This window comes from Pseudundibacterium arcticum (genome assembly GCF_042646465.1).
Classification (GTDB): domain Bacteria; phylum Pseudomonadota; class Gammaproteobacteria; order Burkholderiales; family Burkholderiaceae_D; genus Undibacterium_A; species Undibacterium_A arcticum.
This window is the reverse complement of record NZ_JBHRTP010000024.1, coordinates 1-115343: the sequence shown is the minus strand read 5'-3', so window position 1 is coordinate 115343 and position 115343 is coordinate 1. Positions and strand designations below refer to the sequence as shown.

Genomic DNA, 115343 nt, shown 5'->3' with positions numbered 1-115343 from the left:
CCCATTCCTCTTTCCCCTAAGCAACGATCAGTCTTAATCGGACCACGGCTTGCTGCCAGGCGCCCAGTCTTCGCCTTTCATATCCTGAATGATAATCTCGACCGATTCCGGTGAAGAGCCTAACGTCAGGCAAGTGGCTTCCGTCACCGCTTTGATAAACGCCCGCTTTTGCTCTAGGGTGCGGTCTGCAAACAGTTGTACATTGATCGTGGGCATGGGCTCTCCTTTGAAAATGTAAGTGCGATAGGTGGGGTTGCGTTGATCCTGCATTAATCCTTGCGCAGATGCACCTGGCGTCCGGCCGCGTAAGTCGCGGCTACCGTGCGGTCGTCGCCCAGCAGCGCCAGTGCAAACAGCAATTCTTCCAGGCTGTCGGTACGCGAGCTGCGGCGCGCCAGCAGCGGCGTGGCTTGCGGATCGAGCACGATGAAGTCGGCTTCGGCACCGGCGACGAAATTGCCGATCGTGCCTTCCAGTTGCATGCTGCGCGCGCCGCCCAGCGTTGCCAGATAAAACATGCGCAACGCCGGCAAATAAGTGCCGCCCATGCGCGCCACTTTATAAGCCTCGTTCATGGTTTGCAGCATCGAGAACGAGGTGCCGCCGCCGACGTCGGTCGCCAGCGACAGCGGCACGTGCTGCGCATCAGCGCGTTCGAAATTGAACAGGCCGCTGCCGAGGAACAGGTTGGAGGTCGGGCACATCGACACCGCCGAATGTGTCTCGGCCATGCGGGCGCGGTCGGCGTCATCCAGCCAGATGCAATGCGCATACATCGCGCGCGGGCGCATCATGCCGTAATGGTCGTAGACGTCCAGATAGCTGCGCGCCTTGGGGAACAGTGACTTGACCCAAGCCACTTCGTCGGTGTTTTCCGCGACGTGGGTTTGCAGATAGGTGTCCGGATAGGCGCGTGCCAGTTCGCCCGCCAATTGCAATTGCGCTTCGGTCGAGGTGGGTGCAAAGCGTGGCGTGATTGCATACAACTGGCGGCCGCGCTTATGCCATTTCTTGATCAGGTCTTCGCTTTCACGCGCGCCGCTCTCGGCGGTATCGCGCAGGAATTCCGGGCAGTTGCGGTCCATCATCACTTTACCGGCCACCATCCGCAGATTGCGCGCTTCGCTTTCGGTGAAGAAGGCTTCGACCGATTCTGGATGCACGGTGCAATACACCATCGCAGTGGTGGTGCCACAGCGCAGCAGTTCATCCAGAAAAAAGCGTGCGACCTCACCCGCGTGTTCCGGATCGGAAAACTTGCGCTCGGTCGGGAAGGTGTAGGTCTCCAGCCATGGCAACAGGCCAGGGGCCGGCGAGGCGATCATGTCCGTTTGCGGATAGTGGATATGGGTATCGATGAAGCCGGGCGTGATCAGCTTGCCTCGGTAGTCCTGCACCGCTGTGCCTTCCGGCAAGCTGTTTTTGAGCTGCGCGTAATCGCCTGCAGCCTGTACTTTGCCATCGTTGACGATCAGCAGCCCGTCTTCATGCCAGGCATAAGCCTGTTGGTGGAAAGCGGGATCATTGGTGAAATGCAGCAAGCTGGCACGGTAAGCTTGCAGGCCGGTATTGCCGGTAGAGTTGATGGCCATGCTGGGACGTCCTTAACTGGAGAATGATGTGGCAATAAGTTGCGAGTGTTGGTCGGAACGCACAACAGCTTATTTGCTGAATAGGCGAACTGGTTCCTTGGAAGCCATCTGGGTGCTGCGTTGAAGCAGGGTGCTACTGCGCTAAAGTGGCGCTAGCGCAGTAGCCGGCTAGTGGCACTCTTCTAACGCATGCTGCGTGCTCAGTTGTGACAGGGTATGGCCGAGATCTTTCTGGCTGTCCTGTTCGACCGCTTCCCACACTTGCAGTAATTGTGCTGCCACTGCGGCGGCGATGACTGGCGGTGCCTTGCCACGGATGCCGGGCAGGCCGATCGGGCATACCATGTCGCTAAAACGCTCGGACGGGATGCCACGCTCGCGCAGTCGATGCTCGAACTGCATGCGCTTGGTTCTCGAACCGATCAGGCCGAACCAGCTGAAGTCGGAGCGGCGCAGGATATGTTCGGTCAGCAGTTGATCCAATGCATGGCTGTGCGTCAACACCAGGAAGGAAACACCAGGTGCGGCAGAGGCTACCAGCGCTTCCGGTGTATCGGTGGCTTCCAGCCGGACATTGGATGGCAGGACTTCAGGGAACATGTCTTCCCTTTCGTCGACCCAGGTGACCTGACACGGCAGTTCGGCCAGCGCCCGTACAATCGCTGCGCCAACATGGCCGGCACCGAACAGCATCAGATGCGGCCGATACGCCAGGCAGGAATCGACCAGCCAGCGCTGGCCCGCATTGTCCAGCGTGAGATGGCAGGCGTCGCCGGTGTCGATATGCGAAAACAGATGCGACACGGGGCCGGCCAAGCGGGTGCCGGCCCCGTCACATAAAGTCGGCGCGGTGACTGTATCTAGCGAGACCAGACGCCAGGTATCCTGCCCGCTGCGCCAGCGCTGGCTCAGGCAATTCAGGTATTCCAGCGCATTGGGAGGAATCCGTTCGAACGCCAGATGCACCACGCCGCCGCAGCACTGGCCCAGGCTGGGCCCGAGCGGGAAGCGCTCGAGCCGGCGCTCGGCAGCGACAGAATCGGCGGGCATCGACAACATCTCACGGGCGATTTCAGCCGCTCGCATTTCCAGATGCCCGCCACCGATGGTGTCGAACATCTGGTCTTGCGTAACGACCATTTTCGCGCCTGGCTCACGCGGACCGGAGCCGACTACTTTGGCGACCGTTACCAGTACCTTGGGTACTGCCTGTGTCGCGAGGGCGTTGAGCCAGTGATTCATACCGTATGCCGTCTAATCATCTGGCTGCGTTTGCCATCGCGCTAACCGCTTCAACCGACTTCAAAATCGACTCACTGGTGGCCGGGGCGTTCAGTGGCGGATTGAATTTGTAGCCGGCTACGCTGGCCACCGCATCTCGGATCGCGAAAAACACCGAGAACGGCAACAGCAGCGGCGGTTCGCCGACCGCTTTCGAGCGGTGGATACTGTCTGCCACGTTGCGGTTCTTGTACAGCTTCACGCGGAAGTCGTCCGGGCAATCCGAGATGGCGGGAATCTTGTAGGTGGATGGCGCGTGCGTCATCAGCTTGCCGCCTTTGTTCCACCACAGTTCTTCCGTGGTCAGCCAGCCCATGCCCTGAATGAACGCGCCTTCCACCTGACCGATGTCGATTGCCGGATTCAGCGATTGACCGGCGTCGTACAAGGCATCTGCACGCAGCAGTTTCCATTCACCGGTCAGGGTGTCGACGATGACTTCAGAGACCGCCGCACCGTACGCGTAGTAAGAGAAGGGGTTGCCATGCTTGGTCTGCGGGTCCCAATGCAGCCCAGGCGTCGCATAGAAGCCGTCTGACCACAGTTGTACCCGCGCCAAGTAGGCCTTTTGCACCAGTTCCGCAAACGGAATCGCGTGGCTATTGACATGGACGAAGCCATTCGCAAAACCCACCGAAGACTGGTCGCCACCATACAGCTTGACGGCAAACTCAGCCAGACGCTGACGAATGGTGTTGGCCGCATCCTGCGCCGCTTTACCGTTCAGATCGGCACCGGTAGAAGCGGCGGTAGCCGAAGTATTGGCAACCTTGCTGGTGTCGGTGGCAGTCGCGCGCACCATTTCCAGGCTGATTCCCAGCTCATGTGCGACCACTTGGCAGACTTTGGTATTGATACCCTGGCCCATTTCGGTGCCGCCATGGTTGACCAGTACCGAACCATCGGTGTAGACGTGGACCAAGGCACCCGCCTGGTTGAAGTGGGTTACGTTAAACGCGATACCAAACTTGACCGGTGTCAGCGACAAACCTTTTTTCAACACCGGACTGCTGGCGTTAAAGGCTTGCACCGCTGCGCGACGCTGACGATATTCGCTGCTCTCTTCCAGTTCGGCCACTAGTTCGTGAATCACATTGTCAACGACTTTCTGGCCGTATTGGGTGACATTGCGACCTTCTTCATCGTTACGACCGTAGAAGTTGATCTTGCGTACGTCGAGTGCATCCTTGCCCAGATTGCGTGCGATTTCATCGACGATATATTCAATCGCAATTGCGCCTTGTGGACCACCGAAGCCGCGAAACGCGGTGTTCGACTGGGTATTGGTTTTGCCGCACAATGCGAGGATGTCGACATCTCCCAAGTAATAAGTATTGTCAAAGTGGCACATTGCACGGGTGGCGACCGGCGCCGACAGATCGGCCGAAAAACCGGCGCGCGACACCATCTCGACCTTGGCGGCAATGATGCGACCTTGGTCGTCGTAACCGACTTCATATTCATAATGGAAGCAGTGGCGCTTGCCGGTGACCAGCATGTCATCATCGCGGTCAGCCCGCAGCTTGACTGGACGCTTCAGGTGCGCTGCGGAAATGGCTGCCAGTGCGGCCCACAGGGCTGACTGCGATTCCTTGCCGCCGAAGCCGCCACCCATGCGCCGGCATTCGACCAAGATATGATGCGAATGTACGCCGAGTGCATGTGCGATCACGTGTTGCATTTCGGTTGGATGCTGGGTCGAACAGAGCACCAGCATGCCGTTGTCTTCCTTCGGCACCGCGTAGGAAATCTGGCCTTCCAGGTAAAACTGTTCTTGCCCACCGACATACCACTCACCCTTGACGCGGTGTGGCGATCTTGCGAACGCTTGCTTTACATCGCCGCGCTGCAGATGCATCGGCGGAATCACGAAGGACTGCGCTTTTTTGGCTTCTTGCGGGGTCAGGATGGCCGGCAATTCTTCGTAGCTGATATCGGCTTTGCGGGCGGCGCGGCGCGCATTGTCGTGGCTGTCGGCAACCACGACGAAAATTGGTTGGCCGACATATTCCACCAGACCTTCGGACAGAATCGGATCATCGTGGACGATCGGACCGCAATCATTGGTGCCAGGGATGTCTTTGGCAGTAAACACTGCCACTACGCCCGGCGCGTTTTTGACCGCGTCCAGATTCATCGACAGGATGTTCGCATGCGCTTTTGACGACAGGCCAAGCGCGGCGTGCAAGGTGCCTTGTACTTCCGGGATATCGTCGGTATACGTGGCTTCACCCAGTACGTGCAGCACGGCCGATTCATGCGGACGGGATTGACCGACTTCGGCCCAGACGGCGGGAGCGATTGTTGTCAGGAAAGGTTCAGTTTGCTTATTCATAACGTCATCTCCGTCCTTAAATGTAGGCAAAAGCACTGACTGACTCAAGCGCCAAGGGAGCATCAGGCCGGGTTTCCAGCCAAAAACGACGCAATAGATTTTGTGCTGTTTTCATGCGGTATTCGCTGGAAGCGCGCATGTCGCTCAACGGAGTGTAATCCTGCGCCAACATCTCCATTGCGATCTTGAGCGTGGCTTCATTCCAGACTTGGCCATTCAGCGCAGCTTCGGCCCTGGGCGCTCGCTTGGAAGTGGCGGCCATACCGCCGTAGGCGATGTGGGCATTGCGTACGATATTGCCATCGAGCGTGATGGCATAGGCCGCGCACACTGCAGAAATATCCTGGTCAAAACGCTTGGCCAGTTTGTAAGTGCGGAACTGCACATTCGCTTGTGGCAACGGTATGCGCACTGCTTCAACGAATTCGCCCGGTTGCATATCCTTTTTCATGTAATCCAGATAAAAGTCTTCCAGCGGCATCACGCGTTGGCCATTGATGCCGCGCAAGACGATTTCCGCACCCAAGGCAATCATCCATGGGGCGGAATCACCGATCGGCGAGCCATTCGCGACGCTGCCTCCCAGCGTGCCGGTATTGCGAATCGGCAAGGAGGCGAAACGTTTCCACATTTCCGTTAATTCGTCTTTGTAGTGGCGGCACACTGCTTCATACGCATCGGTAAGCGAGACGCCGGCGCCGATTTCGATTTTGCCATCGCGCTCGACGATGGTTTTGAGTTCGTCGACCTCGCGTACATAAATTATGTCGCCCAGATCGCGCATTTGTTTGGTGACCCACAGGCCGATATCGGTCGAGCCGGACAGGATGCAGGCATTCGGATTGGCGGCGCGCACCTTAACCAACTGTTCCAGCGTACGCGGGGCGTAGAACGTCTGGCCGTCCTGCTCGTAGACAAACATCTCGCTGCGCTGCAAGTCCAGCAAGGACTTCGCCAGTGCAGCTTTATCAAATTTGACTTCAGGCAATTCGCCCATACGCTTGGCAGCATCGATGATCGGGCGGTAGCCGGTGCAGCGGCACAGGTTGCCGGACAGGGTGTCGTCAATTTCCTTGCGGCAGGGTGCTGTTGCCTGGCCTTCTTGTTTCAGATACAAGCTCCACAGCGACATCACGAATCCGGGTGTGCAGAAACCGCATTGCGATCCATGACATTCGACCAGTGCTTCTTGCACAGGATGCAACTTGCCATCGGGCTGTTTCAGATCTTCCACGCTAAATAGCGCCTTGCCATCCAGCGTCGGCATGAACTGGATGCAGGAGTTGATAGACTTCAGCTCAACCTGACCGTCTTTCATCTCACCGATCACAACGGTACAGGCGCCACAGTCACCCTCAGCACAACCTTCCTTGGTGCCGGTGCAATGCAAATCTTCCCGCAAATGCTGCAGGATGGTTTGGGTAGGCGCAACATTATCAACGACCTGGACTTGGCCTTGATAGTAAAAACGAATTGGTTCAGACATAGGTGCTCCGCTCTAAATTTCTTGTGTTGTGAGACTAGCATTCGCGCCGCTTGCGGCTATACGTTCAAAATGATGTTCACTATCCGTTAAGATAAATAAAGAATAAGGATTTCAAGCAGGTTGCTTACTTTCTCTATCCAGGCAGCGTAGCCATCCTTGGGTTTTTCGGGATCAATAAATGCAGAAAAACAACTCTGTGCGAGCGCACTTGCACAACAAGGTCCAATTCGTGTGTCATCGATTAATATTGGATTGGAGATCTGTCTTGCAGTTCTATGGAGCAGGGAGATAGTTGCCTGGGTCTGGCGAGTGAGTGATGATGAGTAAAGCAGCTTGTGCCGCACTAGGTACTTATTGATGAGGCACGATTAACGCTTGAATATTTTTTTTTGCACTGCTTGCGTAATCGCCAAATCAATCGCGAATTATTTGTACCGAATCAGTATTGTTAGCAAAAATAGTGTGAAAAAAAAGCGTTCACCCCTTTCATGTGGGTGAACGCTTTTTTGTAATGCAATACAGCGAATTCAGGCAGTCTTAGAAGTGCGCTTCGACTTGCGCGAACGGGGCGGAAATATGCCCAGCTTTGTTGTTGGCGTTCAATGACTCATCGTTACCGAATTTATTTTTCCAGTAGCGGTAGCCGACGCCTGCATAGAAAGTATCTTTTTTGCCGGCTAGCGAGCCGAGATCGAACATCACCATCGCATCCAGCAGGGTTTCTGTCTTGGTTTCGTCACCGTGAGGGGTTCCTCTGCCTTTGCTGCCGGTAACAGTCAGAAAACCTTTAAAGTTAGCCGGGATGCCGGCGTTGAATGGGACGCCCCAGACCACATTCAACTGAGGCGCAGTCTTGAAGCTCTGGTGCGCGCCTTCGTGGAAGATAGAATTGGAAATAGTACTGTTATTGCTTTCTTTGTAGGCTTGCAGGCCGACGTTCACGAAGCCGGCTGGCAGTGCGAATTGCACGGTTGGCCCAATCACCAGCGCGAGGGGTGACGCGCCGTTGAAGTCATTTTTGGAGCCCGCATTAAAGCCGGCAGTCAGGGTGACATCCTTGACCGCGCCGTATTTCAGGCTGGTGCCGGACACAGCGCTCAGGCTTAGGTCGTGGCGGTAAATGGCAAACACTTCCTGCGCACCGGAATTGGTGCCCGGTCCGTTGCCAAACGGACTGCCATCGCCGTTATTTGCCGGATTATTGCTGTCGGATTTCAGGACGTCGATGTTGAAGAAATTGCTGCCGTATTTGTAACCGCTGATATGGCTCAGCGATAGGATTTGCTTGGCTACGTCAACCTTGTTGTTGTTTGCATCGGTAACGAATGCGCTTTCTTTCTTAATATAGCGATAGCTGATCGAAGTATCGCTCCAATCGGCAGCGTGCGCGCCAGCAGCGCAAGTCATGGCGACGGCTAGGCAAAGTTGTTTCAATACTGTGGCATTACGGGACATTAACGGACTCCTAGAATATTTTAATTATTCGACATGTGGGAAAAGGATGCCTGAGACATAGATGGCGACTGAAGTATGTGAGAAGCTGAATCCATTGGTATGCCTTCCTGGATAATACTAGTTATATGTTGGAACGTATAATTCAAATTTCCATATGGCAACAATTCCAAGTTACCTAGACGTAAATCGGAAAAATACCGATTTTTGCTTGGATTTAGTACTATAAATCATTCTTTTGAATTGCTTTTGTGCACATTAAAATCAAGCTGGTTGTGTTGTTTTTTGCGACTCTGACGCGCCCTGATCCGCACGTGTGCTGTACACAATTTGTTTTTCATGGCAAATGCATGGCGTTAGCAATGGAAATTGCAGTTGTTGATGCTTGAAGCGCGTGTTTGGTGTAGCTTTAATCATCTGCATGGAAGGCGGTTTGATGCCTTGTTTGTAAAAATGCATCATATATTCAGATTTGTATATTGGCATGTCGCGCTGTAGATATGTCCAAGGCTCGCTTTCCTGTATGTTAAAAATACAAAAATAATATATTTTCTATATGCAAAATAAACGAGACAATGACAAACCGCCTAGAACTTCATAGCATCACCAAACGCTATCCATCGGTCGTCGCTAACGATGGCATCAACTTAACCGTCAAGCCAGGTGAAATCCACGCCGTGTTAGGAGAAAACGGCGCCGGCAAATCGACCCTGATGAAAATCATCTACGGCTCGGTCAAACCGGACGCCGGCAAGGTGATCTGGAATGGCAAGGAAGTCCATATTGCCAATCCCTCCGCTGCCCGAGAGCTGGGTATCGCGATGGTGTTCCAGCATTTTTCCCTGTTCGATACGCTGACCGTGGCCGAAAACATCGCGCTCGGCCTGCCGCAGGACACCAAGCTAGACGAACTGGCAAAGCGCATCTCGAACACGGCCGAGCAATATGGCCTGGAGCTGGAACCGCAGCGCCATGTGCATACCCTGTCAGTCGGCGAATGCCAACGGGTGGAAATTGTGCGCGCCCTGCTGGCCAAGCCGCAGCTGCTGATTCTGGATGAGCCGACTTCGGTGCTGACGCCGCAAGCGGTCGAGAAGCTGTTCGAAACCTTGCGCAAGCTGGCTTCCGAAGGCTGCAGCATTCTGTACATCAGCCACAAACTCGATGAAATCCGGGCGCTGTGCCACACCTGCACTGTAGTGCGGGCCGGGAAAAATACCGGGGTCTGTGATCCACGGGAAGAAACCGCCTCCAGTTTGTCGCGCTTGATGATCGGAGCCGAGCCGCCAGCCATCAAGCACGTGCTGCGTTCGCCCGGCGAAACCCTGCTGGCAGTGAAAAACCTGTCCTTGGCCAAGAGTCATCCGTTTGCGACCGAACTGTCCGGCATCAATTTCGAGTTGCGTGCCGGCGAGATCCTCGGCGTTGCCGGCGTCTCCGGCAACGGTCAGCAGGAATTGCTGGCCGCCTTGTCTGGCGAGGACCAGCGTGCCAAACCCGACATGATTTTGCTGCAGGGCGAGCGGGTTGGCCATTTTGGTCCGGGTCGGCGACGTGCCCGCGGTCTGGGTTTCGTGCCGGAAGAGCGGCTGGGGCGCGGTGCGGTGCCTGAAATGTCTTTGGCCAACAACATCCTGTTGACACACCAAACCAGCGCCACCATCCGCCATGGTTTTGTCAAAAACAACGCGATCGTCAAGATGGCGGCTGACGTGATCGCGCGTTTCAATGTGAAGGCCGGCGGGCCGCATGCCGCTGCGCGCAGTTTGTCCGGTGGGAATTTACAGAAATACATCGTCGGCCGTGAAGTCATGCGTGGGCCGAAAGTGCTGATTGTGGCGCAGCCGACATGGGGGGTCGACGTCGGTGCAAGTGCACAAATCCGCGCGGAACTGGTTGCGTTGCGCGATGCCGGGTGTGCCTTGCTCATCATTTCAGAGGAGTTGGACGAATTGTTTGAAATCTCGGATCGCCTGGTTGTCATCGCAAAAGGCCGTTTGTCACCGTCCGTCAAAGCTTCGGATGCCACCATCGACCAGATCGGTCAATGGATGAGCGGCATGTGGACCGATACCACCGTCACACCAATCACAACCAAGAGGGCAGCCAATGTTTAAGCTAGAGGCGCGTGCCAATCCATCCGCTGTCATGTCGTGGATGTCGCCAGTGTTGGCTGTATTGTTGACGGTGCTATGTGGTGCCATCCTGTTCGCCATTCTGGGTAAAGATCCGCTGACCGGCTTGGCGGTGTTTTTCCTGGAACCGATCAAGGATTTGCACGGATGGTCCGAGGTCGGGGTCAAAGTCGCTCCGCTATTGCTGATCTCCGTTGGGCTAGCGATCTGTTTTCGTGCCAATGTGTTCAATATTGGTGCCGAAGGGCAGTTGGTAGTCGGTGCGATTACCGGAGGCGCTGCCGGTTTGTTCTTCGATAACGGCAGCGGCGGTGGCCCCTTGATGATTGGCGTGGTGCTGCTGGCCGGCATGTTGGGCGGCATGGCTTGGGCTGCCATTACGGCTTTCCTGCGCGATCGCTTTAATGCCAATGAGATTCTGGTCTCCCTGATGCTGGTGTACGTGGCGCAACTGCTGTTGAGCTATCTGGTACACGGCGTGCTCAGGGATCCTGAGGGTTTCAACTTCCCACAGTCGAAGATGTTTTCCGAGGGGTTTTTGCTGCCCATCCTATTGGAAGGCTCCCGCTTGCATTTCGGTATCCTGCTGGCACTATTAGTGTCGTTGGCCGGCTGGCTGTTCATGTCGAAAAGTCTTGCCGGTTTCCGTCTGCAAGTGGGCGGCATGGCGCCAAGGGCGGCACGTTATGCCGGTTTTTCTTCCCGCAAGTCGCTCTGGATGTCGCTGATGATTTGTGGCGCGTTGTCCGGTCTGGCCGGTGTCTGCGAAGTGTTGGGCCCGATTGGTCAATTGACGCCGTCGGTGTCACCCGGTTACGGCTTCGCCGCCATCATCGTGGCTTATGTCGGTCGCTTGCATCCAATTGGCGTCATATTTTCGAGCTTCATCATGGCCTTGTTCTATATCGGTGGCGAACTGTCGCAATCGCGCCTGGGAATGCCGAGCGCCATCACTGGCGTGTTCCAGGGGATTCTGCTGTTTTCGCTGCTGGCCTGTGATGTTCTGATCAACTACAAACTTCGTTGGAGCGGCTCCATGATCAATTCAAAACTTCTCGGGAGCAAATAATGGACTCCTTCGCACCACTGATTGCTGCATCCATCAATGCAGGTACGCCCTTGATGCTGGCGGCCTTCGGTTTGTTGATTAACGAAAAATCCGGGGTGGTGAATCTCGGTGCCGAGGGCATGATGCTGGTCGCCGCGATTGTCGGTTTTGCTACCACCATCCATACCGGCAGCGTGACTGTTGGCTTGATGGCAGGTGCTTGTTCCGGCATGGTGCTGGCGGGATTTTTTGCCTGGCTGACAGTCTGGCTGGGCACCAGTCAGGTGGCGACTGGTCTGGCGCTGTCTTTGTTCGGTACCGGGGCTTCGGCCTATATCGGCATCAATTATGTGGGTAACAGCCTGCAAAACGGCAAGTTCGGCATTCCCTTGCTGCAAGACATTCCGTTTTTAGGTACGGCGTTGTTCAAGCAGCATCCGATGGTGTATTTCTCGATGTTGTTATGCGCTGCCATTATCTGGTTCCTGTACCGCAGCCGTGCTGGCCTGATTTTGCGCGCGGTTGGCGAATCTCCATCCTCAGCACATTCGCTGGGCTATAACGTGCGCCTGATCCGCCTGGCTGCGTTGCTGTTCGGTGGCGCCTGCTGCGGGCTGGCCGGCTCTTTCCTGTCGCTGGTGTATACGCCGCAATGGGTTGAAGGCATGGTGGCAGGGCGAGGCTGGATTGCACTGGCACTGGTGACGTTTGCGACCTGGCGTCCAGCACGCGTGATGGCCGGTGCCTACTTGTTTGGTGGCGTGACCATTTTGACCTTCTACATGCAAGGTGAAGGGGTGCCTATCGCGTCGCAGTTGCTGTCGATGTTGCCGTACTTGGCGACGATCGTGGTGCTGGTGCTGATTTCCCGCAATGCGAATTGGATCAAGCTGAATATACCGGCCTCTCTGGGTAAGCCATTCAATCCAAATAGCTGATTCTCAGTACTATTTAGGTGATGGATCAGCGTCGGCGCAGCGGGAAGTAAACTCTGGCCGTGCCCGCGCTGACGCTGCAGGTTTAACATAGATTGGCTTGTTCGATCGGTTCAAGGCTGCCGCCTTGTGCTGTGAAGCTGTGAGTGACTTGGATCGGGTTGCCTGGCCGTTGGCATCCATAATCTGCCGCTTATCCCACGCGGCGTATTGCTCGGTCCATTTTTATGCGAGTGGGAGTTACACGTAGAGGAAAATAATGTCTAAAAACATCATGCGCGATGCTTTATATGCAATCAGTTTGCTGCCTGCTATCGCAATGTCCCCGGTAGCATCTGCTGCAGAGCCGCTGGGTGTTGGTTTCGTCTATGTTAGTCCGATCGGTGAAGCCGGTTGGACTACGCAACACGATATCGGTCGCAAAGAAATGGTCAAGCATTTCGGCGACAAGATTAAAACCAAGGTGGTCGAAGACGTGCCTGAAGGCGCCGATGCCGAGCGCGTGATCCGAGACTTGGCACAGCAAGGCAACAAGCTGATCATCACGACTTCGTTCGGCTACATGAACCCGACCCTGAAAGTCGCGAAACAGTTTCCTGACGTCAAATTCATTCATTTGACGGGATACAAAACGGCCCCTAACGTCGCCAATGCGAATGCCCGTTTCTACGAAGGCCGTTACCTGGCTGGCGTGTTGGCTGCGAAGATGAGCAAAGGCAATGTGGCTGGTTACGTTGCAGCATTCCCGATTCCGGAAGTGCTGCAAGGGATTAATGCCTTCACGCTGGGTATGCGCAGCGTGAATCCGAAAGCCGAAGTCAAGGTAATTTGGGTCAACAGCTGGTACGATCCAGGCAAGGAACGCGATGCCGCGTTGACGCTGATGGGCCAGGGCGCAGAAGTGGTGACCAACCACACCGATTCCACCGCGATTGTGCAAGCGGCACAAGAAAAGGGTAAATACGCGATTGCCTACCACTCGGACATGAAAAAATTCGGTCCCAAGGCACAGCTTGCTTCAGTCACGCATCACTGGGGCGATTACTACATCAAGCAAACGCAGGCTGTATTGGACAACAAATGGAAGCCAACCAGCGTCTGGGGCGGGATCAAAGACGGCATGGTTTCGCTAGACAACTATGGCCCATCGGTGCCGAACGACGTCAAAGTGTTTGTCCAGGGCAAAGAAGCGGAAATCGTCGCTGGAAAATTGATGCCATTTACCGCGCCAGTGAAGGATAACGAAGGCAAAGTCCGCCTCGAAAAAGGTCCGATGACTGACGAAGCATTGAACAAAATGGACTATTACGTCGAAGGTGTGGCTGGCAAATTGCCTTCCAAGTGATCGAAGTAAAACACGATACTTGACATAAAAGCATTGACGTCGTGTTGGGCAACTGCATAAGTTGCTGATGTTGTAGAAGGTGCCGCGTGGCCTGAGGGCTCATGCGCACATCCAAACTGCATCGAAGGTGTTCGGGAGTTCGCCGTTGGCGGCCTCCCGAATACCGCTCTACGGTATCAAGCAGCGGACGCGCATATTTCAGCGGTTGACAGCGCGTGTTGCATTCGTCCTGTAATTCATCCTGTTGTTCATTCATCCTGCTGTGTCCTTATCTTCGTTGCGCTAGCTTTGCTTCCAAAAAGCAATTGCACATAGCAATTAAATGCAGCGTGTTCCCGTGTGCTTGGCTTGTTTTTGGTCCCGGATTGTTGTGCCGGGCTGATTGGGCTCGTCTCAGAAAATGGAACACAAAGTACGTTAAACCGGCGCCGCGCTGATCACCGGAGAATCTCTGGAAATGAGGAACATCCTGGTCTCGCGCTGGCGGTCGTCGCGGTGGTGGCAAACGGGCGGCGGATTGCAATCCGGCGCAGGTCGACATCGCTGCTTGACAAAAAAGGATCCATCTTTCACATGGCCGGAACGCTCAATTGCCATTCTGCTGGGTGTCAAAGGTCTTCTCAAGTCGTACAATATGCAATTGGTCCAAAGTTTTGTTTTTTTGCAAAACTGCTCGATTCCGGTAACCAACAACAAAGTTGCACCCAATGTATCGCCATTACGGCATTTTTTCTGGATATCCCATGTCTTTTTACGAAAAACTCGAAGCGCTCAATATCGAACTGCCCGCCGTGCCGGCGCCGGCCGCCGCCTACGTGATGTACGCGCAGACCGGCAACACCGTGTTCCTGTCCGGCCACATCGCCAAGAAGGATGGCAAGGTCTGGGTCGGCCAGTTGGGCAAGAACATCACGACAGAAGAAGGCAAGGCAGCGGCACGTTCGGTCGCGGTCGACCTGATCGCGACCCTGCAGGCAGCCTGCGGTGGCGACCTGAATCGCATCAAGCGTATCGTCAAGGTGATGAGCCTGGTCAATTCGACCGGCGACTTCACCGAGCAGCATCTGGTCACCAACGGTGCATCCGAACTGCTCGGCGAAATCTTCGGCGACGCCGGCAAGCATGCACGTTCGGCTTTCGGCGTCGCGCAGATCCCGATGGGCGGCTGCGTCGAGATCGAATTGATCGCCGAAATAGCCTGAGCGTCGCGTGACAGCAATTAATTGACGGCAATTGATGCACAAGAAGTAATGAAGTAATGAACAAAACTGAAGGCGGCATTTACCCAATGCCGTTCTTTTTAACGGTGGCCACAAGCGGCCCGATTCCAGTGTTTGACCAAGCGACTAAGAGGCAAGAGAACAGCATGAAAATTGAAAATCCATCCCCGATCCAGTGGCATTTTGCGCAGCGCGCTGAGCAGCTCCAAAGTTCGTTCATCCGTGAAATCCTGAAGATCACCCAGCGTCCGGAAGTCATTTCGTTTGCCGGCGGCCTGCCGTCGCCCGCGACTTTCCCGGTCGAGCAGATGAAGGCCGCGTTCGACCAGGTGCTGACGCTGCAAGGCAAGGTCGCGTTGCAATACGGCCCGACCGATGGTTACGGTCCGCTGCGCGAATGGATTGCCAATTCCTTGTCGACCGGCGGCGTCAAAATTATGCCGGAACAGGTCTTGATGACGTCGGGTTCGCAACAGGCGCTGGATCTGCTGGGCAAGGTGCTGATCGATGAAGGCAGTCGCGTGCTGGTTGAGACGCCGAGCTATCTGGGTGCCCTGCAGGCGTTTTCGGTGTACCGGCCAGAGTTCGTCTCGGTCGATACCGACGATGATGGCCTGGTACCGCAATCGGTCGCCACGGTCGCCGAGGGTGCGCGCATGCTGTATGCATTACCGAATTTCCAGAACCCGACCGGCCGCAGCCTGTCCATCGCGCGCCGCGTCGAACTGGTCGAAACCTGCGCCCGCCTTGGCCTGCCGTTGATCGAGGACGATCCATACGGCGCGCTCAGCTACCGCGGCGCTCCGGCGCCGAAGATGCTGGCGATGAATCCGGCCGGCGTGATTTACATGGGTTCGTTCTCCAAGGTGCTGACGCCGGGCATCCGCCTCGGTTACGTGGTGGCACCGCTGCCGCTGCTGCGCCGGCTGGAACTGGCCAAGCAGGCCGCTGATCTGCACACCGCGCAACTGACGCAAATGGTGGTGTATCAGGTGATCAAGGACGGCTTCCTCGACACCCATATCCCGACCATCAGCGCGCTGTACGGCAACCAGTGTCAGGTCATGCTGGACGCGATGGCGGAGCATTTCCCGGCATCGGTCAGCTGGACCAAGCCGGAAGGCGGCATGTTCATCTGGGTCACGCTGCCCAAGCACATCGACAGCATGAAACTGCTGGATGAAGCGCTGGCGCAACACGTCGCCTTCGTACCGGGCGCACCGTTCTACGCGAACGCGCCGGAATCGAACACGCTGCGCCTGAGTTTTGTGACGGTGCCGCCGGAGAAAATCCGCGAAGGGATCGCCAAGCTCGGCAAATTGCTGGCAACCAAGGTGTAAACAACGGCGCTGGGCGCGCACTTGCAAGCGCATGAAAAAAGGCGGGAATCTTCGGATTCCCGCCTTTTTTCACACTAATGTAGAGTATATCGAATAAGTCCGCAATTTATATGCGGAGATAGCCATCTCCATAAGGAGTATATCGCCGATCAATTAGACGCGGGCCATATGCACTGATAGGATGGGTGCAACCCATCTCTCGAGTTCGATGGGCGATGGGTTGCACCTATCCCACGGCGACCGCGCTGTAACATTTTTTCATAACGGTTGGAGTATGTTGAAAAATGCCGCCGTTTAATTGCGGTAATCATCCATCGTGATTGGAGTATCTGTTCCGCCGAGAGTCAGCGCAAGCCTAACGCCGCCACCGCGACGCGCGCCGCGGCCAGATCCCACGCCGCCTGGCCGACCGTTTTAAACACCGGCAGGATCCCGGCACCGGTCGGCGGTGGCTGATCCAGCATCGCGGCCAAGTCGCGCACCTGCGACCAGTCGATGCCGGCCTGGATTAAGTCGCCGGCCTCATGCTGCGCACCGGCCAGATCATCGACCACGATCTGCCGACTGTGCAGCAATGCTGCCGGAAATTCCACCATGTCCGGCTTGAATGCGCCGACGCCGACCGCCAGCGTGTCGGGTGCGATGTGCGCCGGAATCACTGCGGTCTTAGAGGTGGTCAGCGCGATCACGACGTCGGTCGCCGGCAGATCGGTGGCCAGCGTCGCCATCGCCAGCGCCGTCGCGCCGCAGTGCGGATGGCGCAGGCGCAGCGCGTCGCAAAATTGCTGCGCCTTGCCGATGTCACGCGCCGCGCTCCAGAACTGGGTCACGCCAAAGAATTCAACCAGCGCATCGACATGCGCCGCGGCTTGCGCACCGGTACCGATCAACAGCGCCGACGCCGGTTTGCGCGGCGCCAGCGTCGCGATACCCAGCAGTGTCACGGCGGCGGTGCGGCGCGCGGTGACCGTCGGTCCATCCAGTAGCGCCAGGCGGCGACCGCTGGCGGTATCGAACACCACCACCTCGCCCTGAATCACCGGCAAACCATGTTGTGCATTGTTGGCGTGCACCGTGATGAGCTTGGTGACGCTGATATCGGGACCGAGCGCCGGCATGCTGAGCAGCACGCTGGCCTGATCGATCGGCACCACCTGCCGCTCCGGCGCGCGGATCTGACCGCTGGCCAGTTCGCGCGCGGCCTGCGCGATCGCCGGCACCAGGTTTGCGTAGGGCAGGGCCTGCGCGGTTTGCATCGGATCGAGAATGTGCATCGTCATCGTAAAAAGAAACTCATCGTAAAAAGAAACCGGTGGGAAATGGGTCCGAGTGTTCCAGCAGCCACTGGTTCATCCCCATGATATGGGCGCTGCCGGTCACTTCGGTCAGCGCGGCATCGAAGTCGCCGACCCGCGCCGGCGCGGTCACGCGCACCGAGAAACTGCTGCCGACGATGCTGCCGTTGACATACGGCTGGCCCAGGCCCAGCTTGCCGCGCAAAAACAATTGTGCGGCACGGCCCGAGGTTCCGGTGCCGGTCGGCGAGCGATCGACTTCGCGATCCGCGAAAATGCAGACGTTGGACTGGTCCACACCGGCAACATTCGGCGCGCTGTCGATGATGGTGCCGTACAGCTGGTCCAGCCCCGGCTCCAGCGGATGCTGGATCTGGACCTTGGCCTGCACCGCCGCCTTGGTCTCGGCACCCAGCTGGATCAGCGCGCGCACCAGCTCCGGCTTGACGCTCAGTTGCGCCTGATCGGCATTGATGTAGTAATAGAACGCGCCGCCAAACACGATGTCGCCGACGATCTTGCCGAAGCTTGGCGTGTCCACTTCCAGGTCGCGCAGGTAGATGAAGGCCGGCACGTTGTTGAAGCGCACCTGGCCGACGCGGCTGCCATCCCACTCGACATGGGCTTCGATGAATCCGGCCGGCGTGTCGAAACCGATGCGCGTGCTGGGGCTGCGGCGCTCAACATGGCCCAGTTCCACCAGCACCTTGCCGAGCGCGATAATGCCGTGGCCGCACATGTCGCTGTAGCCTTCGTTGTGGATGAAGACGACGCCAAAATCGGCGTCCGGCGTGGTCGGCGGCAACAGGTAGGCGCCATACATGTCGGCGTGGCCGCGCGGCTCGTTCATCAGGAACTGCCGCACATCGTCACGGTTGGCTCTGAGCCACGCGCGCTTTTCCAGGATAGTGGTACCGGGCACCGGCGGCAATCCAGACATCAGGATGCGCAGGGGTTCGCCGCCGGTGTGGGCGTCGATGGTGTGTATCGTGCGGCTCAGATTGAGCATGTTGCGATCCTCCGGTCTGGCTTCAGGTAGCCACAAACTTTACCGCGTTTTCTCGCAACCGGTTGCCACCAATCCGTGGTCCTGTATTTTTGCTATCGTGAAATCGATGAATGCGCTCACTGCGCGCGGCAGCTGCTTGCGGCTGAGGTAAACAAAGTGGATGCCTTGACCATGGAGCGCATACTCCGGCAGTACCTCCTTCAATCGTCCCGCATGCAGGTAGGGTGCCGCCATCATCGTCGGCAGCAGGGCGATGCCCAGATTCGCGAGCGTGGCGTTAAGCAGGACTTGCGCGGTGTTGGCGCTGAAACGGCCCGCGACCTTGACCTCTACCGCGCCGTCCGGGCCATCCAGCGTCCACGACACCCGCCCGGACTGTTTCGGGAAAGTGATGCAATCATGCTCCTCCAAATCCGCCAGTGTGGCCGGCACTCCGCGTGCCGCCAGGTAGGCCGTGCTCGCCACCAGCGTGGCGCGGCTCGTCCCAATTTGTCGCGCGACCAAATTCGGTTCAAGGATCTTGCCGCCCCGGAATGCGAGGTCGATGCCTTCGCCAATCAAGTCCGCTCGGGCGTCGCTCAACAGGAATTCGATGCGAACTTGCGGATGTGCGGCGAGAAATTCAGCGATCCAGTCCATGGGAAACCAATTGAAAAAATCGGCGGGCGCGGCGACGCGCAGCGTGCCGATCGTTAGCTGATTGCCATCGGCGAGTTCCTGTGATGCCTGGGCCAATGATTCGACCTGCTCGGCGCACCGTTCATACAGTGTGCGTCCTGCATCCGTGAGCGATAGCTTGCGCGTCGAGCGCTGCATCAGGCGTACGCCCACGCTCCGTTCCAATTCCTGAATACGCCGACTTGCGGTATTGGGCGGGACACCCAGGCGCCGCGCCGCTTCGGCGAAGCTGCCCGCGCGTATCACTTGAACAAATAGTGCAAGGTCATTCAAGTCCATCATTCTATTCGTCCATTTTTGGATTAGTTAAATACGATTCTACCATCTAGTAGTCTTATCCGACTTTGCCTACACTGCCTCCGTGCATATCTCATTCCATTTTTCCGATATTTCAAGGACCTTCTCATTACCAAGATCGGGAGTGCCAATTAAGGCTGCTGCATGCGTTTTATGCCGCTGGTCCTTGCTTTTATCCACTTTTTAAGGAAATCAATATCATGGCAAAAATTCTTCACATCAACAGCAGCGTCCGCAATCAAGGTTCCCTCTCACGTCAATTGACCGGCGAGTTCCTGGCCAAATGGAAAGCCGCCAACCCATCCGATATCGTTATCGAGCGCGATCTGGCCTCCAACCCGGTACCGCACCTGACCGAGCAAATGATGGGCGCATTCTTCACGCCGGCAGAACAACGCACACCTGAACAAGCGCAAACCGTGCTGATATCCGATGTACTGGTGGACGAACTGCTCGCGGCCGATGTCATCGTGATTGGCGCACCGATGTACAACTTTTCGGTCAGCTCCACATTGAAGGCCTGGATCGACCACATCGCGCGCGCCGGACGTACATTCAACTACGGTGAAACCGGTGCTGTCGGCCTGGTCACCGGCAAGAAAGTATTTATCGTCACCGCAACCGGCGGCGTGTATAGCGAAGGCCCCTCGAAAGCGTACGATTTCCTCGGCACTTATTTGCGCAGCGTGCTCGGCTTCCTGGGCATGACCGATATCACTTTCGTTCAGGCTGAAGGCCTGGCGATGGGCGAAGCGGCAGTTGCCGATACGCTCGCGAAGAGCCGCACGGCATTGAATGAATTGCTGGCTGCGTAATAACTTGTAGTGGAAGTTTGTCGTATGAAAATGCGGCATCCCCAGGATGCTGCATTTTCGTTTGATCGCCGTATGCTGCGTCCGTAAGCGTTAGCTTGCGCGTCGAGCGCTGCATCAGGCGTAGGCCCAGGCGACCGAGCCGCTGCGGCGAAGCTGCCTGCGCGTATCACCTGAACAAACAGTGCCACGTCATTCAAGTCCATCATTTTATTAATCCATATATGGATGAGTTAAGTACTATTGTTCCATTTAATAGCATTATCTGACTTTGCATACACTATCCAACGACATCTCCCATTCCACTTTTCCCTATTCAAAGGAGCCTTCCATGGCCTTGTCCACGACTACACACCATCGCATCATCTGGGCGTTACGCCTGCTTTTGGCGCTGGCCTTCGGCGCTGCCGGGGCTGCCAAGCTCGCCGGCGTTCCGCAAATGGTCCAGATCTTCGAACATATTGGCATCGGTCAATGGTTTCGCGACGTTACCGGCCTGGTCGAGATCACCGGTGCGGTGCTTTTGCTCGTACCAGTCACAAGCTTCTTCGGCGGTTTGCTGCTTGCCGTGACCATGGTCTTCGGCGTCGCAACGCATCTGCTGGTGATTGGCGGCAGCCCTGTGCCTGCCATCGTACTGGCTCTTCTCTCCGGCTTTGTCGCCTATCGCCTGCGGCCGACCGTTGGGGTTGTGGTAAGCGCGGGAGCAACAAGGTGAGCGCGTTGACCGGTACTTTTTCCGCGTTGGCCAGTGCAGGCGGGCCCGCGCGCCGCATCGTGCAGCGCACCCGCGGGCATCGCCATGGGCCGGTCACGCGTCTGATGAGTCCGGCTGACTTGGGGCAATTGCTCAAGCCCTTCATTTTCCTGGACCTGTTCGATTCAGAGGGGGCATCTCAGGGCGGCTTTGGTTTGCATCCGCATTCGGGCATCGCGACGCTCACCTGGATCACGCAGGGTGGCGTGAGCTACGAAGACACGTCCGGTGAAACCGGCGTGGTGATGCAGGGCGGCCTGGAATGGATGGTGGCCGGCGGCGGCGCCTGGCATGGCGGCGGGTGGGCCGGTGCTGAGGCACCTGCGCGGGGCTTCCAGCTTTGGGTGGCATTGCCGCCCGCGCTTGAGCAAAGCACGGCGGCCAGCACCTATCTTGCTCCCGAATCCATACCGCGTGAAGGGCCGGCCAGAGTGCTGCTAGGCCACTATGGCGCCGCCAGCAGTGCGATCGTGGCGCCGTCGTCAATGAACTACCTTGCGCTACGGTTGAAGGCCGGCGAGCGCTGGCGCTATCAGCCGCCTGCAGGGCACACCGTCGCCTGGGTTGCAATTAGTGACGGCGGGTTGCACACGCCGGACAGCTTGCGGGCCGGAGAGCTTGCCATTTTTGAAGAATCGAATGGCGAGATCGACTTCCACGCCGAAGTCGACACTGAATTCGTGCTGGGCTCTGCCGTCAAGCATCCGCACGATTTAGTGATGGGCACCTACTCGGTCCATACCAGCATCGAGGCATTGCATGAGGGCGAGGCTCGGATTCAACAGATCGGCAAGCGCCTGCGTGACGAGGGTCGGCTGCGCTGAAATCGGCGTGGATGGGTTCAGCCTCGCAGCCGCGACCGCCACCGACATCTGGGACATCGGCGGCGTGCCGCTGTCGCAGTTGGACCCGGCGACCGTGATGACGGCCGACAGCCTGGTCGATGCAGCATTGTCCGGCTTTGACCAGGGCGAAGCGATCACGCTGCCGTCGGTGGAAGACGGCCAGCTGTGGGCCGACTACGACGCCGCGCGCATGAAGCTGATGGCCGCCACCCAAACCGGCAAGCCTGCCTCGCGCTACCTGTCCGCGAAATAAGCGGACGCCGCACGCGCCTGGCACTCTGCGCGTGTGGCCTCGAATGCGAACCCGACTTTTCAAATGCAAGCCCTTACACCCAGTCAGGTATCCACAAACTTTACGGCGTTCCCGCGAAACCGGTGGCCAACCACCATGTTTGCCGATCGACGCGATCGCCTACTTCAATGCAGTCAGCGTGAGCGGTTTCAATTTCGATTCCAGCAACTTGCCCTTGCGCGCGCGTTTGCCGATGTGGATCGCGAGACCGCTGGCCGACAGGCTGACGTCCTGCGCCTTGCCGCCGCGTCCGATGCCTGACACCAGCACGCCGCGTTGGCTGATCGGCTGCGCCGCCAGCAGCTTCTCGTGCGGCTCCAGGTCGATCAGCGTCACACCGCGGCCGCCACTGGCCAGCGGCTTGATTTCGTCGAGCCCGAATACCAGCAAGCGGCCCTTTTCCGACAAGCAGGCCAGCGCACTGGCGCCGGCATCGACGAGGCGCGGCGCCAGCGGTTCGGCACCGTCGTCAAGGGTGACAAACGACTTGCCGGCCTTGTTGCGACTGACCATGTCGCCGGCCCTGGCGGTAAAGCCATAGCCGGCGTTCGACGCCAGCAGCAGCGTGGTGTCCGGGCTGCCGGCAAAATAATGTTGCACCCGGCTGCCGCTGGTCAGTTCCACCAGCGTCGTGATCGGCACGCCGTCGCCGCGCGCACCGGGCAGGGCGGCGACGGCGACCGTGTAAATCCGGCCGTTGGTGCCGAATACCAGCAGGTTGTCGACGGTGCGGGATTCAAATGTGCCGTATAGCGCGTCGCCCGCCTTGAAGGTGAACTGCTCGATGTCGTGGCCGTGGCCGGTGCGGGCCCGGACCCAACCTTTTTGCGAGATCACGACCGTCACCGGCTCGTCGATCACCTTCTGCTCGACCGTGGCTCTTTGCGCTTCTTCGATCAGGGTGCGGCGCGCATCGCCAAATTGTTTATCGTCGGCCTCGATCTCCTTGATGATCGACTTCCGCATCGAGTTCGGATTGTCGAGCAGGTCGTGCAGTGTCGCTTTTTCCTTGCGCAGCTCGGCCAGTTCCTGCTGGATCTTGATGGTTTCCAGTCGGGCCAGCTGGCGCAACCGGATTTCCAGGATGTCTTCGGCCTGCCGGTCCGACAGCTTGAACGCCGCCATCAGCGCCGCCTTCGGTTCGTCCGATTCGCGAATGATCTTGATGACCTTGTCGATATTGAGCAGCACCGCCTCGCGACCTTCGAGGATGTGGATGCGGTCATCGACCTTGTTCAGCCGGAATTGGGTGCGGCGGGTGACGGTGACAAAGCGGAATGCGATCCACTCGCGCAGGATGTCGCCCAGCGCCTTCTGGCGCGGACGGCCGTCGCCGCCGATCATCACCAGGTTGATCGACGCGCTGGTTTCCAGCGAGGTATGCGCCAGCAGCATGTGCATGAATTCGGCCGGATCCTGGTTCTTCGATTTCGGCTCGAACACCAGCCGCACCGGGGCTTCGCGGCCGGACTCGTCGCGGATCGTGTCGAGCGAAGCCAGGATCACCTGCTTCAGGGACAGCTGTTCGGCCGACAGTGCTTTCTTGCCGAGCTTGATCTTCGGGTTGGTCAGCTCCTCGATTTCTTCCAGTACTTTCTGCGACGAGGTGCCGGGCGGCAATTCGGTCACCACGATCTGCCATTGGCCGCGCGCCAGTTCCTCGGTCTTCCAGCGCGCCCGCACCTTCATGCTGCCGCGGCCGCTCGCGTACATCTCCGCAATCGCCGCCGCCGGCGTGATGATCTGGCCGCCGCCGGGGAAGTCGGGGCCGGGGATCATCGCCATCAACTCGGCATGGCTCAGTGTCGGATGGCGGATCAGCGCGACCGCGGCCTGCGCCACTTCGCGCAGGTTGTGCGACGGGATTTCGGTTGCCAGGCCAACGGCGATGCCGGATGCACCGTTCAGCAGCACCATCGGCAGCCGTGCCGGCAACAGCTTCGGCTCTTCGGTCGAGCCGTCGTAATTGGGCTGGAAATCGACCGTGCCCTGGCCGATTTCATCGAGCAGCAGCCTGGCGATCGGCGTCAGGCGCGCCTCGGTATAGCGCATCGCCGCCGCGCCGTCGCCGTCGCGCGAGCCGAAATTGCCCTGGCCGTCGATCAGCGGGTAACGCAGCGAAAAGTCCTGCGCCATCCGCACCAGCGCGTCGTACACCGACTGATCACCGTGCGGATGCAGTTTGCCGAGCACGTCGCCGACCACGGCCGCCGATTTGCGCGGCTTGGCGCTGGCATTCAAGCCCAGCTCGTTCATCGCATACAGGATGCGGCGCTGCACCGGTTTCTGGCCGTCGCAGACATCGGGCAGGGCGCGCCCCTTGACCACCGAGATCGCATAGTCGAGATAGGCGCGCTCGGCAAAGGTCGCCAGCGTCAGCGCCTCGTCGTCGTTCGGTTGCGGGGCAGGGTCAAAGAGATTGGCTTGTTCGGACATGGATTCTGATTGGTTGGGCGCGGGGGTGGTCCGCGTGGTTTATTGTTGTTGGGTGCCGCTGACGGCGGACGGCATGTTGCGCCGGCCAGGGATCGTCATATGGATGCGTTTCGGACTGTCGGAGGCGCCGGCCTGGTCGGTCGGCGCCTTACGTATCTGATAGATCTGATAAAACTGGGAAACCAAGCGCACGTAGTTGCGCGTTTCCGGGTATGGCGGAACCTGGTTCTTGTATTTTTGCACCGCACCTTCGCCCGCGTTATAGGACGCGATCATCAGCTCCTGCTTGCTCGGAAACAGCTGTTGCAAGTCGCGCAGGTAACGTGCCGCCAGCCGGATATTGGTCTTGGGATCGCTCAGCTTCTGTTCGATGCTGTGCTTGCGGTCGGCCTGCACGCCATAACGTTCGGCGGTGGCCGGCATCACTTGCATCAAGCCGATGGCGCCTTTCGGCGACACCGCCAGCGGGTCGAAACCCGATTCGGCCGCCATGATCGCCTTCAGCAACGCCGGTTCCAGCGCAAAATCGCTGGCCGCCTGGTTCAGTATCTTGTCAAATCTCTTCAGGTTCGGATGCTGCGACAGATAGCGCATCAGCGGTGTCGTTTGGGCGTCAGTCGCGGCGGCCGGTCCGACCAGCTTCGACGAATCGAAGGCTTGATCGCCGCGCAAAAAAATCTGATATCGCTCGTCGATCTTGACGGTCGAAAAATGCCCGTTGCCCTGTTCGTCGATGTAGCCGTAGACATCGGCCCGTGCACTGCCGGCGCCGAATAATCCGGCCAGGCAGCACAGCAACATCATCGATTTTACAAAACTGCGCATCAAATATCCGCTTCTGCCTCGTTGCCGTGTTCCTCGATCCAGGCCCGCCGCGCCGCCGCCTCGCCCTTGCCCATCAGCATATTGAAGCGGTGTTCCGATGCGGCCCGGTCAAATTCGCCGAGCGCGACCGGCAGCAGGCGCCGGGTGTCGGGATTCATGGTGGTTTCCCACAACTGCTCGGCATTCATTTCGCCCAGACCCTTGAAGCGCGAGATAGCCCAGGCGCCGTCTTTCACACCTTCCTTGCGCAACTTGTCCTCGATCGCGACCAGTTCGCCGTCGTCCAGCGCGTAGATCTTCTGAATCGGCTTCTTGCCGCGCGCCGGGGCATCGACCCGATACAGCGGCGGGCGCGCGATGCAGATGTTGCCATTCGAGATCAGGGCCGGGAAGTGTTTGAAAAACAGCGTCAGCAGCAACACCTGGATGTGCGAGCCGTCAACGTCGGCATCGGACAGGATGCAGATCTTGCCATAGCGCAGGCCGGCCAGATCGAGGCTGTCGTTCGGCCCGTGCGGATCGACCCCGATCGCGACCGCGATGTCGTGGATCTCGTTGTTGGCAAACAGCCGGTCGCGGTCGCTTTCCCACGAATTCAGCACCTTGCCGCGCAGCGGCAGAATCGCCTGGAATTCCTTGTCGCGCCCCATCTTGGCCGAGCCGCCGGCCGAGTCACCCTCGACCAGGAACAGTTCGTTGCGTGCAATGTCGGATGATTCGCAATCGGTCAGTTTGCCCGGCAGCACGGCCACGCCGGACGATTTTTTCTTTTCGACCTTTTGCGCCGACCGTAGCCGCGACTGGGCCTGCCTGATCACCAGTTCGGCCAGCTTCTTGCCGTAATCGACGTGCTGGTTCAGCCACAGTTCCAGCGGCGGTTTGGTGAAGGTCGATACCAGCCGCACCGCGTCGCGCGAGTTCAGGCGCTCCTTGATCTGGCCCTGGAATTGCGGGTCCAGCACCTTGGCCGACAGCACGAACGAGACGCGCGCGAACACGTCTTCCGGCAGCAGCTTGACGCCCTTGGGCAGCAGCGAATGCATCTCGACGAAATTCTTGACTGCGCCGAACAGGCCTTCGCGCAAGCCCGATTCATGGGTGCCGCCGTTCGAGGTCGGGATCAAGTTGACATACGATTCACGTACCACGGCGCCGTCTTCGGTCCACGCGACCACCCAGGCCGCACCTTCGCCTTCGGCGAAGCCGTCGGTGTCGACGCCGGCATACTGCGCGCCTTCGAACAGCGGAATCAGGGTTTCGCCATTGGAGGTCTGCGCCAGCGATTCGGTCAGATAGCCGCGCAGGCCCTGCTCGTATTGCCAGCTCTGGCTGTCACCGGTCTTGGCGTTGATCAGCGTGACCTTGACGCCGGGCAGCAGCACCGCCTTGGATCGCAGCAGCCGCTGCAGTTCCGGCTGCGAGATCGCCGGGCTGTCGAAATATTTCGGATTCGGCCAGGCGGTGACGCGGGTGCCGGACTTCTTGTCATCGCGGCCGATCGGGCGCGACGTCAGCGGCTCGATCACGTCGCCGTTGGCAAACGCCATCTGGTGCACGCGACCCTCGCGCCACACGGCAATCTCCAGCCGCGTTGACAGCGCATTGGTGACCGACACGCCAACCCCATGCAGGCCGCCCGAGAACGCATAGGCGCCGCCGGCGCCCTTGTCGAACTTGCCGCCGGCGTGCAGGCGGGTGAACACGATCTCGACGGTCGGCACCTTTTCTTCCGGATGCAGACCGACCGGAATGCCGCGTCCGTCATCCTCGACGCTGACACTGCCGTCGGCATTCTGCGTGACCACGATGTGCCCGCAATGGCCGCCTAGCGCCTCGTCGGACGCGTTGTCGATGACTTCCTGGATGATATGGAGCGGGTTTTCGGTACGGGTGTACATGCCGGGACGTTGCTTGACGGGCTCCAGCCCTTTCAGGACCCGGATCGAGGCTTCGCTATAGTCGGATGAGGCAGTTTTTTTAGTGGCCATTCAGTTGTTGTGCAAATTCTGTTGTGTTTAGGTTGACTGCGTGTTGGTGACGGGCGCGCAGCATGTTGCCATAGTGCATTATTTCAGTGTGTCCGTCGTGTGTCCGATTCTGTGTGTCCGATTCCGTATCAGCATTTTGTACCAGCATTCTAAATAAATATTCGCGGACTGCCTTCGATGTTTGCACGCGCGCCGCCGGGGGGAGCGCGGTGCTGGCTGTCTACACCGCGCGAGTGGCGCAACTTATTTGCGGAGTTTTGGTGGGTATCGACTCGTCACCTATGGTTTATAACAGGAATTGACTTAGGGATCGATGAGTATAATTTCAGGCGACGGCGTCCATCGCGCCGCGACACGGCGTAAACGGTGCTCGTCATCGGCACCGAACTTTTGGTGACGGCTTTTGGGTCCTCTGCCGTGGCGCAGAACAATAGAACAACAGTGCGATAAAGAATTTGAGCCGTCTTTAACAAAATGCAAGGTAGTTTGCATAAAATGCGAGTATGCAAAATCAAACCATTCCACTTGCCGTGCGGCTGATTGGATTCTCGGCCCACGAAGTCGGGATTTTCGAAGCGACGTTCAAGGTCGAGCGCAGCGCCAGCCATACCTACTTCCATTTGCCGGACGACAGCCTGCAGGATCCCGACGTCTATATCGCCAACGCCGATGAACTGAAGGCGCTGGCGGCGCTGTCCGATGTCGGTCCGAGCGACATCCGGCCGGCGCTGCTGGTAGGCACACCCGAGATTGAGCTGCCTTACGAACGGGTCGAGCGGCCGATCCGCTGGCGCAAGCTGTTCGACGCGCTGGAAAAGCTGATTGACAAACGCGACCAGGTGCTGGCCACGCTCGATGCCTCCGGCGTGGTGCTGGTGCCGGAGCGGCGCCGCACCGATCGTGTCGACCTGGACCTGACCGATCCGGCCGAATACAAGGCCATGCGTCGCCAGCCCAACCGCAGCGGCAATGTGCTGATCATCGACCAGACCCCGGCCTTCCATCAATTTGTGGCGGATATGCTGAGCCGCTATCACGTCACCGTGCATCTGGCCAGCGACGAGGCGGAAGTGATCGAAGCCTGCAAGCTGCGCCGAATTGCGCTGGTGATGATCAATACCTCGGCTGCGGACATGGATCCGTACAAGCTATGCCAGGCGATCAAAAAATATCGCGGCGACAACAGTACCGCAGTGATTTTCCTGCTCGGCAGTGGCGCCGTGCTGGATCAGGAGAAGGCGGTCGGCGTCGATCTGGACGGCTTTCTGAACAAGCCGCTGACTGGCAACCTGCTGTTGTCGACCCTGATGAAGTTCCTGCCGCTGACGCGCCGCGAGCAATCGAAACAAAAAAAAGCGCGTAAGCCCATCGCCAACGTTACGTAGGCCGCCGTCGCGTTGCTGCTGCGGGCCGATGCGGGCAGCGTGCATCGCCTGTTTGTCCGGTGACTTATTTGCTGAGCAAGCGCATCGCCCGCTCCAGCCCCTCTATCGTGACCGGAAACATCCGGTTATTCATGATCTGGCGGATCACCGTGATCGATTGCCGGTATTGCCACAGGCCTTCCGGCTCCGGATTGAGCCAGGCAAATTTCGGGAAGGCGCTGGTGAAGCGTTGCAGCCAGGCGGCGCCGGCTTCCTCGTTGTTGTATTCGACCGAGCCGCCCGGCTGCAATACCTCATACGGGCTCATGGTGGCGTCGCCGACGAAGATCAGCTTGGTGTCCGGCGTGTACTTGCGCAAGATGTCCCAGGTCGCGAAACGTTCCGCATGACGCCGTCGGTTGTGCTTCCACAGATGGTCGTAGACGCAGTTGTGGAAGTAGAAAAATTCCATGTTCTTGAATTCGGTCTTGGCGGCCGAGAACAGTTCCCCGGTGCGCGCGATGTGGTCGTCCATCGAACCGCCGACGTCCAGCAGCATCAACACCTTGATGTTGTTCTTGCGTTCCGGCTGCATCTTGATGTCGAGGTAGCCGGCGTTGTTGGCGGTGGCGCGGATCGTCGCGTCCAGCGCCAGTTCCTCGGCCGCGCCTTCGCGCGCGAACTTGCGCAGCCGCCGCAGCGCGATCTTGATGTTGCGCGTGCCCAGTTCGCGCTCGGCGTCGTAATCCTTGTAGGCGCGTGCCTCCCACACCTTGACCGCGCTGCGGCTGCCGCCCGCGCCGTCGATCCGGATGCCCTCCGGATTGGAGCCGCCATTGCCGAACGGCGAGGTGCCGCCGGTGCCGATCCACTTGCTGCCGCCTTCGTGCCGCTCCTTCTGTTCGTTCAGCAGCTCCTTGAGGCGATCCATCAGCTTGTCGTAGCCGAATTTTTCCAGATCCGCCTTCTGCTCGTCGGTCAGTTCGCGCTGCATGCGCTGGATCAGCCAGTCGAGCGGAATCTCGGCGTTCTTGTCGAACACCGCATCGATGCCCTTGAAATACAGCCCGAAGGCCTTGTCGAACTTGTCGAAATGCGCCTCGTCCTTGACCATCGTGATGCGCGCCAGATAGTAGAAATCGTCGAGCGTGTGGTCGATCACGTTCTTTTGCAGCGCTTCCAGCAGCACCAGGAATTCCTTGATCGACACCGGAATCTTGGCATCTTTCAGAGTGAAGAAGAAATCGATCAGCATGAGGGCACCTCGCTAAATCTACTGCGCGACCCAATCTCGATTCTGTGATGCTCGTCGTACCTTCGTACGACTGCGCTTCTCGACTCAAGCTTGAGCCGCTCGCTACGATTTCCCGAGGCACCCATGATGAATGGCCTAACGATCCAGTTGGTACTGCAGATGGCGCTTGGTAGTCGGCCATTCCGACGCAATGAGCGAAAATACTACGGTGTCGCGCAGCGCGCCGCCGTCCATCAGTTGATGACTGCGCAGGATGCCGTCCTGGCGCGCGCCGAGACGCGCGATGGCCGCGCGCGACTGGTGGTTCATGAAATTGGTGCGGAACTCGACTGCGATGCAATCGAGCGTCTCGAACGCATGCGTCAGCAGCATCAGTTTGCATTCGGTATTGATGCCGCTGCGCTGGGCGCTGGCGGCAGTCCAGGTCGAGCCGATCTCGAGCCGGCGGTTGGGTGCATCGATGTGCATGTAAGTGGTCATGCCGCACAACGCGCCGGTATCGTTGCGGCGGATCGCGAACGCCAGCATGTCGCCGGTGGCCTGGACCTCGAGCCGACGGGCGATCTCGGCGCGCATCTGTTCCGGGGGCGGGATGTGGGTGTACCAGAGCTTCCACAATTCGCCGTCGGCCACCGCGGCCGCGAGGCCGTCATGGTGGTCCATCGATAGCGGTTCAAGCGTCGCGTGACGGCCCTGGAGCGTGGTCGGGGAGGTAAATGACATTTTTTATACTGGGCTGTGTATTTTTTAAGTACGCAATAAATTTCAGCGCGTTAATGGGTATTTTTTCCTATACTCCCCCATTAATCTGCGCGCTAGCGGTCAGCGATTGGCGCGCGACATCAGCATCAGGCGCTCGAACAGATGCACGTCCTGCTCGTTCTTGAGCAGCGCGCCATGCAGTGGCGGCACCACCGTTTTGGCATCGCGGCTGCGCAGCGCTTCGGCCGGAATATCCTCGGCCAGCAGCAGCTTGAGCCAGTCCAGCAATTCCGAGGTGGACGGTTTCTTCTTCAGGCCGGCAACCTCGCGCACCTCGTAGAAGGTCTGCAGCGCTTGCGCCAACAGGTCCTTTTTCAGCGTCGGGAAATGCACGTCGACGATCTGCTGCATGGTGTCCTTGTCGGGGAACTTGATGTAGTGGAAGAAGCAGCGGCGCAGGAAGGCGTCCGGCAATTCCTTCTCGTTATTCGAGGTGATGATCACCAGCGGGCGATGCTTGGCCTGCACGATCTGGCGCGTTTCGTAGACGTAAAACTCCATGCGGTCGAGTTCGCGCAGCAGGTCGTTCGGGAATTCGATGTCGGCCTTGTCGATCTCGTCGATCAGCAGCACCACCGGCTCGTCGGCGGTAAAGGCCTGCCACAACACGCCCTTGACGATGTAGTTGTGGATCTCCTGGACCCGGGCGTCGCCCAGCTGCGAGTCGCGCAACCGCGAGACCGCGTCGTATTCGTACAGACCCTGCTGGGCCTTGGTGGTCGACTTGATATGCCACTGCAACAGCGGCATGTCGAGCGCCTGCGCCACTTCCTCGGCCAGCATGGTCTTGCCGGTGCCGGGTTCGCCCTTGATCAGGAGCGGGCGCTGCAAGGTCAGGGCAGCATTGACCGCCAGTTTCAGATCACTGGTGGCTACGTAAGTCTGCGAGCCCTCAAAACGGGCCGGTCCGGAATCGTGTCGCATGGGTTAGGTCATCGAAAGGAAAAGAGGCTCAAGTATACGCGAGATAGAGTTCTGCCGCGGCGTGCAGGGCAGGGCGCGCGTAGCAGATGGCACCGGAAAATCGGCGCCGACACCATGACAGGGCAATACGGGGCCGGGCGCGCTTGCTTTCGCGCCATGACTCGGCATGGACTGACAGCAAGTCTTGAGGTAAAATCAACGGTTAATAGTGCGTCGCCACAGCTGTTTTTGCATTCTGCCGCGGTCAGTTTTGCGTAAATCATCGCTGGTGGCATCCGTACCTCGTCAGTTTCGCGTTTTATACCCTGCTACCATGAAAAAAATCATCGCACCCTGCGTTGCACTGCTGGCATTTGCCGGTATGGCCAACCTTGCCGCCGCTGCGGATGTTGTCGGCAATGCCAAAGCCGCTGAAAACAAGATCGCCATGTGCGTCGGCTGCCACGCCATCGGCGGTTACAAATCCGCTTTTCCCGAGGTCTACAAGGTGCCGATGATCGGTGGTCAGTCGGAAAAATATATTGAAAATGCGCTGAAGGCCTATAAAAAAGGCGATCGCAATCATCCTTCGATGCGCGGTATAGCGAGCAGCCTGTCGGATCAGGACATAGCCGATGTCGCCGCTTATTATTCGCAGCAGAAATAAGGAGACCCCAATATGAAAAAAATTCTCGCATCGGCGATAGTTCTAGTTTCCTGCGCAGCGTCGTTCGACGCGCTGGCAGGCGGCAATATCGATGCCGGCAAGGCATTGACCGACAAATACAGCTGCGCATCCTGCCATGGCAAGGACTTCGGCACACCGATCGATCCTAGCTATCCGAAGCTGGCCGGCCAGCATCAGGATTATCTGGAGCATGCATTGACCGCCTACCGTCGCGGTGGCTCGGCCGCCAACGGCCGCGCCAACGCGATCATGGCTGGTCAGGCCAAACCACTGTCGGACAAGGACATCCAGGATATCGCCGCCTATCTGCACAGCCTGCCAGGCTCGCTGGTGATGCGCAAATGAATGCAAATAGGTGCACAGCACAATTGCACGCAGAATAAAAAAAGCCACGGATGCCGTGGCTTTTTATACCTTTAAACCGTGTCGGCCGCGGTCGGTTGTTGTCTCCGGCGCGCGTTAGCGGTTGCGCCGGATGCAGTCGAGATAGGTGGCGGCATCGGGCGGCAAGCCGTTGCGTTGCGCGCTCCAGATCATTTCACCCAGACATTCCATCATCCGATGATGCGCCGCATGTTCGTCGCCCAGCCGTTGTGCCAATGACTGACAGGCGGCGCGGATGCCCGGCGGTTGATCGATCGACAGCTGTTCGGCGATCGACAGATGCATCGACAAATGCAGGAACGGATTGCTCTGGCCGTTCTCGACCGAGTAGTCGGCCGCCAGCGCCGCCTCCGGATCGGCCAGTGCATCGGTATATTCCGGATGCTGCACGATCCAGTCGGCCGCAATCGCTTCCAACGGCGTCAGGATTTCATTTGCGCGCTGCTTGCGCGCGGTTTCGCAAAAAAAGCGTCGTACATCTTGCTGGCTGGGATTGAACATCTGGTCGGTCGAATTTGGGAATACCGCATTGTAAATCGTTCGTGGCCCGACCGGACAACACAGCACGGGCGCCAGTAGAATACAGGTCACTTACTTTATCAATGGAATCGCATGTTAAACAATCTGACCCAGGATACGCTGTTCAATAATGCCCGCACTCATAACGCCTGGACCGAGCGGCCGGTGACCGATGCCCAGTTGCGCCACATTTATGACCTGATGAAATGGGGCCCGACCTCGGCCAACTGCGCGCCGGCGCGTATCGTGTTCGTCAAGTCAAAGCAGGAAAAAGAGAAACTGGTGGGATGCATGTCGCCAGGCAATGCCACCAAGACCCGCGCCGCACCGGTGACCGCGATCATCGCGATGGACATGGCGTTTTACGAGAAATTGCCGGTACTGTTTCCGCATGCGGATGCACGATCGTGGTTCGCCGGCAACCAGGCGTTGATCGACGCGACGGCATTTCGCAATTCATCGCTGCAGGGCGGCTACTTCATCGTGGCGGCCCGTGCCGCTGGCCTCGATTGCGGGCCGATGTCCGGTTTCGACGCGGATAAAATCAATGCGGAATTTTTTGCCGGCACGACACTGACGGTCAATTTTGTTTGCAGCCTCGGTTATGGCGACCCGGCACAGCTGTTCCCGCGTTCGCCGCGCCTGGCCTTCGACGAAGCTTGCAGGATTGCTTAAGCCAGCCGGCCCGGCACCCCGTGCCCGCGATCAGGTGATCAGACGCGCGATGATAAACGCGGCGCCGGCCGCCAGCCCGCCGATACTCAGCGTCTGCATCGCGGATTTGACGGCGTCGGTTCCGGTGAAATGGCCTTTCAGATAGCCGAAGGCAACCAGCGCCGTCAGCGTCACCGCAGCCGACATCGCCAGCGCGGTGGCTGGCGTTTTCAGCAGCAGATACGGCGACAGCGGGATCAGTCCGCCGACGATATACGACAGCCCGATGGTCAGCGCGCTTTTCTTGGCGGCCATCGGATTCGGCTCTTCCAGCCCCAGCTCAAATCGCATCATGAAGTCGCGCCACGACTTCGGGTTCCGTTGCAGCGCCGCCAGCAGCGGTGCGCATTCCTGGGCACTGACGCCGTATTGCGCCATGATCTCGACCACTTCGATGCGTTCGCTGTCGGGTACGACGCGGATTTCATGCTCCTCGCGGGCGCGCTCGGCAAAATAATGCTGGCGTTCGGTGCGGGCCGCCAGATAGCCGCCCAGTCCCATCGCGATCGAGCCGGCGGCGATTTCTGCCAGACCGGCGGTGACGACCACGTCCAACCCGACCGCGGCGCCGGTAATGCCGGCCGCCAGCGCGAACGGCACCGTCAGGCCGTCCGCCATGCCAATCACGATATCGCGCACGGTGGCGCTGGCTTCCGAATGTTGTTCCAGGTGCGCTGGCTTCATTACGTTCCCTTCGGCCTGGGCGTCTTGTCCTTGTAATCGCACAGGTCGGCGATCATGCAATTCCAGCACTGCGGTGTGCGCGCCATGCAGGTGTAGCGGCCATGCAGGATCAGCCAGTGATGCGCGTCGTGCCTGAATTCAGCAGGGATCACTTTCAGCAGTTTTTTTTCGACTGCATCGACATCCTTGCCGGGTGCCAGCCCGGTACGGTTCGACACCCGGAAGATATGGGTGTCGACCGCGATGGCCGGCTGGCCGAATGCGGTGTTCAGGATCACGTTGGCGGTCTTGCGGCCGACGCCGGGCAGCGCCTCCAGCGCGTCACGCGTGGGCGGTACTTCGCCACCCTGTTCGGCCAGCAGCATACGGCACATTTCGATCACGTTTTTTGCCTTGGTGCGAAACAGGCCGATGGTCTGGATATACGGGATCAGGCCGTCGACGCCGAGCGCCAATATCGCGGCCGGCGTATTGGCAACCGGGAACAGCTTGCGCATCGCCTTGTTGACCGAGACGTCGGTGGCCTGGGCCGACAGAATCACCGCGACCAGCAGCTCGAACGGGCTGCTGTATTCGAGTTCGGTGGTCGGGTGCGGATTGGCCTGGCGGAAGCGGGTGAAAATTTCGCGGCGCTTGGTCGGATTCATTATTGATTATTCTTTGGCGCTGTTAGATCGTCTTTGAGTTTGGCGGCATCCTGCGCTTCTTTTTTGAGCCGCGCCCGTTCCATTGCTGCCTGGATGATGGCCTTCTTGCGCTCCTGCTCGGCTTTTTGCTCCGGCGTCAGCGCGATCTCGGCATTGGTCGCCTTCAGCTTTTCCAGTGCCTTGGCCGACAGCCGCGCATCGTTTTCATCCCTTTCACGCTGCAGCCGAGCAGCGCGAAAGTCGTGTCGGGCGCGCGCCGCGTCGGCCTGCTGCTGCGACCACGCTGCCCAGCCGGTTGCGTCGCCGGTGGCCGGCACCATCGCGATGCAATCGACCGGGCACGGCGCGACGCACAAATCGCAACCGGTACATGAATCGGCCAGGATAGTGTGCATCTGCTTGGCGGCGCCGATGATCGCATCGACCGGGCAGGCCTGTATGCACAGGGTGCAGCCGATACACAAGGCCTCATCGATCACCGCGACCGGGCGCGGCCGTTCGTGGCCGTTGACCGGATTGATCGGGATTACCTGGCGGCCGAGCAATTGCGCCAGTCGCGCGACTCCTTCGATGCCGCCGGGCGGACATTGATTGATATTGGCCTCACCGCAGGCAATCGCTTCGGCATACGGGCGACAGGCAGGATAGCCACACTTGGTGCACTGCGTTTGTGGCAGCAGGTCTTCGATCTGATCGGCCAGTGATGGCGGCGTGGTGATTGGGGCAGAATGCAGGATTGGCATGGGCCCATTATCGGATTAATTGGCGGCCGCTACAAATGAAAAAGCCGTTGTCCCTGGCGGGAGAACGGCTTTTGCATCAAGCTGGTTGGAAAATCAGGCGTGCGCCTTGATGAATTCGCCGATTTTCGGGCAGATCTCTTCGCGCCAGCGGCGGCCGGAAAAAATGCCGAAATGACCGCATTTCGGCGCGGTGAAATGCTGCTTCATCGATGTCGGAATGGCCGCGCACAGGTCCTGTGCGGCGTGGGTCTGGCCGGAGCCGGAAATATCGTCCAGCGCACCCTCGATGGTGAACAGCGCGACATTCTTGATATCCTGCGGCCGCACCAGTTGGCCTTCCACCTCCCAGGTGCCCATCGGCAGCCGGAATTCCTGGAACACGGTCTTGATCGTGTCCAGATAGTACTCGGCCGGCATGTCGAGCACCGCATTGTATTCATTGTAGAACTGGCGATGTTCTTCGGCCGACGCGTCGTCGCCTTCGATCAGATGCTGGTAAAACTCGCGGTGGCTCTGCGCGTGACGACCCGGATTCATCGCAATGAAGCCGGCATGCTGCAGAAAGCCAGGGTACACCTTGCGGCCGAATGCGGGGAAGTTATGCGGCACGCTGTCGATTACCGTATTTTCAAACCAGGACAAGCTCTTCTCGGTCGCCAGGTCATTGACCTGGGTCGGCGATTTGCGTGGGTCGATCGGGCCGCCCATCATGGTCATGCTTTTCGGCAGCTTGGGATCGTTGGCGGTCGCCATCAGCGCCACCGCAGCCAGCACCGGTACCGTTGGCTGACAGACCGAAATCACATGCAGGTCCGGGCCGAGTTCGCGGATGAACTCCTGTACATAATAGATGTAATCATGCAGATGGAAGGCGCCGTCGGACAGCGGCACCATGCGCGCATCGGTCCAGTCGGTGATGTAGACGTCGTGCTCCGGCAGCAGCGCGCGTACCGTATCGCGCAGCAGTGTCGAGTGATGGCCGGACAGCGGCGCGACCAGCAACACCTTCGGTTGGTGCAACTTGGCCAGGTCTTTGGCACTCAGATCTTTCTTGAAATGCAGTAGCGTGCAGAACGGTTTCTGTACTGTTACCACTTCAGTGATCGTGACCGTCTCGCCATCAACCAGCGTGGTGCCGAGTTCGAATTCCGGCTTCTCGTAATACTTGCCAAGTCGATACATCAATTCGTAGCCGGCCGCAATGCGCTGCGCAAACGGCGCATGCGCGAACGGTGAAACCGGATTGGTAAATAGCGTCGCTGTTGCCTCGGCCCATTGGGTCAGCGGGGTAATCATCGTACGATGCATTTCATGAAAATGGTAAAGCATGGTGACTTCTTCCCTGTATTCCGGGTCCGCCAAGATGGTTTGGCAGATCAACGTTGATGCAAAGTATCATAGACCTGTTTACTGAATTTCTCCGCAACATGTTCACGTTTGGAGACATGATTTACGATTTTCTGTTCATTTGCATTGAGATAACGCTAATCAAATGCAAGTTCTGCAAGATTATTATTGCGGCAGCGATAATAGTCTGCCGCCGCTGCGCTAACTTCGCATTTCCTTAACGCTCGAAGCTGCGTATCGGTAACGCGATGACGCAATATTGGTCCACGGTTGGTGCGCGGGCCACTTGGCGGGCACGGTGAATTCTGGCAGACATATTGCGCTCGACCAGTGGTCGGGCAGGCACTTTGAAACGACGATTTTCTGGGGAGTATGTCGTTAAACATGGCATCACCCGCATGCATTTGAATGGGAGCCTATAAATACGCACCAGTATCCTGTTACGGCAGTGGAACTCTAATGACCAGCGCCAACTCCTGACGACCACGTTGGCCGGCGATCAAGTAAACGCAACAGCGGCGCATCGCATACCGGATAGCGCCGCCGCGAGATGCGCCGCAGGATGGTCGATTCAGGGCCGGCCGGGAAAGCAATACCGCGGCCCAATGTGGATGATGACTCGAATCCTGGAGATTAGTCGAATCCCGGAAATTAGTCGAACACCGGACTTTCCACGCCGAGGATCTTGTGCAGTTTCGGCGAGGTGGTGGTGTATTGCATGTGGATCTTCTTGTCCGGGAAGATGTACGGCGCGGCGCCGAACGCGGCCAACGCTGCTTCGTGGAAGCCCGACAGAATCAGTTTCTTCTTGCCCGGATAGGTGTTGATATCGCCGACCGCGAAGATGCCTGGCACATTGGTTTCAAATTTTTCGGTATTGACGACCTTGAGCTGCTTGCGCTCGATGTCGAGGCCCCATTCGGCGATCGGGCCGAGCTTCGGCGACAGGCCGAAAAACACCAGCAGCATGTCGAGTGGCAGGCGACGGGTGACGCCGTCCAGGCCGGTGACCTTGATCTCTGACAGTTGGTTGTCGCGCGACTCAAAGCCGGTGACTTGGCCGATCAGCAATTGCATCTCGTAGTTTTCGCACATTTCCTTCATCTTCGCGACCGAAGCCGGTGCGGCGCGGAAATCCTCGCGGCGGTGCAGCAGCACGACCGATTCGGCCTTGCCGGCGAAGTTCAGCGCCCAGTCCAGCGCCGAGTCGCCGCCGCCGCAGATCACCAGGTTCTTGGCGTGGAACGGCACCGGGTCCTTGACGCGGTAGAACAGCTGCGAACCGTCGAACTGGTCGATGCCGTCGACCTTGATCGTGCGCGGCTGGAACGAACCGACGCCGGCCGCGATGAAGATGGTCTTGGTGATGAAGCGATTCCCGGCCGAGGTTTCGAGGTTGAAACGGCCGTCTTCACGGCGTTCGACCAGCGTCACTTCCTGGTTCAGATGGAAGGTCGGGCCGAACGGTTCGATCTGCTTGAGCAGGTTATTGGTCAGTTCCTGGCCGGTGCACACCGGCACCGCAGGGATGTCGTAAATCGGCTTGTCCGGATACAACTCCACGCATTGGCCGCCGACTACGGGCAGCGAATCGATGACATGCGCCTTGATTTCCAGCAGGCCGAGTTCGAATACCTGGAACAGCCCGACCGGGCCGGCGCCGATGACGATCGCGTCGGTTTCGGTGGGGCCTGACTGGCCGGAGAGGGGCGCGCTGCCGACGCCATGCGTGGCGAGGGTCGAGCTATCAATGGCGGTGCTGGTATCCATACGACTGTTCAGTTCCTGTTGATCAATTATTCAGTGCGCGGCAATGGTCGCGCACAGCGTTCAGGTGCAATGGTTCAAAAACGATGATGCGGGCAGGTCGGTAGCGGCGATCGGACGCTTGGTATTAATTTAATCCGTCAATTCGTCAATCCGTCAATCCGCTATTCCGCTAGTCCAATTGCGGCCACGCTGCTCACAGCGTGGCGGCAGGCATTAGCGCGCCAGATACTGCAGCTTGTCTTTGTTGTCCTTCCATTCGTCGGCGTCTGCCAGCGGAGGAATGGTCTTGGTGATCGACGGCCAGGCGCGGGCCAGTTCGACGTTGAGCTTGATGAATTGCTGCTGCTCGGCCGGCACGTCTTCTTCTGCGTAGATCGCGTTGACAGGGCATTCGGCGACGCAGACCGCGCAATCGATGCACTCGTCCGGATCAATCGATAGAAAGTTCGGCCCTACTCGAAAACAATCTACCGGGCATACATCGACGCAGTCCGTGTAGCGGCAGCGGATGCAGGATTCGGTGACAACGTGGGTCATAACAGTCCTATTAGTAATTTTGGAGGCTGGTGGAGCCTGCCAGCGATTTCGCTGCAAATGCGGTGCAAAATGCCGGGCATTGGCCACTGTGGCCGCCATGTTCGCGCGCACAGGCGTAAACAATGAGTTGCAAAGCATTGTATTTTAAGGCAATTGTGCTTTTCTCACAAATCAGGCTTATACAGATTACATATAAGCAAATACATGCTAGGGATCGACTTTGTTTGCTGTCACGCGATCAATCCCGTGGCCATCGGCGGCGCGTTGTTGGTGACGCGACAGCATATTCCTTTATAGTGTCCTGAACTGGCAAAAAGGGTGGCATCAGATTGACATGAAATCGACTTTGACCTGGATTTGTGCCCTGTTCGCCGGGCTCACCTGTTGCGGCGCAGCGCTGGCTGGAGACGTCAACCCCGATCTGCACGCCGGCAACCCGATACGGATCGGCGACATCAACAGCTATTCCAATGCGCCGCAGATTACCGAACCCTACCGCAACGGCTGGCAATTGGCGCTCGACGAAGTCAACGCCGCCGGCGGCGTCAATGGCCGCAAGCTGGAAGTCATCGCGCGCGACGACGGCGGCAAGCCGGATCAGGCGATACGGCAGGCGCAGGACCTGCTGACGACCGTAAAGGTCGACGTGCTGACCGGCAGCTTCATGTCCAATATCGGCCTTGCGCTGGCCGGATTCGCGCTGCACAACAAGAAACTGTTTGTCGCCGCCGAACCGCTCAGCGACGCGATTACGTGGGACAGAGGCAATCGCTATACGTTCCGCATGCGGCCGTCGACCTATATGCAGACCGCGATGCTGGTGGAACAGGCAGCCAAGCTGCCGGCGCGGCGTTGGGCCGTGATTGCGCCCAACTACGAATATGGCCAGAGCGCGGCGCTCAATTTCAAGCTGTTGCTCAAGGCTAAACGTCCGGATGTCATATTTGTCGCCGACCAGTGGCCCACCTTGGGCAAGCTCGACGCGGCGGCGACCGTCGCGGCGCTGGCCAGGCAACGGCCGGACGCCATTTTCAACGCCTGCTTTGGCGCCGATCTCGGCAAGTTTGTGCAGGAGGGCAATGCACGCGGGCTGTTCGCCAAAGTCACCGTGGTCTCGCTGCTATCGGGCGAACCGGAAAACCTGAGCGCACTCGACAAGCAGGCGGTCAAAGGCTGGATCGTCACGGGCTACCCCTGGGATCAGATCAACACGCCGGAACATCGCAGGTTTGCCGTCGCCTACGTCCAAAAATACCATGACCATCCATCGATGGCCTCGGTAGTCGGCTACAGCACGCTGATGGCGGTGGCGCAGGCCATCAAAAAGGCGCAGTCGACCGATGCCGAGCGGCTGGTGCTGGCGATGCGCGGCTTGACTTTCGACTCGCCGCTGGGCCCGGTGATGTTCCGCGCGATCGACCAGCAATCGACGATGGGCACTTACGTCGGCACGCTGGAGCAGATCGACGGCAAGAACGTGATGCGCAACTGGCACTATGCTGACGGCAAGGGTTATCAGCCGGACGATGCGGCAGTGCGGGCGAGACGGCCGGCGGCGGCAATGAAGTGAGCCGCGCTCGCTAGCGATTTTCACACGCTACGACAATGATTGTTGATGGGTATATGCCAACTTCCATTATTTCATATGCGCAATTCGGCAGCATCGCATGGAGTATATTGGCCTATGGCAATCCGCCATGGCGCTTCCGTGGCGCCGATATTTGCCGACATCGCCGTCATCGCCGTCATTAGCCAGCCGCCATGATCATCCAATCGCTGCTCGATACCGACCTCTACAAATTCACCATGATGCAGGTCGTGCTGCATCACTTTCCCGGTGCGCAGGTCGAATACCGCTTCAAGAACCGCAACGCCGGGGTCGATCTGACGCCGTATATCGATACCATCCGGGCCGAGATCGCCGGCTTGTGCGCACTGCGTTTTCAGCAGGAAGAGCTCGATTATCTGAGCGGGTTGCGCTTCATCAAGAGCGACTTCGTCGATTTCCTCGGCCTGTTCCAGATGAATCAGAAATACATCACGGTCGCAGCGGCGCCGCAGCACGACGGCCAGATCGAGATCGTGATCAAGGGCCCGTGGCTATATACCATCCTGTTCGAGATCCCGGTGCTGGCGATCGTCAACGAAGCGTATTTCCGCGCCACTCAGCCGACCCCCGACTACGCCGAAGGCCGTCGTCGCCTGCAGGCCAAGATCGCGCTGATTCGCGACGATCCGGCGTTAAGGGATTGCAAGATCGCCGATTACGGCACGCGGCGCCGCTTTTCGCGCGGCTGGCATGAAGAAGTCATCGCGACGCTGAAACGCGATTTCGGCGCGCATTTTGCCGGTACCTCGAACGTACTGGCGGCGCTGCGGGATCAGCTGATTCCGCTCGGCACCATGGCGCACGAATACTTGCAAGCCTGCCAGGCGCTCGGGCCCCGCCTGCGCGATTCGCAGATTTTCGGCTTCGAGATGTGGGCCAGGGAATACCGCGGCGACCTCGGCATCGCGCTGTCCGACGTGTACGGCATGGATGCGTTCCTGCGCGACTTCGACCTGTATTTCTGCAAGCTGTTCGACGGTGCGCGGCATGATTCCGGCGACCCGTTCGTGTGGGGCGAAAAGCTGCTCGCGCACTATCAGAAGAACCGGATCGATCCGAAGTCGAAGACCATGATCTTTTCCGACAGCCTCGACTTCCGGCGCGTGATCGAGCTCACGCTGCGCTTCAAGGACCGCACCGTGCTGGCCTTCGGCGTCGGCACCAACCTGACCAACGACCTCGGTTATGCACCGCTGCAGATTGTGATCAAGATGGTGCGTTGCAATGACCAGCCGGTCGCCAAGCTATCCGATACGCCGTCCAAGGATATGTGCGACGATCAGGCCTACGTAAATTATTTGCGGCAGGTGTTTGAGATTGCGCCACGCTGAACCGACAGCACAACGTTGCGGTTAAACTGGTTGCGATCGCCATGGCGCTCGGCGAACGCAGCATCTGGCTACGGCGCAAACTGTCATGGTTCATGTTTACGACCCGACCGCAACACCGATCGCGCAGCGCCTCATCGATACCTCAACCGCATCAACCACATCAACCACATCGTCAATAACCAGCCCAGCATGGACACTACCGCCGCCCGACTCGCCATTTTCGCCCGCATCCGCAAGGCCCAGAATCGCTCCGCCGAGCAGACCCCAGACGAGCATGCCGCGGCGCAGCACTATCTGCGTCATCATCCGGAAGGGCCACGGCCGGCAGTCGGCGCCGATCTGGTCGCGCATTTCGAGCAACAGGCGCTGCGCATGTCGGACACGGTCGCGCGCGTCGCGGCGATGGCCGAGGTGCCGGCTGCGGTCGCGCACTATCTGGACGGCGTCGGCGTCGTTGCTGGAGTACCCCGGCAAGCGATCGCGTGGAACACGCTGGCCGGATTAAATTGGCAGCAAGCCGGCCTAGGTGTCGAATTTCGACCTCCCAGGAATGAGGACATGGTCGGCATCACCGGCTGCTTTTGTGCGGTTGCCGAGACCGGCACGCTGCTGCTGCTGTCGGGGCCGGACACGTTCGCGTCGGCCAGCTTGCTGCCGGAGACGCATATCGCGATCGTGCCGGCGTCGCGCATCGTAGCGGCGATGGAAGATGCGTTTGCGCTGGCGCGTGCCGAGCGCGGGGTACTGCCGCGCGCGACCAATTTCATTTCCGGACCGTCGCGTACCGGCGATATTGAACAGACCATCGTGCTCGGCGCGCACGGCCCGTACCGGGTCCATGTGATCATCGTCGCCGATTGCTGAGCGCGGCGCAGTGGTAATTTCAAATATACTCATGCCATCATGTTCATATTCCTCAAATATAATCTGCGGAATATGAACATACTCCAGCATAAATAGTTTAAGAGGAAATCTGATGCGTCAAAAAATCCTGATCGCCAAAGCCATCTTCCCGGACGTGGTGGCACGCCTGTCGCAACAGTTCGACATCGAATCGAATCAGGAAGATCGCCTGTTCAGCCACGACGAACTGCTCGCCAAGCTACGCGACAAGGATGGCATCTATGCGACGCCCAGTACGCTGATCGACGCCGCGGTGATCGCCGCCAATCCGCAACTGAAGGCGATCTGCAATATGGCGGTCGGCTATAACAACATCGACCTCGATGCCGCCACACACGCCGGCATCATCGTCACCAATACGCCCGACGTGCTGAACGAAACCACGGCCGATTTCGGCTGGGCACTGCTGATGGCGACCGCGCGCCGCATCACCGAATCGGAGCATTGGCTGCGCGCCGGCCATTGGGACAAGTGGCGTTATGACAGTTTTCTCGGCGCCGATCTGCACGGCGCGACGCTGGGCATCATCGGCATGGGTCGGATCGGCCAGGCGATCGCGCGCCGTTCGCTGGGTTTTGACATGCGAGTGCTGTACCACAACCGTTCGCGGCTGTCGGCCGACCGGGAAGCGCATGCGAATAATGCGCAGTTCGTCAGCAAGGAGGAATTGTTGCGCAGCGCCGACCATATCGTGCTGGTGCTGCCGTATTCGACCGCGACCCATCACAGCATCGGCGCGGCCGAACTGGCGCTGATGAAACCGACCGCGACGCTGGTCAATATCGCGCGCGGCGGCATCGTCGACGACGCCGCGTTGATCGGCGCGCTGCGCGACAAGCGGATCGCGGCCGCAGGACTCGACGTGTTCGAGAACGAACCGCGCTTCCATCCGGATTTTTTGAGCCTGTCGAACGTGGTGCTAACGCCGCACATTGCCAGCGCGTCGGAGGCGACCCGGCGTGCGATGGCCAATTGCGCGGCCGACAACCTGATTGCGGCGATGGCAGGACAGCGGCCGCCGAATCTGCTCAATCCGCAAGTGCTGGACGGCGCCGCCAAGACCTGAGTCGGCCAATAAAAAACCCCGCAGCAGGCGGGGTTTTTACTTTGTTCATCGCGCGCCGTGGCGCGTGATGAATACACTCATTAGTGGGCGTGCCGGTCAGGCTTTCAGATCTGCCACAAAATCAATATACTGCTGCATCGCGTCGTCCTTGCCGGTGCCTTTCAAGGCATCCCACGCATCCCACTTGGCGCGGCCCACCATATCGGTGAAACCGGGACGATCGCCGCTGGCGTCGCCGCTGCTGGCCTGCTTGTATAGCGCATACATTTTCAGCAGCGTCATGTTGTCAGGGCGCTCGGACAGATTCTTGGAATCGGCCAGCGCCTGGTCGAATTCGTTTTGTAGACTCATATTTCCTCTGAACGCGTGAAGTCGATGCCAAAACGGCATCGACTGTATTTTCATCCCATCATTTGAAATGGTGCGACTACTCGACCACGGTATCGACTACTGCACCACCGACTTTGACTGCGCCCTTGACCACGGTGGTGGTGACATCGACCGCTGCCGAGCCGGCCGCGACACCGACATTGACGGCGGTGCTGGCGACCGACACGGCGGCACCGGCCACCGTCACCACCGCGCAACCGCCCAGCGGCAGCAGCATCAGGCCAGCGGCGATGGCGGTCGCCAACTTGACTGTGGTTCTATCCAGGCTGGTCAAGCTGCCAATCATATTGCTAGCAATTCGACGTCAAAAATCAGTGTGGCATTCGGTGGGATCGCGCCACCGGCGCCGCGCGCACCGTAGCCGAGTGCGGCCGGGATGATCAGGCGACGGGCGCCGCCGACTTTCATGCCCTGCACGCCTTCATCCCAGCCCTTGATCACATGACCGGCGCCGAGCGGAAACTCGAACGGCTCGCCGCGATCCTTGCTGGAGTCGAACTTGTTGCCGGCGCTGCCGTCCGCATTTTGCAGCCAGCCCGTGTAGTGCACGCTGACATGCGCGCCGGCCTTGGCTTCGGCGCCGCTGCCGACGAGTGTGTCCTGATACTGCAGTCCGGATGCGGTGGTGGTGGTGTTCGACATGGTGTTCCTTTGCGTGTTGTGGATGGTCGCGTGAGGCGTAGGTGTGAGGCAAGATTGTAGTCGAAAAGACCGGCGCCGCACGCTGCCCCATGGGCCATTTCTGCAACAGTTGCAGAAATGGCATTGACTGTGATGGCGCGATTGAATGCGCATTGTCGGTAGTCCGAGCCGGCGGCTCAAACGTTATACGCGCTCGGCTTTGCGTGTCGCGTAGAGTTTCTATTCAAGTTTTGCCGTGCGCTTTCTGGTTGCTCAGCACCTTATTATTTAAATGATGAAACTTTCTGCGCGGTAAAATAGTCTTTTGTATTCTGTTAAATGTGAATGGTTTTCTCTATGCTGTGTCGTTCAGGTCGGGTTTGTTTGGTGGTGCTCTCGTTGTTGTCCGGTTTAGTCGCGGTGACGACGGCGAGCGCGGGCGTAGTGGTCGTGCTCAATTCGCGCGACGCCACAGTCAGTTTGCTCGACCAGAGTACCTATCAGGAAATCAATTCGTTTCCGGTAGGCAAGGAACCGCATCATTTGATGGAAACGCCAGATGGCAAGTCGCTGATCGTGGCCAACGCGGTCGGCGACGAACTGCTTTTTCTCGATCCGAAGTCGGGTCAGATCCAGCACCATGTCAAAGACATCCTCGACCCGTACCAGATCGGCTTCGCGCCGAACCAGAAATGGTTTGTGTCGAACGCGCTGCGACTCGACCGCGTCGATATCTACGCCTACGACGGCAAGCAACTGAAGCTTGCAAAGCGTGTGCCGCTGGCCAAGCTGCCGAGCCATATGGCCTTCAGCGCCGACAGCGCGACGGTCTTCATCACGCAGCAGGGCAGTGACCAGATCAGCGCAATTGACCTGGCGACCCAGACCGTCAAATGGACCATGCCGGTCGGCAAACTGCCGGCAGGGATCGCGATGACACCGGACGATAAATACCTGCTGGTCGGCATCATGGGCAGCGACTACGTCCAGGTGATCGACTGGCGAACACAAAAGACCGTCAAGCAGATCAAGGCCGGCGCCGGCGCACACAATTTCCGCGCATTGGGTGACAAGCGTCATACCTTCGTCTCGAACCGGGTCGCCAATAGCATCAATATCATCGACCAGAAGACTTTGGAAAACGTCGGCACCATCAATGTGCCCGGCGGTCCGGATTGCATGGAGCTGACCGACGACGGCAAGACCCTGTGGGTGACGCTGCGCTGGATCAAGAAAGTGGCGGTGATCGACGTCGCCAGCAAAAAAGTCATCAAGCTGATCCCGGTTGGCCGTTCACCGCACGGCGTTTATTTCATCAATCACGCAGCACGTATCTGATGCACGAGCGACGTTACGTCGGCTTGACGCTGCGCGCGGCGGCCAAGGCTGTTGCGATGGCCCTGCCGGTACTGGCCGCCAGTGCCGCCAATACCGTTGACCCCGGCCCGGCCTGCAAGGGCACGATCTACCTGACCTTCGATACCGGCAGCCAGTCGCAGGCCGACTACATCGCCAGGACGCTCAACAAGTACGGCATCAAGGCCACTTTTTTCCTGGCCAACGAGAAAACCGTCAACGGCGACTACTCGCTCGACCCGGCTTGGGCGCCTTACTGGAAGGCGCGCGTCGCCGAAGGCCACGCGTTCGGTACCCATACCTTTGATCATGTCTATGTGCAGCGCGATCTGGCCGATGGCCGTATCGAGGTCAAGCCGCAGTTCGGCGCCAACGCCGGCAACAAGCTGGCCTGGACCCCGCAGCAATACTGCGACGAACTGAAGCGGGTCGACCAGCGCTTTCATGCATTGACCGGCGCGCGTCTCGATCCGCTGTGGCGGGCGCCGGGCGGCCGGCTGACGCCACATCTGCTGGCCGCCGGCCAGGCTTGCGGCTATGCCCATGTCGGCTGGGCCGATGCGGGTTATTCGGGCGATGAATTGCCGAGCCAGCGCTGGCCGAATGCGTTATTGTTGAAACGTGCATTGAATGGCCTGAAGGGCGGCGATATCTTCATTGCGCATATGGGCATCTGGTCGCGTCAGGACCCATGGGCGCCGGCCGACCTGGAGCCGCTGATCGTCGGCTTGCAGCAGAAAGGGTTTTGCTTTGCCACGCTGCGCCAGCATCCGCTATATCAACGCAATCAGCAAGGCAATCAGGCCACATTCACACCATCTTCGACTGCCATCAAGAAGCCATGATCCAACATCTGATCGACCTGTTTTCCTTCGTGCAGGGCTGGCTGTTCGAGACCGTGGTGCAGCCGCTGGTGCTCAATCTCGGCATGGGCGAATTCACCGAAGAGGCGTTCGAGGGCACCGAATGGTTCCTGGTCGGCGTCTGCGAAATCGCCTTGCTGTTTGCGGTACTGCGGCCGCTGGAGGCGCTGATCCCGGTGCAGGCGCTGAGCGACCGCCGCGCGCGCTGGAACGATTTTCTGTATACCGTGATCCACCGTCTCGGTGCGTTCGCGGTGCTGATTTTTCTGGTGCTGGATCCGCTCAAGGATCAACTGACGGCGGCGCTGCACATGGAAGGCGTGCAACCATTCAATCTGGAAAACCTGTGGCCCGGGGTGACCGACCGTCCTGTCGTGAGCTTCTTCGTCTACCTGTTCGTGCTCGATTGCTTCGATTACTGGTATCACCGGGCCAGCCATCAATTCAACTGGTGGTGGGGACTGCACAGCCTGCATCACAGCCAGCGCGACATGAATTTGTGGTCGGACAACCGCAACCATCTGCTCGACGACTTGCTGCGCGATATTTATATGGCAGTGATTGCGCTGGTGGTCGGGGTCGAGCCCGGGCAGTACGTGCTGCTGGTGGCGGCCTCGCGCATCCTGCAAAGCCTGCAGCACGCCAATGTGCGGATACATTTCGGCGGGATTGGCGAGCGCCTGCTGGTGTCGCCGCGCTACCACCGCCTGCACCATGCGATCGGCATCGGTCACGAATCACGCGGGCAAGGGACGCTTGGTGGACATAATTTTGCAGTACTGTTTCCGGTCTGGGACATCGTGTTTCGCACCGCGCGCTTCGGCAAAACTTTCGAAAGGACCGGCGTGCGCGACCAGCTTCCGCCGCCCGTCGAAAAGGGGCGCGACTATGGTCACGGTTTCTGGTCGCAGCAATGGCTGGGGCTGAAGCGGATGGTTGAATTTGCCAGAAAGGCGGCGAACTGATGCGCCCAATCCTGGTGGCCTATGGCCGCGCGCTGTGGTCGCAGCTGCATCTCAGCATGCTGCTGCTGAGTCTGGTGCCGTTTTTGCTGTCGCTGACGATCTGGGGCGTCGCGCTGTGGCTGGGTTTGCAGCCACTGATAGACAGCCTGCAAAGCTGGTTTGTCGAACATGACGGCTTCAAGATTTCGGGCCATCTGCTGTCGATGTTCGGTCTGGCCGCGATCAAGACTGTGATCGTACCGTTGATCGCGATGTGGATGCTGCTGCCGCTGATGATCCTGACCGCGCTGGTATTCATCGGCATCGTCGCGATGCCGGTGATCGGCAGACATGCGTCGGCGCGTCATTTTTCGGCGCTGCAACGACGCGCCGGCGGCACGCTGATCGGCAGCCTGTGGACCGCGATTTCATCGGCGGCGATATTCGTCGTGTTGTGGCTGATCACCTTGCCGCTCAGCGTGGTGCCGCCGTTCACGTTCATCATTCAGCCGCTGCTGTGGGGCTGGCTGACCTACCGCGTCATGGCCTATGACGCGCTGGCCGGCCATGCCGATGCCGGCGAGCGCAAGGACATCCTGCGCCTGCATCGCTGGCCGCTGCTGATTATCGGCGTGATCGGTGGAGCGATGGGTGCATTGCCGACCTTGTTATGGCTGGGGGGCGCGCTGTCGGTGATCCTGTTCCCGTTTCTGGCCGCCGTCGCGATCTGGCTGTACGTGCTGGTGTTCATCTTCACCGGCCTGTGGTTCCAGTATTATTGTCTGGACGCGCTGCAAAAATATCGCGCCGCCGGCATGGAGCGCGCGCTGCACCCGCCACCGGAAGTGCCGCAGGCACTGATCGATCGCATTTAGGATAACTCAAGGGAACCCGGCGTCATGACTATCGGACTCATTATCATCGGTGACGAAATCCTGTCCGGCAAACGGACCGACAAGCATTTCAGCAAGGTCGTCGAGTTATTGTCGGCGCGTGGCTTGCAACTGGGCTGGGCCGAATATATCGGCGACGACCGCGAGCGCATCACCGCAACCCTGAGACGCAGCTTCGCAACCGACGACATCGTGTTTTCCACTGGCGGCATCGGCGCCACGCCGGACGACCATACCCGCCAATGTGCGGCCGCCGCGCTCGGCCGGCCGCTGATGCTGCATCCGGAAGCGAAGACAAAGATCCTGGAACGGATCGCCGACGTTGCGCGCGAGGCCGGCACCGAGCCGCAGTGGGATACACCGGACAACCAGCACCGGCTGAAGATGGGCGAGTTTCCGCAGGGCGCTGCAATCATTCCCAATCCGTACAACAAGATTCCCGGCTTCACGGTCGGCACCCACCATTTTGTGCCGGGTTTCCCGGTGATGGCTTGGCCGATGATCGAATGGGTACTCGACACCCATTACCCGCAGCTGTTCAACCGTGAACCGCGTCTCGAGCGATCGGTGCTGGTATTCGAAACCGCCGAATCGCTGCTGACGCCGCTGATGGATGTGATCGAGGCGCGTTTTCCGCTGGTCAAGGTGTTCAGTCTGCCCAGCGTCGGCGATGCCACTACGCGCCGCCATATCGAACTCGGCGTCAAGGGCGAGCCGGTGCAGGCGGCCGCCGCATTTGAGGTGCTGGTGGCCGGGTTGCAGCAGCTTGACGCCGAGTTCCAACCGCTGGCGACGGCCGCCTGACACAGCGCTCCGTGCGAATGCAGGCGCATGAAATTTCGATTGCCAGCGACCGTGTTTATTGGCAAGGTGTGAGGCCATGACTCCTTCCCGCCGCGCAATGTCCAAAATCCTCAAATTCACGCAGTTCTCGCTGCGCGACCTGTTGGCCACTGCCGGTCCGACTGTGCTGGCGATCGGCCTGATCTGTGCCATCGCCTATTGGTTGGTCGATCCGTCGCCGCCATCGCACGTGACGATCTCGACCGGGCAAGAAAACAGCGCCTATGAAGAATTCGCAAAAAAATATGCGGCCGCACTGGCCAAGCATCACATCAAGACGACGCTGAAACCCTCGCTCGGCTCGCAGGAAAACCTGCAGCGGTTGAACGACCCGAAATCCGGCGTTGACATCGCGTTCGTGCAGAGCGGCTCGACCGAACAGTCGGAGGCCGAACGCAAGGGGCTGGTCTCGCTCGGCAGTCTGTTCACCGAGCCGGTCTGGTTGTTCTTCCGCGACAGCCATGACATCACCCAACTGACCCAGCTGAAAGGACTGAAGATCAATGCCGGTCCGGACGGCACCGGCGTGCCGCGGCTATTCAAGCAGATCCTGTCGGTCAACGGTGTCGAGCCGACCGATCTGACGCTGGGCGCGCTGGAGAACACGCCAGCCACGGTTGAATTGCTGGAGGGCAGAATCGACGGCCTGGTGTTCAGTTCGGCACCGGATGCGCCGTTGATCCAGATGTTATTGCAGACGCCGGGCATCCGGCTGTTCGACTTCACTCAGGCCGAGGCCTACACGCGGCGCTTTCCTTTCTTGTCGCATGTCATACTGCCGCGCGGCATTGTCGATTTGGGCCGCGATCTGCCGCCAAAAGACTATCACCTGATCGCACCGACTGCCACACTGGTCGCGCGTGAAGACCTGCATCCGGCCCTGATCGATTTATTCGTGCAGGCGGCTGCCGGTATTCATGGCGGCGCCGGCTGGTTCCGCAAGCAGGGTGAATTCCCGACTGCTAATTACACCGAAATTCCAGTTGCGCGCGAAGCCGAAAAATTCTACAAAAATGGACCGCCGATCCTGCAGCGCTATCTGACCTACTGGCTGGCGAATTTTTTCGATCGCATGTGGGTGTTTGTCGTTGCGCTCGGTGCGCTGTTCCTGCCGCTGTCGCGTGTGATTCCACCGTTGTATGTGTGGCGGATCCGCTCGCGCGTGTATCGCTGGTATGGCCAGCTGCGCTCGGTAGAGCAGGCGATTGAGGATGTGCCAGCGGACAAGCGCGACCAGGTCCGCACCGCCCAGCTGCGGCGGCTGAACGAGATCGAGGAAAAAGTGAATCAGATTTCGATTCCATTGTCCTTTGCCGAAGGTCTGTATGGGTTGCGCAGCCACATCAATTTTGTCCGCGAACGGGTACAGGCGTTGGCGCGCGCCGAATGAAGCGCTGCCTTACCTGTTGCCGTTTTTCGCCAGGAGTCTGTCGGACGTACCGACTCGAACCGAAAAATGTGTTGAAGCCGGACCGATTGCCCCGGATTTGAAGCCTCAACAGCTCGCTGTTGACTAAAAAGCCGGTGACGCTGTACCGTTCAGAGACTTGCCGGCCGATGCTCATAAGTCCGACATTCTCCTGAATGCCAACGCCAGAGCAATTTTGACAAGAATGTGACGAAAGCCAATAAACATTGAGAATTATCAAAATGATATCGATGCGCCCGCGGAGAATACCATTGATCACTGTAATTAATAACAGGAGGGCACAATGACCGGCGATGCAAATATTCATCATGTCGATTACGATCCCAGCCATTTGCTGGAATCCTTGATCAAGAAGCTCAATCTCAAGAATGACGCTGCGCTGTCGCGTGCACTGGAGGTTGCGCCACCCGTCATCAGCAAGATACGGCATGGCAAACTTTCGGTCGGGGCATCAATCCTGATCCGGATGCAGGAAGTGAGCGATCTGAGCATCAAGGAACTGCGCGAATTGATGGGCGACCGCCGCGGCAAGTTCCGTATGAGCGACAAGCAATTCAAGCCGAAACCTGCGGCATCGGCACAGCAACAGTCGCACGCCTGAGCGAGACGGCTGTTGCAGGCTGCAGCGCTGGCGTGTCGCTGGCTGTCGGCGCGCGTCCGCTTGTCGATTCGCGCTGGGGCTAGTTTGCTGGCGTGACACTCATCTTGTCTGGCTGAAATACAATTCGGTCCGGCTCACTGAAGGCGGACATCGCTACCGGCCACCCCGCCATCCATCACGGGTATGCGGGAGGATTGCATTGGCAATCACACCAAGGCTGTTCCACCTTTTTCCTCTGCACGGCTGAATTGCCGCGTCCGCGCGCCGACTCAATTCGGCCGTACCGCGCATTCCGGCACTGACGCCGGGAACTTCTTGTTCTATGATTGAAATAAGCCATTCTCGAGCGTGCCAAACAGCGTATTCATTTGTTCAGCGGCTGGAATACGCGGCGTAATATGCGCTCTGTTGATGGCAACGGGTAAAGAACAAGGTTCGGAATGGTCATCGCGTGCCAGGTGAAACACGAGTCTGGCTGCTTGATGCAAACAATCAGGAGGTGATATGTACCGCAAGATTCTGGTCGCCTATAGCGGCACGCCGGAGAGCCGGTCGGCCTTGCATGAGTGCATCAGTCTTGCACCGGGTCCAGATGCCGAAATACATTTGCTGGCGGTTGCCCATCTGACTTCCTATTTGATGGCCGGTGCCTTTCTGACAGAAGTGGCGCTGACCGCAGAAGAAGACAGAATGCAGCAGGAACTCGCGGCCGGTCACGCTCTGATGACCGAGGCCGGCCTGAAGGTAGTCGATCACCTGCAAGTCGGGGAACCGCTGGAGGCAATCGGCACCTTGGTCGACCAGCTCGGAATTGACCTGGTGATTGTCGGCCATCCGCGCCACAAGCCTTGGGCCAAGCGCTGGTGGCACGGTTCGATCGAGGCGGTCCTGGCCGATCGAGTCAAGTGCAGTATATTGGTGGCCACCGAGACGCATGAAGCAGCCTGATGGCTTGGCTTGGAGGTGTGCTGAATCGACGCGCGTGAACCCATGCCGTGTATCCCAAATAATGCGCGGCGGCGTGCGGCCGGTGCGGTCACGGCGTGCGCATCGTTACCAGCAAGCTAAGCCGGTCGATTGTACCGATACTGTATCCATCTGCATGCCGCTGTAAATGTTTGTAAATAACCATCGAGGCAGGTAGGAGCGCACTACAATGAACCTGTCTCCTCCAACTCATCCTTGGGTTTGGATCTTGCCCGCGACCTCACGGTTTCGCGGGCTTTTTTATTGGCGCGCCCCGAAATCACCTGAGGAAAAAGTGGAAATCTGCTTGCCTGTGCGGCACGTGCCGACCATCAAAATGTCGAATAAATGATATTTACCTTTGGGCGCACTGTGCTTTGTGTTACAGTCTGGGCCTCAGACGCGGGGTGGAGCAGTCTGGCAGCTCGTCGGGCTCATAACCCGAAGGTCACAGGTTCAAATCCTGTCCCCGCAACCAAATAAAAAGGGCTCGCATTTTGCGGGCCCTTGTCGTTTCCGGATAACATTCCACTTGCAGATGCAGTCCACGCCGTAGATTATTTTATGGTTGGGATCAGCGAGATCACGTTACTGCTGCCGCCGCTGCTGATTTCATCCTGAATCCGCTCTATCTCGGTCAGCAGATTCAACAATGTTTCCAGCCATGGGTAGCGGATGTAACGGTGGTACTTGTTGGTTGCTTCCAAATCGGCCACGAACTGTGGTGTCAGGATGCGCGGATGGGTGCGACTACAGACGCCGCCTCGATGCTGGGCGCGTCTGCCGAGATAGGCCATCGCGCAGGCGCGGTGATACTCGATGACGCCGCCGAAACGATGAATCAAATCTCGTTCGGATGGCGCTTGGTCGATGTGGCGATGATAGGCAATCCAGTCGCCTTCGCGGATTTCTACTGCGAGCGATCCAGGATTTGCATGAGAAACTACATCGTGTGATTCGATTAACGCTGACATATAACCTCCGTCGTTGCGCCGGTGACTGCTCGTGTGCGTTGCACCGGCCAATTTCAGAAATGTTGGGCGGACTCTTGCTGCAATTAAATCCTATAGGAAGCTCCGGAATTTTCAAACCCTATTCACGGCAAAGTGTTGCGAAACGTTGCTTTTTTTGAGCCGAATTTGCGTTTGTGCAATAAAGCGAAGGCCTGCAACAGTTTCTCGCTATTGCTTGATAAAACGCATTTACTTTGTGCTTAATTTAGTATTGCGGGCAGTCAAGAAATTGCCGTCCTCCCATGAAATGAACCCTGTGAAAACAGTACAGATTGCCGGGCACACACGTCGCCGGTTAAAACCGTGCCATCCAGTAACTTAGTGCATGGGCGGAAACAGTCAACGTATGAAAGTGATACAAGCCAATACCATGGAAGCGAAACACGAAGCAAAGCACGACATCAAGCCCGGCCAGTCGATCGAGTTGCTCAAGGAACTGCATATCCTGACGCGCGATGGCAAGCTGAATCAGGATAGTCGGCGCAAGCTGAAACAGGTCAATCACCTGTATCAGTTCATCGAGCCATTGCTGAAAGAAATCCAGCAGCAGCACGCCGACATTCAACTGGTCGATCATGGCGCCGGCAAGTCGTATCTGGGCTTCATCCTGTACGACCTGTTTTTCAAGACGCGCAATGACGGCTCGCGTATCTATGGGATTGAAACCCGCGACGAGCTAGTAACGAAATCGCGCGAACTGGCAGCGCGGCTGAACTTCCCCGGCATGACCTTTTTGAACCTGTCGGTGGCGGAATCGATCGAATCGACGCAACTGCCGGCCAAGGTCGACATCGTCACGGCACTGCACGCCTGCAACACCGCGACCGACGATGCGATTCATTTCGCGCTGAAAAAGCAGGCGCAATTCATGGTGCTGGTGCCTTGCTGCCAGGCTGAAGTGGCGTCGGTGCTGAAAAAGAACAAGGCGCAATCGCTGGTGCGCAATTCGCTGACCGAAATCTGGCGCCACCCGCTGCATACGCGCGAATTCGGCAGCCAAGTCACCAATGTGCTGCGCTGTCTGCAACTGGAGGCGCACGGTTATCAGGTCAATGTGACCGAACTGGTCGGCTGGGAACATTCAATGAAAAACGAGCTGATCATCGCCAGTTACAAGAATTTGCCGCGCCAGCGTCCGGCCGAACGGCTGCATGAAGTGCTGGACACGCTCGGGCTGACTGAAATGCGCGATCGCTTCTTCACGTCGCTGTGAGCGCGTCGGCACCATAAGCCACAACCGGGAGAACCCAAACGAGTCGGCACAAATTTGCGCCCGCTGTCGTTGCGGATTGTATTTCGCGTAAGTAATTGTAAAAAGTGAAGAATCCGCGTCGCTGCGGCGATACATTGAAGGTGGCTTTATTGCCCTCCCTCCCATCCCGATATGGGTTCGCCCACGTTTCAATATGAACGTGGGCTTTTTTATGTCCATTCCCTGATGGTCGTCACACGCTGGTTGGCGTTGGCGTCGGCGCTTGCGTTGGCGCAAACGACCTGCCAGCCACGCATCCTAGAATTTTAGTAGCGTGGTGAATGCTTGGGTAAGCAGGATCTTCGCTTTCATAGATCTGCGACGGAAGGTGTGCAACGTTGTTGCGGTGCCGAAGCAGAGTAGCGGGGCATCATGGCCGATCGAGATACTGCCGAAAAGGAATTTCAAACCAGCGTCTGGTTTCGCACAGCCGCTGAGCAGGGCAACGCCTACGCGCAGTTCAATCTGGGTCTGATGTACAAGAAGGGGCAGGGCGTGGTGCGCGACGATGCGCAGGCCGTGCGCTGGTTTCGTAAGGCCGCACAGCAGCGGCTGGTATATGCGCAGAACCATCTCGGCGTGATGTATTACAACGGATGCGGCATCACCAAGGATGATCGCAAGGCGGCGCAATTGTTTCAGAAGGCGGCTGAACAAGGCGACGCGTCGGCTCAGCAGAACCTGGCCCTGATGTACCGCAATGGACGAGGCGTCGAGCAGGACGATGTGCTGGCAGTCAACTGGTTGCGCCGCGCTGCCGAACAGGGCGTGGCAGCCGCGCAGAGTCGGATCGGAGACGCCTATTTCGACGGCGTCGGCGTGGCCCGTAACTATACGTTGGCGCTCAGCTGGTATCGGCGCGCGGCGGTGCAGGGTGAAATCAATGCCCAGACGAAGATGGGCATGATGTATGAAAAAGGCCAAGGCGTCGCGCAGAGCTATGAGCAGGCCGTGGCCTGGTTCTTCATCGCAGCCGGACAGGGTGGTGCGGTAGCGCAATGCCACATCGGGATGGCCTATGCCAATGGGCACGGGCTGGCGCAGGAAGAGCGGCAGGCCGCAGTCTGGTTCCGCAAGGCAGCGGAGCATCGCGATGCCGATGCCCAGTTCAATCTCGGCATCATGTATAGCAACGGTCAAGGCGTGTCGCAGGACCACAGTCAGGCGGTGGCCTGGTATCGGCTGGCGGCGGAGCAGGGCATTCAAAACGCGCAGTTCAATCTGGCCGTGATGTACGCGACCGGGCTCGGCGTCGGTCAGGATATCCGGCAGGCCTTGCTGTGGTATCGGCGCGCAGCCGGGCAGGGCATGCCGAGCGCGCAATTCAATTTGGGTGTGATCTATGCGAATGGCCACGGCGTGCCCCGAGATGAGGCGCGGGCGCTGCTCTGGTACCGACGGGCGGCGGAACAGGGCGACCTTGGTGCGCAGAACAATCTGGGCGTGATGTATGCGAATGGACAAGGTATTGCACAGGATTTACCGCGTGCCGTGCACTGTTATCGGACGGCCGCCGAACAAGGTCATGCGTTGGCACAGTACAACCTCGGCTGCATGTATTGCAGCGGCCAAGGCGTACCACGGGACAAGGTGTTGTCCTATCTGTGGATCAATCTGGCGGCAATCCATGGCGATGCGGCGGCCGCCAACAGCAGGAATCTCATCGAGCGCAGCATGACTGCGGGCGAGATCGCACAAGCTCAGGACCTGAGTCTGCAATGGCAACGTCGCCAGGAGTCGCTGTAGGTCGGTGCAGTTCGGCGCAGCTTCATGCCGTCAGACGGTGTAACGTTCAGCCAGCTAAGTCGGCAATATGTGAAATGTTGTCCGCATAAGCGCGAGAATCATGCCGCTTGCCCCGGGCAACAGGAGCTTCGCGATTTCTGTTTGCGCCTTCGCTCCACAATCGGTCGTTCGTTGTGCTCAGCATACGGATGTACTTCCAGCGCCGAGCCTGCGACCATGCAGGGACACAAGAGAAAGCCCGGCACGCCAGGCTTTCTCATTTTCAAATCAGCGCCGTTCGCCGTCTCAAAACACGCGTCAAATCAGCGCCGGCGTGCCCCACGTCACCAGCAACTCGCCATCCCCCCGCAACTCACATAATTGGTTGACACCCCAAGTTGATCACTGTTGCGGCCATAGATGCTGACGGCCTTGTATGCCGCCGCGTTGGCCGGTTTGTTTGTCATCGCAATCACTTGGCTGGTGTGACCGTTGACGATATCTTCATGGCCGCCGCGGCTGGAACCCTGGCAGCCGCCGGCAAGGCAGAACGACACATCCTTGCCGCTGACGATACGGTTTCTGGCCCAGCTGACCGTGAAGCTCGCCGCAGCGCCGTCGTAGGCGCTCAACGCCGCTTTGGCCTCGGCATCCATTTCCATCCATGGGAAGCTGGCCAGCGCTGCGTATTTCGGTGGCACGCCTTCAACCCGCTTGATGATAACTACCGGCGTGCCGGTAGCTGCCACGTTGGGAAACAGTTCGACTTTCACCTTGCGGCCGCGCTTGTAGAAGTTGTCGATCAGATGATCGCCGATCGCGGCGGCATTCTGGCCATCGATGGTGTCGCCCAGCGAGAGCCAACTGCTGCCGCAGTTGTCGCCGATGGAGAGACGTGCTTTTTCACCGGGCTGGAGTTGAGCGATGCATGCGTCGCTCAGGGTCATGGTCACCAGCGGCGTGGCTTCCCAGCCGCTACCATCCTGATTGCGCTGGTAGATTTTGGCAGCACGCACGCCGGTGCTACTGACACCGTCGTTGGCCGTAACATCGAAAGTCAGCGCGCGGGTATAGAACGTCTGGGCATTGGCGGCGTCGCCGGCCGGCAGATCGACCCGGCTGGTGCGCTGGATTGCTGCGCCGACGTTGATGTTGTATACCGCGTCGCGGCCGAGCAGCTTCCAGGCCGCGCCGGCACGTAGCACCACAGCCAGTTCGGCACCATCAAACGAGGCATCGCCGTTGACGATATTGAAGCCGACACTGCAGACCTTGCGGTTGGCATCAGTCGTGAAATCGCAATCGCGCAAGATCGGATTGGCGACCATGCCGCCGAGCAGATTGTTCAGCCCGGCAAACTTGCAAATCATTTCCGGTGCGTTGGCCTTGTTGACGATCACGTTGTCGTCGAAGTCGAGCGAAAAATTGTCATCGAAAATGTTCGCGGCGGTCATTCGGCTGACGCAGGTGGTTTCATTCGCGGCCGAAATGGCGAACGACATGCCTTGCACGAAGATGCTCGAAATCCCTTTCAGGTCAACGTCGGCGCCGCTGGCCGCGGTCAGCGTGCCGGCTGCGACATCCTGGTCGAGAAAGACGTTGCCGGAGCCGATGATGCCTTCAATTTGCACGAAGGATTTACTGGTGGCGCCGTCGGTACCGGTACTGATCTTGACCGAATCGAGCACCTTGTCCATGCCGGTGCGGTCGGCGCTGAATGGTGTGGTGGCAAAGTCGATGCCGGCCACGCCGGCCTTGGCCAGCACATCAGCCAGCGCGGTCTCCAGCTTCAGCTTTTGTGCATCAAGATCGGTCGCGCTCGGTGGGGCCGTCGGTGCGCTCGGCGCGAACATGCCGGACGGATCGGTACCTAGTGCGAGCGCCAACGTGGCGTGAGTCAGCGGGGTAACGTTGGCAACGCCCGGTTGCTGCACCACAGAATAGAAGCACGTGTAGTTGGCATCGACCACGCCGCAGGCTTGCAGCGCATACGGCGCGGCCAGTCCGTCGGTGGAAATGCCGCTGTAGCTGCCATCGACACCGGCGAGGGCGCTGCGGGTCACGCCGTTGGCGTCCTTGACGGTAACGGTGGCATTGAGCATTGGTGCGCCGACTGCGACGGTTCCGGACAAGGAGGTCGGCGCCGGCTGCTGTGGTGCCACGACGGGCGCCGGCACGCTGGACGACCCGCCGCCGCAGCCGCCGAGTAATAGGGAAGCAGCACAAGCGATCGTGCTGCCGGAACGGATGAACGACACAAAATTGTAAGACATGTAATAGCTCCGCGTTCGCTGGGTCAATGCCGCACTCACGTCACCGGGCAGACCGTCTGCGCTGGAGGTGCGGTTAGGTATATAACGGCCGGAAATATGCGGACTCGATGGCAATTCGACATCTGGTCCGAAGTATTCGTACAGACAATCACAAATAGCGCACGAGTGGGGAAAAAACTCCGCTTTCCAGGCCCGATTGCGGACGCGCCACTGGCTTGAGGGGAGACCGTGCCAGACCGGATTCATGGCCGCACGGTGATGGGATGTAATGTAGTAATGGTTAAGACTAGGTTGGCGCGGTGCCCGGCGTGCGTTGTGGAGGTTTCAAAAATATTCGCTAATATTGCCAAATAGAAAATTACAGTGTCATTTCAGTTCCGGAATACAACAGTTCTATTCGGCAATCCATTGTGAATGGCGATACTATAAGGCGATGCTGTGCAGTGTCGACCGATCGGATCGCGACACGCAGATCCCTGCGGGGACGCTCCCGTGCATAATTTTGAGGCCTTACCGCTGACGATGAACAACATGACTGTGTCCCTGCTTGCCGTCCTGGGTATGGGGCTGACCGCTTTCGCCGCCTCCGTCGCCAATGCTGCAATCATCACGGTAGCGGTCACCGATGCGGCCGGAAATGCGCTGCCGGACGTCGCAATCTACGCCGAGCCGGCCGCTGATGCGAGTGTGCACAAGGCGCTGCACGGTGCCCAGATCGAGCAAAGACAGCGCAAATTCATGCCGTTGGTGACCGTGGTCCAGACCGGCAGCACGATCTCTTTCCCCAACAACGACACCGTGCGCCATCATGTCTACTCATTCTCGCCGGCCAAACCGTTTGAACTGAAACTGTATTCGGGCGTGCCGGGGCAGCCGATTTTATTCGACAAGCCTAGCACCGTGGTGGTCGGCTGCAATATCCATGACCAGATGGTGGCTTACATTCAGGTAGTCGATACGCCGTATTTCGGCAAGACCGACGCCGCCGGCAAACTGACGCTGGATGGCGTGCCAGCCGGCAAATATACGTTGAAGGCCTGGCACTATCAGTCGTTGCGAGGCGCACCGATACCTGACCAGGCGATCACGCTGGTCAAGGATGTCGACCTCAAGGCGGATTTCAAGCTGAATCTGAAATCGAATTTGACGTCAAGCATTAAACCGGCCCACCAAGCCGCTGCGGCAGACTACTAGGAACCGTCCCATGCGTTTGCGTAGCCTCGAAAGCCGGATCGTCGCCCTGTTCCTGTTCCTGATACTGGCGGTGCAGTTGGCCGGTTTTTTTGCAATCCGCAGTGGCATCGAAAAAAACGCGCGCGCGTCGATCAAAGAAGAACTCGTGATCGGCGAACACGTCTTTCGTCGGTTGCTCGATCAGAACGCGCAGAAGCTGACCCTGGGCGCACGTTTGCTGGCGGCCGATTACGGGTTCCGCCAGGCGGTCGGCAGCAACGACCAGGAAACCATCGCGTCAGCGCTCGACAACCACGGTGCGCGCATCGGTGCCGCGCTGACGATGCTGGTTGGCGCCGATCACCAGATCGAGGCCACCACTGCGCAAAATCTGGCCGGCAATCTGCAGCGCGCGATCCTGGCGCTGGTCGCGACCGCAGAGCAACGCGGCAATGCGACCGATATCGGGATCGTCGACAACTACCCATATCAGATCGTGGTGGTGCCCGTCAACGCGCCTTTGGTGATCGGCTGGGTGGTGATGGCGTTTCCGATCGATCAGAAGCTGATCGCCCAGATGCACGAGCTATCTTCGCTGCAGGTTGCAATCCTGACCAGCGGCGCGCAGGGCGGTTGGATGCCCGGCGTCTCGACGCTGACCGCCACTGACACTGCCAGTCTGGCGGCGCAATTGGGCAGAATGTCGACTGACTCAAGCATGTTGCCGGACCTGAAGATCGCCGACAGCCAGTTCAGCGCCCGTGTGCTCCGGCTTGCCCGCCAGTCGGGCCAGACCACGATCGCGGTGCTGCAGCGTTCGGTCAGCGAAGCGATTGCGCCATATCGCCAGCTGCAGCTGACCTTGCTGATCCTGACGGCGGCGGGGATTGTGCTGGCGGTGATCGGCAGCATCTTCATGGCGCGGCGTATTACCGGTCCGCTGCGACAGTTGACGCAAACTGCGCGCCAGCTGGGCGAGGGCGATTACCATGCGGCGATAGTGATCCGACGCGACGACGAGATCGGTGCGCTGTCAAAATCGTTTGAAAGCATGCGTGACCGCATCGCCAACCGCGAGCTGGAAATCCGCCGGCTGGCGTACTGGGATACGCTGACCAATCTGCCGAACCGGGCCCAGTTCGCCAGCCTGCTGCAGGACGCCATCGCTCTGGCCAAGGGCGCCAACAGCAGCTGCTATGTCGTCATGATGGATCTGGACCGTTTCAAGCATGTCAACGACGTGATGGGCCACAGCTTTGGCGATGCACTGCTGCGTCAGGTGGCCAGACGGCTCAAGCTGCAACTGGGGCGGCACAAGGACCGCTGCGCCCGGCTTGGCGGCGATGAATTCGCGGTGCTGCTGCAGGACACCGGGCTCGATGAAGCGCGCGACATCGCGGCCCAGATGTTGCGTTCGCTGGAGGCGCCGATCTCGCTCGACGACCAGACCGTCGACCTCGGGGCCGGTGTCGGCATTGCCGGATTCCCGCAGCACGGCCAGGATGCTGAAACCATACTCAGCCGCGCCGAAATCGCGATGTACGCCGCCAAGCAGCGCAAAGACGGTGCGGTGGTGTACGACCCCGAGATCGATCAGGGCAGCCAGCAGAGCCTGTCGCTGCTGAGCGAACTGCGCCGTGCCATCGACCGCGATGAATTCCGGCTGCATGTACAACCCAAACTCATGCTGGCCAGCGGCAAGGTGGTCGGTGTCGAGGCGCTGGTACGCTGGGTGCATCCGGAGCGCGGCTTCATCGGCCCCGATGACTTCATCCCGTTTGCCGAAAAAACCGGTTTCATCCGCACGCTGACGCGCTGGGTGCTGGAGCAATCGGCCGCGCTGTGCGCTGAACTCAATGCGCGTGGACTGGATTTGAAGCTGTCGGTCAATCTGTCGACCCGTGACTTGCTCGATCTGGAATTGCCGGGAAAATTTGCCGACATTCTGATGCGGCACCAAGTCCGGTCATCATCGTTCTGCCTGGAAATCACCGAGAGCTCGATCATGGACGATCCAGTGCGCGCCCAGCAGACCCTGGAAAGGCTGCACGCGATGGGCGTCGAACTATCGATCGACGATTTCGGCACCGGCTACTCGTCGCTGGCCTACCTGAAGCGGTTACCGGTCGACGAGCTGAAGATCGACAAATCCTTCGTTCAGAACATGGCGCGCGATGCCGACGACCGCAAGATCGTGCGTTCAACCATCGACCTCGGCCACAACATGGGGCTGCGCGTGGTGGCCGAAGGCATCGAAAACGTCGAGGTCTGGCATCTGCTGGTCGCGATGGGCTGCGAACAGGGGCAAGGTTACTTCATGAGCCGGCCGATGCCGTCGGATCAATTTCTCGATTGGCTCCAGCGCTGGCAGGCACCAACGCCAGCCGTCGCAGTCTGAGGCGCTAATCCGGCCAGTCGGTCGCACCGGTCACTCAGCAAAGTGGCGAAAGTCTTGGCATAATGCAATCCGATTAATGTCAGTTTGTCATTTGTTATGGATAACGGAAACACTGGCGGGAATGGTGGTGGCCCGTCCCAACGGACAGGAGCACAAATACAGTCGCCGGTAAAGTTCGTTCTCGGGCAAATGGCGCCATCCGCTGTTCCATCACCCAAGGAGACAAGTTCATGAATGCCCCAGCTCTGCTGCGCCTTAGCGCCATTACCATCCTGATCGCCGGCTGCAGCATCGGCCTGTTGGCCCCGGTCACCGCCAGCGCCGCCGCACCGATCGTCAAGACCGCCGCGCCCGGCTACTACCGCATGATGCTGGGCGATTTCGAAGTGACCGCGCTGTCGGACGGCACCGTCAGCCTGCCGGTCGATAAAATACTGACCAACACCACGCCCGCCAAAGTCGACAAGGCGCTCGGCAAGTATTATCTGAAGAGCCCGGTAGAAACCTCGGTCAATGGCTACCTGATCAATACCGGCGACAAACTGATCCTGGTCGACGCCGGCGCCGCCGGCCTGTTCGGCCCGACCCTCGGCAGGCTGACCGCCAGCCTGACTGCCGCAGGTTACACACCCGAGCAGGTCGACGAGGTCTACATCACCCACATGCACGGCGACCACGTTGGCGGGCTGATGACAGGCGATCAGCGCAGCTTCCCGAACGCCATCGTGCGGGCCGACCAGCACGACGCCGATTACTGGCTGAGCCAGGAGAATCTGGACAAGGCGCCGGCCGACATGAAGGGCTTCTTCCAGGGCGCGATGGCCTCGCTCAACCCCTACGTCAAGGCCGGCAAATTCAAGTCCTTCGACGGCGATACCGAACTGGTGCCCGGCATCAAGGCAGTTGCGGCCCGCGGCCACACCGCCGGCCACAGCATTTACATGGTCGAAAGCAAGGGCCAGAAGCTGGCGTTGTGGGGCGACCTGATGCACGTCGCCGCGGTGCAGTTCGATAATCCGGGCGTGACCATCCAGTTCGATTCAGACAGCAAGCGCGCGGCGATCGCGCGCAAGAAGGCGTATGCCGATGCGGCCAAAAACGGTTATCTGGTGGCAGGGGCGCACTTGTCGTTCCCCGGGATCGGACACATCCGGTCCGACGGCAAAGGCTATGCGTGGGTGCCGGTGAATTACCTGGTGGTGCGTTGAATCGACTGGTTCGTAGGTGAATGACAGGACACGCACGGCCTGACAGCCGGCATCGATGCGTTTTTCAGGCCGCGCCATCCGTCCCGTAACGCCATTGATCACTATCAATATCTCGCGCAAACGACCGGCATGGTTAGATCGCAACCTTCCATGCTAAATTGTCTTTTTGAGATTTTTGCGATTTATAACCAGTTAGGCGAATGGTAAGGAGATTGTCATGCTCGACAAACCGCAAATCGTAAAGACCGAGGTTCAACTTGCCGCCGTCATCCGAGTGACCATTCCACGCACGGAGATCCGGAATGTCATGGGTCCGGCCATCGCTGAGGTGATGGCCGCCGTCGCTGCTCAGGGCATCGCGCCTGCCGGCCCAGTTTTCTCTCACCACCTGAGGATGGACCCTGACACCTTCGATTTCGAGGTCGGCGTACCTGTCATCGCACCAGTCTCCGCCATCGGCCGCGTGCATGCGAGTCAGTTGCCAGCCGTGACGGTGGCACGGACGGTCTACCATGGGTCGTACGAGGGGCTCGGCCCCGCATGGGGCGAATTCATCGAATGGCTCACCGCCGAGGGACACCAAGCGGCCCCGGATCTCTGGGAATGCTACGTGGCGGGCCCGGAGTCGAACCCCGACCCAGCCACCTGGCGCACCGAACTCAACCGGCCACTGATCGATTAAAGTCGAGTACTAATGACAACGCCCAGCGCGAAACCGGGTGCGGCTTACGCGTGAAGAATCGCGGTGATGTCATGGGATGGCCTCTCCCGTTATTTTTGACCGACAGTCGATTTGCAGCGTTACTCGCCGCTCTTTTTGCCGAGTTGCTTCTCGAACGCGAGATCGAGCTTGCTGACCCGTTTCGGTTTCTGTGGACCAAAGGCATCGACAAACTTGACGAAGTCATCCAGCGCCAGCGGCCCGCTCAGCTTGATTGGTGCTTCCGTGCCCGACGTCTGCACCAGACAAAACAGCTCGTCGCCACTGCGCACCATCGAGTATTGGCGATTGCCGCTGCGGGCCTTCAGCCGTTCGACGGCGGCGCTGGCGCGGGTCGATCTGGTTGCCATGATGTGATTGACCGGGCCAGGTTAGAAATGCAGCCAGGCCAGCACGCCCAGCACCAGACCAACGGTGGCGACACCGTAGGCGGCGTATTGCAGCCACTTTTTGCGGGTCAGCAGCGTGATAGCGGCTAGCGAAATGGCGATCTGCTCGGCGGTCATCGCCAGCGCCCAGCGATGGTGCTGGTGCATCGACTCTTCAGATTTTTTGTCCCAGTCCTTCGATTCGGCTTCCAGTTCGTCCGCTTTTTGCTTGATCTGGTCCTTCTCGGTCTTGTAGCGCGCCACGTCCGCCCTGTATTTTTCCGGGTCGACGCCGGGCAGGGTGACGGCCAGTTCAGCCAGATTCTGCTTGTTGGATTTGGCCTGGTAATAATTCCACTGGTTCGCGGCTTCCGTCTTCTTGATCGCAGCTTCGTTCTTGGACATCGCCGCGTCATTCTGCGTGGCGCCGCCCTGGTAACCGAACAGCGCGCCGACCGTGGCCAGGATCGCCGTCATCACCGCGATCTTGCCGGAAAATCCGTCGCCGCCATGGGTGCCTTGTGCGGCGTGTTCCAGCTCGTGATCGTGCGGGCCGTGTACGTGAAAACCTTCAGCTGACATATGTGCTCCGGTGCGTTGTTATGGTTTGGGGAATGGGGTGATCTGGGTTGGTCTGGCTTGGTCTGGGTTGGTCCGAGACTGCAGCCAACGCCTGACCTTAAATTCGCTGGTAAGTCACGAACGCGAAATCGAAATCATTCTCGGCTGAATGATGGAGTTCGCGCGCGACTTCTTTCCAGTGCTGCGGATCAATCGCCGGGAAAAACGCGTCGCAATCGAAACGCTTGTTGATTTCGGTGACGAGCAGACGCGTTGCGTGCGGCAGCGCTTCGGCATAGATTTGCGCCCCGCCGATGATGAAGGCAGGACCATCGCCGGCCAGTTGGACCGCCGCTGCGAGTGAGCTTGCGCTTTCGATTCCATCGTGGCGCCATTGCGGATTGCGCGTAATGACAATATTGCGTCGGTTCGGCAGCGCTCGACCGATCGAATCAAAGGTGTTGCGGCCCATGATGATCGGGTGGCCGGTGGTGGTGCGCTTGAAAAACGCCAGATCCTCCGGCAGCCGCCACGGCAGCGTATTGTGGACGCCGATGCCGTTAGCGGCGTCGGTGGCGACGATGATGCTGAGATGGCTCATGTTAATCCTGGTGTCGTATTGCGTGTGGCTTGATCGAAGGCCGGCCGTTCAGACCGCGACCGGCGCCTTGATATGCGGATGCGATTCGTAGCCGGTGATCTCGAAATCCTCGAACTTGTAATCGAAGATCGATGCCGGCTTGCGCTTGATCAGCAACTGCGGCAGCGCATGCGGCACGCGCGACAGCTGCTCGTCAACCTGCTCCATATGGTTGGAATACAGATGGCAATCACCGCCGGTCCAGATGAAATCGCCGACCTCCAGCCCCGCCTGTTCCGCCATCATGTGCGTCAGCAGCGCGTACGACGCAATATTGAACGGCACGCCCAGAAAGATGTCGGCGCTGCGCTGATACAGCTGGCACGACAGCTTGCCGTCGGCCACGTAGAACTGGAACAGCGCGTGGCAAGGCGGCAGTTTCATCCGGGGAATATCGCCGACGTTCCACGCCGACACGATCATCCGGCGCGAATCCGGGTTGTGCTTGATCTGCTGCATCACCTGCGCGATCTGATCGATGTGCTCGCCATTCGGCGCCGGCCAGTTGCGCCATTGATAACCGTAAATCGGGCCCAGATTGCCGTCGGCATCGGCCCAGTCGTCCCAGATCGAGACGCCGTTTTCCTTCAGATACTGGATATTGGTGGAGCCGTTCAGGAACCAGATCAGCTCATGGATGATCGATTTCAGATGTAGTTTCTTGGTCGTTACCAGCGGAAACCCCTGCTGCAAATCGAAACGCATCTGGTAGCCGAACACCGAACGGGTGCCGGTGCCGGTGCGGTCGGTTTTTTCGCTGCCATGCTGTTGTACATGGCGCATCAGGTCGAGATATTGGCGCATGATTGGTCTAAAAAATGTATTCGCGATTGTAACGCATCGGATGCCCGTATTGGCGCGACCGCGGCCCAGCTTCGCTCCCGCGCAGCTGGGTCGAGAGGCAACTCTGGTTTCCCGATCCTAGTCGTATTTTTCGAGAATTGAAGGGAGTATGTTGGTAAACATGCGTTAATCGCCATGTGATCATTACGGGATAAAAATATACTGGAAGGTGTATATTTCTGATGGCGGTGCTGACACCGGCCAAGCGGCGGCGCCAGCCGTTTTTGGCGACGCGCAGGTGCCACCGCGTGAAAAGTTGTTATCACGCCGCAAGTTGCGCCGGATTCCCACCGGCATAATGAAAACCAGTTCAGCAGCGTGCCTGTGTGCCATATCCGATCACGTTCAGCACATTTTTCACTTCGATTCCGTAAGTTCGACAGACTCCTGGTATTTCACAAGGACGCCATGAATCGTGTACCCGTAGCCGTCCCGAGATTTATGCGCCGCATGCGTATCGTCTTCGTTTGCGCAGTCGAGGAATGGATCAAGCATCGCGCCGCCAGCAAAGGCGCGGCGCTGGCGTTTTACACGCTGTTTTCAATGGCGCCAATCCTGGTGCTGGTGATCGCAATCGCCGGTTTCTTTTACGGCCGGCAAGCGGCGCAAGGCGAGCTGTTTGCCCAGTTGCAGGGGCTAATCGGTGGGCAGGGTGCGGCGGCAATACAATTGGTGCTGGCCGGAGCGCACAATCCGGAAGAAGGGCGCTTTGCGACCATCATCGCAACGGTGCTGCTGCTGATCGGCGCCACCAGTGTGTTTGCGGAACTGAAGGCCAGTCTGGACGATATGTGGGAACTCGCCGGGCAGGAAAAGAGCGGCTGGTGGAGCATGATCCGCACGCGGCTGCTGTCGTTTGGCCTGGTCCTCGTGCTGGCGTTCCTGCTGCTGGTGTCGCTGGTGGTTAGCGCGGCGTTGGCAATCCTAGGGCGCTTCTGGGGCGGTTTCTGGGCCGATGCCGATGTTTCCCTGTTGCTGTCGGTATTGTCGTGGTTGATCGGCTTTATTGTGATTGCCTGCATGTTCGGCGTCATTTACAAGATGTTGCCGCAAATCCATCTGCGTTGGCGGGATGTCGCGATCGGCGCGTTCGGCACGGCGATCCTATTCAGTCTGGGTAAATACGGCATCGGTGTGTATATCGGCAATAGCGGCGTCGTCAACAGTTTTGGCGCGGCCGGCTCGTTGGTCGCGCTGCTGCTGTGGGTCTATTACTCGGCGCTGATATTCTTCTTCGGTGCCGAGTTCACACGGCAATATGCCTTGCAGTACGGCAGTCTCAGTCTGCATGACCCTGGCCACCTTGAAAATCGTGGCGCGCCGGCAACAGCCGCAGATTAACGTCGAATGCTGCATGCGGGCCGTATGGTGCCGGATCTAGCGCCAGTCACTGGCACGCCACAGGTCGGCGCCGCGCACCGCATTGCAGCCAATTGACAGCTGGCAAAATGTCAATTGACAGTCACTAAAATCGTCTAGAATCGCTTGAAAACGTCGAAAATGCGCTATTTGGCGCTTTGCTGTATCAGTTGGATAGTGTTTCAAATAATCGGGGCGCCTGATCTGCCTTGGTTTCGCTGCCACACCGGCGGCAAGCCAAGCGCGGCATAGTCGTCAGTTGCAGTCACACTTTCTGATTCGCGTGCCATGCCCCCTTTTGTCGCCGTCATCGCACGATTAAGGCAGCTTCGCATCCTGTTGCTACTGCTCGGTCTCGGGTTGGCGCAGACGGTGACGGCCATGGAAGTCTTGCGGATTCTGGCATGGCCCGGTTATGCCGACCCCGACGTGGTGGTGGAATTTGAACGGCGGCATAACATCCGCGTCGAGGTCAGTTACATCGACTCCGACGACGGCTTGTGGAACCGGATCCACAACAATAGCGGCAAGAATTTCGATGTATTCGCGGTCAATACCGCCGAATTGCAGCGCTATATCGATCAGGGGCTGACCGTTCCGATCAATCTCGACCACGTCAAAAATCATGCGCGGCAATTGCCGCGCTTCCAGGACTACAAGGCCATCCCGGGCTTGGTCCGCAACGGCCAGATCTATGCCGTTCCGTACACATATTCGGACATGGGGCTGATCTACAACCGCAAGAAAGTCAAAAAAATCCCGCAATCGATCTCGGAAATGTGGGATCCGGATTATCGAGGGCGGGTGCTGGCCTATAACGCCAGCAACCACAATTTCTCGATCGCCGGACTGGCGATGGGCGTAAAGAATCCGTTCGCGTTGAACCCCGGTGAATTCAAGATGGCGGTCAGTCAGCTGATCAAATTGCGGCGCAATGTGCTGACCTTTTATACGACGCCGGAAGAGGTGGTCAAGCTGTATCTGGAGCACGACATCGTGCTGATCTTTGGCAATTACGGCATGCAGCAGGTACAGGCATTGCGCGCGGCCGGCGCCGATGTCGGCTATGTGATTCCGCGCGAAGGAGCGTTGAGTTGGCTCGATTGCTGGGTCATCACGCCGGGCGCGAAAAACAAGACACTGGCCGAGAGCTGGATCGATTTCATGCTAGAGAAAACCGTCAGCGATACCTTGACCAAACGTCACGGTCTGGCCAATACCATCACGCCATTTCAAGATAACAGCAAGGACAAGATAATCTGGCTGGAACCGCTGGAAAATTACGCGAAGCGCGAAGCCTTGTGGAGCAGAATTATTTCAGGTGACGATTTCGAGAAATTCTAACCAAGATGAAGCTAGGCATCGGTCTTAAGCTGGGATTCTGGCTGGCATTGCTGGGGATATTTTCCACCGCGGTGACCGGCTACTACGCCTATTACAACAGTCGCCAGTTATTGATCAAGGCGTCGCAGGACAAGCTGCTGACCGCGACTCAGGTACTGGCGCATCATTTCACGTTTACGCTGGACGATATTGACGCCGACGTCCGATTCGTCGCGGCCTTACCACAGGTGCAACAGATCGCCAACGGCGATGCGGATGCGGCGCGCACCGCGGAGTCGAAAAAACAGCTGGCCGGGATTGTGTCGAGCCTGTTGACGGCGCATCCGGAATATTTCCAGATCCGGCTGATCGGCGCCAAAAATTCCGGCCGCGAACTGGTGCGGGTTGACCGCGACGAAACCGGGCTCAGCGCGGTCAGCGGCAGCAGCCTGCAGGAGAAAGGGCATTTCGACTATGTGTTCGAGTCGATGCGGCTGCCGGCCGGTGCGATCTATACGTCGAAAATCAACTTGAACCGCGAGCTTGGCGCGCACCACGGCTTCGACAAACCGACCATCCGGATCGCGACGCCGGTCAAGTCGAGCGACGGCAAGACTTTCGGCATTGTCGTCATCAATGTCGATCTGAACGGCATGTTCGACCAGATGCGGTCCGACATCACGGAAGACATCAAGGTGCTGCTGACCAATGGGGATGGTGACTATCTGATCCATCCCGACACGTCCAAAACTTTCGGCTTCGACCTCGGCCGGCGAGTCCTGATCCAGGACGATATCAAGGAAACAAAACGCATCCTGGACGGCAAGCAGGACAACGTGGTCCTCAATACCGACGACAAGGACGGCGCCGAGCAGGCGTCTGCCGCTGCGTTTGTGCGGGTCCCTTACGGCGCGCAGGGCGACCAGCGGTTTGTGATCATCGGATTGGTCGCGCCGCTGAAAAACGTGCTCAGCGAGAGCCGGGCACTGGGTTTCAGCATCATCAAGATCACCCTGCTGTTCATCCTGCTGACGATCGTGATTGCGTTGTTACTGTCGCGGGTACTGGCGCGACCGTTGAACCAGATGGCGCGGGCGGTCAGTCAGTTTTCGGCCGGTAAGCCGATCAGCGACCTGCCGGTGCAGCGTACCGATGAAATCGGCCTGCTGGCGCGTAATTTTTTATCGATGTCGTCGAAGTTGAACGCGCAAGTTGCCGAGCTGCAGGACAAGCAACTCTATCTCGATTATCTGGCGCACCACGACCAGCTGACCAAGTTGCCGAACCGGCTGTTGTTTCTCGATCGCCTGACCCACGCGGTCGACAAGGCGCAGCGCAATTGCGAACAACTGGCCGTGCTGTTCATGGACCTGGACCGGTTCAAGGAGATCAACGACAGCCTCGGACATTTTGTCGGCGATCAGGTACTGAAGATTGCCGCTGCCCGCTTGCACGAATGCGTACGGCAGGAGGATACGATCTCACGGCTCGGCGGCGACGAGTTCACCATCATGATCGAAGACGTGCACGCAGCCGCCGACGCCGTCGTGGTCGCCGAAAAAATTATCGCCGCGTTCCAGCAGCCATTCGTGGTCGAACAGCACGACTTCATCGTATCGTGCAGCATCGGCATCAGCATCTATCCACAACATGGCGAGCAGGCCGAGGAGCTGCTGCGCAACGCCGATGCGGTGATGTATCAGGCCAAGAATCTGGGGCGAAATAATTACCAACTGGCGAGCGAGGAAGCGACCGGGGTCGCTGTAGCAAAGCAGACGCAGTAAGACGACGGCGTTTTCAATTCGGCATGTTGAAAATTCCGACAGTCGACATCTTCCAGTCGCGCGCCACCATCGCCTTGATCGATTCCGCACAGCGCCATTACGGTCACACCATCCGCATCACGCCAAAGCCGGAACCGGGTACCGACCCCGCCAGCCTTGACCAAGCCCTTTCAGACCATTGCACTGGGGGCGGGCGCCGTCATCGAGACCGGTTTGGTGTATATGGATCAGATCAATTCAGGCGGGTGATGCGATTCCGTACGGGTGGATCGATCGTGCCCTTCGCCTTGAAGTAGGTCTTCATGACGTCCAGATCGATGCCGCCCTGCTGCACGTTGCTGCCCGTGACGAGAACCGTGAAGTTGTCACCACCGGAGGCCATGAAATTGTTGACGGTCACGCGATAGCTCTTGGCTGGGTCGATCGGCACGCCATTCAATTTCAGGGAACCCGGGGCGACGCGGTTACCGGTGCCCGGCGCAGCACCTTCCGGCTTGCTGGCATCCCAGATATAAGTCAGGCCGCTGGAGAGCGGCAACACGCGACCACCGGCCGGCTGTGGGCTTTCCCACTGCTGTTCCAACAAGCGCAGCAACTGGTTGCCGGTCAGGTCCGTCGTGACCAGGTTGTTGCCGAATGGCATCACGGCATACAGCTGACCGAAGGTGATCTGCAGGCTGGTGGCCAGATCGCTGCGGATGCCGCCCGGGTTGGTGAACGCAATTTGCGCCGGATTGGCACCGTACGACGCATCCGAGGAGCCCTGCAGGTAGGCATCCGCCACCACGTCGCCCAGCGTCGACTCGCCGGCCGGATTCGCCTTGCGATCCAGGAAAGCGCTGATGTTGCCGACCACGATGCTGGTGATCGGTGCGGTCAGGTTCACATATTTCTGCATCAGCGCATCGAGCACCGGGTCTTTCGCCAGTGCGGTATATCCGGCCGGCAGCACAATCAGCTGGCCCTTCGCATCTTTCACGCCGACATCGTTGACCGCCACGATGTTGTTGGCAAGCTTCTTCGTCACTTTTTTGCTGATCGGGTCGATGGTGAGGTCGATTTTGCTCGCGAGTCGACCGTAAAAGCCGGTCTGCGTGACCAGCTTGCCATCCGGACGGGTGCACACGTATTCCTGATGGGTGTGGCCACTGATCACGACATCGATGGCGGGGTCCAGCTTGTCGGCGATGGCGACGATGTCACCGCTAAAGCCGGGACAGGTTTTGTCGTTGATGTTGCTGGCGGTGGTCGCACCGCCTTGGTGGATCAGGACCACGATCGCCGCCACACCCTCGGCTTTCAGCGCTGGCACCAGTTGGTTGACGGTCTCGACTTCATCGGTGAACTGCAGTCCGGCCACGCCGGCCGGGGTGACGACGGACGGCGTATCCTTCAGCGTCAGGCCGATGAAACCGACTTTCACGCCGCCGACGGTGCGCACCGCAGTGGCCGGGAACAGGGTTTTGCCGGTCTTCTGATCAATCACGTTGGCCGCCAGATACTGGAACTTGGCGCCGCGGAACGTGCCATTGTTCATGCAGGTGTCGATCCCGATCACGCCGGTGGTGCCGTCCGCCGACTTCGGATAACAGCCGCCATTCTGCAGGCGCAGAATTTCATCGCGGCCCTTGTCAAACTCGTGGTTACCCACCGACGAGATATCCAGGCCCATCTGGCTCAAGGCATCCACCGTCGGCTCGTCATGGAACAAGCCGGAAACCACCGGCGACCCACCCACCATGTCGCCGGCACCGACCACCAGCGTATTGTTCGGGTTTTGCGCTTTCAGGTTCTTGATCAGCGTTGCCAAGTAGGCGGCGCCCCCGGCCGATACCTTGGTGCCCGCCGGATTCGCCGGGTCCGTCACCATGACGCTGCCGGACGGCGGCTGAATATTGCCATGGAAGTCATTCAAGCCGATCAAGGATACCGTGACAGGTTGCGTCGCGACCGTTACGGCCGACTGCTCGCTGCTGCTGGCCTGATCGCTGCCGCAAGCGGCAATACCGAGTCCGACCAGAGCCGCTGCAGTGCCACTCAATAGATATTTTCGCTTCAACATTCAATTCTCCAAAACATGCAGGTGTGACAACAAAACATGCATATTGTGGACATTTTGTTACGCTGGCATGACATGCTGATAAGCTATGTTGCAACGCAAGCTATATTCCCTTTTGTTCAAAAACCGAACCTTGATGAAGCCTATTTCCCTCGCGCAACGCCTGTTGATGCTGTCCTTTCCCATCCTCGCTGGTGGTTTTAGCGCGCACGCCGCGACGCTGCCGGAGCGCACGAAAATGTCGCTGATCGGCGCCGCTGCGGCTTCCGCGCAACAGCGCTGTTACGAGTTCATGCATGAAGATGCCGACGAGTATGTGTCCTGCATTGATGCGCTTGACAACGCGGTCGGCGCACGCAGTGCGAATGCCAGTTATCGCCGTCTCGGGATTAATTATTTTGGTTGGGTCGGCGCGAATAATTCGGCGCGGCTGTCGCTGCCCGGTGCCGAGGCGGCGGCCCAGCACTATCTGCCGCGCTTTCGCAAACAGCAGCGCCAACTCGGGATTGCCGACGCGGCGCTGTGCCCCAGCGTTGCCGGAGATTGTCGAACCAGGCTGGCGCAGATCAAGGCGATGGAGCTGGAAATCAGCCAGCTCGCAGCGTCACGCAGAGTGCTGACTAAGCAAGCCAATCGCCGTTAGGTTCATCCTTTTTGTCGAACAGGCGGCGCGGAGCGCGCCGGCGCCGGGATGACATGCACTGTCGAATCTCGCAGCATCGCAGAGCGCAAGTTTAGTCCTCTGCGTGCAAAAATCGGGGAGTATGAGCCAAAAAAGCCGCATTCCCCATGTCTTTCATGCGAAATAAAATATACATGCGGCAGTATATTTAACTTGGCGCATGAAATTGCAGCGCTGCCAGATTGGCATAAATGCCGCCCAGCGCCACCAGCGAGGTATGCGTGCCGGTCTCGACGATATGCCCGTTGTCCATCACGATGATGCGGTCAGCGCGCTGCACCGTCGCCAGCCGGTGCGCGATGATCAGCGTGGTGCGACCGACCATCGCCGCTTCCAGCGCACTTTGCACCAGCCGTTCCGATTCGGCGTCGAGCGCGCTGGTGGCTTCATCCAGCAGCAGCAGCGGCGGGTTTTTCAGCAGCGCGCGGGCGATGGCGATGCGCTGGCGCTGGCCGCCGGACAGACGCACGCCGCGTTCGCCGAGGAATGACTGGTAACCTTCCGGCAGCCGTTCGATGAACTCATGCGCGGCGGCCATTTTGGCGGCGGCGATCACTTCGTTATCGGTTGCATCGATGCGACCGTAGCGGATGTTTTCCATCGCGTTGGCGGAAAAGATCACGGTGTCTTGCGGCACGATCCCGATCGCGTCACGCAGCGTGTGCAAATCGAGCTGCCGGATGTCGACGCCGTCGAGCGTGATGCGACCCTGCTGCGGATCATAAAAACGCAGTAACAGCTGGAACAGGGTAGTCTTGCCGGCGCCGGATGGTCCCACCACCGCGACCGTTTCGCCGGGAGCGATATCGAGCGACATGTGCGACAGCGATGGGCTATCGGGCCGTGATGGATAGTGAAAGATCAGGTCCTGCAATGCCAGCGCGGCACCGTTGGCGGTACGCGGCGCCAGCGCCAGCGGCTGGGCTGGCGACTGGATCGGCGAACGGACCGACATCAGCTCCAGCAGTCTTTCGGTGGCGCCGGCGGCGCGTTGCGCTTCACCCATGACTTCGGACAATGCGCCAATCGAGCCGGCCACGATCGATGCGTACAAAATGAATTGGCCGAGTTCGCCGCCGGTCATCGTGCCCTGGATTACCGCATGCGCACCCAGCCACAGCACGAACACGATCGCGCCGAACACCAGCAGGATCGCCATCGCGGTCAGCAGCGAGCGCGCCCGGATGCGCCGCATCGCGGTCTGGAACGCGCCTTCGACCGAGCTGCTGAAGCGGTCCGACTCGATTTTTTCGTGGGTGAACGCCTGCACCGTCGGCATCGCGTTCAGGATCTCGCCGGCCATCGCCGACGCATCGGCGATCCGGTCCTGCGAGTCGCGCGACAGCTTGCGCACGCGACGGCCGAACATCACGATCGGCAGCACGACGGCGGCCAGCATCACGATGATGATCGACGACAGCTTGACGCTGGTGACGAACAGCATCACCAGTCCGCCCAGAAACAGCAGCGTATTGCGCAGTGCCAGCGAAATACTGGTGCCGACCACGGCCTGGATCAGGGTGGTATCGGTGGTCAGGCGCGACAATACTTCGCCGCTCTGGGTAGTCTCGAAAAATTGCGGGCTCTGCGTCACCACATGCTGGTAGACCGCGCTGCGGATGTCGGCGGTGACACGCTCGCCCAGCCACGACACGGTATAAAAGCGCGCCGCGGTCGCCAGCGCCAGTACCGACGCGACGCCGAACAGCGCGATGAAGTACAGGTCGACGTGCTGGATGCTTTTCGATCCCGCCGTGCTGGCGCCGCCAAAGCCCAGATCGATCATCTGCTTGAACGCATATGGGATCGCCAGCGTCGAACCGGCGGCGATCACCAGTGCGATGGCGGCGATGATGAACTGGCGCCGGTAGGGCGCCAGAAACGGCAACAGGCCCTTGAGCGTGGCAATGCTGGATTTTTGCGGAGTCTTGCTGCTGCTTGCTGCGTCGCTCATGTTGTTATCGATGCTGGTAGTCATAGTTTGATTGGTTTTACGTATCCGGTCATTTCAAGGTAACCGCGGCCGGCGGCCTTGCCATCGCGCGTCAGCGTGACGGCGCCTTCCCAGTACACCGTGCCGGTCGAGCGGCGCGAGTCTAGTTCCTGGTCATCCTGCAATGGTGTCAGGCGCCACAAAATACTTCCGGTCTGAATCTGCGTCGCGACCGGATATGCAGCGCCGGTGCGGGACGAGCGCCAGTGCCGCTGCGGCGTGAAGCGCACCTGCTCCGGCGCAAATTGCGTGACCGTGCCGGACCCATCGCGCAGCGCCGCATGGGCCCAGAGTTTATCACCTGCGGCACTTCTGATCTGGAATGCCATCAATGCACCGCCATCATCGAGGTTGGCGCCGACCCAGTCCCAGCCGCTGGCCTTCGCGTCGAGCACACTGCTCGACCATTCATGATCGAGCCAGGCGGTGCCGCCGACGGCTACCTGTTTGCCGTCCCGGGCAATGCTGCCGGTCACCTGCAATTGCGGCTGGCTGTAGTAATAGCTGGCTTGCTGCGCTTGCGGCCCCTTGCGTGAAACGCCGGCGTCGCCCTGCAGCATCGGCGCTTGCGATGGCGTCAGCGTCAGGCTCAGGCTGAACTCGGGTGCGGCGACGCTCACCCGATAGCGTCCATCGGCAGCGCGCACGATGCGCCAGTCGTCGAGTTTGACGTCGGTGTCGCCTTGTTGGGCATACGCGAGGCCGAAACCCTGGCGCGCGCTCTTTTGATCGTGCAACAGTTTGCCGACGGCTGGATCGGACAGTGCCGCGTGCGCGATGATCAGCTGTTTCGGCGCGAACCGGCTCGGATTGGCCGGATCGTGCTCGGTGGCCGAGCGGAAGAAGGTGATCTGGAATCCGATCGGCTGCTTGTCCGGCGTCTCCAGCCAGCCGGTGGCGTACCACCATTCGGTGCGGAAGTCGGGATGGGCGCCGAAGTCGGTCGGGAAGCTGAGCGTGTGTCCGGGCCTGACCGCGGTGAATGGCGGCGGTGCTGCGACCGTGTCAATTGCCATCAGACTGAACAGAAATGCAGTCGCCCCAGCGAACGCTGGGATCCGGCGTCGTTTAACGGGCGAGCGAAGGCGCCTGCGTCGATTGCAACGATGGAGCATTGAAAGGAAAAATTTGAAACAGGTCATCACCAATCCTCCCTCACCGCCCGGATCGCACTGCCCGACAAGGCCTGCCGCCCCGCCACCAGCGCGGTCAGGATGGCTGACCCCAGCAAGGCCGCCGCTACGGCCGCCAGCAGACCCCACGGCATATGCAGCTGCATGCTCCAGTGGAATGATTGCGGGTTGACGATGAAAATCAGGATCAGGCTGATCAGCCAGCCCAATGCGAAGCCGACCGCGATGCCGATCGCCGTCAGCAGGCCACCCTCGGCCGCCAGCACCGCCAGAATCTGCCCGCGCGTGACGCCGATGTGCCGCAGCATGCCAAATTCCTTCGCACGCGCCAGAGTTTGCGCCGAAAACGTCGCCGCCACGCCGAACAGGCCAATCACGATCGCGACCACTTCCAATAGATAGGTGACGGCAAAGCTGCGGTCGAAAATCTTCAGGCTGACTGCGCGGATCTCGCCCGGCTCCGAGAATTCCAGCGCTGCGCCGAACGGGAGTTGTTTCACATTGGTGCGTGCCTGCGCCGTTGTCGACCCTGGCTGCAGCCACAGCGCAACGTCGTTGACCAGCAGATCGCCGGTCAGTGCCCGGTAATCGGTCAGCCGCATCTGCACCGCCCCCGATTGCCGCGCATAGTCGCGCCAGATCCCGGCGACGATGAAGTCGTGTGGCCGGCCGCCGAGCGGCACGCTGACGCGTTGGCCTGGCCGGTAGCCATACAGGTCGACCATGGCCTCCGATGCCCAGATCGGCATCGCGTCAGCTGGCGTGATCGTGTTGCCGACGATCGGCAAGGTCTTGCCGGGGTCGGCGGCATCGATGGTGCGCGCCAGCAGCGCGACATTGGGGCGCTGCGGATCCAGCGTCAATTGCGTCACCCGCAAAAAATCGGCACGCGCGATGCCGGGCACGAGCGCGATCGCGCGTTGCTGCTGCGGCGTCAAGCCGCCGGTGTTGCCCGCGATCGCCGAGCGCGCATACATATCGGCCGACAACAGATGCAACAGCCAGTCGTCGACCGAGATCCGAAAGCTGGCCACCATGATCGCCATCGCCACCATCAGCGAAAAACTCGACAGCACGCCGCCCAGCGCGATCGAGGCCTGACTCGGCGCATTGGCCAGTCGCGCCAGCACCAGGGTCGCGACCGTCGATTTGGTCGATTTCGTTGTCACTCGGCCGCCGTAGCCGAATACGATGGCCGCCAGTCTGGGCATGAATGCGATGCCGCCAACCAGCAGCAGCGCCACCGCCAGATAACCGAACACCGGCAAATTCCACAGCGGTGGCAAGCGGGTGAACGCGGCGCCCAGCAACAGGCAGACGATGGCGGGCCACGGATTGGACAGCGTCGACAGGGCGCTTTCTTCGCCACCGGATTTCAGTGCAGGTGCCGGCTGGGCTCTAGCCGCTTCCCATGCCGGTGCGGCGCAGCCGAGCAAGGCAACGCCGCAGCCGAGCAGAAAGAACAGCGTCGCGGCGATCGGCGAGAACGGCAGCATCGGTTGCACGCCGGGAAAGTAGCCGCCGCCCAGATCGCTGCCGAAAAAATGCAGGGCCGCGGCAGCCAGCGCATACCCCAGTGCGATGCCGCACAACGAGCCGATCATGCCCAGCGCCGCACCTTCCAGCAATACCTGGCGCAGCAGCTGCGTGCGCGTCAGGCCGAGCACGCGCAGCAGCGCGAACTGGCTGCGGCGCCGGATCACCGACAGCGCTTGGGTCGAGAACACCAGAAATGCGCCGGTGAACAAGGCGACCAGCGCCAGTACATTCAGATTGACGCGGTAGGCGCGCGACATATTGGCGGTGCGGGCCTCCTGATCTGTGGTCTGCGTGACCATTAATTGACCGGAAAATTCTTGCGCCAGTGTGGCCTTGAAGGCGTCGCGATTGACGCCATCGCGCAGTTTCAGTTCGATTCGCGACAGTTGTCCAAGACGCTGAAAACGCCACTGCATGGCGCCGATGTCCATCACCGCGATGCGCTGCCCGGCGCGGGCACGCAGCAGCCCACCGGCCACGCGCAGCACGATGGTCTGGGTGCCGGAGCGCAATTTTATCGGGTCGCCCTGTTTCAGTCCGAGCCAGCTCATCGCGGCTGGCGACAGGAAGATCGCGTCGTCGGCCAAGGTGTCGAATGGCTTGTTCTCCGCCGGGATGCCGATGAAGTCGGGCGCGATGGCGGCCGCGCGAAACACGTCGAGGCCGAGGATTTTCAGCGGACTGGCGGCGTCCGGTAGCGTCGCATCCAGCTCCAGTATCGGACTGGCCAGGGCCACCCCGTCATGCTGCGCCAGTTGCGGATAAACCTTCTCGTCGAAGAACGGTTCCGCCGCGCGGATCTGCAGGTCGGACTGACCGGACAAACTCCTGGCGGCGGCAGAAAATTCATTGAAGGCGGCCGCATTGATCAGGTGGATCGCGAACCCCAGCGCAACACCCAGCGCAATCGCGCCGATCGCGACCAGCGCACGCGCCGGATGGGCGCGCCATTCGCCGAGCAGCAGCCAGCGCGACAGTAGTGGTAATGACGACAGCAGCGGAATTTGAGGCGGCGTTGTCATGTCAGACCGGGTGCAGGCCATCCATCCGCAACTCCAGGATGCGGTCTGCGGTCGCTGCCGCCGCATGCGAATGGGTCACCAGGATTGCCGACGCGCCGTTCGACTTGACCTCGTCGCGCAGCAGCATCAGTACGTTGTGGGCGGTGTCGGGATCGAGGTTGCCGGTGGGTTCGTCCGCCAGCACCAGCGCTGGTTTATGCACCAGTGCGCGGGCGATCGCGACGCGCTGCATTTCGCCGCCGGACAGCTGGCGCGGAAAATCGCCGCCGCGCCCGGCCAGACCGACCGCAGCCAGCATCTCGTCTGCGCGTTGCATCGTATGGCCGTTCAGCAGCAAGGGTAGCGCGACGTTTTGCTGCAAGGTCAGATGGGGTAGCACATGAAACGCCTGAAATACGAAGCCCATCTTCAGACGGCGCAAGCGCGTCGCCGCGTCATCGGCCAGCGCCGACATCGATACGCCGTCGATCAGGATCTCGCCGCTGTCGGGCGTGTCCAGTCCGGCAATCAAATTGAGCAGGGTCGATTTTCCGACCCCGGACTCGCCCATGATCGCGACATATTCGCCGGCTGCCAGCGTGTAGGCCAGGTCGGTCAGGACACGTCGTCGGTTCGCATACGACTTGGTGATGTGGCGCAATTCCAGCATCAGGCTTGCTTGCCATCGGTCATGGTGTCTGTTCTGGTCATTTTGTCATCATGCGGCGCAACGCAAAACTGACCGCGTCGACCATCGCGACCAGCAGCAGCATCGCGATGATCACCGTCGCGGCCCCCTGCATCTGGAACAGGGACAGGTGGAATTTCAGCATCTGACCAAGTCCGCCGGCGCCGACCACGCCGAGGATGGCGGCGGCGCGGATATTGTTTTCCCAGCGATACAGCGTGTACGACATCATCTGCGGCGCGGTCTGCGGCAATGCCGAATAAAAGAACGCCGCCATCGGTGGCACGCCATTGATGCGCAGCGTCGCTTCCGCGGCCGGCGGCACGTTTTCCAGCGCATCGGCGAACAAGCGCCCGAGTACGCCGGTGGTATGCGCGGCCAGTGCCAGCGTGCCGGCGAACGGACCAAGGCCGGCGGCGATCAACAGGATCGAGGCCCATACCAGTTCCGGAATCGCGCGCAACAGGTTGAGCAGCATGCGGGTCAGCGCGCGCGGCACGCGGCCGAAACGGCCGCCGGCGGGCAGGGCCAGCATCAGGCCGAGCACGGCAGCGATCACGGTCCCGAGCGCCGACATGGATAGCGTCTCGGCAGTCGCGACCGCGGTTTTCAGCAAGAACGCCGGCGCGATCTCGGGCGGCGCGAAACCGCGCAGGAACTCGGCAGTTTTTTGCGCCGCATCGGCGGTGAACAATTCGCGCCATTGCAGGGATAGTGAGGCAAAACTGGCAATCACCAGTGCCAGCAAGCCGGCAACCAGCACGATGGTGGAGTGTCGGACGGCGGGCGCGGGCGGCGCGGCCAGCCGGGGAGGGCGTTTCAGTTCCATGATTACCCCAACCGCCGACGCAAGAGCTTACTCACCACATCGGCGCCGGTCACCAGCAAAACGAATACCAGCAGCATGGTCGACACTTCGCCGCCGGCCAGCATTTTCAAGGATTCATCCATCCGTTGTCCGAGTCCGCCGGCACCGACGAAGCCCATCACGACCGAACCGCGGATCGCGCACTCCCAGCGATAGACCGTGTACGAAATCAGTTCGGTCGCCGCTTGTGGCAGCGCGCCATAGAACAGCGCGGCCAGGCGCCCGCTGCCATTGGCCAGCAACGCGTCGGTCGCGTGATGGTCGGACGATTCGAGGATTTCGGCATACACCTTGCCCAACATGCCGCAATAAGTCAGGGCAATCGCCAACACGCCGGCGGTCGGGCCGAGACCGACGATGCGCACCAGCAGCAGCGCCCACACCAGTTCCGGCACGCTGCGTAGCAGCACCAGCAGCCAGCGCACAGCTTGCCGGATCACGACTGCGCCGAGCTTCATGCGGCCGGTGCCGAGGCGCGAGATCGACAGCGATTCGGTGACCACCAGCGTCAGCGGAATCGCGCCCAGCAGCGCCAGCGTCAGTCCGGCGGTCGCGATCGCCACGGTTTGCCAGCTCGCCGCCAGCACCAGTTGCAGGAATTCGGCCGAATGCGCCGGCGGCACAAAAGCTGCCAGGAAGCGGCCGGTCGCGCGCAGACTTTGCGCGTCAAATAGCTGCCACGGTTTGAACTCGCTGGCGACCAGCATCGGCCACAGCAGGGCGATGCCGAGCATCAGTCCCATGATCCGGCCATGCCAGGCGGGATCGGGGTGTTGCTGGTCGGTTCGCAGTAATCGCATCGGCGTCAGCACGGAATTGTTCTGGATGCTAGAAGCAGTGCGGCACAATAATCGGCACTATATCCGGCACAATATCCGGCGCCATCGGTGCCGCAAATGCGGCCTCGATATCAGTGCTATCAGTTGCCTCAATCATGGCGTCGTGCGAATTCGCATACAGCGCCGCGATCATCGCGTCTGTGACTTCTTCGCGCCGTGCGTCGAACACGATACGGCCGTCGCGCAGGCCGACGATGCGGGCAAAGTGGGTGCGCGCCAGTTCGACCTGATGCAGACTGCAGACCAGCGTCGCGCCGCGCGCGGCAGCTTCCTGCTGCAGGGTAGTCAGCGTTTGCTGCGCCAATGTTGGATCCAGCGCCGACAGCGGTTCATCGACCAGAAATGCTTCGGCATTCGACACCAGCAGCCGCGCCATGGCACAGCGCTGGCGCTCGCCACCGGACAGCCGGTCGACCCGTGCATATAGCTTGTCCTGCAGATTAAATCGCGCCAGCGCGTCAAACGCGGCCTGCGGATCGGCTGGTCTGAGCAGCGATGCAAGCGCTTGCCACACGCTCCATTGCGGCAGGCGGCCGGCCAGCACCGCCGATACTACGCGCTGGCGTGGCGGCAGCGGTGGCGTTTGCGGCGCCAGGAACAGACGCCCGCGCAGCGCATGGCGCTGATGGTTGTTGAGCGCCCACGGCGACTGACCAAACACGCTGATTTCCCCATGCTCGGGCCGGTGCGCACAGGCCAATGTGTGCAGCAAGGTGGTCTTGCCGGCGCCGGACGGGCCGATCAACGCAAGCTGTTCGCCGCCTGCGATCGACAAGTCGATCTCGCGCAAGGCCAGTGCTGCGCCGGCGGCATTAGTCTGATGGCGTACCGATAAATTCTTAATGCAGAATGCGGTCATTTATTGGGAGTATCATTAAAAATACTCATTTATGCGCAATGATTATGCGCCGATAAAAAAATACTACCTGATGTATTAATGTTCGTGGCTCACCAGGAACACGCTGTAAGAACACTTTCGTTTTTGTCGCTGGACTAAAGCGCGCTGTTCGATTGAGTATGTCGGGGATCGATACCAATCGAACCGCCGACGCGCAAAGCGGATGATCATCACAAGGAGGCCTTCTTTTGCCAGTATTGGACGTTGGGCAATCCGGCAAAATGTGCGTCCGACGTCAGGAGTTCCCCGCCAGCAGCAAGAGCGCTGGCATACACCACAGCATCTGCCATCGCCAGCTTGTAGCGTGTGGATAAATCGGCAGCAGACAATGCTATCCGGGTATCGAGCGGTGACACAATACAAACCTCCGTGATGCCGATAACATCGAGCGCAGCTGCTTCATCCTTTTCGCGCAGGCACCACTTGTAGAGCTCAAACTGCACCAGTGTCGGCACGATCAGATTGGCACTGTCGCTCAGAAACGGGGCAAAATCTTCCGCCAGAACGCCATCGGTCAACCATTCAATCCAGCCACAGGTATCTACGACATGCATCAGCCAGGCTCTTGCGTACGGTCGCGCACATTGTCGGTGTTGGCGCCCTTGAACATGCCACGGACCGCGCTAATGTCGCGGCGCGGAATCATGATGATCGCGTCGCCTTTGGCAACAAACACGAATTGCTGGCCAGCCTTGAGTCCAAGGTCATCGCGAAATGCTTTGGGGATACCTATTTGAAATTTTTCGGTGAGGGTGGCGGCATGCATTCTTACTCCTTGATGATCGTTATTTGTTTGGTAAGAATACAGGTTGGTGCAGTCAAATTCAAGGCGAATCTTAGGGCGAGGGGGACTTCAAAAAGTTGCCGTATATTCACATTTGTTCGTATGATTCGTATCTGTTCAGACCGCAGTGACGGCGTGCATGGGTGGCGCACAAAGGGCTGTTCGCCCTGAATTGTCCGTTCGCCCTGCGTAGCGAAGGTACCTTGAATCCGCAGACCCTTCGATACGCCCTTCGGGCTACTCAGGGCGAACGGTCTGCTGTCTGCAACTAACACGGTGCACCATAGCGGGCTGAACAGTTATCGTTATTCTGAATCAGGTCGCCCATTGCGCTGCGCGCACAGGCGACTTGATGTGCGCTGCATATGGCGCTTCGTGCCCTTACTTCAACAGGCCGGCATTGCGCGCAGCCGCTTCGATCGCGGTGTAGTTCTCCGCCTTGGTCGGGATGAATTTGCTGGCGCGCTGCAGCTCCAGGATTTCCTTGCCTTGCGGTGTGTTCTTGTCCAGCGCGAGGAAGGCGTCGGTCAGTTTCTGGCGGATCACCGGATTCATGTCGGCGCGCACGGTCCAGTTGTAGTCGTAGTAACCGGGTGTTGTGTAGAACACGCGGACCTGGGTCGGGTCGACTTTCTTCTCGTTCACCAGTTTTTCCCACACCGAGATGTTCAGCGCGCCGGCATCGACCTTGCCGCCGGCCACTGCCGCCACGGTCGCGTCATGCGCACCGGAGAATGCGATGCGTTTCATATCGGTATCAGGATTGACCTTGGCTGCCAGCAGGAAGGAGCGCGGCATCAGGTGGCCGGAGGTCGACGATTCCGAGCCGAAAGTGAAGGTTTTGCCTTTCAGGTCTTCCAATTTATTGATGTTCTTGTCGGTGGTGATGAACACCGATCGGAATTTTTCGTCTTCGGCGCGCTGCACCAGCGGCACCACCTGGTTATTGCTGCGCACCTTGGCCTGCACGAAGGTGAAGCCGCCGAACCAGACCATCTCGAGTTTCTTGTTGATCAAGCCCTCGACCGAGGCGGCGTAGTCGGTGACGGGAACGAATTCGACTTTCATGCCGAGTTTTTGCTCCAGATAGTCGCCCAGCGGCTTGAATTTGCGCTGCAATTCGGTCGGCGCTTCGTCCGGAATGGCCGACACGCGCAATACCTGCTGCGCCTGGCTGTGCGCGGCCCCCAGCAGGGCGCCAACGGTGAGGGCGATCGAAACGAGCGATTTGAGCGGTTTTAGGGACGAATAAGCAGGAAAACGTAACATGATGTTATCTTTCTGTCAGGATTGAATTTGTTTTTTGACTAACAATGTGCCGATGCTAAATGATCAGGAAATTAACCGTGCCTTGATACAGGTAGTGGGCGTTGCGATTTAACCGCCCATAATAGCCAAAAACCAAGTGCTTCTGCAGCATTCTTCAAATTTGACCGATGCCGATGCCACCAATAGCCAAGCTCGCCGCCGCGCCGGCGGAATTTATCCAGCACCAACGCGCCAATGGCGCCGCCATTCGGGCCGAACTGTCAGCCGGTTTGATGGCGCCGCAGGCGCATACCTCGGCCAAATATCTGTATGACGCGCTCGGCTCCAAATTGTTCGAGGCCATCTGCGAGCTGCCCGAGTACTACCCGACGCGCACCGAGGCGGCTATTTTCGACGCGCATCTGCCGGACATCGCGCAATCGATCGGCGTCGGTGCGACCCTGATCGATCTCGGGGCTGGCAATTGCGCCAAGGCGGCGCGGCTGTTTTCGACCTTGCATCCGGTGCAGTACGTGCCGATCGATATCTCGGCCGACTTTTTGCGGGAAGCGCTGGAGCAATTGCAGCAACGGTTTCCGCATATCGAGATGACCGGCGTCGGCCTGGATTTTTCCAGCGCGCTGGACTTGCCGGATGCGGTGCGACATCAAAAGCGGCTGTTTTTTTATCCCGGCTCGTCGATCGGCAATTTCACGCCGCCACAAGCGCTCGCTTTCCTGCGCCGGCTGCGTGCCGCCTGCAATAGCAGCAGCGATGGCGGTGTGCTGATCGGTGTCGATCTGCTGAAGGAGCAGCAGATCCTGGACGCGGCCTACGACGATGCGCTCGGCGTGACCGCCGCCTTTAACCTGAATCTGCTGCGCCACCTGAACCAGTTGCTCGGTACCGATTTTGATGTGCGCGACTGGCGCCATCGTGCCGGCTTCAATGCGGCGCACGGCCGGATCGAGATGCATCTCGAAGCGCGCCGCGCACTCACCGTCAGCTGGGGCGAGCAGCGGCGCCAGTTTGCCCAAGGCGAGCGCATCCATACCGAAAACAGTTATAAATACACACAGCAGGACTTTGTCGCGTTGCTGGAGCAGGCGGGTTTCGGCGACGCGCGGGTCTGGACCGATTCGCGCCACTGGTTTGCAGTGATCCACGCGCGCGTGGTCTGACAGGAGGCGACGATGCCAATACCGATAAATACCAGCGCAGTGCGTCAGTTGCAGCCGCGCATGGCCTCCCAAGGGTCGCAATCGCCGCTGCAGCGGCGCTATCAGGCGGTGCGCCAGCAAACCATGGCGCTGTCCGGGCCGCTGTCCGACGAGGACTGTTGCATCCAGTCGATGCCCGACGCCAGCCCGGTCAAATGGCATTTGGCGCACACCACCTGGTTTTTCGAGACCTTTGTGCTGGAACGCGTCGAGCCAGCTTTCCGGCCGCATCATCCGGCGTTTCGGGTGCTGTTCAACTCTTACTACAACGGGGTCGGCGAAAAGCATCCGCGCGCGCAACGCGGCATGCTGACGCGGCCCTCGTTGGCCGAGGTCAGGGCCTACCGGCGCGACGTCGATCAACGGATGCTGGCGTGGTTGGGCAGCGCTGACTTCGACCCGACTGGCGCCGATGCTGCCCCGACCGCCGCCATCAGCGCTGGGATGGCCGCGCTGGTCGAACTCGGCCTGCAGCACGAGCAGCAGCACCAGGAGCTGATGCTGACCGACGTCAAGCACATGCTGTCGCTGAACCCCCTGCAGCCGGCGTACGCCGATCAGACCCCCAATAGCAAGGCGGGCATAGACGATGCGGCTGAGACTGGCGACTCACCGCCGCTCAACTGGTGTCGCTTCGACGCCGGTCTGGTGGAAATCGGTCACGACGGCAGCGGCTTTTGCTTCGATAACGAGCTGCCACGCCACCGTCAGTTCGTCGAAGGGTTCGCACTGGCGTCGCGCTTGGTAACGAATGGCGAGTTTTTGGCCTTTGTCGAAGCCGGCGGATATCAGAATCCTGCGCTATGGCTGTCCGACGGCTGGGATTGGGTGTGTGCGCAGCAATTGCAGCAGCCGTTGTACTGGCGCCGCAGCGGACCGGACTGGCAGGAATTCACGCTGCACGGTTTGCAGCCGCTGGCCTTGCAGCGGCCCGCGCACCACCTGTCCTTGTTTGAGGCCGAGGCCTATGCGCGCTGGGTCGGTGCCCGGCTGCCGACGGAAGCCGAGTGGGAGCGGGCGGCGCAATCGGCAGGTGCGCACGACGGAGGTGACCAACCCGGAGGTGCACAACTCATTCAACTATTCGGCAGCGCGTGGCAGTGGACCAGCAGCAGCTATGCGGCGTACCCTGGTTTTACCGTATCCGGTGACACGATCGGCGAGTACAACGGCAAGTTCATGATCAATCAGTACGTGCTGCGCGGCTCGTCCTGCGCCACGCCGGAGGGGCATGCGCGACCGTCCTACCGCAATTTCTTCCCCGCCAGCGCGCGCTGGCAGTTCAGCGGGATCCGGTTGGCAAAAACGATCTGAGGACGGCGGTCGTCAGATCGTTTTTTTATTGAACCCGCCTGCGACCCTCGGGTCGTTCCAGCGAATGCCGTAAGCTAGTATTTGGGATCGGCGTGGTGGATGCGAAGCGCATAACAGCCGACAAGTTCGCTCATTCACTCAAAACTCACATCACCCGAACCGGTGCGGCTGACATTGCGCTGGGCCGGTTTGCCGTCGACGTGGATGTCGCCGCTGCCGCGCAAGTTCAGGTTGACGCTCTGCTTGGCGTTGAGACTGGCGTCGCCGGAACCGAGCAGGTCGAGCTTGACGCTGTCGGATGGCAGCCGGCTGGCGTCGATATTTCCGGAACCCATGATTTTTGCAGCAAGTGCCTTGCTTTGGCCGGTGATGGTCATTTCACCCGAGCCGGTCAGGCTTAGCTCGACGTGGTCGCTATTGCCACCATTCAATTGCAGGTCGCCGCTGCCCAGGATGCTGGCGTTGATGCGTTTGTACTGGCCGACGACTACCGCATTGCCGGAGCCGCGCAGCGCCAATTGCAGTTGCTCGCCATTGAACCCCTTGACATCGGCATCACCGCTGCCCTGCATGGTCAATTGCTGCAGCGCAGGCAGCGTGAGTTCGACCTGCAGCGGCCGACGGGTGTGGATATTGAAACCTTTAAGGCCGATATGCAGGGTGTTGCCATCCTGTTCGGTGGTGATTTGAGGCAGCAATCTTTTTTCCGCGCGTACCGTCATCGATGGCGAATTGCCTTGCACCAGTTTCAGATCGACCGGGCCGTTCAGGTCGATGTTGACGATGCCAGCGCCGAGGGGCCGGGTTTCGGTCGCGATCACGCGCTCGGCCGCACTGATGGGAGGGTGACTGACGCCTTGCGCCAGCAGCACGTTGTAGCAGGCGCCGACCAGTACCGCCGCCACTACGGTGAGGGAGACGCCAATTTTGACCAGTGTTTGCATGTTTTTCTCCTTGATTTTTTGGCATCTCTATAAATCTACTGCGCGGCGCAATCTCGATTCTGTGATGCTCGCCGTACATGCGTACGACTGCGCTTCTCGATTCGACCTTGAGCCGCTCGCTACGATTTCTAGAGATGTCATATTGATAATTGTTGGGCGGATTTCCCGCCCGGGTTACGAATCGTGTCAGGCGTTTTTCAACATTGAATAGTTCATCATCACGTAGCGCTTGATACCGATCACGGTGTAGCGAGTGACCACCAGGCTGAGCAGGAAGATCGCGATGCCGCCGAAGATCAAGCCGACGCCTTGCCACGTCTGCGCACTCGTGCTCCATTGATCGTCATCGTTGCTGATACCGATGCTGAGCCGGCCAGATTCATGCTGCGGTTCGGCGCTCGCTGCAGTGGCGCTGACGGCGCCTGCCGCGCGCGTCGGCGTCGATTCCGCATTGATCTGCACACCGTAAGGGCCAAATTGCAGATGCTCGGATTCGCGCTCGACATTGGCGGCCGCGCTGGCCGCCTTGCCGCTATCGATGTGGATATCCTGGATCGAGCTATCGCCGTGATTGCTGTTGCTGGCGTCGATTCTGACATGGTCGAACGGTGCATTCATCACCAGTTCATCGACGCCCGACAGGCCACTGGCGGTCAGCGCAATGCCGCCGGCGAAGAATGCTGCAGCAATCACATAGGATGCAAACAACAGGGTCGAAAACACGAAAGCCGGGATCGCCATGAACAGGTTGAAAATCATCAGCCCCAGCAAGGACATCAGCAGACGCCACAGATTGCGCGGACTCTTCTGCTGGGCGAAGGCGTCCATATGCATGCTGGCTCGGAACTCGGCTGCCACTTTCTTCGGATCGCCCAGATCCCGTGCGACATCATCGGCGCCGCGACCGTATATGGCGCCGTCCATGAAGCGCTGCTCGTAGTCGGCAATCTTCCTGGCTACCACGTCGTCCGGCAGGCCGGACAGGCCGGCCCGCACGGCGTCGATGTATTCCTGTCTGGTCATTTTTTTTCTCCCTGGGGTGTGTCGAACGGGCTTATTTTTTTTATTTATTTTGCTAATTTATTTCGATCACTTACGCGTTGCGGCTGGCGCCCTGGTTTTTGGACTCAGGGGTGCGACCGATGGCATCGACGCCGATTTTTTCGGCCTTGCTCAGTCTCTTGCCGACGATCGTCACGGTGGGGATTTTCTCCATGGCAACCGCCAAATCCGGTTTCACCACGTCCACCACTGCTGGCGGCAGCGCGATGGTGACGGCGGCTGGTTGGCCGGCAATTACCGACAAGGTCGCCGCGCAGGCCAGACCGAGTGAGAACAGGGCAGTTGCCTTCATGTGTTGGGTAGCTTTCATGGCGTTCCTTTGGTTGCATGCGTTGGTGTATTGGTACTGTATGCAAAGCCAACCGGCGGCGCCCACGGAAAGCGACAGACTGCAATTTTTGGGGGCTGGATTACTTCAGGATGGGATTGTCTGCGGCGGTCGACGGATGGTTTCAGTGCGCCAGGCATGCGTCGTGCGAACAGGACGAGCGGAGCAGGCTGAGCAGAGCAATTGACAGCGATTTAAATGGCGATTGATGGGAGTATGTTGATAATTACTAATATTTTAATGCGAAAATAATAGTAAGTTGTATGAGTATGTGCAATGAAGGGCGCAAGAAAAAACGGCCTGCCGGCGCATAGCGCGGGCAGGCCGTTCAAACGGAGAAATACTGAGCTGGATGGCTACACTGCTGTCACGCGGCCAGCGCCTGCTCCCCTGAGCCCGTCATCGCAATCTGCCGGTTCACCGCGCTCAATACCGCCATGAACGATGCCGTCACGATATTGGCGTCGATGCCGACACCGAACAGGGTCGGGCCATTGTTCAGGCGCAGTTCGACGTAACAGGCGGCTTTCGCGTCGGCGCCGGCGCCGATGGCATGTTCGTGATAATCCATCAGCTTGATGTCGAGGCCAAGCGCGCTGACGAAGGCGTCGATCGGACCGTTGCCGTTGCCCTGTTGCGTGGTCATCTGGCCGTTGTGCGCTACGTCGATCTCGATATGGACTTGCTCGGTGCGCGCCGAATCTTCCGTCATCCGGTGACCGTGATACGCATACGAGGTGCGACCGTCCAGATAGTCGCGTTTGAAGATAGCGTAGATGTCGCCGGGTGCAACTTCCTTGCCGCTTTCATCGGTGACCACTTGCACCGCGCGCGAGAACTCGATCTGCAGACGGCGCGGCAATTGCAAGCCATATTCCTGTTCCAGCAGATACGCCATGCCACCCTTGCCGGACTGGCTGTTGACGCGGATCACCGCGTCGTAGCTACGGCCCAGATCGGCGGGGTCGATTGGTAAATAGGGCACTTCCCACATCGCATCGGCTTGTTGCTGGGCAAATCCTTTCTTGATCGCATCCTGATGCGACCCGGAAAATGCCGTGAACACCAGGTCGCCGGCATACGGGTGACGCGGATGTACCGGCAACTGGGTGCAATATTCAGCGCATTGGCGCACCGCATCGATATCGGAAAAATCGAGGCCGGGATGGACGCCCTGGCTGTACAGGTTCAAGGCCAGCGTGACCAGATCGACGTTGCCGGTGCGCTCGCCGCTGCCGAACAAACAGCCTTCGACCCGATCCGCACCAGCCATGATCGCCAACTCGGTGGCCGCTACTGCGGTGCCGCGGTCATTGTGCGGATGGACGCTGATGATCACGGAGTCGCGCCTTGCCACGTTGCGGTGCATCCATTCGATCTGGTCGGCGTACACGTTGGGGGTGCAGGATTCGACCGTGGCCGGGAGGTTGAACACGATCTTGCGCTCTGGCGTGGCCTGCCAGGTTTCCGCTACCGCGTCGCAAACTTCCTTGGCGAACTCGAGCTCGGTATTGCTGAACACTTCTGGCGAATATTGATAGCGCCAGGCGGTCTCGGGGCGGGCGTCGGTGATCTCCTTGATCAGGCGTGTACCGTTGATGGCGATCGCCTTGACCTCGTCTTTCGACATATTGAACACGATCCGGCGGAAGGCTGGCGCAGTCGCGTTGTACATATGCACCATGGCGCGCTTGGCGCCGCGTACCGAATCGATGGTGCGACGAATCAGGTCTTCGCGCGCCTGGGTCAGCACGATGATGGTGACGTCGTCCGGGATGTGGTCTTGTTCGATCAGCTGACGCACAAAGTCAAAATCGGTCTGCGACGCTGACGGAAAGGCGACCTCGATTTCTTTCAGTCCGATATTTACCAGCATTTCGAACATGCGCAGCTTGCGCTCCGCATTCATCGGCTCAATCAACGCCTGATTCCCGTCACGCAAATCGGTGCTCATCCAGATTGGCGGCGTCGTGATGGTGTTGCCCGGCCAGCTGCGGTCGGTCAACTGGATGGGCGCGAATGGGCGGTATTTGGTGGCGGGATTGGACAACATCATGATGAAACCTCGTTTGAAAAATGTGAGAGACGACAGGCGGCAGCGGTATGGCAGTGGCGATTGGTTGCCTGACGGCCACGTAACGCTAGGCCAGGCAACCGGTCGGTAGCGGTAGTAGCGCCAGCGCGCGCGCAAAAATCATCAGCGCGATGGTTTCGACGGTGATGAACGTTACGATAATCGACTTGAAGTGCATGGAGTGCTGCCTCGTACTGTCTACTGGTTTCAAACTGTGTTGGAAGGGTGGCGGTGGTGAAGCTTGGCGCCGGAACATCTACAACAGGGGAAATCAGAGCGTGCGTAGTAGCGGCGCTAGCAGGGAGCTGGCGCGCAATGGTAGTGCGGGTAGTGCGAGGGCACGAAGGGAGGCAGAAAACATGGAACGACTTTAAGAGATCAGCACCGGGTTTGTCAAGCGCGAATGCGCATTTTTCTCAAAAGCACGTCGGATATCCGCCGCATTTTCCAAAGGCCAGCCGCAATGACTGTCTTTTGTTTGCATACAGCAAAATGTTTGCCTTCCAGGCTGGGACTGGTGTTTTATTTTTAAAATGACAAATTTTCTTGTTCTCCGTAGCGCTCAGTGGCATGCATTTTCACGGTTTAAATGCTAAGGTAATTGTCCAATTTCAAAAATGCCTTGGAAAATCGATCCGCCGCGATCAGTTGGGGGCGCCGTCTGGCGGCCAAAGGTCCATTTTTCTCGAAGCAACTTTTTTCAAATTGCGGAAACCATCGGGCTTGCCGCAAGTCTTTTTATTATTGAGAGACGATATTGCGGGGCGAAATAGTTCGAAGCTTTGCGCTCGGTAAATTGCTTCCCCTTCATAAGCGCCATCATTCAATTGTCAGCACTGCGTTACAGTAAAAGAGCAAGCTGAGGTAGAGGTAGAACATATTTCATAGTTGCATCGGGTTATCGTCCACAGTTTATTTTTGGTAAAACCGGGGTGATTGACGTGATAAATGTGATTAAGCCGAAGATACTCCTGGTCAATGATCATGCGCCCACCCTGTTGGCGCTCGAGGCCCTGCTAACCAATGCTGTCGACGCGAACAGTTATGAAGTCGTGACCGCCAAGTCCGGTGACGAGGCGCTGCGCCATGTGTTGGCGCACCGGTTTTCCGTGATCCTGCTCGACGTCAGCATGCCCGGCATGGATGGCTTCGAAACCGCAGAGCTGATCCATTCGCGTCCACGCTCGGCTGCCACCCCGATCATCTTTATCACGGCCCATTACGCCGATGAATTGAATCGCCTGAAAGGCTATGAGCTCGGTGCGGTCGACTATCTGATCACGCCAGTCATCCCGAAAGTGCTGCTGAGCAAGGTGGCGGTGTTCGTCGAGTTGGCCAAGACCAACTTGCAGTTGGAGTCCAAGACCGAAGAGTTGGCCGAGCTGAACCAGGACCTGCAGGTGCAGCGGGTGCGCGAGCTCAAGCAAAACAACGAGGCGCTGGCGGCGGAAATCGTCGAGCGCCGCCAAGCCGAGGAACGCGCACATGAACTGGCGACCAAGGATCCCTTGACCGGCTTGCTGAACCGCCGCTCCCTGATTGCCAGTCTCGACCATGCCATCGAGCGCGCACACCGCAACAACGAACCGATTGCACTGCTGTTCCTCGACATGGACCGCTTCAAGTCGATTAACGATACGCTCGGCCACGATGTCGGCGACGAACTGCTGCGCGATGTCGCGGCCCGGATCATGGCATCGGTGCGCAAGTCGGACCTGGTGGCACGCCTGGGTGGCGATGAATTCGTGGTGCTGATGCAAGGCATGTCGACCTATCGGGACGTCGCCAAGGTCGCTGAGCAAATCGTCCAGGCCGCGACTCCGCCGTTCAAGGTGGGGCATCACCAGATCAAGACCTCAGTCACCATCGGCATCGGCCTGTTCCCGCAAGACGGCAATTCGACCCAATCGCTGATGCGCAGCGCCGACTTGGCCATGTATCACGCCAAGCAGGAGCGCAGGGGCAGCGTCCAGTTTTTTCATCAGGAACTGAATGCGCGCCTGCGCGAACGCGTGCGCCTCGAGCACGAACTGCAGCATGCGTTAGACGATAAGCAATTCGAGCTGTACTACCAGCCCAAGGTGGAGATCGGCAGCGGCCGCATCACCGGTTTCGAGGCCTTGCTGCGCTGGCATCACCCGCGCCTGGGCATCATCGGCGGCGCCGACTTCATCCCAGCGGCCTGCGACAGCGGCCTGATCATGCCGATCGGCGAGTGGGTGATCGCGACCGCCTGCGCCCAAGCGCGCCAGTGGCAGGACTCGAGTCCGGACCTGGCGGGTTTGCCGATCGCCGTGAACATCGCCATCCCGCAGCTAAACCACGAGCTGCCAGCCGTGATCAGTCGCGAGCTCGCCAGGCACGACATTGCGGCCTCCTGCCTACAGCTCGAAATCACGGAGTCGTTGCTGATCCGCGACCTGCAAAAAACGACCTCGGTGCTGGAAGACATCAGCGCAAGCGGTATCACGATCGCCATCGACGATTTCGGCACCGGTTATTCATCGCTGTCCGTGCTGAAGCTGCTGCCGATCGATATCCTCAAGATCGACCAATCCTTCATCTGTGATCTGGGCAAAGATACCAACGACAGCGCCATCGTATCGGCCATCATCAACATGGCGCACGCGCTGCACCTGACCGTGATCGCCGAGGGTGTGGAAACAGTCGCGCAGCTGGCGATACTGAAAGATCTCGGTTGCGATCAGTATCAGGGTTTCTTGTTCAGCGCGCCGCTGCCGGCAGCCGGCTTGGGCGACAAACTGTTGAATATGGCCAACAAGAAATTCAAGCGAGTCAAGGCAACATCCTTGCGCTACCAGCCGACATCGCATTAAGAATCGCATTAAAGATTGCGTTAAGCATCGTATTGACGCAGTCCCCGCGTCATCCATCGATGCACTGACAAGCGTCGGCAACCATCGATACCTTAAGGAAGGCGGTCTATGGACATGAAAAGCGACAAGATCGACGGCTTGGATGGCAAGCAACTGCTTGCCGCTTTGATCGCATTGAAAAAGGGCGATTTTTCGACCCGCATGCCGTCCGATTGGACCGGGCTGGCGGGCAAGATCGCCGATACGCTCAATGACATCATCGAGACGAACGAACAGATCGCCGCCAGCATTTCCAGCGTCAGCCAGATCGTCGGCCAGGACGGGCGCCTGACGCAGCGCGCCTCGCTGCCGCGCGGTTCGGGCGGGTGGACCACGATGATCAAGTCGGTCAATACCCTGATCGACGACCTGGTGCGTCCGACCACGGAGATGGCAAGGGTCATCGGCGCGGTGGCCAAGGGGGACTTGGCGCAGACCCTGTCGCTCGACGTCGACGGACGTCCGCTCAAGGGGCAATTCCTGCGTTCGGCGGCGACCGCCAACACCATGGTCAGCCAGCTCAGTTCGTTCGCCTCCGAGGTCACCCGCGTGGCGCGCGAGGTCGGCACCGAAGGCAAGCTCGGCGGCCAGGCCAAGGTCAAGGGCGTCGCCGGGACCTGGAAAGACCTGACCGATTCGGTCAATTCGATGGCAGGTAATCTGACCTCGCAGGTGAGAAATATCGCGGAAGTGACGACCGCCGTGGCGAGCGGCGACTTGTCGAAAAAAATCACGGTCGACGTGCGCGGCGAGATTTTGCAGCTCAAGGACACCTTCAACACCATGGTGGACCAGTTGCGCTCGTTTTCTTCGGAGGTTACGCGGGTGGCACGCGAGGTCGGCACCGAAGGCAAGCTCGGCGGCCAGGCGTATGTGCCCGGCGTCGGCGGCACCTGGAAGGACCTGACCGACAATGTCAACTTCATGGCTTCGAACCTGACCGGCCAGGTGAGGAACATCGCTGAGGTGACCACGGCGGTGGCGAACGGCGATCTGTCGAAGAAGATTACGGTCGATGTCAAGGGCGAGATCCTGCAGTTGAAGGACACTATCAACGTGATGGTGGACCAGCTGTCCTCGTTCGCCTCGGAGGTGACGCGGGTGGCACGCGAGGTCGGCACTGAAGGCAAGCTGGGCGGCCAGGCCCAGGTGCGCGGCGTGGCCGGTACCTGGAAGGACCTGACCGACTCGGTCAACTCGATGGCCGGCAACCTGACCGGCCAGGTGCGCAACATCGCCGAGGTGACGACGGCGGTGGCGAACGGGGATCTATCGAAAAAGATCACGGTCGACGTCAAGGGCGAAATCCTCGAGCTCAAAAACACCATCAACGTGATGGTCGACCAACTCAATTCGTTCGCCTCCGAGGTCACACGGGTGGCGCGCGAGGTCGGCAGCGAAGGCAAGCTGGGCGGCCAGGCCAACGTACCCGAGGTGGCGGGCACCTGGAAGGACTTGACCGACTCGGTCAATTCGATGGCCGGCAATTTGACCGGCCAGGTGCGCAACATCGCCGAGGTGTCCACCGCCGTGGCAAACGGCGACTTGTCGAAGAAGATCACGGTTGACGTCAAGGGCGAGATCCTGGAATTGAAGAACACCATCAACGTGATGGTCGACCAGTTGAGTGCGTTCGCGTCCGAGGTGACGCGGGTGGCGCGCGAGGTCGGTACCGAAGGCAAGTTGGGCGGACAGGCCTACGTGCCCGAAGTCGGCGGCACCTGGAAGGACCTGACCGACAACGTCAACTTCATGGCCTCGAACCTGACCGGACAGGTGCGTAACATCGCCGAAGTGACGACCGCGGTGGCGCGCGGTGACCTGTCGAAGAAGATCACGGTCGACGTCAAGGGTGAAATCCTCGAACTGAAAGACACCATCAACGTGTTGGTGGACCAGCTCAGCTCGTTCGCTTCTGAAGTCACGCGGGTGGCGCGCGAGGTCGGTACCGAAGGCAAGCTTGGCGGGCAGGCCAATGTATCGGGCGTGGCCGGCACCTGGAAGGACCTGACCGACTCGGTCAACTCGATGGCAGGCAACCTGACCGGCCAGGTGCGCAATATCGCCGAGGTGACGACCGCGGTGGCGAATGGCGACCTGTCGAAGAAGATTACGGTCGATGTGCGCGGCGAGATTTTTGAACTCAAGAACACCATCAACGTGATGGTCGACCAGCTTAATTCGTTTGCCTCCGAAGTGACGCGGGTGGCGCGCGAAGTTGGCACCGAAGGCAAGCTCGGCGGCCAGGCGCAGGTGCGCGGCGTCGGCGGCACCTGGAAGGACCTGACCGACAACGTCAACTTCATGGCCTTCAACCTGACCGAACAGGTGCGTAACATCGCCGACGTGACCACCGCCGTCGCCAGCGGCGACTTGTCGAAGAAGATCACAGTCGACGTCAAGGGCGAAATCCGCGAGCTGAAAAACACCATCAACGTGATGGTCGATCAGCTATCCTCGTTCGCGTCCGAGGTGACGCGCGTGGCGCGCGAGGTTGGCACCGAGGGTAAGCTGGGCGGCCAGGCCAATGTGCCGGGTGTGGCAGGCACCTGGAAGGATCTGACCGACTCGGTCAATTCGATGGCGGGCAATTTGACCGGCCAGGTGCGCAATATCGCCGAGGTGACAACCGCGGTCGCGAACGGCGACTTGTCGAAGAAGATTACGGTGGACGTCAAGGGTGAGATTTTCGAGCTGAAGACCACGATCAACGTGATGGTGGACCAGTTGCGTTCATTCGCGTCGGAAGTGACGCGCGTGGCGCGCGAGGTCGGCACCGAAGGACGGCTGGGCGGCCAGGCCAACGTGCCTGGCGCGTCGGGCACCTGGAAGGACTTGACTGACAACGTCAACTTCATGGCTTCCAACCTCACCGGGCAGGTCCGCAACATCGCCACCGTCACGACGGCGGTGGCGCGCGGCGATTTGTCAAAGAAGATCACGGTCGACGTCAAGGGCGAGATCCTGGAGCTGAAGGACACCATCAACGTGATGGTGGACCAGCTCAGCTCGTTCGCGTCGGAAGTGACGCGGGTGGCGCGCGAGGTCGGCACCGAAGGCAAGCTCGGCGGGCAGGCTCAGGTTGAAGGTGCCGCCGGCACCTGGAAGGACCTGACCGACAACGTCAATTTCATGGCGGCCAACCTGACGGCGCAGGTGCGCGGCATCGCCGGCGTCGTCAATGCCGTGGCGAACGGCGACCTGAAAAAGAAACTAACGGTCGCCGCCCAGGGAGAAATTGCAACTCTGGCCAATACCATCAATGAGATGACCGATACGCTCGCGGTGTTCGCCGACCAGGCTACCACGGTGGCGCGCGAGGTCGGCGTCGAAGGCAAGCTCGGCGGCCAGGCCAGTGTGCCGGGCGCCTCGGGCACCTGGAAGGACTTGACCGAAAACGTTAACCAGCTGGCAGCCAACCTGACCAACCAGGTGCGCGCCATCGCCGAGGTGGCGACGGCCGTGACGCGCGGTGACCTGTCGCGCTCGATCCAGGTCGAGGCGCGCGGCGAAGTGTCCTACCTGAAGGACAACATCAACGAGATGATCCGCAACCTGAAGGAAACCACGCAAAAGAATGCTCAGCAGGACTGGCTGAAGACCAACCTGGCGCGCTTCACCCGGCTGCTGCAGGGGCAGCGCGATCTGGAAGCAGTCAGCGCGCTGATCCTGTCGGAACTGGCACCGCTGGTGGGCGCGCATCACGGCATGTTCTATATGATGGATGCCGGCGTAGCGCGGCTGCGTATGATCGCCAGCTACGGCTTTCGCAAGATCAATGATTTCGGCACCTCGTTCCGTCCGGGCGAAGGCCTGGTCGGACAATGCGCGCGCGAGAAGCAGCGCATCTGGCTCACCAACGTGCCGAGGGATTACGTCCTGGTGTCGTCCGGCATGGGCGCTGCGCCGCCGACCAATATCGTCGTGCTGCCGATCCTGTTCGAACAGCAGGTCAAGGCGGTGATCGAGATCGCCTCGCTCGACCGGTTTACCGACACGCATCTGTCCTTCCTCGACCAGCTGATGGAATCGATCGGCGTGGTGCTCAACACCATCGAAGCCACCAGCCGCACCGAAAGCCTGCTGACGCAATCGCAATCGCTGGCCAACGAGTTGCAGCAAACCAATCAGGAGCTGGCGGAAAAAGCGCGCCTGCTGTCCGAACAGAACAGCGAGGTCGAACGCAAGAACCGTGAGGTGGAACAGGCCAAGCTGGCATTGGAAGAGAAGGCGACCCAGCTTGCGCTATCGTCCAAATACAAGTCCGAATTCCTGGCCAACATGTCGCATGAACTGCGCACGCCGCTCAACAGCCTGCTGATTCTGGCGCAGCAGCTGTCCGACAATCCCGACCACAATCTGTTGCCTAACCAGGTCGAATTTGCCAAGACAATTTACGGTTCCGGCAGCGATCTGCTGACGCTGATCAACGATATCCTGGACTTGTCGAAGATCGAGTCGGGTACCGTCACGCTCGAGGTTAGCGACTACAAGTTCGAGAGCCTGCGCAAATACGTCGAGCGCACCTTCCGCCACATGGCGAAGGCCAAGAAGATCGATTTTTCGGTCAGCTTGTCGGATACCTTGCCCGAGTCGATGATGACCGACACGACCCGGTTGCAGCAAATCCTCAAGAATCTGCTGTCCAACGCCTTCAAGTTCACGCATCGGGGTCAGGTGTCGTTGTCCATCGCCATGGTCAAGAGCGGGTGGTCGGTCGACCATCCCAATTTATCCCGGGCCGGCGCGGTGATGGCATTTTCGGTCACCGATACCGGCGTCGGCATTGCGGCCGACAAATTGCAGCTGATCTTCGAGGCGTTCCAGCAAGCCGACGGCGGCACCGCGCGTAAATACGGCGGTACCGGGCTCGGCCTGTCGATCAGCCGCGAGCTGGCGCGCTTGCTCGGCGGCGAGATTCACGTCTCGAGCGAACTGGGCGAGGGCAGCACCTTCACCCTGTTCCTGCCTTACCACGCCGGCGATTTCGTGAATTACGATTTAGGCCAGGTGCCGAAGCATGCGCCGGTAACCAATACTGCGGTCGTATACTCGCGCAACACACGGGCGGAAGCGGGCCGGGGAGCGGCGGCGCAGGTGATCGAGAAGGATGGCGAGTTGGACGGTGCGATGGATGACGCCATGGACGGCACGATGGATGCCACCTCCGCGGCGACGCTGCCGGAAGAGCCGGCCTTCGACGATCGCCGTTTCGTCGCCGCCGGCGATGCGACGGTGCTGATCGTGACACCCGATCCGAATCTGGCCGACGTCCTGCTCGACTACGCGCGTGAGCGGAACTTCAAGGGCATCGTGACGCTGCAGGGCGATTCTGCCCTGCCATTGGCGCGCGACTATCTGCCGACCGCGATCTTACTCGATATCGACTTCCCGGACAGCGATGGTTTTACGATCCTGGACCGCTTGAAGCGCGATCCCGGCACCCGCCATATCCCAGCCCATATCCTGTCCAACCGCAAGGAGCGCGAGACGGCGTTGCGCGAGGGGGCGATTTCGTATCTCGACAAGCCGATCGGCCCGGATCGGCTCGGCGAGGAATTCAATTTCATCCAGCAATTCCTGGTGCGTACCGAGCGCAGCCTGCTGGTGGTCGAGGACGACGCGGCCCAACGGGAAACCATCGTCAAACTGATCGGCGACGGCGACATCCGCATAGTCGCCGTGGCGACCGGACAGGAAGCGCTGGATGCGCTCAATACCTCGCGTTTCGACTGCATGGTGCTCGATCTGTCCTTGCCCGACATGAGCGGGTTTGACCTGATCGAGGCCACCGCAGCCAGCTTCGGTTACAAGCTGCCGGTTGTCATCTACACCGCCAAGGAACTGAGCCATGAAGAATCAGCCCGCCTGCAGCGCATGGCCAAGACCATCGTAATGAAGGACGCGCGCTCGCCCGAACGCCTGCTGCGTGAGACCGCGCTGTTCCTGCATCGCTCGACCGCCAACCTGCCCGATATGCAAAGACGCATCCTGGAGCAGATCGACACCACCGACAGCGGCCTGGCTGGTAAAAAAGTGCTGATCGTCGACGACGATTTGCGCAACATCTTTGCCTTGACCTCGGCGCTGGAAAGGCAGGGCATGGAAGTCCTGTATGCCGAAAATGGCAGAAGCGGTATCGACGTGCTGCAACAGAATCCGTCGATCGAGATCGTGCTGATGGACATCATGATGCCCGAGATGGACGGCTACGACACGATGCGCGCGATCCGCAAGATCCCGCAATTCAAGTCGCTGCCGATCATCACCCTGACTGCCAAGGCCATGAAGGGCGACCGCGACAAATGCACCGCCGCCGGCGCCTCGGATTACATCACCAAGCCGGTCGATATTCCGCAGTTGCTGTCCTTGATGCGGGTGTGGCTGTACAAATAGCCGATCAACATCGCCGCCGCTGGGCTTTGCAACCAGCGCCGGATTTGACGGAATCGGCGCGATGTCGCGACCGTATGGTGGCGTTCAGAATGACGTTTACTCGATGAGGTGAAATATGACCGACCCGCAGAAAGATACTGCCACCAAGCACGAACTCGACCGACTGACCGCCGAATTCTTTCGGGCCGTCTCATTCGAAGAGGGTGAATCGCCTCCGTACAATGACCTCTACGCGCTGTTCATTGAGCCTGGGCTACTGATCAAGAACAGCGGGGCAGCGCCAGAGATATCAAGCGTGCGGCAGTTCATTGAGCCTCGCCGGGCGCTGGTCAACTCCGGTGAATTGACCAGCTTCCGAGAGGTGGAGCTGTCTGAAATCACGGAACTGTTCGGCAACGTGGCGCATCGCCTTAGCGTCTACGCGAAGTTCGGCACCGTTAAAGGCGTTCCGTTCGAGGCTCGGGGCATGATCTCGACGCAGTTCATCATGACTCCTGCAGGTTGGAAGATGAGCGCCATGGCGTGGGACGACGAGCGCCCCGGCCTCACAGTACCCGAGCGCTACACCGCATCGCAACGAAGCGGATCTTGATGATAGCCACGCTCGGCACCATGACACCCAAGCTTGCCATCGGGCGGAAAAACTGCCGTTGCGGCGGACACCCGGAAGCCCGCCGCTGAACTTAACGGAAAGCACCATGCATTTTTAATGCTGCATCGCTCAATTTGTTTCAATGGGGGAGATATGAGTACCAAAATTTTTGTGAATCTGCCGGTAAAAAGCCTCAATGCATCAGTGGAGTTTTTCACCAAACTTGGTTTCAGTTTTAATCCGCAATTTACCGATGACACAGCCACCTGCATGATCGTGAGCGAAGAGATATTCGTCATGCTACTTACTGAAGAAAAGTTCAAGACCTTTACTCCGAAGGAAATTTGTGACGCAAAGAAATACTCAGAAGTGCTTGTGTGTTTGTCTTTGGAGCGTCGGGACACGGTCGATGAAATTGTTCGCAAAGCAGTCGCCGCTGGCGGCACAACTTACAAAGAGCCGCAAGATCACGGATTCATGTATGGACATGGCTTTCAGGATTTAGATGGCCATATTTGGGAACTAATTTATATGGAACCAAGCTCGATAAAACAAGCTTGAAAATGCAATGAAAAAAAACGTTAACACCCACCCGTCAACCGGACTGTCCAAACGCTGCGCTTGTCAGTTCTGTTCGTGCTGCGCACTCCGGTAGCCGGTTACTTCTAACGTCAGATGACGGCATGGGGCAGGGAATGGACAACAACTATCAAGAAATGTTTGACGCGCTCGATGTTTGTTACGACAAGGCATTGGTCATGCCGTGCTTGGTGCTAATTTACACAATCATCGATTCAATCAGCTGGCTTGCGTATGGCGCCTGCGAGCAAAGCTCGAAGAAGCGGTTCATTCTTTGGGTAGAAAAGTATTACCTTGGTCGTCTTGAGGGAAGCTGTGATTCGATTGATCTGTATGCTGCAAGATGCTCAATTTTGCACGGTCTGTCTTGGGAATCTAACCTAACCAAGGACGGCAAGGCCAAGCGTCTTTTTTACGCAATTGGAAGGAACGGGAAAAAACCAGGAGAACTTGATACGCGCATATGGTCCCAAGATCAGGTAGCCAGCATGCAAATTGACAGCATGATCTCGTCGCTCAAGCTTGCTATGGCATGCTTCTTTGAAGATGCAAAGAAAGACGATGTCTTGAGCCAAAGATTGGAAAATACCGATGGGCAGATAGTTGGAATGATAAGACTCGAGGATTAGGAGAAGATGGTTTCCGCCTTGATGGCGGCCCAGCCATCCAGCTAGTCGTATATTGACACGCCCGGCTCACCGGGCGTGTCCGCTCATCTCGAACATTGAGGCTGTATTTCGGTTCCCCCGCATGCACCGGTCATCCCCATTCTTACGCGACGCTGAAAGCGCAAGCTAGGCAACAACCTCAACGCGCGGCGCCCCATCCTTCATCTCGCCGATCACGGCGGCATGCGCAAATCCTCCACGGGCAAACAGCGCCAGCACATCATCTACCGAATCGGCGTCGCACGATACCAGCAAGCCGCCCGAGGTTTGGGGATCGGTCAGCAGCATTTGCTGCGTTGGCGTGATGGCGGCGTCCAACACCACGTCGTGACCATAGCCGTCCCAGTTGCGGCCTGATGCGCCGGTGATGTAGCCGGCTTCGGCCAGTTGCTGCACGCCGGGCAGCAGCGGAATTTGCGACATGTTCAGTTTGGCGCTCAATCCCGCGCCGCGCGCCAGTTCCAGCAGATGGCCGAGCAGGCCGAAGCCGGTGACGTCGGTCAGTGCGTGCACACCGGGCAATTCGGACAAGGCCTTGCCGGGTTTGTTGAGCTTGGTGGTGTTGGCGATCATCGCCGCGTAACCATCGGCGTCCAACGCGTCCTTCTTTAACGCCGCCGACAGGATGCCGACGCCCAGCGGCTTGCCCAGGATCAGCTTGTCGCCGGCCTTGGCGTCAGCATTGCGCTTGACCTTGGACGGATGCACCAAGCCCAATACCACCAGGCCGTAGATCGGCTCGACCGAATCGATGGTGTGGCCGCCGGCGATCGGGATGCCGGCTTCGGCGCAGATCGCTTCGCCGCCCTTGATGATTTGGCCGATGACCTCGACCGACAGTTTGTTGATCGGCATCCCGACCAGCGCCAGCGCCATGATCGGCGTGCCGCCCATCGCGTACACATCGGAGATCGCGTTGGTGGCGGCGATACGGCCGAAGTCAAATGGGTCATCGACGATCGGCATGAAAAAATCGGTGGTCGCGATCAGCGCCTGTTCGTCGTTGAGCTTGTAGACGGCGGCGTCGTCGGCCGTTTCGATGCCGACCATCAGTTCTTTCGGAACCGGGAAACCGCTCGAATTTTTCAGGATTTCAGCCAGCACGCCGGGTGCGATCTTGCAGCCGCAGCCGCCGCCGTGTGAAAAAGAGGTGAGCTTGATTTGCGGTTCGGTGATCGTGTTCATGGGCAGATTCCTTCATTGTTTGACGAGATTATCCACTAACTGGAGTAAGGCTGCCTGTTCCCGCAGCGGCGAAAACAAGGGTGCACGCGCCGCACATCGCTGTTGTAGCCGCGCGTAGAACGTCGGGTCCGCCAGCGCGCGTTCGACCAGTGCCGCCAGGGCCGGACTGTCGCCGACCGGGAAATAGCCGGCGTAGTCGTCGCCCAGCATGCCGCGATTGCCCGGGATGTCGCTGGCTAACACCGGTACGCCGCTGGTGATAGCTTCAATGATGACGTTGGCACCGCCTTCCATGATCGATGTAATGATCATCAGATGACTGCGCTTCAGGCGCTGCCGGGTCGCCGCATGTGGCATATTGCCGAGCCAACGGTAGCGCCGGTGCTGGTTCTGGGTCAATTCTGCCTGGTCCTGCAGGGCGGGTGTGAGGGCGCCGCCTATCTGCCACAGCCGGATCGACGGCGATGCGACCAACGCCGCCGCGCGCATGAAGGTCAGCGGATCCTTTTCGTCGCGTAAATGGCCGATCGTCACGACATCGAAATGCCGGGTCGCAGCGCTGCGATCGAGCGGTGTCAGCGGACGGGCCGACTGATGAATCACCCGCGCCTTGTTCCGCACAGCCGGCTTCAGTTCGTCCAATCCTGCCTCCTGCAGCACGATCAACCTGGTCGCCAGTTGCAATGAACGCTGCGCATCGGCATCGTGACGGATGTCGCGATACAGATCGGTGCCGGTCAATACCAGCACCAGAGGCAGGGTGGGATGCGCCGCGGCAAATGCCGCTATCGACACCGCCGATCGTCGCGCGTGCAATGCAATCATCAGATCACATGGCATACGATCCCATTGCGTCATCAACGTCACGCGGTAGTGTGCGCGCAAGAAATGCGCCCAGCGGCTGGCGGTTTGCCAGTTACCGTTGTTGGCTTTTGCCGATGCCGGGCTGATAATGATGATATGGATTTTAGTCATTTGCCTGAAACAAATTGCATGAGACCGATCCGTATCGAATCACATTGAATCGTGCTGAATCGTGCTGATTAGAGGCATTCCCATCGCGCATCCCAATCTCATTCCAATGTCACCATGACCGATAACACTGCTACGAACTGGCTGGATCATTCTTTTCGGCATGCTTCGCCGGAACAGCTCGCAGATTGTCTGCAGGACGCGCGAAATTATACTCTTGCGTTGTTTGATTGCTTCCTGGCGGCCGGGCTGGATGCATCCGATAAAGTACCGATACTCGAGATCATCAATCCGCCGCTATGGGAACTTGGACATATCGCCTGGTTTGCAGAATGGTTTGTGCTGCGCGAAGCACAATCAAGCCATCCGGCTGCAGCGCAACGCCCGTCCTTGCTGACCAAGGGTGACGACTGGTTCGATTCGAATACGGTACCACACCGGGCGCGCTGGACGCTGGATTTGCCGCGCGCCGGCGCGCTGAAGACCTATTGCCGCGAAGTGCTCGACCGCGTGCTCGACAAACTGTCTCGCGCAACGGACGACGACCGGGGTCTGTACCCATATCGCCTGGCGCTGGCGCATGAGGACATGCATGGCGAGGCATTTGCCTACACCTTGCAGACCTTGAATCTGGCGGCACCCGAGTCGCTGGCCAATCACGCTACGCGGTCCTGGGCACAGGGCGAGATCCGCTTTCCGGGCGGCACCTTGCAACTGGGCAGCCAGCCCGACGACGGCTTTGTGTTTGACAATGAAAAGTGGGCGCATGCGACGTACGTGCCGGCCTTTGGCATCGATTCGACCCTGGTATCGAATGCCCAGTTCGCGGAATTCGTGGCCGATGGCGGGTACCAGCGGGTGCAGTTCTGGTCCCCGGCCGGACGCACATGGTTGATGCAGCAGGAGCGGTCGGCGCCGCGTTATTGGGAGCGTGACGCCCAAGGCTGGAACATCGCGCGTTTCGGCAGGCGGGCAGCCTTGCCGCAGCGTGAACCGGTGCGGCATATCAGTTTGTTCGAGGCACAGGCTTATTGCGTGTGGTTAGGGCGTCGCTTGCCGACCGAAGCAGAGTGGGAATGGGCGGCGACGTCGGGACACGCGGCGTTTCGCTGGGGCGATTTATGGGAATGGACCGCCAGCCGGTTTGAGCCTTATCCTGGATTCTCAGCCGATGCCTATCGCGAATATTCGGCGCCATGGTTCAGCTCCCATCAGGTGTTGCGCGGTGCGTCGTTTGCGACGCAGGGGCGGATGCGCACGCCGCGCTATCGTAATTTTTATTTGCCGCAGCGCGACGATATGTTTGTCGGCTTCCGGACCTGCGCCCTGTAGCCACGCTCCACATTGATCGACGAAAAAAAAGCGACCGTCGGAACGGTCGCTTTTTCGTTTGCAGAGGTGCAACTCAGTGATTAACGATCACCATAGCTGCGACCGCTATCGGAACGGCCGCGGTAACCACCGCCGGCGCCGGCGCCATCACGACGTGGGGCTTCACCTGGTTTGCTGAAGGTGCGCTGGCCCGGCTTGTTGTTGCCGTATCCATTGCCATTGCTGTTGCCGCCGCCAGTGCCTTCGCTGCGGTTGGCACCGTAACCGGCGTTGCCGGTGTTGCCGCGATAGCCGCCGCTGCGATTGTCGCCTGGCTTCCAGCCGCTAGGCTTGCTGGTCGGACGCGATGCAGTTTTCTTCGGCTCGAAGCCTTCGATCACATTGACAGGAATCAATTGCTTGGTGAAACGCTCGATCCGCTTGACGTTCATGCCTTCGGCGTGATTCACCAGCGATACCGCGACGCCGTTGCGGCCGGCACGGCCGGTACGACCGATGCGATGCACGTAGTCTTCAGGAAATTTCGGCAGATCGTAGTTGAACACGTGGGTAATCGCCGGTACGTCGATACCGCGCGCCGCAACGTCGGTTGCTACCAGAATGCGCACATTGCCGCGACGCATGCCGTCGAGCGTGCGGTTACGCGCGCCCTGATGCATGTCGCCGTGCAGCGCGGCGGCAGCGAAACCGGCGATGTTCAGACGGTCGGCGATGGTGTCGGCGTCACGTTTGGTCGCGGTAAATACCACGGCCTGATCCAGCGTTTCATCGCGCAGCAGGTGGTCGAGCAGGCGATTCTTGTGCGACAGATCGTCGACGAAGTGCACGCGTTGCTGGATGTTTTCATGCTTGGTGGCCGAACCGGCGATCTGGATCACCAGCGGATTGGTGGTGATGCGGCGTGCCATGTTGCCGACTACGCCATCGAGCGTTGCCGAGAACAGCATGGTTTGACGCGTGGTCGGTGTCGCTGCGACGATTTTTTCGATGTCTTCGATAAAGCCCATGTCAAGCATGCGGTCGGCTTCGTCCAGCACCAGGATTTCCAGTTGCGAGAAGTCGATCTTGCCCGATTCCATGTGGTCGATCAGACGGCCAGGGGTCGCGACCAGAATTTCCGGATTACGCGCCAGCAATTGCATCTGCTTCGGGTAAGGCATGCCGCCCAAAATCGATACTGCCTTGATGCGGCGCAGGTGGACGCCGTATTTGTCGGTGGCGGTAGTCACTTGCAGTGCCAGTTCGCGGGTCGGGGTCAGCACCAGCATCTTCGGCTGTGCCGCTTTGAAGCGCGGACGGTCGCCGCGGGCACGGGCCGACTGGCTTTCCTGATTCGGTGTTTTGCCGGCAGCCGATGCGGCCTCGGCGGAAGCGAATTTATGCAACGCCGGCAGCATGAATGCGGCAGTCTTGCCGGAGCCGGTTTGCGACGATACCAGCAGGTCGCGGCCTTCAATGGCCGCTGGCACTGCTTGTGCTTGAACTGAGGTCGGTTTGGTATAGCCAGCCTCGGTAAGAGCTGTAAGTACGGACGCGTGCAGGCCTAGTGATTCAAAAGTCATTATTTTCTTTCGTAAAATCGGCGTTCATGCAAATGTGCAGAACGCAAAATAGCAACGCCAACCAACGAAATGACTCAGTGAAAGAAATTTCGGCACAAAAGCTTTGCGCCGGGACGGTGTCAAGGTCGACACACAAGGCGGGAGGGCTTTATTAGCGGCATCCATCAGGATGCGCCAAGGCTTGCGAAGCTGCTAGTGTTATTGTTGTACGCCGTCAAATAAGAATATTGCAGCGCACAAACCGAACTATACAGCATTTTTACCGGATGTGCAGCATTGTGTCGTGTTGCTTTGCTGTGCATCCGGGGTTCACGCTGGGAAACCGGTGTTGTACGACAGTACGGATGCGCTAATTTCCGTTAAAGCATCCGTACTTCGTACATTATGACGTTATTCTCCCATTCCGCCGAAGACGTGCGAGAAGCCGCCGTCGACATAGGTAATTTCGCCGGTAATGCCGCCAGCCAGCTCCGACAGCAGGAAGGCAGCGGTATTGCCGACCTGTTCGATCGTGACGTTGCGGCGCATCGGCGCGTTTTGTTCGACGTAGCTCAGGATCTTGCCAAAATCCTTGATGCCGCTGGCGGCCAGGGTCTTGATCGGGCCGGCCGAAATGGCGTTGACGCGGATGCCTTTCGGGCCGAGCGACGCGGCCAGATAGCGCACACTGGCTTCCAGCGACGCCTTGGCCAGCCCCATCGTGTTGTAGCCGGGGATGATGCGTTGCGAGCCGAGATAGGTCAGGGTCAGCAGCGCCGAATCCGGACGCAGCATTGGCTGGGCGGCCTTGGCCATCGCCGGGAAGCTATACGCCGAAATATCGTGCGCAATCTTGAATGCCTCGCGCGACAGACCGTCCAGAAAGTCGCCGGCGATCGCCTCGCGCGGCGCAAAGCCGATCGAATGCACCAGTCCGTCCAGCTGATCCCAGGATTTGGCGAGATCGGCGAACAATGCGTTGATTTGCTCGTCGCTGCCGACATCACAATCGAAAATCAGGTCGCTGCCGAACTCCTGGGCGAAATCGGTGGTGCGCTGTTTGAAGCGCTCGCCGACATAGGTGAACGCCAGTTCAGCGCCTTCGCGCTTGCATGCCTGGGCGATGCCGTAGGCAATCGAACGGTTCGACAGCAAGCCGGTGATGAGGATTTTTTTGCCTTGCAAGAATGCCATGAATGACTCCAGATGCTACCGCGGATGATGCACCAGCTGCCGATCGCGATGACTGACAGGTCGCGCAGGCAATCGGTATGGCTGTGTTTGCGGTATCGGTTTTTCTTCGAAATGTGGCCCTGTGCGCAGATGCGGACAGGGCCAGATTGTAGGGTGTCTGTGCGGCGGCGGCAAGTTTCGGCGCCAGCCGAGTCAGATATGCTGCTGCCTGGGACTAGCCGCGGGGGGCAACTTTGACGGAGGCGCTCTTCGCGTTGCGGCCGGACTTGCCTTGCGCGACGTCGGTTTTACCACGCTGCGCCTTGCCGGCCGCGATCCGGCTGCCGCCATGCTTGCTGCGGGCGACGGCGACCTGCAGTTGCAGGCTCTGGCCGCTGGACACGGCATCGCGATTGAGTCCGTTCCAGGACTTGACCTGTGCCACGCTGACTTTGTAGCGGCGGGCGATCGACGCCAGCGTGTCGCGCTTGCCGACCTTGATCGTGATGCGGCGGGTTTCCGGAGCATCGCGCTCGACCGCCATGGTCGCGCTATCGGCCAGTTCCGGCGCGATATCCTTGTCGGCTGACAAGGCGGTTCTCGGTACCAGGATGGTGGAGCCGGCTTTCAGCAACATCTTCGGCGGGATATTGTTAACTTCGCGGATTACCGCCGGCGTGGTACCGAACTTGGTGGCAATTGCCTCGATCCGCTCACGCGCGCCGGTGACCGTATGCGAGGTCCATGAAGACAGCGCATGGCCCCATTTGGACAGGTTTTGCTTGAACTTGGCGGCGTTGCTTTCCGGCAGCAGGATCTGGGTTTGGGCTCCGCCGGTGATGACCGGACGATTGAACTGCGGGTTCAGCGCCTTGAATTCGTCCAGCGACAATTCCGCCAGCTGTGCCGCCACCTTGACATCGATATCGCGGGTCTTGCCGATAGTGATGAAATAAGGCTGATTGTCGACCTTGGGCAAGGTGACGTGGTACTGGTCCGGATGCGCGATGATGTTTTTCACCGCCTGCAGCTTCGGCACATAATTGCGCGTTTCTGCCGGCATCAGCGCCGACAGACTGTTGAAATCGGTGCCGAGACCGGCCGCCTGGTTCTTCTTGACGGCGCGTTGCACCGAGCCTTCGCCCCAGTTATAGGCCGCCAGCGCCAGCTGCCAGTCGCCGAACATGCCATACAGTTTTTGCAGATAAGTGAGCGCCGCATCGGTCGAGGCCAGCACATCGCGCCGCTCGTCCTTGAACATGTTTTGCTTGAGCTTGAAATCGCGCCCGGTCGACGGGATGAATTGCCACATGCCGGCCGCCTTCGCGCTGGAGAAGGCCTGCGGGTTGAAGGCTGATTCGATGAACGGCAGCAATGCCAGTTCGGTCGGCATATTGCGCTTTTCCAGCTCCTGCACCACGTGGAACAGATAGCGCGACGCGCGGGTGGTGGTGCGCTCGATGTATTCCGGGCGGCTGCTATACCAGTCGGTCTGATTCGTGACCAGCTGGTTTTCAAGATCAGGGATGGCGAAACCCTTGCGAATGCGGCCCCAGACGTCGACTTCCTCGACGCCCAGTATTTCGGTGCTGGCATCCTCGGGGTCCAGCGCCAGCGGCGCATTCGGGTTATTGCGCAGCGCCGGATCGATCGATCCCAGGTTGGTGCTCCAGCCCAGCGGCGGCATGCTGATATCGTTAGCCAGACTGATTGCAGGAGCGCCGACAACCAATAACGCCAGTGCCAAAGTCTTGATCTTGAAAGAATGCATTGCTTCTCCATTGATGCCGGACCGCAAGCGACGGACCGGTGAGGATAATCTGCAGAGTGTACGGAAAGGACTTTCCACCCGTCAAGAATTATTACAAATCAATGACTTACCAATTTCTTAACTGCTTATTTGGCTGCTTTTTTTAACTGCTTTTTAATTGCTTATCTGCCTGCTTGATACGCGGGTAAACAGTGGCGCGCGGGGTACCGGGACAGGCGCCGATCGGTTCCGTTTGAGGGCGATCCGGGACGGGTTATCCGACGCGGCGATCGACGCAAAACCGCTTGCAACGCCTGCCTGAGCGCTGCGGCAACGCGCGTCGTAATCCCGGCCAAATGAACAATACTGGCCAGTATGCCAAAAAACCAGCACTTCCCGCAATGAATGCAATGGTGTTGACTATAAACTAGCCCGAGTATATAAAAAAACAAGTGCCGCGGCACTTGTTTGTGATCAACATCAACAGAAAACCGGCGCACGGTCAGCGGAAATTGTTTTTCCATTCGCGCAACGCGGCGAAGGCGGCGACCGGTTCCTGTGGCGTCCGGTGCAGGCGTCCGGCCGCGATCAGGCGCGCGATGATCGCCGGTTCACGGTAGCGCAGGAAGGGATTGGTGGCCTTTTCCAGTCCAATCGATGACGGCACGGTCGGGACACCGCGCGCGCGTTTGGCCTGTTCGGCAAGGATGCGTTGCTGCAGGTCGGGGTTGGCGGGCTCCACTTCCTGCGCGAAACGCAGATTGGCCAGCGTATATTCATGCGCGCAGAACACTTGCGTCGCCTCCGGCAGCGCCGCCAGCTTGGCCAGCGAGGCACTCATCTGGGCCGGCGTGCCTTCAAACAGCCGGCCGCAACCGCCGGCAAACAGTGTGTCGCCGCAAAACAGCCAGTGTTGATCTGTCGCAAAATAAGCGATATGGCCGCTGGTGTGACCCGGCACCTCGAGGACCGTCAGTTGCACATCCAGTTGCGGCAGCGTGATACGGTCACCTTCGGTCAGCGGATCGGTGACGCCTGTGATAGCCTCGTGGCGCGGACCGAAGACCGGCACCTTGAACTGCTGCAACAGCCGCGGCACACCGCCAATGTGGTCAGCGTGGTGATGTGTCAGTAAAATAGCGGTCAGGGACAGCTGATGCTGTTGCAGTGCGGCCAAAATCGGTCCGGCATCGCCCGGATCGACCGCCGCAGCGTGTCGACCGTCGTGGATCAACCACAGATAATTGTCGTCGAACGCCGGGACGGCCAATACCTTTAATGAATTACCGCTGACAATCGACATGGCACACCCGTTACGCGAAAATTCCATTATAGTCCTCGGCGACTGGCTGCAGACACCCGCCGGTGCCTATGTGAAGGCGTGGGAACAGGCCAGGCTCGACGCGTTGACGGCCGACATTTTCGGCTTCAATGCGGTGCAGATTGGCTTGCCCGAAATCAATGCGCTGCAAGCCAACCGGATGCCGCGCAAATGGCAAACCGATCGCCATGTGCCGGCCAATCTGCCCAATGGCGCGTCGGCGTCGGTCGTGGTGGCGCACGATTTCACGGAACTGCCGTTTGCATCGCAAAGTCTGGATCTGGTGGTGCTGCCGCACGTGCTGGAATTTGCGGCCGAGCCGCATCAGGTGCTGCGCGAAGTGGAGCGGGTGCTGATCGCCGAAGGGCAGGTCATTGTCTGCGGCTTCAACCCCGCCAGCCTGTGGGGTGCACGGCAAATGGTCGGGCGGCTGTCAGGCGCGCATTTCCTGCCGCAGCATGGTGAATTCATCAGCCTGCCGCGCTTGAAAGACTGGCTGAAATTATTGAATATGGAAATCGATCGCGGTCATTTCGGCTGTTATGCACCGCCGTGCCGCACTAGCCAATGGCTGGACCGCTTCGGTTTCATGGAAAAGGCCGGCGAGCGCTGGTGGCCGTATCTCGGTGCGGTCTACATGGTGCAGGCGATCAAGCGGGTCAAAGGCATGCGGCTGATCGGGCCGGCCTGGAATAAAAATACGGCTCTCATCCCGAACGGGGTGCCGGCCACCAATAAATCACATAGAAACAAGCATGGACAAGATTGAAATATTTACTGACGGCGCCTGCAAGGGAAATCCCGGCCCGGGCGGCTGGGGCGCGCTGCTGGTCGCCGGTGACCACAAGAAAGAAATCTTCGGCGGGGAGCCGGTCACCACCAACAACCGGATGGAAATGACCGCCGTGATCGAGGCGCTCGCCACGCTCAAGCGGCCGTGCAAGATCGTGCTGCATACCGATAGCCAGTATGTTCTGAAAGGCATTACCGAATGGCTAGCCGGCTGGAAGGCGCGTGGCTGGAAGACGGCGGCCAAGACGGCGGTCAAGAATGTCGACCTGTGGCAAGCGCTCGATGCGGCGCAGGCCAAGCACCAGATCGAGTGGGTCTGGGTGCGCGGTCATTCCGGCCATGTCGGCAACGAACGCGCCGATGCGCTGGCCAATCGCGGCGTCGAATCCATCTTGTAACTAATAGTTTGGTGGGGAGTATAGGCAAAAACAGTGCCTACCCCGCCGGAATAATGCCGGCCCGTGAAAATACACGGGTGAGTATGTTTCTCGTTCACAATCCATCTGGGAATCCATTTCCATGCGTCAAATCGTCCTCGATACCGAAACCACCGGCCTCAATCCGCGCTCCGGCGACCGCGTGATCGAAATCGGCTGCGTCGAACTGATCAACCGCCAGTTGACCGGCAATAATTTTCATCGCTACATCAATCCGGAACGCGATTCGGAAGAGGGCGCGCTGGCGGTGCACGGACTGACCACCGAGTTCCTCAGCGACAAACCGAAGTTCGGCGAGATCGCAGACGAACTGCGCGACTATGTCGGCGGCGCCGAAGTCATCATCCATAACGCGCCGTTCGACCTCGGTTTTCTGAACGCCGAATTCGGCCGCCTCAAAGTGCCGTCGTTCAACCAACATATCGCCAGCGTGATCGATACCCTGATCCAGGCGAAGGAAATGCATCCCGGCAAGCGCAATTCGCTCGATGCGCTGTGCGACCGTTACGGGGTGTCGAACACCCATCGCAAACTGCACGGCGCCTTGCTCGACGCCGAATTGCTCGCCGACGTCTATCTGGCCATGACGCGCGGCCAGAACAGCCTGTCGATGGATCTCGGTGACGACGACGCCGAGGCCGGCAGCGAGCATGCGGCGGCATTGCCGCTGGCCGACATCATCGTGCTGGCGGCAACAGCCGAGGAACTGGCGGTGCACGAGGCGCTGCTCGATGGTCTCGACAAGGCCGTCAAGGGCCGCTGCGTATGGCGCGCGAATGCCGGCTGAGGTGGGCCATCAGCGCCAACCGATTGCCGCTCGCCAGCTGTCAACGCTAAGTAGAAATGTCCCTTTTCCTGCAAAGTAGAAATGTCCCCTTG

General features: G+C 59.2%; 99 protein-coding genes, 1 tRNA gene and 1 pseudogene. 48 read left to right on the top strand and 53 right to left on the bottom strand.

Going from position 1 to position 115343, the window contains the following annotated elements:
- Window positions 1–33 precede the first annotated feature (33 nt).
- From ACFOFO_RS09165 to ACFOFO_RS09140, 6 genes are all read right to left on the bottom strand, one after another.
- Window positions 34–216, bottom strand: a complete 183-nt coding sequence (locus tag ACFOFO_RS09165) for a 4-oxalocrotonate tautomerase (RefSeq protein WP_390325907.1) — start codon at window positions 214–216, stop codon at window positions 34–36.
- Between the two features lie 53 nt (window positions 217–269).
- Window positions 270–1592: a guanine deaminase gene (gene guaD, locus ACFOFO_RS09160; RefSeq protein WP_390331406.1), complete on the bottom strand. Its 1323-nt coding sequence runs from the start codon at window positions 1590–1592 to the stop codon at window positions 270–272.
- A gap of 168 nt (window positions 1593–1760) precedes the next feature.
- Window positions 1761–2834, bottom strand: coding sequence for a xanthine dehydrogenase accessory protein XdhC (gene xdhC / locus ACFOFO_RS09155; RefSeq protein ID WP_390325905.1), 1074 nt, complete (start codon window positions 2832–2834; stop codon window positions 1761–1763).
- Between the two features lie 16 nt (window positions 2835–2850).
- Window positions 2851–5208, bottom strand: coding sequence for a xanthine dehydrogenase molybdopterin binding subunit (xdhB, locus tag ACFOFO_RS09150; protein WP_390331405.1), 2358 nt, complete (start codon window positions 5206–5208; stop codon window positions 2851–2853).
- A 16-nt stretch (window positions 5209–5224) separates the two neighbouring features.
- Window positions 5225–6694, bottom strand: a complete 1470-nt coding sequence (xdhA, locus tag ACFOFO_RS09145) for a xanthine dehydrogenase small subunit (RefSeq protein ID WP_390331404.1) — start codon at window positions 6692–6694, stop codon at window positions 5225–5227.
- A 537-nt stretch (window positions 6695–7231) separates the two neighbouring features.
- Window positions 7232–8149 (bottom strand): outer envelope protein, encoded by a 918-nt coding sequence (locus ACFOFO_RS09140; protein WP_390325902.1) that lies wholly within the window; start codon window positions 8147–8149, stop codon window positions 7232–7234.
- A 572-nt stretch (window positions 8150–8721) separates the two neighbouring features.
- Between ACFOFO_RS09140 and ACFOFO_RS09135 the strand changes: the two genes are divergently transcribed.
- The 6 genes from ACFOFO_RS09135 (at window position 8722) to ACFOFO_RS09110 (ending at window position 16169) form a co-directional block, all read left to right on the top strand.
- The gene (locus tag ACFOFO_RS09135) at window positions 8722–10263 is read left to right on the top strand and encodes an ABC transporter ATP-binding protein (RefSeq protein WP_390331403.1); all 1542 of its coding nucleotides are present in this window, start codon (window positions 8722–8724) and stop codon (window positions 10261–10263) included.
- The gene (locus tag ACFOFO_RS09130) at window positions 10256–11350 is read left to right on the top strand and encodes an ABC transporter permease (protein ID WP_390331402.1); all 1095 of its coding nucleotides are present in this window, start codon (window positions 10256–10258) and stop codon (window positions 11348–11350) included. Before ACFOFO_RS09135 ends, ACFOFO_RS09130 begins: the two co-directional genes overlap by 8 nt.
- The gene (locus ACFOFO_RS09125) at window positions 11350–12267 is read left to right on the top strand and encodes an ABC transporter permease (protein ID WP_390331401.1); all 918 of its coding nucleotides are present in this window, start codon (window positions 11350–11352) and stop codon (window positions 12265–12267) included. The genes ACFOFO_RS09130 and ACFOFO_RS09125 overlap by 1 nt, the downstream gene beginning before the upstream one ends.
- A gap of 256 nt (window positions 12268–12523) precedes the next feature.
- On the top strand, window positions 12524–13609 hold the full coding sequence (locus tag ACFOFO_RS09120) for a BMP family ABC transporter substrate-binding protein (protein ID WP_390325899.1): 1086 nt from the start codon (window positions 12524–12526) through the stop codon (window positions 13607–13609).
- A 743-nt stretch (window positions 13610–14352) separates the two neighbouring features.
- A complete protein-coding gene (locus tag ACFOFO_RS09115; protein WP_390331400.1) occupies window positions 14353–14811 on the top strand; it encodes a RidA family protein in 459 nt (152 codons plus the stop codon).
- A 164-nt stretch (window positions 14812–14975) separates the two neighbouring features.
- A complete protein-coding gene (locus ACFOFO_RS09110; RefSeq protein WP_390331399.1) occupies window positions 14976–16169 on the top strand; it encodes an aminotransferase-like domain-containing protein in 1194 nt (397 codons plus the stop codon).
- A 344-nt stretch (window positions 16170–16513) separates the two neighbouring features.
- Here ACFOFO_RS09110 and ACFOFO_RS09105 read toward each other — a convergent pair whose 3' ends face one another.
- Genes ACFOFO_RS09105 through ACFOFO_RS09095 form a run of 3 tightly spaced genes read right to left on the bottom strand, consistent with a single transcriptional unit; the run spans window position 16514 to window position 19433 of the window.
- Window positions 16514–17443: a delta(1)-pyrroline-2-carboxylate reductase family protein gene (locus tag ACFOFO_RS09105; protein WP_390328192.1), complete on the bottom strand. Its 930-nt coding sequence runs from the start codon at window positions 17441–17443 to the stop codon at window positions 16514–16516.
- Between the two features lie 19 nt (window positions 17444–17462).
- Entirely contained in the window at window positions 17463–18473 is a 1011-nt protein-coding gene (gene lhpH / locus ACFOFO_RS09100) for a trans-3-hydroxy-L-proline dehydratase (RefSeq protein WP_390325894.1), read from the bottom strand.
- A 39-nt stretch (window positions 18474–18512) separates the two neighbouring features.
- Entirely contained in the window at window positions 18513–19433 is a 921-nt protein-coding gene (locus ACFOFO_RS09095) for a LysR family transcriptional regulator (RefSeq protein ID WP_390325892.1), read from the bottom strand.
- Between the two features lie 215 nt (window positions 19434–19648).
- On the opposite strand from ACFOFO_RS09095, the gene ACFOFO_RS09090 reads away from it, so the two are divergent.
- The gene (locus ACFOFO_RS09090) at window positions 19649–20263 is read left to right on the top strand and encodes an FMN-dependent NADH-azoreductase (protein ID WP_390331398.1); all 615 of its coding nucleotides are present in this window, start codon (window positions 19649–19651) and stop codon (window positions 20261–20263) included.
- 76 nt (window positions 20264–20339) lie between these two features.
- Here ACFOFO_RS09090 and ACFOFO_RS09085 read toward each other — a convergent pair.
- Window positions 20340–20469: pseudogene (locus tag ACFOFO_RS09085) on the bottom strand (LysR family transcriptional regulator); the annotation flags it as partial.
- A 122-nt stretch (window positions 20470–20591) separates the two neighbouring features.
- Here ACFOFO_RS09085 and ACFOFO_RS09080 point away from each other — a divergent pair.
- The 3 genes from ACFOFO_RS09080 to ACFOFO_RS09070 are packed head-to-tail and all read left to right on the top strand — an operon-like array spanning window position 20592 to window position 22115.
- Entirely contained in the window at window positions 20592–20978 is a 387-nt protein-coding gene (locus ACFOFO_RS09080) for a DoxX family protein (RefSeq protein ID WP_390325890.1), read from the top strand.
- A complete protein-coding gene (locus ACFOFO_RS09075) occupies window positions 20975–21841 on the top strand; it encodes a pirin family protein (RefSeq protein ID WP_390325889.1) in 867 nt (288 codons plus the stop codon). Before ACFOFO_RS09080 ends, ACFOFO_RS09075 begins: the two co-directional genes overlap by 4 nt.
- Before the next feature lie 7 nt (window positions 21842–21848).
- Window positions 21849–22115, top strand: coding sequence for a hypothetical protein (locus tag ACFOFO_RS09070; RefSeq protein WP_390325887.1), 267 nt, complete (start codon window positions 21849–21851; stop codon window positions 22113–22115).
- A gap of 159 nt (window positions 22116–22274) precedes the next feature.
- Here ACFOFO_RS09070 and parC read toward each other — a convergent pair whose 3' ends face one another.
- Genes parC through ACFOFO_RS09055 form a run of 3 tightly spaced genes read right to left on the bottom strand, consistent with a single transcriptional unit; the run spans window position 22275 to window position 27403 of the window.
- Window positions 22275–24590: a DNA topoisomerase IV subunit A gene (gene parC, locus ACFOFO_RS09065; protein ID WP_390325885.1), complete on the bottom strand. Its 2316-nt coding sequence runs from the start codon at window positions 24588–24590 to the stop codon at window positions 22275–22277.
- Window positions 24591–24629: 39 nt separating this feature from the next.
- On the bottom strand, window positions 24630–25415 hold the full coding sequence (locus tag ACFOFO_RS09060; RefSeq protein ID WP_390325882.1) for a lytic transglycosylase domain-containing protein: 786 nt from the start codon (window positions 25413–25415) through the stop codon (window positions 24630–24632).
- Window positions 25415–27403 carry a DNA topoisomerase IV subunit B gene (locus ACFOFO_RS09055; protein WP_390325880.1) on the bottom strand — a complete coding sequence of 663 codons (1989 nt, stop codon included), beginning with the start codon at window positions 27401–27403 and terminating at the stop codon, window positions 25415–25417. The genes ACFOFO_RS09060 and ACFOFO_RS09055 overlap by 1 nt, the downstream gene beginning before the upstream one ends.
- Window positions 27404–27906: 503 nt before the next feature.
- On the opposite strand from ACFOFO_RS09055, the gene ACFOFO_RS09050 reads away from it, so the two are divergent.
- Window positions 27907–28788 carry a response regulator gene (locus ACFOFO_RS09050; RefSeq protein ID WP_390325878.1) on the top strand — a complete coding sequence of 294 codons (882 nt, stop codon included), beginning with the start codon at window positions 27907–27909 and terminating at the stop codon, window positions 28786–28788.
- Window positions 28789–28852: 64 nt separating this feature from the next.
- On the opposite strand, the gene ACFOFO_RS09045 is transcribed toward ACFOFO_RS09050, so the two are convergent.
- The 3 genes from ACFOFO_RS09045 to ACFOFO_RS09035 form a co-directional block, all read right to left on the bottom strand.
- Window positions 28853–30022 carry a vWA domain-containing protein gene (locus ACFOFO_RS09045; RefSeq protein ID WP_390325876.1) on the bottom strand — a complete coding sequence of 390 codons (1170 nt, stop codon included), beginning with the start codon at window positions 30020–30022 and terminating at the stop codon, window positions 28853–28855.
- A 135-nt stretch (window positions 30023–30157) separates the two neighbouring features.
- Window positions 30158–30745, bottom strand: coding sequence for a GNAT family N-acetyltransferase (locus tag ACFOFO_RS09040; protein ID WP_390325874.1), 588 nt, complete (start codon window positions 30743–30745; stop codon window positions 30158–30160).
- Between the two features lie 99 nt (window positions 30746–30844).
- Window positions 30845–31708, bottom strand: coding sequence for an AAA family ATPase (locus ACFOFO_RS09035; RefSeq protein WP_390331397.1), 864 nt, complete (start codon window positions 31706–31708; stop codon window positions 30845–30847).
- Window positions 31709–32021: 313 nt separating this feature from the next.
- On the opposite strand from ACFOFO_RS09035, the gene ACFOFO_RS09030 reads away from it, so the two are divergent.
- Both ACFOFO_RS09030 and ACFOFO_RS09025 read left to right on the top strand, forming a co-directional pair.
- Window positions 32022–32354: a c-type cytochrome gene (locus ACFOFO_RS09030; protein WP_390331458.1), complete on the top strand. Its 333-nt coding sequence runs from the start codon at window positions 32022–32024 to the stop codon at window positions 32352–32354.
- Between the two features lie 12 nt (window positions 32355–32366).
- Window positions 32367–32720, top strand: a complete 354-nt coding sequence (locus tag ACFOFO_RS09025) for a c-type cytochrome (protein ID WP_390325870.1) — start codon at window positions 32367–32369, stop codon at window positions 32718–32720.
- A 114-nt stretch (window positions 32721–32834) separates the two neighbouring features.
- Here ACFOFO_RS09025 and ACFOFO_RS09020 read toward each other — a convergent pair whose 3' ends face one another.
- The gene (locus ACFOFO_RS09020) at window positions 32835–33260 is read right to left on the bottom strand and encodes a DUF1841 family protein (RefSeq protein ID WP_390328189.1); all 426 of its coding nucleotides are present in this window, start codon (window positions 33258–33260) and stop codon (window positions 32835–32837) included.
- 111 nt (window positions 33261–33371) lie between these two features.
- On the opposite strand from ACFOFO_RS09020, the gene ACFOFO_RS09015 reads away from it, so the two are divergent.
- On the top strand, window positions 33372–33953 hold the full coding sequence (locus ACFOFO_RS09015) for a malonic semialdehyde reductase (RefSeq protein WP_390331396.1): 582 nt from the start codon (window positions 33372–33374) through the stop codon (window positions 33951–33953).
- 30 nt (window positions 33954–33983) lie between these two features.
- On the opposite strand, the gene ACFOFO_RS09010 is transcribed toward ACFOFO_RS09015, so the two are convergent.
- From ACFOFO_RS09010 to fdxA, 6 genes are all read right to left on the bottom strand, one after another.
- Complete coding sequence (locus ACFOFO_RS09010; RefSeq protein WP_390325867.1) at window positions 33984–34676, bottom strand: VIT1/CCC1 transporter family protein; 693 nt, start codon at window positions 34674–34676, stop codon at window positions 33984–33986.
- Window positions 34676–35323 carry an endonuclease III gene (gene nth / locus ACFOFO_RS09005; RefSeq protein ID WP_390325865.1) on the bottom strand — a complete coding sequence of 216 codons (648 nt, stop codon included), beginning with the start codon at window positions 35321–35323 and terminating at the stop codon, window positions 34676–34678. The genes ACFOFO_RS09010 and nth overlap by 1 nt, the downstream gene beginning before the upstream one ends.
- The gene (rsxB, locus tag ACFOFO_RS09000; RefSeq protein ID WP_390325863.1) at window positions 35323–36066 is read right to left on the bottom strand and encodes an electron transport complex subunit RsxB; all 744 of its coding nucleotides are present in this window, start codon (window positions 36064–36066) and stop codon (window positions 35323–35325) included. The genes nth and rsxB overlap by 1 nt, the downstream gene beginning before the upstream one ends.
- 93 nt (window positions 36067–36159) lie before the next feature.
- A complete protein-coding gene (locus ACFOFO_RS08995) occupies window positions 36160–37395 on the bottom strand; it encodes a polyhydroxyalkanoate depolymerase (RefSeq protein ID WP_390331395.1) in 1236 nt (411 codons plus the stop codon).
- A gap of 669 nt (window positions 37396–38064) precedes the next feature.
- On the bottom strand, window positions 38065–39183 hold the full coding sequence (locus ACFOFO_RS08990; RefSeq protein WP_390331394.1) for an NAD(P)/FAD-dependent oxidoreductase: 1119 nt from the start codon (window positions 39181–39183) through the stop codon (window positions 38065–38067).
- A 213-nt stretch (window positions 39184–39396) separates the two neighbouring features.
- Entirely contained in the window at window positions 39397–39720 is a 324-nt protein-coding gene (gene fdxA / locus ACFOFO_RS08985) for a ferredoxin FdxA (RefSeq protein ID WP_390325861.1), read from the bottom strand.
- A gap of 334 nt (window positions 39721–40054) precedes the next feature.
- Here fdxA and ACFOFO_RS08980 point away from each other — a divergent pair, with 334 nt between their 5' ends.
- The 4 genes from ACFOFO_RS08980 (at window position 40055) to ACFOFO_RS08965 (ending at window position 44629) form a co-directional block, all read left to right on the top strand.
- Window positions 40055–41290, top strand: a complete 1236-nt coding sequence (locus ACFOFO_RS08980) for an ABC transporter substrate-binding protein (protein WP_390325859.1) — start codon at window positions 40055–40057, stop codon at window positions 41288–41290.
- Window positions 41291–41481: 191 nt separating this feature from the next.
- Window positions 41482–42660 (top strand): nicotinate phosphoribosyltransferase, encoded by a 1179-nt coding sequence (gene pncB, locus ACFOFO_RS08975; RefSeq protein ID WP_390325857.1) that lies wholly within the window; start codon window positions 41482–41484, stop codon window positions 42658–42660.
- 189 nt (window positions 42661–42849) lie between these two features.
- Window positions 42850–43524 (top strand): LutC/YkgG family protein, encoded by a 675-nt coding sequence (locus ACFOFO_RS08970; RefSeq protein ID WP_390325855.1) that lies wholly within the window; start codon window positions 42850–42852, stop codon window positions 43522–43524.
- Between the two features lie 112 nt (window positions 43525–43636).
- Complete coding sequence (locus ACFOFO_RS08965) at window positions 43637–44629, top strand: 2-hydroxyacid dehydrogenase (protein WP_390325852.1); 993 nt, start codon at window positions 43637–43639, stop codon at window positions 44627–44629.
- 96 nt (window positions 44630–44725) lie between these two features.
- On the opposite strand, the gene ACFOFO_RS08960 is transcribed toward ACFOFO_RS08965, so the two are convergent.
- The 3 genes from ACFOFO_RS08960 to ACFOFO_RS08950 form a co-directional block, all read right to left on the bottom strand.
- Window positions 44726–44980 (bottom strand): acyl-CoA-binding protein, encoded by a 255-nt coding sequence (locus ACFOFO_RS08960; protein WP_390325850.1) that lies wholly within the window; start codon window positions 44978–44980, stop codon window positions 44726–44728.
- 76 nt (window positions 44981–45056) lie between these two features.
- Complete coding sequence (locus ACFOFO_RS08955; protein ID WP_390331393.1) at window positions 45057–45293, bottom strand: hypothetical protein; 237 nt, start codon at window positions 45291–45293, stop codon at window positions 45057–45059.
- 8 nt (window positions 45294–45301) lie between these two features.
- Window positions 45302–45661 carry an FKBP-type peptidyl-prolyl cis-trans isomerase gene (locus ACFOFO_RS08950; RefSeq protein WP_390325845.1) on the bottom strand — a complete coding sequence of 120 codons (360 nt, stop codon included), beginning with the start codon at window positions 45659–45661 and terminating at the stop codon, window positions 45302–45304.
- Window positions 45662–45997: 336 nt separating this feature from the next.
- Here ACFOFO_RS08950 and ACFOFO_RS08945 point away from each other — a divergent pair, with 336 nt between their 5' ends.
- From ACFOFO_RS08945 to ACFOFO_RS08905, 9 genes are all read left to right on the top strand, one after another.
- Window positions 45998–46978: a YVTN family beta-propeller repeat protein gene (locus ACFOFO_RS08945; RefSeq protein WP_390325842.1), complete on the top strand. Its 981-nt coding sequence runs from the start codon at window positions 45998–46000 to the stop codon at window positions 46976–46978.
- Between the two features lie 56 nt (window positions 46979–47034).
- Window positions 47035–47841, top strand: a complete 807-nt coding sequence (locus tag ACFOFO_RS08940; protein WP_390328187.1) for a polysaccharide deacetylase family protein — start codon at window positions 47035–47037, stop codon at window positions 47839–47841.
- Window positions 47838–48824: a sterol desaturase family protein gene (locus ACFOFO_RS08935; RefSeq protein WP_390325839.1), complete on the top strand. Its 987-nt coding sequence runs from the start codon at window positions 47838–47840 to the stop codon at window positions 48822–48824. Before ACFOFO_RS08940 ends, ACFOFO_RS08935 begins: the two co-directional genes overlap by 4 nt.
- Entirely contained in the window at window positions 48824–49678 is an 855-nt protein-coding gene (locus ACFOFO_RS08930; RefSeq protein WP_390325836.1) for an EI24 domain-containing protein, read from the top strand. The genes ACFOFO_RS08935 and ACFOFO_RS08930 overlap by 1 nt, the downstream gene beginning before the upstream one ends.
- Window positions 49679–49702: 24 nt before the next feature.
- A complete protein-coding gene (locus ACFOFO_RS08925) occupies window positions 49703–50500 on the top strand; it encodes a competence/damage-inducible protein A (RefSeq protein WP_390325834.1) in 798 nt (265 codons plus the stop codon).
- A gap of 97 nt (window positions 50501–50597) precedes the next feature.
- Complete coding sequence (locus tag ACFOFO_RS08920; RefSeq protein WP_390325832.1) at window positions 50598–51929, top strand: TAXI family TRAP transporter solute-binding subunit; 1332 nt, start codon at window positions 50598–50600, stop codon at window positions 51927–51929.
- 322 nt (window positions 51930–52251) lie between these two features.
- Window positions 52252–52569 (top strand): hypothetical protein, encoded by a 318-nt coding sequence (locus ACFOFO_RS08915; protein ID WP_390325829.1) that lies wholly within the window; start codon window positions 52252–52254, stop codon window positions 52567–52569.
- 504 nt (window positions 52570–53073) lie between these two features.
- Window positions 53074–53517 carry a universal stress protein gene (locus ACFOFO_RS08910; RefSeq protein WP_390325828.1) on the top strand — a complete coding sequence of 148 codons (444 nt, stop codon included), beginning with the start codon at window positions 53074–53076 and terminating at the stop codon, window positions 53515–53517.
- Between the two features lie 419 nt (window positions 53518–53936).
- Window positions 53937–54013: transfer RNA gene (locus ACFOFO_RS08905), tRNA-Met, on the top strand.
- Between the two features lie 79 nt (window positions 54014–54092).
- On the opposite strand, the gene ACFOFO_RS08900 is transcribed toward ACFOFO_RS08905, so the two are convergent.
- Window positions 54093–54509, bottom strand: coding sequence for a hypothetical protein (locus ACFOFO_RS08900; RefSeq protein WP_390331392.1), 417 nt, complete (start codon window positions 54507–54509; stop codon window positions 54093–54095).
- A gap of 385 nt (window positions 54510–54894) precedes the next feature.
- Here ACFOFO_RS08900 and ACFOFO_RS08895 point away from each other — a divergent pair, with 385 nt between their 5' ends.
- Together ACFOFO_RS08895 and ACFOFO_RS08890 are read left to right on the top strand one after the other, a co-directional pair.
- Complete coding sequence (locus ACFOFO_RS08895) at window positions 54895–55761, top strand: class I SAM-dependent methyltransferase (protein ID WP_390325823.1); 867 nt, start codon at window positions 54895–54897, stop codon at window positions 55759–55761.
- A gap of 411 nt (window positions 55762–56172) precedes the next feature.
- Window positions 56173–57546: a tetratricopeptide repeat protein gene (locus ACFOFO_RS08890; protein ID WP_390325821.1), complete on the top strand. Its 1374-nt coding sequence runs from the start codon at window positions 56173–56175 to the stop codon at window positions 57544–57546.
- Window positions 57547–57869: 323 nt separating this feature from the next.
- Here the strand turns inward: ACFOFO_RS08890 and ACFOFO_RS08885 are convergent, their stop codons facing one another.
- A complete protein-coding gene (locus tag ACFOFO_RS08885; protein ID WP_390325818.1) occupies window positions 57870–59798 on the bottom strand; it encodes a hypothetical protein in 1929 nt (642 codons plus the stop codon).
- A gap of 531 nt (window positions 59799–60329) precedes the next feature.
- On the opposite strand from ACFOFO_RS08885, the gene ACFOFO_RS08880 reads away from it, so the two are divergent.
- The 4 genes from ACFOFO_RS08880 to ACFOFO_RS08865 all read left to right on the top strand — a co-directional run bounded on the left by ACFOFO_RS08880 (window position 60330) and on the right by ACFOFO_RS08865 (window position 65259).
- On the top strand, window positions 60330–60992 hold the full coding sequence (locus tag ACFOFO_RS08880; RefSeq protein WP_390325816.1) for a methylamine utilization protein: 663 nt from the start codon (window positions 60330–60332) through the stop codon (window positions 60990–60992).
- Window positions 60993–61002: 10 nt separating this feature from the next.
- Entirely contained in the window at window positions 61003–63369 is a 2367-nt protein-coding gene (locus tag ACFOFO_RS08875) for a putative bifunctional diguanylate cyclase/phosphodiesterase (protein ID WP_390325814.1), read from the top strand.
- A gap of 230 nt (window positions 63370–63599) precedes the next feature.
- Complete coding sequence (locus ACFOFO_RS08870) at window positions 63600–64577, top strand: MBL fold metallo-hydrolase (RefSeq protein ID WP_390325812.1); 978 nt, start codon at window positions 63600–63602, stop codon at window positions 64575–64577.
- Window positions 64578–64794: 217 nt separating this feature from the next.
- On the top strand, window positions 64795–65259 hold the full coding sequence (locus tag ACFOFO_RS08865) for a GyrI-like domain-containing protein (RefSeq protein ID WP_390325809.1): 465 nt from the start codon (window positions 64795–64797) through the stop codon (window positions 65257–65259).
- Between the two features lie 119 nt (window positions 65260–65378).
- On the opposite strand, the gene ACFOFO_RS08860 is transcribed toward ACFOFO_RS08865, so the two are convergent.
- The 4 genes from ACFOFO_RS08860 to ACFOFO_RS08845 all read right to left on the bottom strand — a co-directional run bounded on the left by ACFOFO_RS08860 (window position 65379) and on the right by ACFOFO_RS08845 (window position 67671).
- The gene (locus ACFOFO_RS08860) at window positions 65379–65648 is read right to left on the bottom strand and encodes a hypothetical protein (protein WP_390325807.1); all 270 of its coding nucleotides are present in this window, start codon (window positions 65646–65648) and stop codon (window positions 65379–65381) included.
- A gap of 21 nt (window positions 65649–65669) precedes the next feature.
- Window positions 65670–66248: a DUF4337 domain-containing protein gene (locus ACFOFO_RS08855; protein WP_390331391.1), complete on the bottom strand. Its 579-nt coding sequence runs from the start codon at window positions 66246–66248 to the stop codon at window positions 65670–65672.
- 97 nt (window positions 66249–66345) lie between these two features.
- Complete coding sequence (locus tag ACFOFO_RS08850; protein ID WP_390331390.1) at window positions 66346–66828, bottom strand: dihydrofolate reductase; 483 nt, start codon at window positions 66826–66828, stop codon at window positions 66346–66348.
- 48 nt (window positions 66829–66876) lie between these two features.
- A complete protein-coding gene (locus ACFOFO_RS08845) occupies window positions 66877–67671 on the bottom strand; it encodes a thymidylate synthase (protein ID WP_390325802.1) in 795 nt (264 codons plus the stop codon).
- A 480-nt stretch (window positions 67672–68151) separates the two neighbouring features.
- Here ACFOFO_RS08845 and ACFOFO_RS08840 point away from each other — a divergent pair, with 480 nt between their 5' ends.
- The 3 genes from ACFOFO_RS08840 (at window position 68152) to ACFOFO_RS08830 (ending at window position 72176) form a co-directional block, all read left to right on the top strand.
- A complete protein-coding gene (locus ACFOFO_RS08840) occupies window positions 68152–69051 on the top strand; it encodes a YihY/virulence factor BrkB family protein (RefSeq protein ID WP_390331389.1) in 900 nt (299 codons plus the stop codon).
- A gap of 306 nt (window positions 69052–69357) precedes the next feature.
- The gene (locus ACFOFO_RS08835; RefSeq protein ID WP_390331388.1) at window positions 69358–70413 is read left to right on the top strand and encodes an extracellular solute-binding protein; all 1056 of its coding nucleotides are present in this window, start codon (window positions 69358–69360) and stop codon (window positions 70411–70413) included.
- A 5-nt stretch (window positions 70414–70418) separates the two neighbouring features.
- Window positions 70419–72176, top strand: coding sequence for a diguanylate cyclase domain-containing protein (locus ACFOFO_RS08830; protein ID WP_390331387.1), 1758 nt, complete (start codon window positions 70419–70421; stop codon window positions 72174–72176).
- Window positions 72177–72408: 232 nt separating this feature from the next.
- Here the strand turns inward: ACFOFO_RS08830 and ACFOFO_RS08825 are convergent, their stop codons facing one another.
- A complete protein-coding gene (locus ACFOFO_RS08825; protein WP_390325786.1) occupies window positions 72409–74238 on the bottom strand; it encodes a bifunctional metallophosphatase/5'-nucleotidase in 1830 nt (609 codons plus the stop codon).
- Between the two features lie 133 nt (window positions 74239–74371).
- On the opposite strand from ACFOFO_RS08825, the gene ACFOFO_RS08820 reads away from it, so the two are divergent.
- Complete coding sequence (locus ACFOFO_RS08820) at window positions 74372–74878, top strand: hypothetical protein (protein WP_390325784.1); 507 nt, start codon at window positions 74372–74374, stop codon at window positions 74876–74878.
- 187 nt (window positions 74879–75065) lie between these two features.
- Here ACFOFO_RS08820 and ACFOFO_RS08815 read toward each other — a convergent pair whose 3' ends face one another.
- From ACFOFO_RS08815 to ACFOFO_RS08770, 10 genes are all read right to left on the bottom strand, one after another.
- A complete protein-coding gene (locus ACFOFO_RS08815) occupies window positions 75066–76895 on the bottom strand; it encodes an ABC transporter transmembrane domain-containing protein (protein WP_390325782.1) in 1830 nt (609 codons plus the stop codon).
- On the bottom strand, window positions 76892–77926 hold the full coding sequence (locus ACFOFO_RS08810; protein WP_390325780.1) for a lipocalin-like domain-containing protein: 1035 nt from the start codon (window positions 77924–77926) through the stop codon (window positions 76892–76894). Before ACFOFO_RS08810 ends, ACFOFO_RS08815 begins: the two co-directional genes overlap by 4 nt.
- Window positions 77927–78051: 125 nt before the next feature.
- The gene (locus ACFOFO_RS08805; RefSeq protein ID WP_390325777.1) at window positions 78052–80604 is read right to left on the bottom strand and encodes an FtsX-like permease family protein; all 2553 of its coding nucleotides are present in this window, start codon (window positions 80602–80604) and stop codon (window positions 78052–78054) included.
- Between the two features lies 1 nt (window position 80605).
- Window positions 80606–81253, bottom strand: a complete 648-nt coding sequence (locus ACFOFO_RS08800) for an ABC transporter ATP-binding protein (RefSeq protein WP_390325775.1) — start codon at window positions 81251–81253, stop codon at window positions 80606–80608.
- Window positions 81254–81290: 37 nt separating this feature from the next.
- Window positions 81291–82100 (bottom strand): phosphonate ABC transporter, permease protein PhnE, encoded by an 810-nt coding sequence (phnE, locus tag ACFOFO_RS08795; protein ID WP_390325773.1) that lies wholly within the window; start codon window positions 82098–82100, stop codon window positions 81291–81293.
- 2 nt (window positions 82101–82102) lie between these two features.
- Entirely contained in the window at window positions 82103–82939 is an 837-nt protein-coding gene (locus ACFOFO_RS08790) for a PhnE/PtxC family ABC transporter permease (protein ID WP_390325771.1), read from the bottom strand.
- 28 nt (window positions 82940–82967) lie between these two features.
- Entirely contained in the window at window positions 82968–83837 is an 870-nt protein-coding gene (locus ACFOFO_RS08785) for a phosphonate ABC transporter ATP-binding protein (protein WP_390325768.1), read from the bottom strand.
- A 209-nt stretch (window positions 83838–84046) separates the two neighbouring features.
- Window positions 84047–84430 (bottom strand): type II toxin-antitoxin system VapC family toxin, encoded by a 384-nt coding sequence (locus ACFOFO_RS08780; protein WP_390331386.1) that lies wholly within the window; start codon window positions 84428–84430, stop codon window positions 84047–84049.
- A complete protein-coding gene (locus ACFOFO_RS08775) occupies window positions 84430–84642 on the bottom strand; it encodes an AbrB/MazE/SpoVT family DNA-binding domain-containing protein (RefSeq protein WP_390325764.1) in 213 nt (70 codons plus the stop codon). Before ACFOFO_RS08775 ends, ACFOFO_RS08780 begins: the two co-directional genes overlap by 1 nt.
- Before the next feature lie 399 nt (window positions 84643–85041).
- Window positions 85042–85929, bottom strand: coding sequence for a putative selenate ABC transporter substrate-binding protein (locus tag ACFOFO_RS08770; protein ID WP_390325763.1), 888 nt, complete (start codon window positions 85927–85929; stop codon window positions 85042–85044).
- Between the two features lie 167 nt (window positions 85930–86096).
- Between ACFOFO_RS08770 and egtD the strand changes: the two genes are divergently transcribed.
- Window positions 86097–87089 carry an L-histidine N(alpha)-methyltransferase gene (gene egtD, locus ACFOFO_RS08765; protein ID WP_390325762.1) on the top strand — a complete coding sequence of 331 codons (993 nt, stop codon included), beginning with the start codon at window positions 86097–86099 and terminating at the stop codon, window positions 87087–87089.
- Between the two features lie 60 nt (window positions 87090–87149).
- Window positions 87150–88442 carry an ergothioneine biosynthesis protein EgtB gene (gene egtB / locus ACFOFO_RS08760; protein WP_390328185.1) on the top strand — a complete coding sequence of 431 codons (1293 nt, stop codon included), beginning with the start codon at window positions 87150–87152 and terminating at the stop codon, window positions 88440–88442.
- Window positions 88443–88576: 134 nt separating this feature from the next.
- Here the strand turns inward: egtB and ACFOFO_RS08755 are convergent, their stop codons facing one another.
- From ACFOFO_RS08755 to leuA, 4 genes are all read right to left on the bottom strand, one after another.
- The gene (locus ACFOFO_RS08755; RefSeq protein WP_390325761.1) at window positions 88577–89386 is read right to left on the bottom strand and encodes a head GIN domain-containing protein; all 810 of its coding nucleotides are present in this window, start codon (window positions 89384–89386) and stop codon (window positions 88577–88579) included.
- Window positions 89387–89572: 186 nt separating this feature from the next.
- The gene (locus ACFOFO_RS08750; RefSeq protein WP_390331385.1) at window positions 89573–90409 is read right to left on the bottom strand and encodes a DUF1700 domain-containing protein; all 837 of its coding nucleotides are present in this window, start codon (window positions 90407–90409) and stop codon (window positions 89573–89575) included.
- 70 nt (window positions 90410–90479) lie between these two features.
- Complete coding sequence (locus ACFOFO_RS08745; protein WP_390325757.1) at window positions 90480–90758, bottom strand: hypothetical protein; 279 nt, start codon at window positions 90756–90758, stop codon at window positions 90480–90482.
- 385 nt (window positions 90759–91143) lie between these two features.
- On the bottom strand, window positions 91144–92832 hold the full coding sequence (leuA, locus tag ACFOFO_RS08740) for a 2-isopropylmalate synthase (protein WP_390331384.1): 1689 nt from the start codon (window positions 92830–92832) through the stop codon (window positions 91144–91146).
- Between the two features lie 959 nt (window positions 92833–93791).
- On the opposite strand from leuA, the gene ACFOFO_RS08735 reads away from it, so the two are divergent.
- From ACFOFO_RS08735 to ACFOFO_RS08715, 5 genes are all read left to right on the top strand, one after another.
- Window positions 93792–95687, top strand: coding sequence for a putative bifunctional diguanylate cyclase/phosphodiesterase (locus ACFOFO_RS08735; protein WP_390325756.1), 1896 nt, complete (start codon window positions 93792–93794; stop codon window positions 95685–95687).
- Window positions 95688–95795: 108 nt separating this feature from the next.
- Window positions 95796–102122, top strand: coding sequence for a HAMP domain-containing protein (locus tag ACFOFO_RS08730; RefSeq protein WP_390331383.1), 6327 nt, complete (start codon window positions 95796–95798; stop codon window positions 102120–102122).
- A gap of 115 nt (window positions 102123–102237) precedes the next feature.
- Window positions 102238–102714 (top strand): hypothetical protein, encoded by a 477-nt coding sequence (locus ACFOFO_RS08725; RefSeq protein WP_390325755.1) that lies wholly within the window; start codon window positions 102238–102240, stop codon window positions 102712–102714.
- Between the two features lie 153 nt (window positions 102715–102867).
- A complete protein-coding gene (locus ACFOFO_RS08720) occupies window positions 102868–103275 on the top strand; it encodes a VOC family protein (RefSeq protein WP_390328182.1) in 408 nt (135 codons plus the stop codon).
- Window positions 103276–103409: 134 nt separating this feature from the next.
- Entirely contained in the window at window positions 103410–103922 is a 513-nt protein-coding gene (locus ACFOFO_RS08715; RefSeq protein ID WP_390325753.1) for a hypothetical protein, read from the top strand.
- A gap of 165 nt (window positions 103923–104087) precedes the next feature.
- Here the strand turns inward: ACFOFO_RS08715 and selD are convergent, their stop codons facing one another.
- Both selD and senB read right to left on the bottom strand, forming a co-directional pair.
- Window positions 104088–105146, bottom strand: coding sequence for a selenide, water dikinase SelD (selD, locus tag ACFOFO_RS08710; RefSeq protein WP_390325751.1), 1059 nt, complete (start codon window positions 105144–105146; stop codon window positions 104088–104090).
- A gap of 12 nt (window positions 105147–105158) precedes the next feature.
- The gene (senB, locus tag ACFOFO_RS08705) at window positions 105159–106121 is read right to left on the bottom strand and encodes a selenoneine biosynthesis selenosugar synthase SenB (protein ID WP_390325750.1); all 963 of its coding nucleotides are present in this window, start codon (window positions 106119–106121) and stop codon (window positions 105159–105161) included.
- Window positions 106122–106235: 114 nt separating this feature from the next.
- On the opposite strand from senB, the gene senA reads away from it, so the two are divergent.
- Window positions 106236–107450 (top strand): selenoneine synthase SenA, encoded by a 1215-nt coding sequence (senA, locus tag ACFOFO_RS08700; protein ID WP_390331382.1) that lies wholly within the window; start codon window positions 106236–106238, stop codon window positions 107448–107450.
- An 80-nt stretch (window positions 107451–107530) separates the two neighbouring features.
- Here the strand turns inward: senA and ACFOFO_RS08695 are convergent, their stop codons facing one another.
- From ACFOFO_RS08695 to gloB, 4 genes are all read right to left on the bottom strand, one after another.
- Complete coding sequence (locus ACFOFO_RS08695) at window positions 107531–109012, bottom strand: DEAD/DEAH box helicase (RefSeq protein ID WP_390325749.1); 1482 nt, start codon at window positions 109010–109012, stop codon at window positions 107531–107533.
- A 390-nt stretch (window positions 109013–109402) separates the two neighbouring features.
- On the bottom strand, window positions 109403–110185 hold the full coding sequence (gene fabI / locus ACFOFO_RS08690; RefSeq protein WP_390325747.1) for an enoyl-ACP reductase FabI: 783 nt from the start codon (window positions 110183–110185) through the stop codon (window positions 109403–109405).
- Between the two features lie 214 nt (window positions 110186–110399).
- Window positions 110400–111935: a transglycosylase SLT domain-containing protein gene (locus tag ACFOFO_RS08685; RefSeq protein ID WP_390331381.1), complete on the bottom strand. Its 1536-nt coding sequence runs from the start codon at window positions 111933–111935 to the stop codon at window positions 110400–110402.
- A gap of 481 nt (window positions 111936–112416) precedes the next feature.
- Window positions 112417–113217: a hydroxyacylglutathione hydrolase gene (gene gloB / locus ACFOFO_RS08680; protein ID WP_390331380.1), complete on the bottom strand. Its 801-nt coding sequence runs from the start codon at window positions 113215–113217 to the stop codon at window positions 112417–112419.
- On the opposite strand from gloB, the gene ACFOFO_RS08675 reads away from it, so the two are divergent.
- The 3 genes from ACFOFO_RS08675 to dnaQ all read left to right on the top strand — a co-directional run bounded on the left by ACFOFO_RS08675 (window position 113216) and on the right by dnaQ (window position 115251).
- Window positions 113216–114004: a class I SAM-dependent methyltransferase gene (locus tag ACFOFO_RS08675; RefSeq protein WP_390331379.1), complete on the top strand. Its 789-nt coding sequence runs from the start codon at window positions 113216–113218 to the stop codon at window positions 114002–114004. The genes gloB and ACFOFO_RS08675 overlap by 2 nt on opposite strands.
- On the top strand, window positions 113991–114425 hold the full coding sequence (rnhA, locus tag ACFOFO_RS08670; protein WP_390325743.1) for a ribonuclease HI: 435 nt from the start codon (window positions 113991–113993) through the stop codon (window positions 114423–114425). Before ACFOFO_RS08675 ends, rnhA begins: the two co-directional genes overlap by 14 nt.
- A gap of 121 nt (window positions 114426–114546) precedes the next feature.
- Entirely contained in the window at window positions 114547–115251 is a 705-nt protein-coding gene (dnaQ, locus tag ACFOFO_RS08665) for a DNA polymerase III subunit epsilon (RefSeq protein WP_390325741.1), read from the top strand.
- Window positions 115252–115343 lie beyond the last annotated feature (92 nt).

Coding starts and splice junctions, on each gene's coding strand:
- ACFOFO_RS09165 (WP_390325907.1), bottom strand. CDS start 216: ATGCCCACGATCAATGTACAACTGTTTGCAGACCGCACCCTAGAGCAA.
- guaD (WP_390331406.1), bottom strand. CDS start 1,592: ATGGCCATCAACTCTACCGGCAATACCGGCCTGCAAGCTTACCGTGCC.
- xdhC (WP_390325905.1), bottom strand. CDS start 2,834: ATGAATCACTGGCTCAACGCCCTCGCGACACAGGCAGTACCCAAGGTA.
- xdhB (WP_390331405.1), bottom strand. CDS start 5,208: ATGAATAAGCAAACTGAACCTTTCCTGACAACAATCGCTCCCGCCGTC.
- xdhA (WP_390331404.1), bottom strand. CDS start 6,694: ATGTCTGAACCAATTCGTTTTTACTATCAAGGCCAAGTCCAGGTCGTT.
- ACFOFO_RS09140 (WP_390325902.1), bottom strand. CDS start 8,149: ATGTCCCGTAATGCCACAGTATTGAAACAACTTTGCCTAGCCGTCGCC.
- ACFOFO_RS09135 (WP_390331403.1), top strand. CDS start 8,722: ATGACAAACCGCCTAGAACTTCATAGCATCACCAAACGCTATCCATCG.
- ACFOFO_RS09130 (WP_390331402.1), top strand. CDS start 10,256: ATGTTTAAGCTAGAGGCGCGTGCCAATCCATCCGCTGTCATGTCGTGG.
- ACFOFO_RS09125 (WP_390331401.1), top strand. CDS start 11,350: ATGGACTCCTTCGCACCACTGATTGCTGCATCCATCAATGCAGGTACG.
- ACFOFO_RS09120 (WP_390325899.1), top strand. CDS start 12,524: ATGTCTAAAAACATCATGCGCGATGCTTTATATGCAATCAGTTTGCTG.
- ACFOFO_RS09115 (WP_390331400.1), top strand. CDS start 14,353: ATGTCTTTTTACGAAAAACTCGAAGCGCTCAATATCGAACTGCCCGCC.
- ACFOFO_RS09110 (WP_390331399.1), top strand. CDS start 14,976: ATGAAAATTGAAAATCCATCCCCGATCCAGTGGCATTTTGCGCAGCGC.
- ACFOFO_RS09105 (WP_390328192.1), bottom strand. CDS start 17,443: ATGCACATTCTCGATCCGATGCAAACCGCGCAGGCCCTGCCCTACGCA.
- lhpH (WP_390325894.1), bottom strand. CDS start 18,473: ATGCTCAATCTGAGCCGCACGATACACACCATCGACGCCCACACCGGC.
- ACFOFO_RS09095 (WP_390325892.1), bottom strand. CDS start 19,433: ATGATGGACTTGAATGACCTTGCACTATTTGTTCAAGTGATACGCGCG.
- ACFOFO_RS09090 (WP_390331398.1), top strand. CDS start 19,649: ATGGCAAAAATTCTTCACATCAACAGCAGCGTCCGCAATCAAGGTTCC.
- ACFOFO_RS09080 (WP_390325890.1), top strand. CDS start 20,592: ATGGCCTTGTCCACGACTACACACCATCGCATCATCTGGGCGTTACGC.
- parC (WP_390325885.1), bottom strand. CDS start 24,590: ATGTCCGAACAAGCCAATCTCTTTGACCCTGCCCCGCAACCGAACGAC.
- ACFOFO_RS09060 (WP_390325882.1), bottom strand. CDS start 25,415: ATGCGCAGTTTTGTAAAATCGATGATGTTGCTGTGCTGCCTGGCCGGA.
- ACFOFO_RS09055 (WP_390325880.1), bottom strand. CDS start 27,403: ATGGCCACTAAAAAAACTGCCTCATCCGACTATAGCGAAGCCTCGATC.
- ACFOFO_RS09050 (WP_390325878.1), top strand. CDS start 27,907: ATGCAAAATCAAACCATTCCACTTGCCGTGCGGCTGATTGGATTCTCG.
- ACFOFO_RS09045 (WP_390325876.1), bottom strand. CDS start 30,022: ATGCTGATCGATTTCTTCTTCACTCTGAAAGATGCCAAGATTCCGGTG.
- ACFOFO_RS09040 (WP_390325874.1), bottom strand. CDS start 30,745: ATGTCATTTACCTCCCCGACCACGCTCCAGGGCCGTCACGCGACGCTT.
- ACFOFO_RS09035 (WP_390331397.1), bottom strand. CDS start 31,708: ATGCGACACGATTCCGGACCGGCCCGTTTTGAGGGCTCGCAGACTTAC.
- ACFOFO_RS09030 (WP_390331458.1), top strand. CDS start 32,022: ATGAAAAAAATCATCGCACCCTGCGTTGCACTGCTGGCATTTGCCGGT.
- ACFOFO_RS09025 (WP_390325870.1), top strand. CDS start 32,367: ATGAAAAAAATTCTCGCATCGGCGATAGTTCTAGTTTCCTGCGCAGCG.
- ACFOFO_RS09020 (WP_390328189.1), bottom strand. CDS start 33,260: ATGTTCAATCCCAGCCAGCAAGATGTACGACGCTTTTTTTGCGAAACC.
- ACFOFO_RS09015 (WP_390331396.1), top strand. CDS start 33,372: ATGTTAAACAATCTGACCCAGGATACGCTGTTCAATAATGCCCGCACT.
- ACFOFO_RS09010 (WP_390325867.1), bottom strand. CDS start 34,676: ATGAAGCCAGCGCACCTGGAACAACATTCGGAAGCCAGCGCCACCGTG.
- nth (WP_390325865.1), bottom strand. CDS start 35,323: ATGAATCCGACCAAGCGCCGCGAAATTTTCACCCGCTTCCGCCAGGCC.
- rsxB (WP_390325863.1), bottom strand. CDS start 36,066: ATGCCAATCCTGCATTCTGCCCCAATCACCACGCCGCCATCACTGGCC.
- ACFOFO_RS08995 (WP_390331395.1), bottom strand. CDS start 37,395: ATGCTTTACCATTTTCATGAAATGCATCGTACGATGATTACCCCGCTG.
- ACFOFO_RS08990 (WP_390331394.1), bottom strand. CDS start 39,183: ATGGATACCAGCACCGCCATTGATAGCTCGACCCTCGCCACGCATGGC.
- fdxA (WP_390325861.1), bottom strand. CDS start 39,720: ATGACCCACGTTGTCACCGAATCCTGCATCCGCTGCCGCTACACGGAC.
- ACFOFO_RS08980 (WP_390325859.1), top strand. CDS start 40,055: ATGAAATCGACTTTGACCTGGATTTGTGCCCTGTTCGCCGGGCTCACC.
- pncB (WP_390325857.1), top strand. CDS start 41,482: ATGATCATCCAATCGCTGCTCGATACCGACCTCTACAAATTCACCATG.
- ACFOFO_RS08970 (WP_390325855.1), top strand. CDS start 42,850: ATGGACACTACCGCCGCCCGACTCGCCATTTTCGCCCGCATCCGCAAG.
- ACFOFO_RS08965 (WP_390325852.1), top strand. CDS start 43,637: ATGCGTCAAAAAATCCTGATCGCCAAAGCCATCTTCCCGGACGTGGTG.
- ACFOFO_RS08960 (WP_390325850.1), bottom strand. CDS start 44,980: ATGAGTCTACAAAACGAATTCGACCAGGCGCTGGCCGATTCCAAGAAT.
- ACFOFO_RS08950 (WP_390325845.1), bottom strand. CDS start 45,661: ATGTCGAACACCACCACCACCGCATCCGGACTGCAGTATCAGGACACA.
- ACFOFO_RS08945 (WP_390325842.1), top strand. CDS start 45,998: ATGCTGTGTCGTTCAGGTCGGGTTTGTTTGGTGGTGCTCTCGTTGTTG.
- ACFOFO_RS08940 (WP_390328187.1), top strand. CDS start 47,035: ATGGCCCTGCCGGTACTGGCCGCCAGTGCCGCCAATACCGTTGACCCC.
- ACFOFO_RS08935 (WP_390325839.1), top strand. CDS start 47,838: ATGATCCAACATCTGATCGACCTGTTTTCCTTCGTGCAGGGCTGGCTG.
- ACFOFO_RS08930 (WP_390325836.1), top strand. CDS start 48,824: ATGCGCCCAATCCTGGTGGCCTATGGCCGCGCGCTGTGGTCGCAGCTG.
- ACFOFO_RS08925 (WP_390325834.1), top strand. CDS start 49,703: ATGACTATCGGACTCATTATCATCGGTGACGAAATCCTGTCCGGCAAA.
- ACFOFO_RS08920 (WP_390325832.1), top strand. CDS start 50,598: ATGTCCAAAATCCTCAAATTCACGCAGTTCTCGCTGCGCGACCTGTTG.
- ACFOFO_RS08915 (WP_390325829.1), top strand. CDS start 52,252: ATGACCGGCGATGCAAATATTCATCATGTCGATTACGATCCCAGCCAT.
- ACFOFO_RS08910 (WP_390325828.1), top strand. CDS start 53,074: ATGTACCGCAAGATTCTGGTCGCCTATAGCGGCACGCCGGAGAGCCGG.
- ACFOFO_RS08900 (WP_390331392.1), bottom strand. CDS start 54,509: ATGTCAGCGTTAATCGAATCACACGATGTAGTTTCTCATGCAAATCCT.
- ACFOFO_RS08895 (WP_390325823.1), top strand. CDS start 54,895: ATGAAAGTGATACAAGCCAATACCATGGAAGCGAAACACGAAGCAAAG.
- ACFOFO_RS08890 (WP_390325821.1), top strand. CDS start 56,173: ATGGCCGATCGAGATACTGCCGAAAAGGAATTTCAAACCAGCGTCTGG.
- ACFOFO_RS08885 (WP_390325818.1), bottom strand. CDS start 59,798: ATGTCTTACAATTTTGTGTCGTTCATCCGTTCCGGCAGCACGATCGCT.
- ACFOFO_RS08880 (WP_390325816.1), top strand. CDS start 60,330: ATGACTGTGTCCCTGCTTGCCGTCCTGGGTATGGGGCTGACCGCTTTC.
- ACFOFO_RS08875 (WP_390325814.1), top strand. CDS start 61,003: ATGCGTTTGCGTAGCCTCGAAAGCCGGATCGTCGCCCTGTTCCTGTTC.
- ACFOFO_RS08870 (WP_390325812.1), top strand. CDS start 63,600: ATGAATGCCCCAGCTCTGCTGCGCCTTAGCGCCATTACCATCCTGATC.
- ACFOFO_RS08865 (WP_390325809.1), top strand. CDS start 64,795: ATGCTCGACAAACCGCAAATCGTAAAGACCGAGGTTCAACTTGCCGCC.
- ACFOFO_RS08860 (WP_390325807.1), bottom strand. CDS start 65,648: ATGGCAACCAGATCGACCCGCGCCAGCGCCGCCGTCGAACGGCTGAAG.
- ACFOFO_RS08855 (WP_390331391.1), bottom strand. CDS start 66,248: ATGTCAGCTGAAGGTTTTCACGTACACGGCCCGCACGATCACGAGCTG.
- ACFOFO_RS08850 (WP_390331390.1), bottom strand. CDS start 66,828: ATGAGCCATCTCAGCATCATCGTCGCCACCGACGCCGCTAACGGCATC.
- ACFOFO_RS08845 (WP_390325802.1), bottom strand. CDS start 67,671: ATGCGCCAATATCTCGACCTGATGCGCCATGTACAACAGCATGGCAGC.
- ACFOFO_RS08840 (WP_390331389.1), top strand. CDS start 68,152: ATGCGCCGCATGCGTATCGTCTTCGTTTGCGCAGTCGAGGAATGGATC.
- ACFOFO_RS08835 (WP_390331388.1), top strand. CDS start 69,358: ATGCCCCCTTTTGTCGCCGTCATCGCACGATTAAGGCAGCTTCGCATC.
- ACFOFO_RS08830 (WP_390331387.1), top strand. CDS start 70,419: ATGAAGCTAGGCATCGGTCTTAAGCTGGGATTCTGGCTGGCATTGCTG.
- ACFOFO_RS08825 (WP_390325786.1), bottom strand. CDS start 74,238: ATGTTGAAGCGAAAATATCTATTGAGTGGCACTGCAGCGGCTCTGGTC.
- ACFOFO_RS08820 (WP_390325784.1), top strand. CDS start 74,372: ATGAAGCCTATTTCCCTCGCGCAACGCCTGTTGATGCTGTCCTTTCCC.
- ACFOFO_RS08815 (WP_390325782.1), bottom strand. CDS start 76,895: ATGACTACCAGCATCGATAACAACATGAGCGACGCAGCAAGCAGCAGC.
- ACFOFO_RS08810 (WP_390325780.1), bottom strand. CDS start 77,926: ATGGCAATTGACACGGTCGCAGCACCGCCGCCATTCACCGCGGTCAGG.
- ACFOFO_RS08805 (WP_390325777.1), bottom strand. CDS start 80,604: ATGACAACGCCGCCTCAAATTCCGCTGCTGTCGTCATTACCACTACTG.
- ACFOFO_RS08800 (WP_390325775.1), bottom strand. CDS start 81,253: ATGCTGGAATTGCGCCACATCACCAAGTCGTATGCGAACCGACGACGT.
- phnE (WP_390325773.1), bottom strand. CDS start 82,100: ATGGAACTGAAACGCCCTCCCCGGCTGGCCGCGCCGCCCGCGCCCGCC.
- ACFOFO_RS08790 (WP_390325771.1), bottom strand. CDS start 82,939: ATGCGATTACTGCGAACCGACCAGCAACACCCCGATCCCGCCTGGCAT.
- ACFOFO_RS08785 (WP_390325768.1), bottom strand. CDS start 83,837: ATGACCGCATTCTGCATTAAGAATTTATCGGTACGCCATCAGACTAAT.
- ACFOFO_RS08780 (WP_390331386.1), bottom strand. CDS start 84,430: ATGCATGTCGTAGATACCTGTGGCTGGATTGAATGGTTGACCGATGGC.
- ACFOFO_RS08775 (WP_390325764.1), bottom strand. CDS start 84,642: ATGCATGCCGCCACCCTCACCGAAAAATTTCAAATAGGTATCCCCAAA.
- ACFOFO_RS08770 (WP_390325763.1), bottom strand. CDS start 85,929: ATGTTACGTTTTCCTGCTTATTCGTCCCTAAAACCGCTCAAATCGCTC.
- egtD (WP_390325762.1), top strand. CDS start 86,097: ATGCCGATGCCACCAATAGCCAAGCTCGCCGCCGCGCCGGCGGAATTT.
- egtB (WP_390328185.1), top strand. CDS start 87,150: ATGGCCTCCCAAGGGTCGCAATCGCCGCTGCAGCGGCGCTATCAGGCG.
- ACFOFO_RS08755 (WP_390325761.1), bottom strand. CDS start 89,386: ATGCAAACACTGGTCAAAATTGGCGTCTCCCTCACCGTAGTGGCGGCG.
- ACFOFO_RS08750 (WP_390331385.1), bottom strand. CDS start 90,409: ATGACCAGACAGGAATACATCGACGCCGTGCGGGCCGGCCTGTCCGGC.
- ACFOFO_RS08745 (WP_390325757.1), bottom strand. CDS start 90,758: ATGAAAGCTACCCAACACATGAAGGCAACTGCCCTGTTCTCACTCGGT.
- leuA (WP_390331384.1), bottom strand. CDS start 92,832: ATGATGTTGTCCAATCCCGCCACCAAATACCGCCCATTCGCGCCCATC.
- ACFOFO_RS08730 (WP_390331383.1), top strand. CDS start 95,796: ATGGACATGAAAAGCGACAAGATCGACGGCTTGGATGGCAAGCAACTG.
- ACFOFO_RS08725 (WP_390325755.1), top strand. CDS start 102,238: ATGACCGACCCGCAGAAAGATACTGCCACCAAGCACGAACTCGACCGA.
- ACFOFO_RS08720 (WP_390328182.1), top strand. CDS start 102,868: ATGAGTACCAAAATTTTTGTGAATCTGCCGGTAAAAAGCCTCAATGCA.
- ACFOFO_RS08715 (WP_390325753.1), top strand. CDS start 103,410: ATGGACAACAACTATCAAGAAATGTTTGACGCGCTCGATGTTTGTTAC.
- selD (WP_390325751.1), bottom strand. CDS start 105,146: ATGAACACGATCACCGAACCGCAAATCAAGCTCACCTCTTTTTCACAC.
- senB (WP_390325750.1), bottom strand. CDS start 106,121: ATGACTAAAATCCATATCATCATTATCAGCCCGGCATCGGCAAAAGCC.
- senA (WP_390331382.1), top strand. CDS start 106,236: ATGACCGATAACACTGCTACGAACTGGCTGGATCATTCTTTTCGGCAT.
- ACFOFO_RS08695 (WP_390325749.1), bottom strand. CDS start 109,012: ATGACTTTTGAATCACTAGGCCTGCACGCGTCCGTACTTACAGCTCTT.
- fabI (WP_390325747.1), bottom strand. CDS start 110,185: ATGGCATTCTTGCAAGGCAAAAAAATCCTCATCACCGGCTTGCTGTCG.
- ACFOFO_RS08685 (WP_390331381.1), bottom strand. CDS start 111,935: ATGCATTCTTTCAAGATCAAGACTTTGGCACTGGCGTTATTGGTTGTC.
- ACFOFO_RS08675 (WP_390331379.1), top strand. CDS start 113,216: ATGGCACACCCGTTACGCGAAAATTCCATTATAGTCCTCGGCGACTGG.
- gloB (WP_390331380.1), bottom strand. CDS start 113,217: ATGTCGATTGTCAGCGGTAATTCATTAAAGGTATTGGCCGTCCCGGCG.
- rnhA (WP_390325743.1), top strand. CDS start 113,991: ATGGACAAGATTGAAATATTTACTGACGGCGCCTGCAAGGGAAATCCC.
- dnaQ (WP_390325741.1), top strand. CDS start 114,547: ATGCGTCAAATCGTCCTCGATACCGAAACCACCGGCCTCAATCCGCGC.